This is a genomic window from Agrobacterium tumefaciens, assembly GCF_031801495.1.
Classification (GTDB): Bacteria; Pseudomonadota; Alphaproteobacteria; order Rhizobiales; family Rhizobiaceae; genus Agrobacterium; species Agrobacterium tumefaciens_K.
On the sequence record NZ_JAOEGC010000001.1, the window covers coordinates 1,856,472 to 1,971,814 of the forward strand.

General features: G+C 59.9%; 96 protein-coding genes, 1 pseudogene and 1 riboswitch (2 of these 98 cut by a window edge). Of the genes and pseudogenes, 40 read left to right on the forward strand and 57 right to left on the reverse strand.

Going from position 1 to position 115,343, the window contains the following annotated elements:
- The 3 genes in view from N7578_RS08610 to N7578_RS08620 are tightly spaced (each overlapping or abutting the next) and all read left to right on the forward strand, a layout consistent with a single transcriptional unit that may run on beyond the window.
- On the forward strand, nucleotides 1–1,451 hold the 3' portion of the coding sequence (locus N7578_RS08610) for a cellulose biosynthesis cyclic di-GMP-binding regulatory protein BcsB (RefSeq protein WP_311110094.1). Its footprint begins 976 nt before the window's first position; only the last 1,451 of its 2,427 coding nucleotides appear in the window; its start codon lies beyond the left edge, outside the window; the stop codon is at nucleotides 1,449–1,451.
- Complete coding sequence (locus N7578_RS08615) at nucleotides 1,451–2,506, forward strand: glycosyl hydrolase family 8 (RefSeq protein WP_311109856.1); 1,056 nt, start codon at nucleotides 1,451–1,453, stop codon at nucleotides 2,504–2,506. The genes N7578_RS08610 and N7578_RS08615 overlap by 1 nt, the downstream gene beginning before the upstream one ends.
- Nucleotides 2,503–4,839, forward strand: a complete 2,337-nt coding sequence (locus N7578_RS08620; RefSeq protein WP_311109857.1) for a cellulose synthase — start codon at nucleotides 2,503–2,505, stop codon at nucleotides 4,837–4,839. The genes N7578_RS08615 and N7578_RS08620 overlap by 4 nt, the downstream gene beginning before the upstream one ends.
- A 69-nt stretch (nucleotides 4,840–4,908) precedes the next feature.
- Here N7578_RS08620 and N7578_RS08625 read toward each other — a convergent pair whose 3' ends face one another.
- Both N7578_RS08625 and N7578_RS08630 read right to left on the reverse strand, forming a co-directional pair.
- Nucleotides 4,909–6,063, reverse strand: a complete 1,155-nt coding sequence (locus N7578_RS08625) for an amidohydrolase (protein WP_311109858.1) — start codon at nucleotides 6,061–6,063, stop codon at nucleotides 4,909–4,911.
- A 78-nt stretch (nucleotides 6,064–6,141) separates the two neighbouring features.
- Nucleotides 6,142–7,788 (reverse strand): GNAT family N-acetyltransferase, encoded by a 1,647-nt coding sequence (locus N7578_RS08630; RefSeq protein ID WP_311109859.1) that lies wholly within the window; start codon nucleotides 7,786–7,788, stop codon nucleotides 6,142–6,144.
- A gap of 229 nt (nucleotides 7,789–8,017) precedes the next feature.
- Between N7578_RS08630 and N7578_RS08635 the strand changes: the two genes are divergently transcribed.
- Nucleotides 8,018–8,752, forward strand: a complete 735-nt coding sequence (locus tag N7578_RS08635; protein WP_311109860.1) for an SDR family oxidoreductase — start codon at nucleotides 8,018–8,020, stop codon at nucleotides 8,750–8,752.
- 45 nt (nucleotides 8,753–8,797) lie between these two features.
- Entirely contained in the window at nucleotides 8,798–10,150 is a 1,353-nt protein-coding gene (locus N7578_RS08640) for an aspartate aminotransferase family protein (RefSeq protein ID WP_311109861.1), read from the forward strand.
- A gap of 42 nt (nucleotides 10,151–10,192) precedes the next feature.
- Here N7578_RS08640 and N7578_RS08645 read toward each other — a convergent pair.
- Nucleotides 10,193–10,547: pseudogene (locus N7578_RS08645) on the reverse strand (EamA family transporter).
- Between the two features lie 168 nt (nucleotides 10,548–10,715).
- On the opposite strand from N7578_RS08645, the gene N7578_RS08650 reads away from it, so the two are divergent.
- From N7578_RS08650 to N7578_RS08675, 6 genes are all read left to right on the forward strand, one after another.
- Nucleotides 10,716–11,459, forward strand: a complete 744-nt coding sequence (locus N7578_RS08650) for an FCD domain-containing protein (RefSeq protein WP_311109862.1) — start codon at nucleotides 10,716–10,718, stop codon at nucleotides 11,457–11,459.
- A gap of 135 nt (nucleotides 11,460–11,594) precedes the next feature.
- Nucleotides 11,595–13,058 carry an ABC transporter substrate-binding protein gene (locus N7578_RS08655; protein WP_422646692.1) on the forward strand — a complete coding sequence of 488 codons (1,464 nt, stop codon included), beginning with the start codon at nucleotides 11,595–11,597 and terminating at the stop codon, nucleotides 13,056–13,058.
- 185 nt (nucleotides 13,059–13,243) lie between these two features.
- A complete protein-coding gene (locus tag N7578_RS08660; RefSeq protein WP_311109864.1) occupies nucleotides 13,244–14,191 on the forward strand; it encodes an ABC transporter permease in 948 nt (315 codons plus the stop codon).
- Nucleotides 14,188–15,063, forward strand: coding sequence for an ABC transporter permease (locus N7578_RS08665; RefSeq protein WP_311109865.1), 876 nt, complete (start codon nucleotides 14,188–14,190; stop codon nucleotides 15,061–15,063). The genes N7578_RS08660 and N7578_RS08665 overlap by 4 nt, the downstream gene beginning before the upstream one ends.
- 26 nt (nucleotides 15,064–15,089) lie before the next feature.
- Entirely contained in the window at nucleotides 15,090–16,874 is a 1,785-nt protein-coding gene (locus tag N7578_RS08670) for a gamma-glutamyltransferase family protein (protein ID WP_311109866.1), read from the forward strand.
- A gap of 3 nt (nucleotides 16,875–16,877) precedes the next feature.
- The gene (locus N7578_RS08675; protein WP_311109867.1) at nucleotides 16,878–18,704 is read left to right on the forward strand and encodes an ABC transporter ATP-binding protein; all 1,827 of its coding nucleotides are present in this window, start codon (nucleotides 16,878–16,880) and stop codon (nucleotides 18,702–18,704) included.
- Between the two features lie 123 nt (nucleotides 18,705–18,827).
- On the opposite strand, the gene N7578_RS08680 is transcribed toward N7578_RS08675, so the two are convergent.
- A complete protein-coding gene (locus tag N7578_RS08680) occupies nucleotides 18,828–20,174 on the reverse strand; it encodes a dicarboxylate/amino acid:cation symporter (RefSeq protein ID WP_311109868.1) in 1,347 nt (448 codons plus the stop codon).
- Between the two features lie 247 nt (nucleotides 20,175–20,421).
- Here N7578_RS08680 and N7578_RS08685 point away from each other — a divergent pair, with 247 nt between their 5' ends.
- Both N7578_RS08685 and N7578_RS08690 read left to right on the forward strand, forming a co-directional pair.
- Entirely contained in the window at nucleotides 20,422–22,251 is a 1,830-nt protein-coding gene (locus N7578_RS08685) for a sensor histidine kinase (protein WP_311109869.1), read from the forward strand.
- A gap of 1 nt (nucleotide 22,252) precedes the next feature.
- Entirely contained in the window at nucleotides 22,253–23,617 is a 1,365-nt protein-coding gene (locus tag N7578_RS08690) for a sigma-54 dependent transcriptional regulator (protein WP_311109870.1), read from the forward strand.
- Nucleotides 23,618–23,746: 129 nt separating this feature from the next.
- Here the strand turns inward: N7578_RS08690 and N7578_RS08695 are convergent, their stop codons facing one another.
- The 7 genes from N7578_RS08695 to N7578_RS08725 form a co-directional block, all read right to left on the reverse strand.
- Nucleotides 23,747–24,226 (reverse strand): BA14K family protein, encoded by a 480-nt coding sequence (locus tag N7578_RS08695; RefSeq protein WP_311109871.1) that lies wholly within the window; start codon nucleotides 24,224–24,226, stop codon nucleotides 23,747–23,749.
- Nucleotides 24,227–24,352: 126 nt separating this feature from the next.
- The gene (locus tag N7578_RS08700; protein WP_311109872.1) at nucleotides 24,353–25,204 is read right to left on the reverse strand and encodes a GNAT family N-acetyltransferase; all 852 of its coding nucleotides are present in this window, start codon (nucleotides 25,202–25,204) and stop codon (nucleotides 24,353–24,355) included.
- A complete protein-coding gene (locus N7578_RS08705) occupies nucleotides 25,201–25,947 on the reverse strand; it encodes an aspartate/glutamate racemase family protein (RefSeq protein WP_311109873.1) in 747 nt (248 codons plus the stop codon). The genes N7578_RS08700 and N7578_RS08705 overlap by 4 nt, the downstream gene beginning before the upstream one ends.
- An 11-nt stretch (nucleotides 25,948–25,958) precedes the next feature.
- The gene (locus N7578_RS08710; protein WP_311109874.1) at nucleotides 25,959–26,777 is read right to left on the reverse strand and encodes an ABC transporter permease; all 819 of its coding nucleotides are present in this window, start codon (nucleotides 26,775–26,777) and stop codon (nucleotides 25,959–25,961) included.
- Nucleotides 26,778–26,780: 3 nt separating this feature from the next.
- Nucleotides 26,781–27,692, reverse strand: a complete 912-nt coding sequence (locus N7578_RS08715; protein WP_311109875.1) for an ABC transporter permease — start codon at nucleotides 27,690–27,692, stop codon at nucleotides 26,781–26,783.
- Nucleotides 27,693–27,763: 71 nt separating this feature from the next.
- The gene (locus N7578_RS08720) at nucleotides 27,764–29,053 is read right to left on the reverse strand and encodes a PotD/PotF family extracellular solute-binding protein (RefSeq protein WP_311109876.1); all 1,290 of its coding nucleotides are present in this window, start codon (nucleotides 29,051–29,053) and stop codon (nucleotides 27,764–27,766) included.
- 31 nt (nucleotides 29,054–29,084) lie between these two features.
- Nucleotides 29,085–30,170 (reverse strand): ABC transporter ATP-binding protein, encoded by a 1,086-nt coding sequence (locus N7578_RS08725; protein WP_311109877.1) that lies wholly within the window; start codon nucleotides 30,168–30,170, stop codon nucleotides 29,085–29,087.
- A 259-nt stretch (nucleotides 30,171–30,429) separates the two neighbouring features.
- Between N7578_RS08725 and N7578_RS08730 the strand changes: the two genes are divergently transcribed.
- Entirely contained in the window at nucleotides 30,430–31,140 is a 711-nt protein-coding gene (locus N7578_RS08730; protein ID WP_311109878.1) for a GntR family transcriptional regulator, read from the forward strand.
- 160 nt (nucleotides 31,141–31,300) lie between these two features.
- On the opposite strand, the gene N7578_RS08735 is transcribed toward N7578_RS08730, so the two are convergent.
- Complete coding sequence (locus tag N7578_RS08735) at nucleotides 31,301–32,557, reverse strand: D-amino acid dehydrogenase (RefSeq protein ID WP_311109879.1); 1,257 nt, start codon at nucleotides 32,555–32,557, stop codon at nucleotides 31,301–31,303.
- A 7-nt stretch (nucleotides 32,558–32,564) separates the two neighbouring features.
- On the reverse strand, nucleotides 32,565–33,731 hold the full coding sequence (alr, locus tag N7578_RS08740; RefSeq protein ID WP_311109880.1) for an alanine racemase: 1,167 nt from the start codon (nucleotides 33,729–33,731) through the stop codon (nucleotides 32,565–32,567).
- A gap of 128 nt (nucleotides 33,732–33,859) precedes the next feature.
- Between alr and N7578_RS08745 the strand changes: the two genes are divergently transcribed.
- Nucleotides 33,860–34,318, forward strand: coding sequence for an Lrp/AsnC family transcriptional regulator (locus tag N7578_RS08745; protein WP_311109881.1), 459 nt, complete (start codon nucleotides 33,860–33,862; stop codon nucleotides 34,316–34,318).
- Nucleotides 34,319–34,327: 9 nt separating this feature from the next.
- Here N7578_RS08745 and thiD read toward each other — a convergent pair whose 3' ends face one another.
- The 11 genes from thiD to N7578_RS08800 all read right to left on the reverse strand — a co-directional run bounded on the left by thiD (nucleotide 34,328) and on the right by N7578_RS08800 (nucleotide 45,854).
- Nucleotides 34,328–35,125 carry a bifunctional hydroxymethylpyrimidine kinase/phosphomethylpyrimidine kinase gene (gene thiD, locus N7578_RS08750; RefSeq protein WP_311109882.1) on the reverse strand — a complete coding sequence of 266 codons (798 nt, stop codon included), beginning with the start codon at nucleotides 35,123–35,125 and terminating at the stop codon, nucleotides 34,328–34,330.
- On the reverse strand, nucleotides 35,122–35,784 hold the full coding sequence (gene thiE, locus N7578_RS08755) for a thiamine phosphate synthase (protein ID WP_311109883.1): 663 nt from the start codon (nucleotides 35,782–35,784) through the stop codon (nucleotides 35,122–35,124). The genes thiD and thiE overlap by 4 nt, the downstream gene beginning before the upstream one ends.
- Nucleotides 35,771–36,511, reverse strand: a complete 741-nt coding sequence (locus tag N7578_RS08760) for a hydroxyethylthiazole kinase (RefSeq protein WP_311109884.1) — start codon at nucleotides 36,509–36,511, stop codon at nucleotides 35,771–35,773. Before N7578_RS08760 ends, thiE begins: the two co-directional genes overlap by 14 nt.
- Nucleotides 36,512–36,513: 2 nt before the next feature.
- Nucleotides 36,514–37,458, reverse strand: a complete 945-nt coding sequence (locus tag N7578_RS08765; protein WP_311109885.1) for an ABC transporter substrate-binding protein — start codon at nucleotides 37,456–37,458, stop codon at nucleotides 36,514–36,516.
- The gene (locus N7578_RS08770; protein WP_311109886.1) at nucleotides 37,455–38,240 is read right to left on the reverse strand and encodes an ABC transporter permease; all 786 of its coding nucleotides are present in this window, start codon (nucleotides 38,238–38,240) and stop codon (nucleotides 37,455–37,457) included. Before N7578_RS08770 ends, N7578_RS08765 begins: the two co-directional genes overlap by 4 nt.
- A gap of 129 nt (nucleotides 38,241–38,369) precedes the next feature.
- Nucleotides 38,370–38,472, reverse strand: a riboswitch (TPP riboswitch).
- A gap of 36 nt (nucleotides 38,473–38,508) precedes the next feature.
- Complete coding sequence (locus N7578_RS08775) at nucleotides 38,509–40,500, reverse strand: alpha-glucosidase (protein WP_311109887.1); 1,992 nt, start codon at nucleotides 40,498–40,500, stop codon at nucleotides 38,509–38,511.
- Nucleotides 40,501–40,503: 3 nt separating this feature from the next.
- Nucleotides 40,504–41,358, reverse strand: coding sequence for a carbohydrate ABC transporter permease (locus N7578_RS08780; protein WP_311109888.1), 855 nt, complete (start codon nucleotides 41,356–41,358; stop codon nucleotides 40,504–40,506).
- Nucleotides 41,359–41,363: 5 nt separating this feature from the next.
- Nucleotides 41,364–42,275: a sugar ABC transporter permease gene (locus tag N7578_RS08785; RefSeq protein ID WP_311109889.1), complete on the reverse strand. Its 912-nt coding sequence runs from the start codon at nucleotides 42,273–42,275 to the stop codon at nucleotides 41,364–41,366.
- Nucleotides 42,276–42,456: 181 nt separating this feature from the next.
- Nucleotides 42,457–43,695 carry an ABC transporter substrate-binding protein gene (locus tag N7578_RS08790; RefSeq protein ID WP_311109890.1) on the reverse strand — a complete coding sequence of 413 codons (1,239 nt, stop codon included), beginning with the start codon at nucleotides 43,693–43,695 and terminating at the stop codon, nucleotides 42,457–42,459.
- Between the two features lie 52 nt (nucleotides 43,696–43,747).
- The gene (locus N7578_RS08795) at nucleotides 43,748–44,824 is read right to left on the reverse strand and encodes a sn-glycerol-3-phosphate ABC transporter ATP-binding protein UgpC (RefSeq protein WP_311109891.1); all 1,077 of its coding nucleotides are present in this window, start codon (nucleotides 44,822–44,824) and stop codon (nucleotides 43,748–43,750) included.
- A 325-nt stretch (nucleotides 44,825–45,149) separates the two neighbouring features.
- Nucleotides 45,150–45,854: a GntR family transcriptional regulator gene (locus tag N7578_RS08800; RefSeq protein ID WP_311109892.1), complete on the reverse strand. Its 705-nt coding sequence runs from the start codon at nucleotides 45,852–45,854 to the stop codon at nucleotides 45,150–45,152.
- A gap of 100 nt (nucleotides 45,855–45,954) precedes the next feature.
- On the opposite strand from N7578_RS08800, the gene N7578_RS08805 reads away from it, so the two are divergent.
- From N7578_RS08805 to N7578_RS08815, 3 genes are read left to right on the forward strand one after another with little or no spacing between them, the layout of a single operon-like run.
- On the forward strand, nucleotides 45,955–47,112 hold the full coding sequence (locus tag N7578_RS08805) for an LLM class flavin-dependent oxidoreductase (RefSeq protein ID WP_311109893.1): 1,158 nt from the start codon (nucleotides 45,955–45,957) through the stop codon (nucleotides 47,110–47,112).
- Nucleotides 47,112–48,005, forward strand: coding sequence for an aldo/keto reductase family oxidoreductase (locus N7578_RS08810; protein ID WP_311109894.1), 894 nt, complete (start codon nucleotides 47,112–47,114; stop codon nucleotides 48,003–48,005). The genes N7578_RS08805 and N7578_RS08810 overlap by 1 nt, the downstream gene beginning before the upstream one ends.
- On the forward strand, nucleotides 48,005–48,529 hold the full coding sequence (locus N7578_RS08815; RefSeq protein ID WP_311109895.1) for a flavin reductase family protein: 525 nt from the start codon (nucleotides 48,005–48,007) through the stop codon (nucleotides 48,527–48,529). The genes N7578_RS08810 and N7578_RS08815 overlap by 1 nt, the downstream gene beginning before the upstream one ends.
- A 45-nt stretch (nucleotides 48,530–48,574) precedes the next feature.
- On the opposite strand, the gene N7578_RS08820 is transcribed toward N7578_RS08815, so the two are convergent.
- The 4 genes from N7578_RS08820 to N7578_RS08835 form a co-directional block, all read right to left on the reverse strand.
- Nucleotides 48,575–51,715: an efflux RND transporter permease subunit gene (locus N7578_RS08820; protein WP_311109896.1), complete on the reverse strand. Its 3,141-nt coding sequence runs from the start codon at nucleotides 51,713–51,715 to the stop codon at nucleotides 48,575–48,577.
- On the reverse strand, nucleotides 51,712–53,025 hold the full coding sequence (locus N7578_RS08825; protein WP_311109897.1) for an efflux RND transporter periplasmic adaptor subunit: 1,314 nt from the start codon (nucleotides 53,023–53,025) through the stop codon (nucleotides 51,712–51,714). Before N7578_RS08825 ends, N7578_RS08820 begins: the two co-directional genes overlap by 4 nt.
- A 185-nt stretch (nucleotides 53,026–53,210) precedes the next feature.
- Nucleotides 53,211–53,879, reverse strand: coding sequence for a glutathione S-transferase N-terminal domain-containing protein (locus tag N7578_RS08830; protein ID WP_311109898.1), 669 nt, complete (start codon nucleotides 53,877–53,879; stop codon nucleotides 53,211–53,213).
- Nucleotides 53,880–53,896: 17 nt separating this feature from the next.
- Entirely contained in the window at nucleotides 53,897–54,262 is a 366-nt protein-coding gene (locus N7578_RS08835) for a metalloregulator ArsR/SmtB family transcription factor (protein ID WP_311109899.1), read from the reverse strand.
- Between the two features lie 210 nt (nucleotides 54,263–54,472).
- Here N7578_RS08835 and N7578_RS08840 point away from each other — a divergent pair, with 210 nt between their 5' ends.
- Genes N7578_RS08840 through N7578_RS08855 form a run of 4 tightly spaced genes read left to right on the forward strand, consistent with a single transcriptional unit; the run spans nucleotide 54,473 to nucleotide 59,346 of the window.
- On the forward strand, nucleotides 54,473–55,339 hold the full coding sequence (locus N7578_RS08840; protein ID WP_311109900.1) for an ABC transporter substrate-binding protein: 867 nt from the start codon (nucleotides 54,473–54,475) through the stop codon (nucleotides 55,337–55,339).
- On the forward strand, nucleotides 55,336–56,469 hold the full coding sequence (locus N7578_RS08845) for an LLM class flavin-dependent oxidoreductase (protein WP_311109901.1): 1,134 nt from the start codon (nucleotides 55,336–55,338) through the stop codon (nucleotides 56,467–56,469). Before N7578_RS08840 ends, N7578_RS08845 begins: the two co-directional genes overlap by 4 nt.
- Before the next feature lie 31 nt (nucleotides 56,470–56,500).
- Nucleotides 56,501–58,333 carry a TRAP transporter large permease subunit gene (locus N7578_RS08850; RefSeq protein WP_311109902.1) on the forward strand — a complete coding sequence of 611 codons (1,833 nt, stop codon included), beginning with the start codon at nucleotides 56,501–56,503 and terminating at the stop codon, nucleotides 58,331–58,333.
- Nucleotides 58,334–58,347: 14 nt separating this feature from the next.
- Nucleotides 58,348–59,346 carry a TRAP transporter substrate-binding protein gene (locus tag N7578_RS08855; protein ID WP_311109903.1) on the forward strand — a complete coding sequence of 333 codons (999 nt, stop codon included), beginning with the start codon at nucleotides 58,348–58,350 and terminating at the stop codon, nucleotides 59,344–59,346.
- Between the two features lie 144 nt (nucleotides 59,347–59,490).
- Here N7578_RS08855 and N7578_RS08860 read toward each other — a convergent pair whose 3' ends face one another.
- Nucleotides 59,491–61,002: an aldehyde dehydrogenase (NADP(+)) gene (locus N7578_RS08860; RefSeq protein WP_311109904.1), complete on the reverse strand. Its 1,512-nt coding sequence runs from the start codon at nucleotides 61,000–61,002 to the stop codon at nucleotides 59,491–59,493.
- A gap of 285 nt (nucleotides 61,003–61,287) precedes the next feature.
- On the opposite strand from N7578_RS08860, the gene N7578_RS08865 reads away from it, so the two are divergent.
- Nucleotides 61,288–63,024: a M14 family zinc carboxypeptidase gene (locus N7578_RS08865; RefSeq protein WP_311109905.1), complete on the forward strand. Its 1,737-nt coding sequence runs from the start codon at nucleotides 61,288–61,290 to the stop codon at nucleotides 63,022–63,024.
- A 4-nt stretch (nucleotides 63,025–63,028) separates the two neighbouring features.
- Here N7578_RS08865 and uxuA read toward each other — a convergent pair whose 3' ends face one another.
- The 7 genes from uxuA to N7578_RS08900 form a co-directional block, all read right to left on the reverse strand.
- Complete coding sequence (gene uxuA, locus N7578_RS08870) at nucleotides 63,029–64,237, reverse strand: mannonate dehydratase (RefSeq protein WP_311109906.1); 1,209 nt, start codon at nucleotides 64,235–64,237, stop codon at nucleotides 63,029–63,031.
- 16 nt (nucleotides 64,238–64,253) lie between these two features.
- The gene (locus tag N7578_RS08875) at nucleotides 64,254–65,300 is read right to left on the reverse strand and encodes an L-idonate 5-dehydrogenase (protein WP_311109907.1); all 1,047 of its coding nucleotides are present in this window, start codon (nucleotides 65,298–65,300) and stop codon (nucleotides 64,254–64,256) included.
- A 56-nt stretch (nucleotides 65,301–65,356) separates the two neighbouring features.
- Nucleotides 65,357–66,763: a TRAP transporter large permease gene (locus N7578_RS08880; protein WP_311109908.1), complete on the reverse strand. Its 1,407-nt coding sequence runs from the start codon at nucleotides 66,761–66,763 to the stop codon at nucleotides 65,357–65,359.
- 3 nt (nucleotides 66,764–66,766) lie between these two features.
- Nucleotides 66,767–67,342 (reverse strand): TRAP transporter small permease, encoded by a 576-nt coding sequence (locus N7578_RS08885; protein WP_311109909.1) that lies wholly within the window; start codon nucleotides 67,340–67,342, stop codon nucleotides 66,767–66,769.
- 72 nt (nucleotides 67,343–67,414) lie between these two features.
- The gene (locus N7578_RS08890; RefSeq protein ID WP_311109910.1) at nucleotides 67,415–68,389 is read right to left on the reverse strand and encodes a sialic acid TRAP transporter substrate-binding protein SiaP; all 975 of its coding nucleotides are present in this window, start codon (nucleotides 68,387–68,389) and stop codon (nucleotides 67,415–67,417) included.
- A 62-nt stretch (nucleotides 68,390–68,451) separates the two neighbouring features.
- The gene (locus tag N7578_RS08895) at nucleotides 68,452–69,168 is read right to left on the reverse strand and encodes a FadR/GntR family transcriptional regulator (RefSeq protein ID WP_311109911.1); all 717 of its coding nucleotides are present in this window, start codon (nucleotides 69,166–69,168) and stop codon (nucleotides 68,452–68,454) included.
- Between the two features lie 267 nt (nucleotides 69,169–69,435).
- A complete protein-coding gene (locus N7578_RS08900; protein WP_311109912.1) occupies nucleotides 69,436–70,122 on the reverse strand; it encodes an HAD family hydrolase in 687 nt (228 codons plus the stop codon).
- A 426-nt stretch (nucleotides 70,123–70,548) separates the two neighbouring features.
- On the opposite strand from N7578_RS08900, the gene minC reads away from it, so the two are divergent.
- From minC to minE, 3 genes are read left to right on the forward strand one after another with little or no spacing between them, the layout of a single operon-like run.
- Nucleotides 70,549–71,280, forward strand: a complete 732-nt coding sequence (gene minC / locus N7578_RS08905; RefSeq protein ID WP_311109913.1) for a septum site-determining protein MinC — start codon at nucleotides 70,549–70,551, stop codon at nucleotides 71,278–71,280.
- 41 nt (nucleotides 71,281–71,321) lie between these two features.
- The gene (minD, locus tag N7578_RS08910) at nucleotides 71,322–72,137 is read left to right on the forward strand and encodes a septum site-determining protein MinD (RefSeq protein ID WP_311109914.1); all 816 of its coding nucleotides are present in this window, start codon (nucleotides 71,322–71,324) and stop codon (nucleotides 72,135–72,137) included.
- Nucleotides 72,134–72,394, forward strand: a complete 261-nt coding sequence (gene minE / locus N7578_RS08915) for a cell division topological specificity factor MinE (RefSeq protein ID WP_311109915.1) — start codon at nucleotides 72,134–72,136, stop codon at nucleotides 72,392–72,394. Before minD ends, minE begins: the two co-directional genes overlap by 4 nt.
- A 55-nt stretch (nucleotides 72,395–72,449) precedes the next feature.
- Here minE and N7578_RS08920 read toward each other — a convergent pair whose 3' ends face one another.
- From N7578_RS08920 to N7578_RS08930, 3 genes are all read right to left on the reverse strand, one after another.
- Nucleotides 72,450–73,349 carry an amino acid ABC transporter substrate-binding protein gene (locus N7578_RS08920; RefSeq protein WP_311109916.1) on the reverse strand — a complete coding sequence of 300 codons (900 nt, stop codon included), beginning with the start codon at nucleotides 73,347–73,349 and terminating at the stop codon, nucleotides 72,450–72,452.
- Nucleotides 73,350–73,421: 72 nt separating this feature from the next.
- Nucleotides 73,422–74,306, reverse strand: a complete 885-nt coding sequence (locus N7578_RS08925) for an amino acid ABC transporter substrate-binding protein (protein WP_422646693.1) — start codon at nucleotides 74,304–74,306, stop codon at nucleotides 73,422–73,424.
- A gap of 76 nt (nucleotides 74,307–74,382) precedes the next feature.
- On the reverse strand, nucleotides 74,383–76,698 hold the full coding sequence (locus tag N7578_RS08930; RefSeq protein ID WP_311109918.1) for an EAL domain-containing protein: 2,316 nt from the start codon (nucleotides 76,696–76,698) through the stop codon (nucleotides 74,383–74,385).
- Between the two features lie 285 nt (nucleotides 76,699–76,983).
- On the opposite strand from N7578_RS08930, the gene N7578_RS08935 reads away from it, so the two are divergent.
- Entirely contained in the window at nucleotides 76,984–78,345 is a 1,362-nt protein-coding gene (locus N7578_RS08935; protein WP_311110095.1) for an amidase, read from the forward strand.
- Nucleotides 78,346–78,479: 134 nt separating this feature from the next.
- On the opposite strand, the gene N7578_RS08940 is transcribed toward N7578_RS08935, so the two are convergent.
- Genes N7578_RS08940 through N7578_RS08950 form a run of 3 tightly spaced genes read right to left on the reverse strand, consistent with a single transcriptional unit; the run spans nucleotide 78,480 to nucleotide 81,475 of the window.
- Nucleotides 78,480–79,121: a ThuA domain-containing protein gene (locus tag N7578_RS08940; protein WP_311109919.1), complete on the reverse strand. Its 642-nt coding sequence runs from the start codon at nucleotides 79,119–79,121 to the stop codon at nucleotides 78,480–78,482.
- A 17-nt stretch (nucleotides 79,122–79,138) separates the two neighbouring features.
- Nucleotides 79,139–80,239, reverse strand: a complete 1,101-nt coding sequence (locus N7578_RS08945) for a Gfo/Idh/MocA family oxidoreductase (protein ID WP_311109920.1) — start codon at nucleotides 80,237–80,239, stop codon at nucleotides 79,139–79,141.
- Between the two features lie 36 nt (nucleotides 80,240–80,275).
- Entirely contained in the window at nucleotides 80,276–81,475 is a 1,200-nt protein-coding gene (locus N7578_RS08950; RefSeq protein ID WP_311109921.1) for an ROK family transcriptional regulator, read from the reverse strand.
- Between the two features lie 197 nt (nucleotides 81,476–81,672).
- Here N7578_RS08950 and N7578_RS08955 point away from each other — a divergent pair, with 197 nt between their 5' ends.
- The 6 genes from N7578_RS08955 (at nucleotide 81,673) to N7578_RS08980 (ending at nucleotide 88,392) form a co-directional block, all read left to right on the forward strand.
- Entirely contained in the window at nucleotides 81,673–82,974 is a 1,302-nt protein-coding gene (locus tag N7578_RS08955) for an extracellular solute-binding protein (protein WP_311109922.1), read from the forward strand.
- A gap of 89 nt (nucleotides 82,975–83,063) precedes the next feature.
- Nucleotides 83,064–84,002, forward strand: coding sequence for a sugar ABC transporter permease (locus tag N7578_RS08960; protein WP_311109923.1), 939 nt, complete (start codon nucleotides 83,064–83,066; stop codon nucleotides 84,000–84,002).
- Nucleotides 83,995–84,843 carry a carbohydrate ABC transporter permease gene (locus N7578_RS08965; RefSeq protein ID WP_311109924.1) on the forward strand — a complete coding sequence of 283 codons (849 nt, stop codon included), beginning with the start codon at nucleotides 83,995–83,997 and terminating at the stop codon, nucleotides 84,841–84,843. Before N7578_RS08960 ends, N7578_RS08965 begins: the two co-directional genes overlap by 8 nt.
- Before the next feature lie 17 nt (nucleotides 84,844–84,860).
- A complete protein-coding gene (locus N7578_RS08970; RefSeq protein ID WP_311109925.1) occupies nucleotides 84,861–85,934 on the forward strand; it encodes a sn-glycerol-3-phosphate ABC transporter ATP-binding protein UgpC in 1,074 nt (357 codons plus the stop codon).
- Nucleotides 85,935–86,080: 146 nt separating this feature from the next.
- Nucleotides 86,081–87,133 carry a sugar phosphate isomerase/epimerase gene (locus tag N7578_RS08975; protein ID WP_311109926.1) on the forward strand — a complete coding sequence of 351 codons (1,053 nt, stop codon included), beginning with the start codon at nucleotides 86,081–86,083 and terminating at the stop codon, nucleotides 87,131–87,133.
- Nucleotides 87,134–87,204: 71 nt separating this feature from the next.
- The gene (locus tag N7578_RS08980) at nucleotides 87,205–88,392 is read left to right on the forward strand and encodes a Gfo/Idh/MocA family oxidoreductase (RefSeq protein ID WP_311109927.1); all 1,188 of its coding nucleotides are present in this window, start codon (nucleotides 87,205–87,207) and stop codon (nucleotides 88,390–88,392) included.
- Nucleotides 88,393–88,587: 195 nt separating this feature from the next.
- Here N7578_RS08980 and N7578_RS08985 read toward each other — a convergent pair whose 3' ends face one another.
- Nucleotides 88,588–89,859, reverse strand: coding sequence for a glycerate kinase (locus N7578_RS08985; protein ID WP_311110096.1), 1,272 nt, complete (start codon nucleotides 89,857–89,859; stop codon nucleotides 88,588–88,590).
- A 5-nt stretch (nucleotides 89,860–89,864) separates the two neighbouring features.
- Nucleotides 89,865–90,227 (reverse strand): DUF1304 domain-containing protein, encoded by a 363-nt coding sequence (locus N7578_RS08990; protein ID WP_311110097.1) that lies wholly within the window; start codon nucleotides 90,225–90,227, stop codon nucleotides 89,865–89,867.
- A gap of 225 nt (nucleotides 90,228–90,452) precedes the next feature.
- On the opposite strand from N7578_RS08990, the gene N7578_RS08995 reads away from it, so the two are divergent.
- From N7578_RS08995 to N7578_RS09005, 3 genes are read left to right on the forward strand one after another with little or no spacing between them, the layout of a single operon-like run.
- Nucleotides 90,453–91,202: an ImuA family protein gene (locus N7578_RS08995; RefSeq protein ID WP_311109928.1), complete on the forward strand. Its 750-nt coding sequence runs from the start codon at nucleotides 90,453–90,455 to the stop codon at nucleotides 91,200–91,202.
- Complete coding sequence (locus N7578_RS09000; RefSeq protein ID WP_311109929.1) at nucleotides 91,132–92,649, forward strand: DNA polymerase Y family protein; 1,518 nt, start codon at nucleotides 91,132–91,134, stop codon at nucleotides 92,647–92,649. Before N7578_RS08995 ends, N7578_RS09000 begins: the two co-directional genes overlap by 71 nt.
- Nucleotides 92,646–95,924, forward strand: coding sequence for an error-prone DNA polymerase (locus N7578_RS09005; RefSeq protein WP_311109930.1), 3,279 nt, complete (start codon nucleotides 92,646–92,648; stop codon nucleotides 95,922–95,924). The genes N7578_RS09000 and N7578_RS09005 overlap by 4 nt, the downstream gene beginning before the upstream one ends.
- 66 nt (nucleotides 95,925–95,990) lie before the next feature.
- Here the strand turns inward: N7578_RS09005 and N7578_RS09010 are convergent, their stop codons facing one another.
- Entirely contained in the window at nucleotides 95,991–96,929 is a 939-nt protein-coding gene (locus N7578_RS09010; protein ID WP_311109931.1) for an AraC family transcriptional regulator, read from the reverse strand.
- 200 nt (nucleotides 96,930–97,129) lie between these two features.
- Here N7578_RS09010 and N7578_RS09015 point away from each other — a divergent pair, with 200 nt between their 5' ends.
- Entirely contained in the window at nucleotides 97,130–98,347 is a 1,218-nt protein-coding gene (locus tag N7578_RS09015) for an MFS transporter (RefSeq protein ID WP_311109932.1), read from the forward strand.
- A 46-nt stretch (nucleotides 98,348–98,393) separates the two neighbouring features.
- Here the strand turns inward: N7578_RS09015 and N7578_RS09020 are convergent, their stop codons facing one another.
- The 5 genes from N7578_RS09020 to ytfQ all read right to left on the reverse strand — a co-directional run bounded on the left by N7578_RS09020 (nucleotide 98,394) and on the right by ytfQ (nucleotide 103,900).
- The gene (locus N7578_RS09020; RefSeq protein ID WP_311109933.1) at nucleotides 98,394–99,128 is read right to left on the reverse strand and encodes a FadR/GntR family transcriptional regulator; all 735 of its coding nucleotides are present in this window, start codon (nucleotides 99,126–99,128) and stop codon (nucleotides 98,394–98,396) included.
- Nucleotides 99,129–99,147: 19 nt separating this feature from the next.
- Nucleotides 99,148–100,128 (reverse strand): galactofuranose ABC transporter, permease protein YjfF, encoded by a 981-nt coding sequence (gene yjfF / locus N7578_RS09025; RefSeq protein ID WP_311109934.1) that lies wholly within the window; start codon nucleotides 100,126–100,128, stop codon nucleotides 99,148–99,150.
- Complete coding sequence (locus N7578_RS09030; protein ID WP_311109935.1) at nucleotides 100,125–101,180, reverse strand: ABC transporter permease; 1,056 nt, start codon at nucleotides 101,178–101,180, stop codon at nucleotides 100,125–100,127. Before N7578_RS09030 ends, yjfF begins: the two co-directional genes overlap by 4 nt.
- The gene (locus N7578_RS09035) at nucleotides 101,180–102,703 is read right to left on the reverse strand and encodes a sugar ABC transporter ATP-binding protein (protein ID WP_311109936.1); all 1,524 of its coding nucleotides are present in this window, start codon (nucleotides 102,701–102,703) and stop codon (nucleotides 101,180–101,182) included. Before N7578_RS09035 ends, N7578_RS09030 begins: the two co-directional genes overlap by 1 nt.
- A 237-nt stretch (nucleotides 102,704–102,940) precedes the next feature.
- Nucleotides 102,941–103,900 (reverse strand): galactofuranose ABC transporter, galactofuranose-binding protein YtfQ, encoded by a 960-nt coding sequence (gene ytfQ / locus N7578_RS09040; RefSeq protein ID WP_311109937.1) that lies wholly within the window; start codon nucleotides 103,898–103,900, stop codon nucleotides 102,941–102,943.
- Nucleotides 103,901–104,421: 521 nt separating this feature from the next.
- On the opposite strand from ytfQ, the gene N7578_RS09045 reads away from it, so the two are divergent.
- Complete coding sequence (locus tag N7578_RS09045; protein WP_311109938.1) at nucleotides 104,422–106,233, forward strand: IlvD/Edd family dehydratase; 1,812 nt, start codon at nucleotides 104,422–104,424, stop codon at nucleotides 106,231–106,233.
- Nucleotides 106,234–106,427: 194 nt separating this feature from the next.
- Here the strand turns inward: N7578_RS09045 and N7578_RS09050 are convergent, their stop codons facing one another.
- The 7 genes from N7578_RS09050 to N7578_RS09080 form a co-directional block, all read right to left on the reverse strand.
- On the reverse strand, nucleotides 106,428–106,616 hold the full coding sequence (locus N7578_RS09050) for a hypothetical protein (RefSeq protein WP_311109939.1): 189 nt from the start codon (nucleotides 106,614–106,616) through the stop codon (nucleotides 106,428–106,430).
- A gap of 180 nt (nucleotides 106,617–106,796) precedes the next feature.
- Nucleotides 106,797–107,891: an aminotransferase class V-fold PLP-dependent enzyme gene (locus tag N7578_RS09055; RefSeq protein ID WP_311109940.1), complete on the reverse strand. Its 1,095-nt coding sequence runs from the start codon at nucleotides 107,889–107,891 to the stop codon at nucleotides 106,797–106,799.
- 11 nt (nucleotides 107,892–107,902) lie between these two features.
- A complete protein-coding gene (locus tag N7578_RS09060; protein ID WP_311109941.1) occupies nucleotides 107,903–108,676 on the reverse strand; it encodes an ATP-binding cassette domain-containing protein in 774 nt (257 codons plus the stop codon).
- Nucleotides 108,673–109,479, reverse strand: coding sequence for an ABC transporter ATP-binding protein (locus tag N7578_RS09065; protein WP_311109942.1), 807 nt, complete (start codon nucleotides 109,477–109,479; stop codon nucleotides 108,673–108,675). The genes N7578_RS09060 and N7578_RS09065 overlap by 4 nt, the downstream gene beginning before the upstream one ends.
- Nucleotides 109,476–110,321 carry an ABC transporter permease gene (locus N7578_RS09070; protein WP_311109943.1) on the reverse strand — a complete coding sequence of 282 codons (846 nt, stop codon included), beginning with the start codon at nucleotides 110,319–110,321 and terminating at the stop codon, nucleotides 109,476–109,478. Before N7578_RS09070 ends, N7578_RS09065 begins: the two co-directional genes overlap by 4 nt.
- A complete protein-coding gene (locus N7578_RS09075) occupies nucleotides 110,318–111,307 on the reverse strand; it encodes an ABC transporter permease (protein WP_311109944.1) in 990 nt (329 codons plus the stop codon). Before N7578_RS09075 ends, N7578_RS09070 begins: the two co-directional genes overlap by 4 nt.
- A 10-nt stretch (nucleotides 111,308–111,317) precedes the next feature.
- On the reverse strand, nucleotides 111,318–112,925 hold the full coding sequence (locus tag N7578_RS09080; RefSeq protein WP_311109945.1) for an ABC transporter substrate-binding protein: 1,608 nt from the start codon (nucleotides 112,923–112,925) through the stop codon (nucleotides 111,318–111,320).
- A gap of 321 nt (nucleotides 112,926–113,246) precedes the next feature.
- Between N7578_RS09080 and N7578_RS09085 the strand changes: the two genes are divergently transcribed.
- Both N7578_RS09085 and N7578_RS09090 read left to right on the forward strand, forming a co-directional pair.
- The gene (locus N7578_RS09085; RefSeq protein WP_311109946.1) at nucleotides 113,247–114,425 is read left to right on the forward strand and encodes an aminotransferase; all 1,179 of its coding nucleotides are present in this window, start codon (nucleotides 113,247–113,249) and stop codon (nucleotides 114,423–114,425) included.
- A gap of 405 nt (nucleotides 114,426–114,830) precedes the next feature.
- Nucleotides 114,831–115,343, forward strand: partial view of a DNA translocase FtsK gene (locus tag N7578_RS09090; RefSeq protein ID WP_422646694.1) — the 5' end (the start) only. Its footprint extends 1,941 nt past the window's final position; 513 of the gene's 2,454 nt are visible here — the first part of the coding sequence; its start codon is at nucleotides 114,831–114,833; its stop codon lies beyond the right edge, outside the window.

Consider the following 115,343-nt stretch of genomic DNA (forward strand, 5'->3'; position numbering starts at 1 on the left):
TCGAGGATGGCGTTGCGGGCAATCTCTCGCCTCTGCTCGTCAGCGGGCCGACGGTCCAGTCTGTCGAGGCGGCAATCGAGACGCTGTTCACGTCGATGGCGCGTGCTCCGGGAACCGCGCGTGCAACACTGTCCACGAAAGCATGGCATGCGCCGGATGTGCCGCTGGTGCTCTCGGATCGCCGTATCGCGCTGTCACAGCTCGGTTTGCAAAGCAGCGAGTTTGCCGGGCGTCGTTTCCGCACCGACTTCTATGTCGGAATGCCTGCCGATTTCTATGCGTCGGCTTACGGCGAGGCGTCGCTGCTTCTGGACGCGGCCTATTCTTCGAAGGTTCTGCCGGGCAGTCACATCGATATCTACGTCAACGGCAACATTGCCTCCACCGTGCCGATCTCGAACAATGGTGGCGGCATCTTCCGTCATCTTCCGATCAAGGTGACGATGCGGCATTTCCAGCCGGGACCGAACAGGATCACGCTGGAAGCCGTGCTGATGACGGCGGAAGATCAGGCATGCGCGCCGGGAGCGCCGACGAGTTCCACGCCACGTTTCGCACTGTTCGATACTTCGGAACTGCATATTCCCGATTTTGCCCGGATTGGCCGCAAGCCCGATCTGGGGGCGATGGCTGGTACGGGAAGACCCTATCCGCGCGGCGAAACGCCGGTTGCCGTGGCGCTGGACCGTTTCGATGCCGACACCCTCTCTGCGGCCGCCACGCTTATCAGCCGGATTGCCATTGCATCCGGCCGCCCCATCGAGCTTGAGACGGTGGCATCGCCGCTGGTGATCGGCGACCGCGATGCGCTGTTCGTCGGCATGATCTCGCAACTGCCGCAGGCGCTGATAAGCCAGTTCAACCTGACACCGACAAGTCAGGTCGCATGGAAGACCGGAACCGCCGTTCAGGCTCCGGCGCAGAACAAGAACGTGCTGTTCGACGAATGGCGCGAGCGCGTCGATGGTGGCGTCTGGCAGGGGCAGGTTTCCTCCTTCGAGGAATGGCTGAAGCGGAATTTCGACCTCAGCTCTGATACCCTGCGTTTCCTGCCGTCGGCGGAGCAATCCTATTCACCGCCCGACAACGTGTCGTTCATGCTGGCGCAGGGGCTGAGCCCCTCCGGTGAAGGGGTCTGGACGCTGGCGACGGCGCCGACGGCGACGGAGCTTCGCGAAGGCATGTCGGCCATGACCCATGAGGATCGCTGGCGTCAGGTTTCCGGCCGCGTTGCCGCCTATGACGGGACCGCAGACAAAATCGATATCGTCGAGGTGGAGCGCCCGCATCTGGACATCCGCCAGCCGTTCTCCGTGTGGAACTGGAGGCTTATCGCCGCCAACTGGCTGTCCTCCAACGTCCTGTCCTATTCGCTTGCATTCATCGGCTTCGTGTCGATCCTCGGCCTTGCCACTTTCGCCATGCTGCGTCTGATGGGCCGGAGGCGATGATGAAAGCCATTCTTTCGAAATTGGCGGGTTTTCTGTGCATGTCTCTGGTCGTGCTGACGTCCGTTGCCAGCGTGGCCAGGGCCGCGTCGATCGATCCGCAGGCATGGGCTGCCTACAAGGGCGCTTTCCTTGATCCGGGCGGACGGATCATTGATACGGGCAACGGCAACATCAGCCATAGCGAGGGACAGGGCTACGGCATGTGGCTTGCCGTTCTCTCGGACAGCATGGCCGATTTCGAGCTGATATGGAGTTTCACCCGAACGGAGCTGCTCGTTCGCAACGACGGGCTTTCGGCCTGGAAGTGGGATCCCGAGGCAAAGCCGCATGTCAGCGACATCAACAATGCCACCGATGGCGACATTCTGATCGCCTATGCCCTGGCACTCGCGGCCGCGCAGTGGAACCGGGTTGATTATGCTCAGGCATCTGCGGCGATGGCGTCCGCCATCCTGAAAAACGCCGTGGTGCGCCATGGCGGAAAGACGTTGCTTCTGCCGGCCGTCAGCGGCTTCCACACAGCCGACCGTGGCGATGCCCCGGTCGTCAACCCGTCCTATCTGATCTTCGAGGCATTCCCCGTCCTGAACCTCGTGTCGCCTTCGCCGCTGTGGCAGGAACTGACGGACGAGGGTGTCGCTCAGATCGATGCCTTTGCGTTCGGGCCGCGCAAGCTGCCTGCCGACTGGGTTTCCGTGAAGACAAAGCCGCAGCCCGCGAAAGGATTCCCGGCCGAATTCGGTTATAACGCCGTGCGAATCCCGTTATATCTCGTACGGGCAAAGGAAGGCTCTCCGGAGCTGCTGGCAAGGCTCGGAAAGGGTATGACACTGGAGGACGGAGCAGCGGGAACGTTCGATCTGAAAAGCGGTGATGTGAAGGACACCCTGTCCGATCCGGGCTATCGCGTCATTTCGGCGCTTGCGGCCTGCGCGGGCGGCGGACCTGCCGTGCCCGTGGACCTGACCGGATTTCAGCCGACACTCTATTATCCATCGACGCTGCATCTTCTGGCACTGTCGTATATGGCGACGAAAAACGGGGCGTGCCGATGAACAAGCCCCTTTCTACTTTGGCTCTGATCCTGCTTCTGGTCGCTCTGGCGGCTTTCCACTGGCGTGACGAGATTCTGGGCCGGGTTTCGGATGTACACACGACGGGGGCTGTCAGTGATGGCGGTGCGGGGCAGCGTACGTCCTCCGTGGCGGCCAATCCGGCGCAGATAAGCTCGTTCCTCAAGAACCGTGAGATGGCGCAGGCCACGCCGCCCGTGACCGTGCCTGCAACGACGCCGCAGCAAGCGCAGCAGGTTGAACCCCAGCAAGCGGTGACGCAGCCAGTGCAGGCGCAGGCTGGTCAGCCAGCCCCCGCCAGGCAAAACCCCGATGTCGATCTCAGCGCCCTGCGTTATTTCGCGGCGAGAGGCGATACGCAGCGCCTGCAGGCAGAAATCGCCCGCCTTCGCATTCTCTATCCGAACTGGACGCCGCCCTCCGATCCGCTGGCGATCCCGGACAATGGCGATGCACAGCTGGACGCCCTGTGGCAGCTCTACGCCAATGGCCGTTATGCGGAAGTGCGAAAGGCCATAGCCGACCGGCAGCAGGCCGAGCCCGGCTGGCAGCCGCCCGCCAATCTGAGCGACATGCTGGTACTTGCCGAAGCGCGCCAGCGGCTCGTCAATGCCTCAGATCTCAGGCAATATGCGGTGGTGGTCGATACCGCTGCGAGCAACCCGGGCCTTCTGACATGCGGGGAAGTCGATGTCCTATGGCGTGTGGCGGAAGCCTTCGCCAGCACGGAACGGACTGATCGGGCTCGCGACGCCTATCTCTACATCCTGAACAACTGCACGACCGGCAGCGACCGTCTCGCCACCGTCCAGAAGGCATCGACGCTGCTGCCGATGGACATGATGAGCGACCTTCTCGCGACCGAGAGGGCCGGGGCTGACGGGCAGCTGGAGTTCGAGCCGATCAAGAACGATCTTGCCCGGCAGTTCGTGGCCAAAGCCGGTGAGAGCGTGCAGGCGAAAACCGGAGAGACGGCGCCGCCAGTCACCGTGCCTTCCGCCTATCTCATGCGGCTTGAGCGCCTTGCCGAAACGGACAAGCTTGCCAGTGATGCGTTGCTGCTCGGCTGGTACAATATCGGCCAGAAGAAACTGCCCGAGGCCGAAAAATGGTTCCGTCAAGCCAGGGAGGAGGAAGACAGTGCGCCTGCCTCGCAAGGTCTGGCGCTGACGCTGATTGACCGCAACGAACCGCGCGAAGCCGAAGACGTGATGTATAAGTGGCGCGGTTCTTCCGAGGATGCGCGTGCGACCTATCTTGCCGCGACCGCCAATCTGCTGGCGCTGGACCCGCCGGTCGTTCTGTCGCCGGACGTTCTGCAACGCATCGCCACCGAAACCGTGGAGCAGAAGGATGATGCGACCGCGCAGCAGTTCGGCTGGTATTCCCGCGCCTTCCGTCAGACGCCGCTTGCCCTGCAATGGTTCTCGACGGCGCTTGGCTGGAAGCCGGACGACGAGCCATCCGCCTATGGTCTGGCGTTGAGTTATCACGACATGCGCAACCTTGCGGCGCTCAGAAACCTGCAGCAGCAATGGGCTGGCCGCTCGCAGCGCATTGCGGATGTCGGCACGGCCCGCATGGTGGATCAGTCCGCTCCCCAGCTTGTGGTTCCGCAGCAGCAGGTCTCCCAGCAGGTACAGGCCCCGATGCAGACTATGGTTCCCGTTAAGACCGCGCCGCAAAACGACGTTGCTGTCACTTATGCACCCCCTGCTGCCGTTCAGAGCGCGCCCGCACCTGCTCGCAAGCAGGTTCGTGTTGCCTCGCAGGCATCGCGTCCGCGCTCCTGCGCCGTGTATCCGGATCCGCAGCGATTGCCGCCTCAGCAGGCGCTCGATCTCGGCTGGTGCCTGATGGAAGCGAACAGACCGGCCGAAGCACTCAAAGCGTTCGAATCCGCGATCGCTGGCGGCCAGTCGACGGTTCGTAGCGATGCCGCTTACGGCCAGAGCCTTGCTTATCTGCGCATGGGGCTGACCGACAACGCCGCTGTTTCAGCGACGAAGTCGACGCTCGATCATTCCAAGGCTACGGAGCTTCAGGTTGCTATCCTGACGGACCGGGCACTCGCGGCGTTCCAGTCGCGCCGTTATGCGGAGGCGCTTCTGCTTCTCGACCAGCGCGCGCGTCTTGTCGATGAGCGCAGCGACCTAATGGTCATACGCGGGTATTCCTATCTTGCCATGAACCGCTATGCGGAGGCATCCCAGATCTTTGAAAGCGTGGCATCGACCGGCAACAAGGACGCTATTCGGGGGCTGGCTGCGGTGCGCGCCGCCAATCCGAGCCGTGGCCCGGCTGGTGGCGGTTGAAGCAACTCCGGTGCCGCAATTGCATTGCCCCGGCGCTACCCGTTTTGCTGGAATTGCCTGAAGCCGAAACTATTGCTTGTCCGTCAGGTTCCGGATCGTGCGCATGAAGATACGTGCGCCGATGCCGATCAGCTCGTCGGGGAAATCATAGTCGGGATTGTGAAGGCTGGCGGAATTGCGGCCCGCGCCGAGGAAGAACATGGCGGAAGAAGAAACGGAGCGGAAGCGTCCGAAATCCTCCGAGCCACGCATCGGTAATTCTTCCGTGCCGCGGCTGATCTTTTCATCATCCAGCGCCCGGATGAGATGGGCGACGGCTTCCGACGCATTTTCGCAATGCAGGAAGATATCGTCGTAAGCCATTTCAAGAGAAAGATTTTCTTTCAATGCAACGCGGGTGGCAAGTGCCTCGGCGTCGGCACAAAGCTGCGCCATGCGATCGTCCGTCAGGGTGCGCAGCGTCGCCCATATTTCGGCGTCTGCGGGTGCAATGCCGAAGGCTGCCTCACCCATCGATGCATGGGTAATCGTGACCATGGAGAAATCCGGCTGCGGTGGATGACCTGAGCCGAGGCCGGTGAGGGCCGGCATAAGCTCGGAAATCGCCCGCATCGGAGAAATCCCGTGCTCCGGCATCGAGGCGTGGGCGGTTTTGCCCGAGAGCCTGATCTTGAGCCCTCTCGATGCACAGTTGACCGGCCCTTCGATCAGGCTGACATGGCCGAGCGGCAGACCCGGCAGATTGTGCAGCGAGAAGGAGAAATCCGGCCGCATTTCGCTGAAACGTGGATCGGCCAGAACGGCGGCAGCGCCCGCGCCGGTTTCTTCAGCCGGCTGGAAAAGCAGGATCACCCGGCCGGTTTCCGGCGGGTTGCGGGACAGGCCAAGGGCCAGTGCAGTGAGAATTGTCGAATGCCCGTCATGGCCGCACAGATGGCCGCGACCACTGATGGTGGAGGTGTATGCGACCCCGGTTTTCTCTTCGATCGGCAAGGCATCCAGTTCGGACCGGATGAGGATTGAGGGACCCTCCCTGCCGCTTTCATAGACCGCCGCCACGCCATGACCGCCAAGGGCGGTGAGAACCCGATCCGGTTTTGCCCTCTCCAGAAAACGCTGTATTCGTTGCGCCGTTTCCTTCTCTTCGCCGGAAATTTCAGGATAGCGGTGCAGTTCGCGACGCAGATCCACGAGATCGATCAGGTCCTTGTTGGTCAAAAACATCAGAATGCCTTGCGGGTTTCCAGAAGATCAAAGCAGCGTTCATGCGCCGCGTTTTCCGGACCTTACAGGGCATTTTTCTCAATGCAAAATCTTTGGTGCCTGCCAGCGCTTGCCGGATCGTTTCGGCTTTTCCGTCATCGCGATAAGCTCTGCTGGAACCGGGGTGGCCGTCTGGCTGATATCCAGACGGGCCAGAGCGGCGCGGGCCTTTTCCGCATATTCGAGATTGGCCGCATCGTCCGAGTGGTAATGCTGGAGCCGGTCAAGGATTTCAGCGCCCTCAACCTTTCTTCCAGCGGCAATCAGGGCGACGGCGCATTTGTAAAGCGCCTCACGATGGAAGGGTGCGCGGTTGATGACCTGCCGGAAGGCTTCCGCCGCCTCGTTGTAATGGCTCTGCGCGAGCCGCGTCTCGCCGATCCGAAGCCATAGCATGACTGGATCGTCGCTGCTTGCCAGAAGCGACAGGAAGGCGATTTCGGCTCCCCGGAAATCGCATCGGTCGAACATCAGTTTTGCAAGACCGAACTGTGCCCCACCATGGTCGGGAGCGGCCTGGACGACCTGGGAGAAGGCGATGTTGGCCTTGGCCCTGGCGCCGGATTTGTAGAGCCGCAAGGCTTCCTCGTAGACGAAGCGTATGCTGCGCGGATGCAGCCGGTCGCCGAGGTTTTCACCTGACCTCGTGCGGAAATGGGTGCACGACAGCTGGCGCTCCTGCGGGCCAAAGAAATATTTGTACGGTTCGTTTCCGCGCAGGAAGTCATAGGTCTTGAGGCCGTTCTCGATGGCGCGGCGAATGCAGTGGCCATGCAGCACAAGACCAGGCGAAGGCGTCTTCCACTCCTCGTCACGGCCGGTGATGTAGAACAGCACCGCGAGCTTTTGCCGGTCGATGATATTGGCGAGCGCGCCGAGCGGCCGCTCACCGAACCAGAGCACGGGTACCTCGAGATTGCCTCGATGGAAGCAATCCATCAGCATCTGCCGGGTCGCCCCGATGAGAAGGTCGGTACGCTCCTTGCCCTTGTATGGCGCCCAGCGGATCCGCCAGAAGTGAAACAGGATATCCAGATCGCGTTTGATGGTTTCCTTCGTTGCGAAGGTGATGCTGTATTCGTCATCGCCTTCGATCTTTCTGAGAAACCGCCGCAGCTTCTGGCGCGTCTGGCTGCTCATGCTGGTGTCGAGATAGGTGTCGAAGTTATCCGGCAGGGTGACGACGGGGCAGATGCTGTTGTCGATGTTGTAGGCGTTCGTCGGCGTGCTGTCGCGAAACATGACGAGTGGCCCCTGAAGCGCTTGGATCATCGCCTGTCGCCGTTCCGGCGGACCGGGGATGTAATCGAGTTTCAGGTCCGTCCAGTTCTGCTGTTTAAGGTAGGAGCAGAAACCGGCAACGGCGTGATCCTCGTATTCCGGCAGGGTGATGAAACCGGCATAATCCGCCGCCGCATTTCCCGCCATGACGATGGTGTCGTGATATCGGCCCGTTTTATTGTCGGGTTCAGTCAGTACACGCAGCGGCATGAAGGCCACGTACGGCGATCCTTCCGGTCGCTCTCGCAGCGCCAGAACGAACCAGCGCTTGCGGCGCAGCATGTAGTCTTCCAGCCAGTACCAGGAGAGAAAATGCTGGGCATGAGGGTCCGCCATGAACACCTGGTCCCAGTTTTCCCGAATTGCGTTAAAACCGCTCTCGGTATCGATGATGTCGATGCGCACTGTCCCCTCCCAATACAAGTGACAAAATCGGGCGACCCCATTCTATGAACAAACGGCGAGCCTCAAATATTCCCTTCGGATGAAAGCGGGACATCAAATGGGATTAGCCCGTCATCTGCGCGCAGTTTGTGCCGCCGGAATAAAAACCTCTTGTCAGCCGTCTTCGAGGCTCTAACATGACGTGCGAATGCCGGTTCTGATGGAGCCGCGTGGCACAGGAGTTCTCGAAATGGCTGTTCCCTATATGCTTCTGACCGGCGCCAGCCGGGGAATAGGACACGCCACCGTCAAGCTGTTCCAGGAAAAGGGTTGGCGCATCCTGACCGTCTCGCGGCAGCCCTTTTCGGAGGAATGCCGCTGGCCCGCGGCGCGTGAAAGCCACATTCAGGCGGATCTCGAAGATATCTCCGCAATCGACGATCTCGCCGCTCAGGTTCGCGCGCGCCTGCCGGACGGCAAGCTTGCGGCTCTGGTCAACAATGCCGGGATTTCACCGAAGGGTGAGGGTGGAAGCCGTCTCGGCGTCATGGCGACGACAGCTGACATCTGGACGCGCGTGCTGAACGTCAATGTCGTCTCGACGGCGCTTCTGGCGCGCGCGCTGTTGCCGGAACTGGAAGCGGCGAGAGGCTCCATCGTTAATGTCACCTCCATCGTCGGCTCACGGGTGCACCCCTTTGCAGGGGTCGCCTATGCCACATCGAAGGCAGCGCTCGCCGCACTGACTCGGGAACTGGCGCATGAGTTCGGTCCGCGCGGCGTGCGCGCCAACGCGATTGCGCCGGGCGAAATCGACACTGCGATCCTCTCGCCCGGTACCGCGGAGCTGGTCGAGGCGCAGGTGCCTATGGGACGGCTCGGTACGACGGCGGAGGTTGCCCAGACCATCTATTTCCTGTGTTCGGAGCAGTCGAGCTACATCAACGGTGCCGAAATCCACATCAATGGCGGCCAGCACGTCTGACGTCCGCTCTCCATGGTTCATTCAAGCGAAACGGAGCTTTTACCGATGACAATCCTGCCGAATTCCGTCGAAGGGCGCGATATCGCCTACCAGATGCATCCGAACGTCAATCTGCGGAAATTCGAAAAAACCGGCGGGCTTGTCATCGAAAGCGGTGAAGGCATCTACGTTACCGACAGCAGCGGCAAACGTTATATCGAGGCGATGGCGGGCCTGTGGTCCGTCGCGCTCGGTTTCGGCGAACAGCGGCTGGTGGACGCGGCAACCAGGCAGATGCAGAAACTGCCCTACTACCATACCTTCTCCTACAAGACGCACGGTCCGTCCGTCGATCTGGCGGAAATGCTGATAAAGATTGCGCCCGTTCCCATGTCGAAGGTGCACTTTACCTCCTCAGGTTCCGAGGCGAACGATCTGGTCGCCAAGATGGTGTGGTACCGTGCCAATGCGCTCGGCAAGAAGACCAAAAAGAAGATCATCGGCCGCATCAAGGGCTACCATGGCGTGACGATTGCCTCGGCCTCGATCACCGGCCTGCCGCGCAACCATGAGAGCTTCGACCTGCCGCTGGACCGGATGATCCACACGGCCTGCCCCTCCTATGTGCATTTCGGCAAGGACGGGGAAAGTGAGGCAGAGTTCACAGCCAGGATACTGAAGGAGCTGGAAGACCTGATTCTCTCGGAAGGCCCGGAGAATGTCGCCGCTTTCTGGGGTGAGCCTGTGATGGGCGCTGGCGGTGTTCTCCTGCCGCCGGAGGGCTACTGGGCGGGTGTGCAGGCGATCCTGAAGAAATACGACATTCTTCTAGTGGTGGATGAGGTGATCTGCGGCTTCGGCCGAACGGGCAAGATGTTCGCCTGCGAAACCTATGGCATCAAGCCGGATGTGCTGGTGGTTTCCAAGCAGATATCCTCGTCCTACATGCCGCTTTCGGCCATCATCATGAACGACAGTTTCTACCAGCCGATCGCCGACGAGTCTGATCGTATCGGCTCCTTCGGCCATGGCTATACGGCATCCGGTCATCCGGTCGCGACGGCGGTGGGGCTCGAAAATCTGAAGATCATTCAGGAACGTGATCTTGTGGGCAACGTCGCCCGGCTCGAGGCGAAATTCCTCGAGCATCTGAAGGTTCTCGCCGATCATCCGCTGGTGCATTCCTCGCGCGGCGTCGGCCTTCTCGGCGCACTGGAAATCAAGCCATGGGAAGGAACGAAGCCGGGCGATACGACGCTGGCCATCGCCGCGGCCATCGAAGAGGAAGGCGTCATCACCCGACCCATCGGCGAGGCCATCTGCTTCTGCCCGCCCATCATCATCACGGCCGAGCAGCTCGATGAACTGTTTGCAGGCGTCAAGCGCGGTCTGGACAAGGTTGCCGCTGCGCGCGGCTGACGGTCCCGCTTATATTCCCGGCCGGGTGATCCGGCCGGGCTTTTATGCCCTGTAGGCGACCAGCACCGCGCCGCAGGCGATCAGCACGATGCCGAGCCAGTTCGGCAACGATAGCCTTTCTCCCGGAAACATCACAGCGAACACCGCAACGAACACGACGCTGAGCTTGTCGATGGGCGCAACCCGTGCCGCGTCGCCGATCTTCAGCGCGCGGAAATAACATATCCACGATGCGCCGGTCGCAAGGCCGGAAAGCACGAGGAAGATCCACGTTTTCGACGCCGATCTTTGCGAAAATGGCCGTTAGCGCCGCAAACGCTGCAGATAACAGCGCCCAGAATTGCCAGGAAAGAACGAGATTTTTTACGCGGGCTTCTCCGCCACGAGGATGTGTCAACGGATTGGCATCCGTCACAGAAAACAGCAAGCCGAAGACTTCCGCGTGAGCTGCAATGTCTGGCCGTAGTTTGTGGAAATGCACAAAAATCGCTCATGACGCAATTATGTGCTTGACGGCTGCTGGGATTCAGATTTCATTGAACCAATATCAAATTGGTTCGGACCATTGAGCGAAACTTCGGCAATCGATCGATCTGAAAATTCCAACTACGCGCTGGAACGCCTGCGTGAACTGATTGCCGTCAGCGCCTTTGGGCGTGACGGCAAGCTGCCGACCGAAAGAACGCTTTCGGAGCGTCTTGGTGTCGGAAGGCGTGAAATTCGCCGCGCTTTCGAGGTTCTGGAGGCTGAAGGGCTGATCTGGCGCAAGCAGGGAGCCGGCACGTTTCTGGGACAACGACCGGATAGCTGGAGCGACCACGCAGCCAGCCTGGTGGCTGGAACCAATTTCATGGAAATCATGGAGGTTCGCCTGCGGCTGGAACCGCAGCTGGCGCAGCTCGCCGCGATGCGGGCCAAGCCCGCTGACATTACGCGCATGCGTGAAACCTGCGCCAAGATCTACGAGCGGACCGACGCCGACTGGCGCGAGCTGTGGGACGGCTCGCTCCATCGGCTGATCGCCCAGAGTGCGGGCAACCAGCTTTTTTTGTCGCTTTTCGATGTCGTGAACCGTGTGCGCCAGGATCCACTCTGGCAGGCGGTGCGTGAACGGGCGCGTCGCGCCGACCGTACGCTGAAGGAGAGCCGCGACCAGCATGCCGAGATCATCGACGCCATTGCCGCGCATGACCCCGGCAAGGCGGGCGAGGCGATGCGCAACCACCTTCTGACATTGCAGGAACGGCTTATCCGCCAGACCTCTATGGACCATCTCGATCAGCCATCCGAGGCCGAAGGAGAGGCGTAAGGGAAAACGACGACGGGCATTTTGCCCGCAACAGCAAGAACCGGAAAACCGGCGGCTTCTACAGAAAATCACCAGAGGACGAACGATATGAAACGACTTGCAAGATTCTCCGCCTATGCGCTCGCCAGCGTGCTGATGGCTTCCTCGGCGCTATCCGCCGAACTGCGCATCGGTCTTCAGGACGATGCCGACGTGCTTGATCCCGCCCAGTCCCGCACATTCGTGGGACGCATCGTCTATACCAGCCTGTGCGACAAGCTTGTCGATCTGGACAACAGCCTCGCCGTCATTCCGCAGCTGGCAACCAGCTGGGCCTGGGGCGACAATGGCGGCACGCTGACCATGGATCTGCGCCAGGGCGCCGTTTTCCATGACGGCACGCCCTTCAACGCCGAAGCCGCCGTCTACAACATCGACCGCTACATGACGCTGCAGGAATCGCGCCGAAAGAGCGAACTTGCTTCCGTGGCGAAGATCGAGGCGACCGGTGAATACCAGATAAAGTTTACCCTCAAAAGCCCGGATGCCAGCCTGCTGGCACAGCTTTCCGACCGCGCCGGAATGATGATTTCTCCTGCCGCTGGCAAGGAACTCGGCGCGAATTTCGGCTCCAAACCCGTCTGCTCCGGCCCGTTCAAATTCGTCGAGCGCATCCAGCAGGACCGTATCGTTCTGGAGAAGTTCGCCGACTACTGGAACAAGGACAACATCTATCTGGACAAGGTGACGTTCCTGCCGATCCCGGACACAACCGTGCGTCTTGCCAACCTTCGTGCGGGCGATCTCGACATGGCAGAGCGCATTTCGGCATCGGACGCGGCATCGGTGAAGGAAGACGCCAATCTGACCTACGGCGAGATCGTCGGTCCGGGTTACATGGCAATGTACGCGAATATCGGCAATGGCCCGAAGGCGGACAACCCGTTCGGCAAGGACAAGCGCCTGCGTCAGGCTTTCTCTCTGTCCATCGACCGCGAAGCCATCAATCAGGTCGTCTTCGAAGGCACCGCAATGCCGGGCAACCAGGCATGGCCGCCCATCAGCCCATGGTACAACAAGGATGTGCCTGTTCCTGCCCGCGATGTGGAGAAGGCAAAGGCACTTCTGAAGGAGGCCGGTTACGACCGTTTCGAGATCGAGCTGCAACACGCCAACAACACGACCCAGACGCAGATGATGCAGGTCATCCAGGCGATGGCGGCGGAAGCCGGTTTCGATGTGAAGCTGAAGGCGACCGAATTTGCGACCCTGCTTTCCGAGCAGACGGCGGGCAATTATGTGCTGTCGCGCTCCGACTGGTCCGGCCGTTCCGATCCGGACGGCAACATCCACCAGTTCGTCACCTGCAAGGGCGGCATCAACGACACGAAATATTGCAACCCTGAGGTCGACAAGCTGCTGAACGAGGCACGCGCTTCGACCGACAATGCGGTGCGCAAGGTCAAGTACGATGCCGCGACAAAAATCCTCGATGAGGATCTGCCGCTGATCTACCTCGGCCATCAGGCCTACCTTTACGCCACCTCCAAGGCGGTCACCGGCTTTACACCTTCCACGGACGGCATGATCCGTCTGACAGGTGTGAAGAAGGGATCGTAAGTCTTTGAAAATAAATCCGGCGTGGCGTTAAGCCGCGCCGGATGACCGGCTGTATCTGCAGCATCGGCCTGAACGTCGGAACCAATTTTCGGCAGGGGCCATGTGCAGTTTCAGAATGTTGGAGGGCCTGTGTGTTTTCAACGAAACATGCGGGGCTCCAGGCTTGCGCCACAAGGATCAGTTCCATGCATATCTATATCGGCAAGCGGCTTCTGGTAGCGATACCCACGCTTATCATCATCTCGATCTTCGTCTTTTCGCTGCAGAAGCTTCTGCCGGGTGATCCCATTCTGGCCATGGCGGGCGAAGAGCGCGATCCCGCAGTCATCGAATTGCTGCGCGAAAAGTACCGGATGAACGATCCGGTCGTTTACCAGTATTTCTACTGGCTGGGTTCGGTCCTGCAGGGCGACTTCGGTATTTCGCTCAGAACCAACCAGCCGGTTCTGGAACTGATCGGGCAGAAATTGCCGGTCACGATCCAACTTGCCGTGATGTCGATGTTCTTTGCGTTGGTGATCGGCGTGCCTATCGGCATTCTCGCCGCCGTCAAGCAGAACACCTGGATCGACTACGTATCCAACATCGTTGCGCTGTCGGGGCTTTCCATTCCGAATTTCTGGCTCGGCATCATGCTGATCTTGCTTGTCTCGGTGCAACTCGGCTGGTTGCCCGCCTCCGGCTACGAGTCGATCTTTGTCGATCCGGTGCGCTCGATCCAGACGATGATCATGCCCTCCTTTGTTCTCGGCAATGCGCTTGCCGCCACGCTGATGCGGCACACGCGCTCCGCCATGCTGTCGGTGATGAAGTCGGATTATATCCGCACCGCCCGCGCCAAGGGACTTTCCAGCTGGCAGGTGATCCTCAGCCACTCGTTCCGCAACGCGCTTCTGCCGATCATAACGCTTTCGGCGCTGCTGTTCGGCGAACTGCTGGCCGGTGCCGTGCTGACGGAGCAGATCTTTACCATTCCGGGCTTCGGCAAACTGATCGTTGATGCCGTTTTCACCCGCGACTATGCGGTCGTGCAGGGTGTGGTGCTGTGCACGGCCATCGGTTTCATCCTCATGAACCTCCTGGCCGATGTCGTCACCGTTCTCCTCAATCCGCGTATGAGGACCGCACTATGAATGCTTCCGTACAAGCTGTCGCCAGCCCCGTGAAAAAGCGATCCGAAAGCCGCGCCTGGAAAAAGATGAAGCGCAACAAGAGCGCTGTCGCCGGGCTCATCATCATCACCTTCTTCGCGTTGCTTGCCGTTCTGGCTCCCCTTCTGCCGCTGGCCGATCCTTATGCGACGAGCTGGAGCGCGATCCGCAAGGCGCCGTCCGCTGCCCATTGGCTTGGTACTGACGACATCGGCCGCGACATTCTCTCACGCATGATCTGGGGTGCGCAGGCATCTCTGATGGCGGGTGTCATCTCTGTTGCCATCGCCGTTCTGACCGGCGTGCCGTTCGGGCTGATTTCCGGCTATTTCGGTGGATGGGTGGATCAGGTCATCTCGCGCATCACGGAAGCCTTTCTGGCGATGCCGTTCCTCATCATGGCGATTGCTCTGGCTGCCTTTCTCGGGCCGAGCCTGACCAACGCCATGATCGCCATCGGGCTTTCCGCCATGCCGATCTTCATCCGTCTGACGCGAGCGCAGGTTCTGGCTGTCAAGACGGAGGACTACATCGAAGGGGCGCGCTCCATCGGTCTCGGCCACGGCGATATCATGCTGCGCTATATTCTCCCCAATATCGTGCCGCCGATCATCGTGCAGGCGACGCTGACGGTGGCGACCGCCATCATCGCCGAAGCCAGCCTTTCCTTCCTCGGCCTTGGCCAGCAGGCACCGGCGGCAAGCTGGGGCTCGATGCTGAACGTCGCCAAGAACTTCCTCTCGCAGGCACCGTGGATGGCCATGTGGCCGGGTGCTGCGATTTTCCTCGTGGTGATCGGCTTCAATCTGCTGGGCGATGGCCTGCGCGATGCGCTCGATCCGCGTGAACATTAAGACCTGACATACCGAAGGACAAAGACATGACCACATTCACAACCCGCCCCGAAATCCTCGGTACGTTCGGCGTCGTGACCTCCACACACTGGATCGCCTCGGCCGTCGGCATGAGCATTCTCGAAAAGGGCGGCAACGCCTTCGACGCTGCCGTTGCGACCGGCTTCGTGCTGCAGGTTCTAGAGCCGCATCTGAACGGTCCGGGCGGCGATATGCCCGCCATCATTTATTCGAAAAAGAAGGACAAGGTAGAGGTCATCTGCGCGCAGGGACCTGCCCCCGCGGGAGCAACCATCGAGCATTACAAGGCGGAAGGCATCGACATCATTCCCGGTGACGGCCTGTTGTCGACGGTCATTCCCGGTGCATTCGATGGCTGGATGCTGATGCTGCGTGACTATGGCACGATGACGGTGCGCGATGTTCTGGAGCCAGCCATCTACTACCTCGAAAATGGCCACCCCATGCTTGCGCGGGTTTCCGCCTCCATCGCCGGTCTGGCGGATTTCTTCCAAAAGGAATGGCCAACGTCCTATGAGACGTGGGTTCCGGGTGGCGCGGTGCCGCAGCCGCTGTCCAACTTCAAGAACCCGGTTCTGGCCGAAACCTGGAAGCGGATCGTCAGCGAGGCGGAAGCAAAATCTGGCCGCGAGGCCGGTATCGAGGCAGCCCGTGACGCGTTCTATCGCGGTTTCGTCGCCGAAAAGATCGCCGCCTATCTCGAAACCGCCGAAGTAATGGACGCCAGCGGCAATCGCCACAAGGGCGTGCTGACGGCCGACGACATGGCAGGCTGGCAGGCGACCATCGAAGCGCCGACGACCTATGATTATCACGGCTGGACCATTGCCAAGACGGGCCCGTGGGGGCAAGGACCGGTACTTCTGCAATCGCTGGCGCTGCTGAAGGGTATCGACATTGGCAAGATGGAACCTGCCGGTCCGGATTTCGTTCACACCGTCGTCGAGACGATGAAGCTCGCTTATGCAGACCGGGAGGTCTATTACGGCGATCCGGAATTTGCGCAGGTGCCGGTCGAAACGCTGCTATCGGATGCCTATAACGACGAGCGCCGCAAGCTGATCACGGCTAAAGCCTCCATGGAACTGCGTCCCGGCTCGCTTCCCGGCATGGAAAACCAGCGTGACCTGACGATGGCGATGCTCAACTCGATGGCTGGAACGGGTGCGGTCTACGAGCCCACCATGTCTCACCTCACCGAAAAACGCGGCGATACGGTGCATATCGATGTCATCGACCGCCAGGGCAACATGGTGTCCGTCACGCCATCCGGTGGCTGGCTGCAATCCTCGCCGATCGTGCCGGGTCTCGGCTTCTGCCTCAATTCCCGCGCCCAGATGTTCTGGTTGAAACCCGGTCTGCCGACCTCGCTCGCGCCGGGAAAACGTCCGCGCACGACGCTGACGCCTTCGCTGGCGCTTTTCGAAGGACGTCCGACGCTGGCCTTTGGAACGCCGGGTGGCGACCAGCAGGACCAGTGGCAGCTGTCCTTCTTCCTGCGTTATGCCCATTTCGGCCTGAACCTTCAGGAAGCCATCGACCTGCCGCTGTTCCACACCAGCCACTTCCCCGGCTCGTTCTATCCACGCACCCGCCAGCCGGGCAATGTGATGATCGAAAGGAGCATAGGCGAGGCGGCCCTTCAGGAATTGCGCAGCCGTGGCCACGATATTTCCGTCGCAGACGAGTGGACGGTCGGCCGTCTGACTGCAGCACGCCGCGATGCCGACGGACTTCTGAGAGCTGCGGCGACCCCGCGCCTGATGCAAGCCTATGCCGTGGGGAGGTGAGATATGACGGAGAGCGAAACAAGATCCGCCGTGACGGTCCTGTCGGTCAGGAACCTCACCACCTCTTTCCGCGTCGATGGCGAATGGAAAAGCGTGGTGCGCAATCTCTCCTTCGACGTAAAAGCGGGTGAAACCGTCGCCATCGTTGGAGAAAGCGGTTCGGGGAAAAGCGTGACCTCGCTGTCGGTCATGCGGCTTCTCGATCCGCGCGCAAGCCGTATCGAAGGCACGATTGAACTGAACGGGAGGGATATCCTGTCGCTTTCCGAGGCTGCAATGCGTGATGTGCGCGGCAACGACGTGGCGATGATCTTCCAGGAGCCGATGACATCGCTCAACCCGGTCTTCACCATCGGTCGACAGATTTCAGAGGTGCTTGTACGCCACAAGGGCATGAACAAGGCTGAGGCGAAAACCGAAACCATCCGGCTGCTCGAAAAGGTCCGCATTCCCAATGCGGCCGGTCGTTTCGATGAGTATCCGCATCAGTTTTCCGGCGGCATGCGCCAGCGCGTCATGATCGCCATGGCATTGGCGTCGCGGCCCAAGCTGCTGATTGCCGACGAGCCGACGACGGCGCTTGACGTGACCATTCAGGGCCAGATCCTCGACCTCATCAAACAGTTGCAGGAAGAGGAGGGCATGGCGGTCCTCTTCATCACGCACGATATGGGCGTGGTTGCCGAAATCGCCGACCGGACCATCGTCATGTTCCGCGGCGATCAGGTGGAAACGGGTGATACCGCCGATATCTTCCATCGCGGCAAGCACCCCTATACCCGTGCCCTGCTGGCCGCGGTGCCGAAACTCGGCTCGATGGACGGCCATGCCTTGCCGCTGCGGTTCCCCAAGGTCGATATGGCAACGGGCGTGGTCAGCGACAGCCCGGCGCTTGCCGATACGGTGGAAGGCGGCAAGACGCCGGTTCTGTCGGTCAAGAACCTGGTGACGCGCTTTCCTATCCGCTCCGGCCTGTTCGGTCGCGTGACGGGTGCTGTGCATGCGGTGGAAAATGTCAGCTTCGATCTGTTCCAGGGGGAAACGCTGTCCCTTGTTGGGGAATCTGGCTGCGGAAAGTCCACCACGGGACGCTCGATCACCCGTCTTGTCGAGCCGCGTTCCGGAGATGTTTCGCTCGACGGCTACGATGTGCTGAAACTCGATCAGCCCACGCTGCGTGCCATGCGTCGCAGCGTGCAGATGATCTTTCAGGACCCGTTTTCGAGCCTTAACCCGCGTATGACTGTAGGGGCGGCGGTTGCCGAGCCGATGATAAAACACCGCATCGCCTCGTCATTCGAGGCGCGGGCCAAGACGGCGGACCTTCTGGAGCGTGTCGGCCTGTCGTCTGCGATGATGGACAGGTATCCGCACGAGTTTTCCGGCGGTCAGCGGCAGCGCGTGGCGATTGCCCGTGCGCTGGCGCTGAACCCGAAAGTCATCGTTGCGGATGAAAGCGTCTCGGCGCTCGATGTGTCGATCAAGGCGCAGGTCTGTAATCTGCTGATGGACCTGCAGGAGCAGTTCAAGATCGCCTTCCTTTTCATCAGCCATGACATGGCGGTGGTCGAAAGGGTCAGCCACCGCGTTGCGGTGATGTATCTGGGAGAGATCGTCGAGATCGGTCCGCGTGCGGCGATCTTTGCCAATCCGCAGCATGCCTATACGAAAAAGCTGATGGCGGCGGTTCCGGTTCCGGATCCGGCACGGCGCGGTATTCGCCGCAATGCTGCGATAGATGAGCTGAAAAGCCCGATACGTCCGGCCGGTTATGTCCCGCCGGAACGACAGTACCGGGAGGTTTCGCCAGGCCACATGGTTCTGGCCTGACCTCGAAAACCCGAAGACAAAAAAAGCCGGAGCATCTGATCGGTGCCCCGGCTTTTCAATTGGCCTGCCGCGATCGCCTGAGTTCGGTCGCGGCAGGCCTGACCCTGGGAGGTCTTATTGTTGTTATTCCGCGGGCTGTACCGATGCCGGAACGACATCCACATCCGCGATGCCCGAGACGTTTTCCTCACCGCTCAGAACGCGGGTAAGCTGCGCCTGATCGAGTTCTCCTTCCCAGCGGGCAACGACAATGGTGGCCACCGCATTGCCGACGAAGTTGGTGAGTGCGCGGCATTCCGACATGAAGCGGTCGATGCCGAGGATGAGCGCCATACCGGCGACCGGAACCGAAGGAACAACCGAAAGCGTGGCGGCAAGCGTGATGAAGCCCGCACCGGTGATGCCTGCGGCGCCCTTGGACGACAGCATCGCGACGAGCAGAAGCAGAACCTGTTCGCCGAAGGACAGGTCGATACCCGTTGCCTGCGCGATGAACAGCGCCGCCAGCGTCATGTAGATGTTGGTGCCGTCAAGGTTGAAGGAGTAGCCGGTGGGAATGACGAGGCCCACGACGGAGCGCTTGCAGCCCGCCTTTTCCATCTTGCTCATCAAACCGGGAAGGGCAGCTTCCGAAGAGGACGTACCGAGAACCAGCAGCAATTCTTCCTTGATGTAGCGAATAAGCGCGACGATGGAGAAACCGTTGTAACGGCAGACAGCGCCCAGAACGATAAACACGAACAGGAAGGACGTGACGTAGAAGGTGCCGATCAGCATGGCGAGGTTGGTGACGGAAGAAATGCCGTATTTGCCGATGGTGAAGGCCATGGCGCCGAACGCACCGATGGGAGCGGCCTTCATCAGGATCGCGACCAGCTTGAAGATCGGGTACATCAGGGCGTGCATGAAATCGACGACGGGCTGACCCTTCTCGCCAACGATGCCGAGCGCGATACCGAACAGCACCGAGAAGAACAGGACCTGAAGGATGTCGCCGCTGGCGAACGCACCGACGATGGTCGTCGGGATGATGTTCATCAGGAAGCCGGTGATGGTCTGCTCATGAGCCTTGTCGGCGTAGGTCGCGACGGCCTTGGCATCCAGTGTTGCGGGGTCGATGTTCATGCCGGCGCCCGGCTGAACGGTGTTGGCGACGATGAGGCCGACGATCAGCGCAAGGGTCGAGAAGACGAGAAAGTAGATCATCGCCTTGCCGGCGACGCGCCCAACCTTCTTCATGTCATTCATGCCGGCGATGCCGGTTGCGACGGTCAGGAAGATCACGGGTGCGATAATCATCTTGACGAGGCGGATGAAGCCGTCGCCGAGTGGCTTCAGCTGTTCGCCGAACGTCGGGTAGAAATGTCCGAGCGCGATGCCGGCGATGATGGCAACCAGAACCTGGAAATAGAGGTGCTTGTAGAATGGCTGTTTTGCGTGGCCTGCGGCCACGGCTGTCGAATCGATCATGTCTTTTCCTCCTCGGCTTGAACCCTGCCTAGTGGCCTCCCGGGTTCGCCGCGACGTTGACGGCTTGAAGCCGGTTGAGGAGTCATAAGCAATATGCATGCCAGATGTGCGTATTCGCTGTAACGATATGATTTAAAATATTATTTTTTATGAAGGCATGGCTCGTTGCGGATGTTTGTGCGGAACTCCGGACATCTCGTCTTGTGCTTTGTGTGTAAATCCGCACAATGCGGTCATGAGCAACAGGATGGAAACACACGGAGCGCAATCGAGGCGGCGGGCGCAATGGCTGGCGCTTGGCGGTCTGTGGCTGCTTGCGAGCCTGGGCATCCTGCTGGCGACCGATGAGCTGGCGCGTTCGCGTGCCATGAAGACGGCGGCCTTCGAGGCGTCGACCGATGCCGAACTCAAGATCGCGCTCCTGAACGTGGCGCTCGAGCGGCCACGCGCCATTCCGCTGGTGCTTTCCGGCGATCCCGATCTTGCCAGCGCGCTCGATGGCGGCGAACCCGTGGCGGTGGACCGGTTGAACCGGAAGCTGGAAGGATTGATCGAGGGAACGCAGGCGTCCGTCATTTACGTGACCGGACCTGACGGCTTGACGATCGCCTCCAGCAACTGGCGACTGCCGGAGAGCTTCGTCGGTTCCGTCTATGCTTTCCGCGAATATTTTCAGGGCGCGATGAAAAACGGCATGGCCGAGCATTATGCGCTCGGTAATGTCAGTCGCAGGCCCGGCCTTTATATTTCCCGTCGTATCGATACGGCGGACGGGCGGGCGCTGGGTGTCGTCATTGCCAAGGTAGAGTTCAACCGGCTGGAAACCGATTGGACGATCGGCGGCAAGCCCGTCTATGTCGTCGACCGGGATGGCGTCGTGTTGATGACGAGCGTGCCGGACTGGCGTTTCAGGACCATCGCGCCGATTGGCGAGGCGCGACGCAGGCAAATCTCCGAGAGCCTGCAATTCGGCAGCGAAACGCTGTCACTGCTGCCGTTCCGTCCGGTGAGGAACGCGGTGGATGATTTAACGCTGCTGCATGTCGATGGGCCGTTGAAGGAGCGGGGGGATTACCTGCGGCTTGAAATGCCGGTGCCGACGACGGCCTGGACGCTGCACTATCTTCAGCCCATTGCGCCTGCGCTGGCCGCCGCCGTTCGTGAGGGCAGGGTCGTTGCCGTTGCGACGCTGATGCCGCTGATGGCTCTCTCGGCGCTCTGGCTGTGGCGTCGTCACAAGGCGTTGCGTGAAAAGGAAGAAGAGCAGAACGCCCGTGCCGAGCTTGAGCAGAAGGTGCAGGAGCGCACCCGCGATCTGACGAAAACCCGGGATCACCTTCAGGCTGAGATTGCGCTGCACGAAAAAACGACCGGCGAGCTGCGCAACGTCCAGCACGAACTGGTGCAGGCCAACCGGCTTTCCATTCTGGGGCAGGTTGCGGCTGGGGTGGCGCACGAGATCAATCAGCCGGTCGCGACGATCCGCGCCTTTGCCGACAATGCGCGTACGCTGCTGAAGCGCGACCGGAAGGCCGAAGCGACCGATAACCTCGAGAATATCGCGGCGCTGACCGAACGCATCGGCACGATTACCGGCGACCTGAAAATCCTCGCCCGCAAGGGCCGAACCGCCGCCGAACCGGTGAGCCTGCGCCTTGTCATCGAAGGTGCGGTGATGCTGCTGCGCAGCCGCTTTTCCGGTCGCATGGACGCTCTGGCGATCGCGTTGCCGGACCCGGAGATGAAGGTGCTGGGCAGCCGCATCCGGCTTGAGCAGATCGTTATAAACCTGTTACAGAATGCTTTGGAAGCTACTGAAAATATTGAGAATGCCAGGGTCGATGTGAAGGTTTCGGAAGAGGGCGATATGGCCGTTCTCAGCATTTCTGACAACGGCACCGGCATTCCGCAAGACATCCTCAAGCAGCTGTTTTCACCCTTCAATACTTCCAAGGAAAGCGGCCTTGGCCTCGGGCTGGTCATTTCCAACGACATCGCCTCCGATTATGGCGGGCGTATCGGCGTGGAAAGCAGCGAAAAGGGCGCCTGTTTTTCCGTTTATCTGAAGCGAGCCTGACATGACGACCAATGGCACCATTTTTCTGGTGGACGACGACTCCCAGTTGCGAAAGGCGATGACGCAGACGCTGGAACTGGACGGACTGGCCGTGACATCCTTCCCGCGCGCCGAACAGGCGCTGGAGGCGCTGCGCGACGATTTCGACGGTATCGTCATTACCGATGTGCGCATGCCAGGCATGACCGGCCTCGAATTTTTCGAGAGGGTGCGCAGGATCGATGCCGACCTGCCGGTCATTCTCATCACCGGCCATGGCGATGTGCCGATGGCCGTCGATGCGCTGCATGACGGTGCCTATGATTTCATCGCAAAGCCCTTTCCGGCGGAACGTATGGTGGAAAGCGCCCGCCGGGCGCTGGAAAAACGGCGTCTTGTGCTCGAGAATCGATCATTGCGTCGCGCCGCTGCCCAAGCCGAGGACGACCTGCCGCTGATCGGCCAGACGCCTGCCATGGAGCGCCTGCGCACCACGCTTCGCCATATTGCCGACACCGATGTCGACGTGCTGGTGGCGGGTGAAACCGGCAGCGGCAAGGAGGTGGTGGCCACCGCGCTGCACCGGTGGAGCAAACGCCGCTCCCGGGGAAATTTCGTGGCGCTGAATTGCGGGGCACTGCCGGAAACGGTGATCGAGAGCGAGCTTTTCGGCCATGAGCCGGGAGCCTTTACCGGGGCGCAGAAAAAGCGGGTGGGGCGCATAGAGCATTCCAGCGGCGGCACACTGTTCCTCGATGAGATCGAAAGCATGCCGCTCGCCGTGCAGGTGAAGATGCTGCGCGTTCTGGAAATGCGTGAGGTTTCGCCGCTCGGTTCGAACGAGGAGCGACCGGTCGATATCCGGGTGGTGGCGGCGGCAAAGGTCGATCTCGGCGATCCGGCCGAACGCGGCACGTTCCGCGAGGATCTTTATTACAGGCTGAACGTGGTGACGCTTTCCATTCCGCCGCTTCGCGAGCGAAAGGCGGATATTCCGCTCCTGTTCTCGCATTTCGTGGCCAAGGCCGCGAACCGCTTCAACATGCCGGTGCCGCAGATCGGCGGTGGAATTTCGCGCCATCTGCGCGACCACGACTGGCCCGGCAACGTGCGCGAACTTGGCCATTTTGCCGAGCGTGTTGTGCTGGGGCTGGAAACGGGCGTTGCACCGGCCGCCGTTTCAGAGCCGGGCGTTTACGAAACCGGCACCTTGCCGCAACGCTTGGATGAGCTTGAGGCACGGATCATCCGCGAAACGCTGGATCGGTCGAATGGTGATGTGGCCGAGACGATCGCGGCACTCGGCATTGCCCGCAAGACGTTTTACGACAAGCTTCAGCGCCACGGTATCAACCGCGCGGATTACGTGAAGAATGGTGCTGCGTGAAAAGATGCTCGTTGCGGCCCTTGCTACTGAAGGTATCGCCACACTAGACGTCATCCTCGGGCCTGACCCGTGGATTCATGCTGTGCATCGTTGTGGATCCTCGCCTCAAGGGCGAGGATGACCAAGGCCTTAGCCTGCGACACAGAAATGGTTCTGGCCGTCATTACCGACGAAGGTGCCGGTGCGGGAGTTGAAGCTCCGGTAACGCTGCGAGCAATAGTCGTACCAGGCGTTGGTCCACGGCTCGATGGTCCGATAGGTGCGGCGCGGCTGATAATAATCCCGGCCGGAGTCATAGACGGGCTGAGCGCGATAGACGGGGCGCGGTGCCGGGCGGTAGTCGCGATAGTCCGGCTCCTCATCGAGGTAGACCGGCTGCGGTGCGGCGTAATGGCGAACTGGCGGATCGACATAAACCGGCTCGTCATAGGCCGGGCCTCTGTTGGACAGCGCGGAACCGACGGCGACACCGGCGGCAAGGCCGAGAACGCCACCGAGAAGTGCTGCGTCGCGACGGTCGCGGTCACCCGCCGAGGCGGTGTTGAAAGGCACGATCGTGGCGGCGGCGACCGCAATGGCCAGAACTGTTTTTGCTGCAAAGGACGACATTTGTTTTCCCATCCAGGTGGCAGATCGCTGCCTGTTTGAATTCGATGGTTAAGAAATAGTGTGCCTCTGCTGAATGGTCGCTGAACGAATTGTGGCGGACTTCGGGCGTTTTCCGGGGGACGTTACCTAGCCGAGTTCGAGTGTGGTGATGCCATATATGCCTGCTTGCGGAATGCGGGGAGGCGCGCCTTTATACATGCGTGCGGTGACGAAGCCTCTGGCAAAGCCGCTCTTTTGCAGGAAGGCCGAAAAGCCTGCTGCCGGTTCGGGAACGTCGATATGGATGGGTCCCCCGTTCGCTCGTCTCGCCAGTTGCCGGAAGATCGCAACCGCGTCCGCATCCGTTTCGGCAAAGAGCGGCCCGATCTTGAAACCGTCCACGCAGCGGCGCAACACGCCGTAACCGCATATGACATCGCCGCGGCGCATGACGACGGTTTCGTGCGGCGCCTTTGTCCATTCACCCACGAAGGTGTCTCGGGGTGCGGGGAAGAAGAGCCTGTCGAAGGCTACGAGTTCCGCACCCATCGTTGCGTCGGAGGAGGAGAGGTTTGAGGTTGTCGAGTCTGGCATGGTCGCCGACGCCAGCAAACTGCTCCAGCGCCATGTGCGGTACGTCGGCTGGAAACCCATGGCGGCATAGTTCGCCTGCTGTTCCGGCACGCCATCCAGACCGATGACGTGGCCATCGAGCCGCGCTATACCCGCATCCCATACCCGTCTGCCGATGCCCTTGCCGCGCATGTCCGGGCGGCAGATGTAAAGACCGATGAACCCGAAGCCGCCATCGTAGGAAATCGCCGAGATTCCCGCTGCCAGTTCGCCGTCGACGATGCAGCCGATAAATCCCTGCGGATCGAAGGCGTAAAACCGTTCGGCGTCATGAAGGCCCGGGTTCCAGCCTTCGTCTTTCGCCCAGCCGACCAGCGTTTCCGCTTCTTCAAGCGTCAGCGGGCGGATGTCTGCGTTGTCAGTCATGATGCTATGAGCCGTGCCGGGGCGAAGGCACCCATCAGGCCGGTATAGGGTTTGTCGATGGGCGTGGCGTAAGCGCCGCGCTTGGCGGTGGAAAGACCAAGCGACACAAGCGTTTCGGCATGTTTGACGGCCGCGGAAACACCATCGATCACCGGCACGCCGAATTCCTTCGAGAGATTGGCGGCAAGGTCTGCCATGCCCGCGCAACCAAGGACGATGGCTTCGGCCTTGTCTTCACTGAGCGCAGCGGCGATTTCCGCCCGCAGGCGCGGCAGTGCGTCCGACGTCGGGTCTTCCAGTGAAAGAACGGGAATATCTGCCGCGCGCACCTTGGCGCGTCCGCCCATGCCGTATCGATGCACCAGATGCTCCACCGGCAGGCGCGAGCGCTCCATGGTGGTGACGACGGTAAAGCGTTGCGCGATGAAGGCGGCAGTGGCGACAGCCGCCTCGCAGATGCCGATGACGGGGATATTGGCGAGTGCGCGGGCGGCGTCCAGCCCCGTATCATCGAAACAGGCGATGACGGCCGCTTTTGCGCCAAGCTGCTCGGCCTTTGCGATTTCGATCAGCAGGCCGGGTATGGCAAAAACCTCGTCATAATACCCTTCGATGGACACCGGCCCCATGGAGGAGGTGACGGCGAGGATTTCCGTTTCCTTAGTCGCCGCCCGCGTTGCCGCGTCGGCGATGGTTGCGGTCATGGATTGCGTGGTATTCGGATTGATGACGAGGATGCGCATGTTACGTTTCTTTATCCGCGCGAACGGCGGCGGTTCATGGTGACGATCAGTCCAAGCGTAGCGGCAATCACCAGAAAGGAGAACAGGGTTGTCACGGCTCCCAGCGCGTAAAGTACCGGCGTTGTGACGTTGGTGGTCATGCCATAGATTTCCAGCGGCAGGGTGTTGTAGGTGCCGGCGGTCATCAGCGTGCGGGCGAACTCGTCATAGGAAAGCGTGAAGCCGAACAGGCCGACGCCGATCAGGCTCGGTGCGATCATCGGCAACACCACATGGGCGAAGGTCTGCCAAGAAGACGCGCCGAGATCGCGGGCAGCTTCCTCGTAGGACGGCGAAAAGCGGTTGAAGACGGCGAACATGATAAGCACGCCGAAGGGCAGCGTCCACGTCAGATGCGCGCCGAAAGCGGATGTGTACCATGAAGGTTCCAGCCCAAGCTGCTGGAAAAGCACGCCGATGCCGAGCGAAATGATGATCGACGGCACCACGAGGCTGGCGACGGAGAGATAGAACAGCGGCGTTGCGCCGATAAATTTACGGCGGAAAGCAAGCCCCGCCAGAAGCGAAACCAGCACTGTGACGATCATGACCATCAGCCCTAGGCCAAATGAGCGGCGGAAGGAACCGCCGAAATCGCCGACGGCCTGCTGTTCGAACAGATTGCCGAACCAGTGCACCGACACGCCGTTCAGCGGGAAAGTGAGGCCACCGTTCGGCCCTTGAAAGGCAAGGATCAGGATCGCCGACAGCGGGCCGTAGAGAAACAGCACGAACAGGATGAAAAAGAAGGACAGGACATAGAACTCGCGGCCGCGTTTTTCGGAATGCATGGGTCACAGCTCCTTGCGGATATCGACGATGCGGAGGATGCCTGCGACCATCAGAAGAACGAGGATAAGCAGGATGACGGCGTTGGCGGCAGCGGCCGGATATTGCAGCAGCGACATCTGGTTTTTCATCATCAATGCGACAGAGGCACTTTGCCCGCCGGACATGACCTGAACGGTGGAGAAATCCGCCATCACCAGCGTCACGACGAAGATGGTGCCGATTGCCATGCCGGGTTTGGCCAGCGGGATGATGACGTTGGAGAGAATCTGCCAGCTCGTGGCACCGGCGTCGCGCGCCGCTTCGATCAGCGATTTATCGATGCGCATCAGCGTGTTGAAGATCGGCGTGACCATAAACAGTGTGTAGAGGTGCACCATGGCCAGTACCACGGCGAAATCCGAATAAAGCAGCCATTCGATAGGCGCGGGGATGATGCCGGTGCCGACGAGTGCGCTGTTGACCAGCCCGTTGCGCCCCAGAACGGGTATCCACGAAATCATGCGGATGATGTTCGATGTCAGAAACGGCACGGTGCAGATGAGAAACAGCACCATCTGCATTGTGGTGGTGCGGATGTGGAAGGCGAGGAAGTAAGCGACCCAGAAACCGACGAACAGCGTGATCGCCCACACGACGGCCGCGAATTTCAGTGTGTTGATGTAGGTCTGCCATGTGACCCACGAGCCCAGCGTTTCCGTGTAGTTGAAGGTCACGAAATCCGGATACATCTGGGCGAAATCGTAGTCCCAGAAACTGACGACGGCGATCATGGCAATCGGCAAAAGCAGGAAAAAGCCGAGGATCAGCAAAAGCGGCGTGGCCTGGATATAGGACACCAGTTTTTGCGGCAGCACGAAACTGCGTGCCGGCTTGTCCGTCTTTTCGCTGACACCGATGAATCTGACTGTCGCCATGATCGAGCCTTTCGCTGAATTTGCCGAGGCACCGGCGGCGAGACTCGCCGCCGGGCTTTGCTTAGAATGCATTAGGCTGCGATGAACTCGTTCCAGCGACGGACCATGTAGCGGTCTTCGTCCATCACGGAGTTCCAGCACGCGACCTTGCCCATGCGCTCCTCGAAGGAGCCGCCATCGCGCACTGCGCCTGCCTTTTCCATGACCTTGCCGTCGGGGGCGACGATATCGCCCTGCGCGGGCTTGCCTTCGACCCAGTAACCCCACTCGTCGGCTGTCATGTGTTCCTTTGCAGTATCCATGGCAGCGGAGTAGTAACCCTGACGGTTGAGATACGCGCCAACCCAACCGGAGGTGTACCAGTTGATGTACTCATAGGCCGCATCGAGTTTTGCACCGGACAGGTGCTTGGCAAGGCCGAGACCGCCGCCCCACGAACGGTAACCTTCCTTCAGCGGCTGGTATTTGCAGGCGATGCCCTTGGAGCGGACGGCTGCGACAGCCGGCGACCACATGGACTGGATGATGACTTCACCCGACGCCATGAGGTTGACGCTTTCATCGAAGCTTTTCCAGAAGGCGCGGAACTGGCCGTCCTTCTTGGCCTTGATGAGGAAGTCGATCGTCTTGTCGATCTCTTCCTTGGTCATGTTGCCCTTGTCGGCATATTTGAGGTTGCCCATGGCCTCCATGATCATCGCCGCATCCATGATGCCGATGGACGGAATGTTCAGGATCGAGGTCTTGCCCTTGAACTTGGGGTCCATGATATCGGCCCAGCTGGTGATATCACGGCCGACGAGATCCGGGCGGATGCCGAGCGTATCGGCGTTGTAGATGGTCGGAACCATGGTGAAATATTCGGTTTCACCCTTGGCGAACGTCTTGTCGCCGGGCTTTTCTACGAAGCCGACCGTGTGCGGCGCGGTACCCTGCGCCACGACGCTGTCCGGCTTCAGCTTGCCGTTTTTGAACAGCGGCACGATCTTGTCGTAGTATTTCAGCTTCTTGATTTCCATCGGCTGGATGACGCCCGCCGGGTAAACCTTCTTGAGGATCCAGTATTCGATGTCGGCGATGTCGTAGGAATTCGGCTGGGTCACGGCGCGCTGGGCGGCGGCGTCGCTGTCCGTTGCGGTCATTTCAAGCGTGATGCCGAGGTCGGCCTTGCACTTTTCGGCAATGGCATTGAGGTTCGAAACGCCGGTGCCGAACTGGCGCAGCGTGATCGGGTTCTGTGCCCAGATCGTCGGGAAGCCGGTGATGAGGCCCGAGCCGATTGCCGCACCTGTGGCGGCTGCACCCGCTTTCAGCAGGCCACGACGGGAAAGGCCACCCTTGGTTTTGGAGTTGTCGGTCATTTCAAAGTTCTCCTCTGGTTATTTTTTGGGGTCACTTCTCTACCCGGCCGAGCACGATGGGATCGGCCGCATTCCATGAAAGCGGTATGGCGTCGCCGACCTTGATCGGGTTTTCGAAGAAGGCGACGTCGCTCAGGATGACGTTGAAATCCTCGATACCGGCGCCGGTGACGGCGATCTTCACGCTGCCGCCGCGATATTCGACATTCGAGACAATGCCGGTGAAGCCGAGGCCCGGCTGCTCCGGTTCGCCCACACGCACACGGTCAGTTCTGACGGCGATGTCCATGCGGTCGCCATCCGATACAAAGCCGTTGCCGATGAAGGTGCCGCCACTGACCACTTCCATCGTGGCGACATCACCGCCCTGCTCCTTCAGGCGACCGGAAATAACGTTGTGGTCGCCCATGAAGCGGGCGACGAACGCGGTGGCAGGCCGTTCGAAAACCTCGCGCGGCGTTGCCGCCTGCTCGATCCTGCCGTCGTTCATCACGACGATGATATCGGCCAGCGCCATCGCCTCTTCCTGGCTGTGGGTGACGTGCACGAAGGTGATGCCGAGTGACGTCTGCAGCTTTTTCAGCTCGGCGCGCATGCGGATTTTAAGAAATGGGTCGAGGGCAGAAAGCGGCTCGTCCAGCAGAAGCGCTTCAGGATCGGTAATCAGGGCGCGGGCCAGTGCCACACGCTGCTGCTGTCCGCCTGAAAGCTGTGCAGGGCGACGGGTGGCATAGGGCTCGAGCTGCATCAGCTTCAGCATGTCGAGCGCCTTGGCGCGGCGCGTTTCCTTGTCGATGCCCTTCATCTTGAGGCTGAAGGCCACGTTGTCAACGAGATCGAGATGGGGGAACAGTGCGTAGGACTGGAACATCATCGCCGTGCCGCGTTTGGCGGGCGGCAGGTCCGTGACGACCGTGTTTCCAAGCCGCACATCGCCGCTGGAGATGCTTTCGTGGCCTGCGATCATGCGCAAGGTCGAGGTCTTGCCACAGCCTGACGGGCCAAGCAGGCAGCAATAGCTTCCAGCCGGTATCTTCAGGCTGATGGCGTGCACGGCGGTCGTGTTGCCATAGATCTTGGAAACGGAAGCGATGTCGATTTCAGCGGCTTTGCTCATGCATTTCCCTCTTTTGATCGCCTCTTCCGGTGCATAAGTCGTGCCAGTTGGGCGCGGTGCACGCTAAAGCTCTGGAATTCCTTCATTTAATTTTGAGTAGAGAGAAGAAGGCGACATCTTGGCGGGTTGCATGCACAAAAAACGCGCTATCGTTTCCAGCTGTGCACAAAATTGTATACAATGTTTTCGCGGCTCGCTGGACGATTCCTGTTTGCGCTGACCGTGCTTCGCGCTAAAACTGTGGAAACAGGACACCTCCATGAGCCTTGCCCACATAGCCCCGCCAGCCGATCAGACACAGGAAGACCGTGCACAGGCCATTCGCGACACGCTGCGTGATGCGATCGTGGACCGGCGTCTGGCACCGGGGACCAAGCTTTCTGAATCGGAAGTCGGAACGCTGTTCGATGTCAGCCGCACCGTGGTGCGTGCGGCACTTCAGATGCTGGCCTTCGAGGGGCTGGTGCGGGCCGAGCGCAACCGCGGCGCCTTCGTCTCCAACCCGACGCCGGACGAGGCACGGCAGGTTTTCGCCTCGCGCCGCCTGATCGAGCCGGGCATCGTGGATGCGGCCATCGAACGGCTGACGCCGGCGACCGTGAAGCAGCTCCGCGATCATCTTGATGAAGAAACGCGCCATCAGCACGAACGTGGACCGATGGCAAGACGGGCCGAAATCAAGGCATCCGGCGATTTCCATCTGATGCTGGCGGCGGTGGCCGGGAATGCTATCCTTGAAAAATTCATGGATGAGCTTGTGGCCCGCTCATCCCTCGTCATCGCGCTTTATGGACGTTCAGGCGTTTCGAGCTGCGGGCACAACGAACATGCCGACCTTCTCGACGCGCTGGAGGCTGGCGATGCGGCAAAGGCCCGCTCGCTCATGCTGCATCATATCGACCATATCGAAGCCGATCTCGACCTTCGCATGAAGGAGGGCCTTGCGCTCAAGGATGCGCTGGCGCTTTAGGATAGAGCGCGAGCTTGCATTCCATGCAGCGTTGTCGGTTGTGACCCGCAGGTGCATATACCCACTGACGTTATCCTACGGACTTGCCCCGAGGATAACGAAGGAAAGAGTGCGCGTGTGACGGAAGCGGGCAGGTTGCTGTTCGACCTTTGGGCAATCGTCAGGCCGTATAGCGGCTGATGGCGAGGTCGTGGGTGTCGATTTCCGGCTTTTCACCGCTGATAAGGTCTGCCAGAACGCGTGCGGAACCGCAGGACATGGTCCAGCCGAGCGTGCCGTGGCCGGTGTTGAGATAAAGGTTGCTGTAGCGCGTCGGGCCGATCACCGGAGTACCGTCGGGCGTCATCGGGCGCAGGCCGCACCAGAATTTCGCCTGTGTCTGATCTCCGGCGCCACCAAACAGGTCTTCCACAGAGTGTGTCAGCGTCTCCTGCCGAACGGCAGGCAGATCCTTGCTGAAGCCTGCTATTTCCGCCATGCCGCCAACGCGGATGCGTGAGCCCAGGCGGGTAATGGCGACCTTGTACGTTTCATCCATGACGGTCGAGACGGGCGCGCGTTCTTCCTTCACGATCGGTACGGTGATGGAGTAACCCTTGACCGGATAGACAGGCAGATCGAGGCCGAGCTGGCGTACGAACTGCGGTGAATAGCTGCCGAGGGCCGCGACAAAGACGTCGGCTTCGATCAGACCCTTGGTCGTCTCGACGGCCTTGATACGGCCTGCCTCGACGATGGGGCGCATGATGCCGGTATCGTAGATGAAGGTCACGCCCGCTTCTTGCGCCATGCGCGCCAGTTCGGAGGTGAACACGAAGCAGTCGCCGGTTTCGTCGCCGGGAAGGCGCAGGCCGCCGACGATCTTTTCCTTGGCGGGAGAAAGTCCGGGTTCGATGGCGGCGCAGCCGTCGCGGTCGAGAATTTCGAACGGCACACCGCCTGCCGTCAGGACGTCGACGTCCTTGCCGATGGCGTCGAACTGTTTTTGCGTCCGGAAGACTTCCAGTGTTCCCTGCATACGCTGGTCATACTGGATGCCGGTTTCGTCGCGCAGCGCCATCAGGCAGTCTCGGCTGTATTCGGCGATGCGCACCATGCGGCTCTTGTTGATGGCGTAGCGGGCCGATGTGCAGTTGCGCAACATCTGCGTCATCCAACGCCATGCCGCCGGGTCGGTCGTCGGGCGGATGATGAGCGGCGCGTGTTTCATGAACAGCCACTTCATCGCCTTGACCGGAATGCCCGGTGCGGCCCATGGCGAGGAGTAACCGGGAGACACTTCGCCCGCATTGGCGAAGCTGGTTTCAAGTGCGGCGGCTGGCTGGCGGTCGATCACCGTCACCTTGTGTCCGGCCTTGGCCAGATACCAGGCGGATGTCACGCCGACGACGCCGGCTCCCAGAATTGTGACGTTCATGATCGTCTCACTTGTCTTTTGTTGTCGTTGAAGCGCAGGCCACGTTCTGGCCCGGCTGAACATATGTGCGGCGGTAACGGCGACCGAGGCCGGTCAGGATCTCGTAGGCGATGGTGCCTGCGTCCTCGGCAATGTCTTCGAGCGTCTGATCGGGACCGATCATCTGCACGAGACTGCCGTTCGTCAATGTTCCCTCGGGCAACGCTGAAATATCGAGGATAATACTGTCCATGGAAACGCGCCCGACGATGGGCAGGCGAACGCCGTTGAACCAGGCGGCGCCGCGGCTGCTGAGCGAGCGGGGCAGACCGTCCGCATAACCTGCGGCAATCGTCGCGAGGCGCGTTTCCTGCGTCGTGCTGAACGAACCGCCGTAACCGACCATCGAACCGGCCGGAACCGTGCGGGTCTGGATGACGGCGATATCAAGCCGGACAACCGATTTCATCGGGTTGGGGCGCACGGTGGAGGGTGCTCCGCCATAAAGGGCGATACCCGGCCGCATGAGCTGATTATGATAATCCGCACCTAGGAAGATGCCGCCGGAATTGGAAAAACAGACCGGCGCATCGGGGAAGACGGCGGCCGTCTTGCGCATCACGGATAGCTGCGCGGCGTTTGCGAGATGCTCCGGCTCGTCGGCGCAGGCGAGATGGCTCATCACGAACTGCACATCGATACCGTCCAGCAGTTCCCGCTTTTCGGCGAGGATGGCGAGTTCTTCCGGCGCAAGGCCAAGGCGGCTCATGCCCGTATCGACCTGCACGGCCGCGGGCAGCGTCGTGCCCAGTTTTTGTGCATGCCCAGACCATTGCTCGATCTGTTCGAGCGAATTCAGAACCGGGATGACGGCCATGGAGGAGCAGGACGTTTCATTGCCGGGCTGAAGCCCGTTCAGCACGAAGATCCTTGCGTCGGAGGGGATGCGCAGACGCAGCGACAGCGCCTCATCGATATGGGCGGTGAAGAAGTTCCGGCATCCTGCGTCATAGAGGGTGGTCGAAACCATATCGGCGCCAAGCCCGTAGGCATCGGCCTTCACCACGGCTGCGGTCAGCGCGGTCGGTGCCATCGCCCGAAGCGACAGGTAATTGTCGCGCAGAGCGCCGAGATCGATTGTTAGATAACCACTGGCTCCACCGGCAGCCTGCTGGCGGCTGATCTGCATGTCCATGGTCGTTCACCCTCATTTTTATAAGAGGATGGTATTGCAACGATTGTCGAATTTCTTGGCAATTATCAGAAGGAAATGCGATACAAATTCATAGAAAGCAATTTTATTCGAAGAATTGGAATTTTTTGATGTCGTCTCTCGACGCAACGGACCGCCACATCATTCGCCTTCTCAGGCTGAACGCCCGTATCAGCAATGCCAAGCTTGCGGCAGAGGTGGGCCTGTCGCCTTCGGCCTGTCTACGCCGCGTGGATATTCTGGAGCGGGAGGGCATCATTCGCGGTTATACGGCGCTGACGAGCGGACTGGCGGGCGGTGAGGTCATCTCCGTCATCGTGCAGATCACGCTCGACCGGCAGACCGAGGATTTCCTTAACCGCTTCGAAAACGCGGTGCGGCGTTATCCGGAAATCCGTGAATGTTACCTGATGACCGGCGGCTCGGATTATTTCCTGCGCTGCGAGGCGGAAAGCGCGGGCGATTTCGAGCGGATACACAAGGATATCCTCTCGAAACTGCCCGGTGTTTCCCGCATTCACTCCAGTTTCGCCATCCGCAACGTGCTGGCGACGCCCAAGGCGAGGTAGCCGACGCTTTTATGCCCACCAGCGATAAAAGTGATGCACCGGCCCGCGACCCTGTCCGACCGCGAGATTGCGTCCGGCGGCGAGCGCGCCATGCAGGTAGTCTTTCGCAAGACTTACGGCCTCGGTTAGGTCGCGGCCCTGCGCGAGATGCGCGGTGATCGCTGCCGCCAGCGTGCAGCCCGTGCCGTGGTCGTTTTTCGTGTCTACCCGCGGCGCTGAAAGCGCGTGCATCTGGCCGTCCGCGAACAGATAGTCCGTGCTTTCCGGTCCGTCGCCGTGCCCGCCCTTGATGAGAACGGCTTTCGCTCCGGCTTTCAGGATGGCTTCGGCCTGCCGGGTAACCTCATCCTGCGAAACGGCAACAGGCGTATCGGTCAGAAGGGCCGCTTCCGGCAGGTTGGGTGTGACGATGGTGGCAAGCGGCAAGAGGTCGCGCCGAAGCGTTTCGATGGCATCCTCATGCAGCAACCGGTCGCCTGACGTCGCGACCATGACGGGATCGAGCACCACCGGCTGCGGTTTCAGGCGCAGGCGCGCAGCAATCGCTTCGATGGTTTCGATCCGCGATACCATGCCGATCTTCACGGCATTGATGGCGAGGTCGGAGAAGACGGCATCCATCTGCGCGACGATGGCGCCGACCGAAACATCCTCGACCGCCGTCACGCCTTTTGTGTTCTGGGCGGTGATGGCGGTGATGACGCTTGCGGCATAGGCTCCAAGCGCCGAGAACGTCTTGATATCGGCCTGAATACCCGCGCCGCCGCCGCTGTCGGAGCCGGCGATGGTCAATGCGATGGCTGTCATGACTGCCGCTCCTTCAGTGCCTTGTCGACTGCAGTGCGGAAATCTTCAGTCGCCTTTGCGATATCACCTGCTCGGAAGATCGCGGAAATGACGGCAACGCCGTCGGCTCCTGCGGCGATGACGGACGGCACGCGGGCAAGGTCGATGCCCGCAATCGCGCCGACCGGCATATCCGGCCGCTGTTCACGCAGATAAGTCCTGAGCGTCGTCAGCCCCTTGATGCCGACGGGGGCATCCGGGTTGACCTTGGAGATCGTCTCGAAAACACCACCGATGCAGGCATAGTTGGCGGGCATGGAGGCTGCGCGCTCCGCATCGGCCTTGTTCTTGACGGTGAGGCCGATGATGGCCTTTTCGCCCAGAATGCGTCTTGCGGTTTTCGCGTCCATGTCGTCCGCGCCGAGGTGCACGCCATCGGCGCCGGAAGCCAGAGCCACATCAACCCGGTCGTTGATGACGAGCGGCACGCCCGTCCCGGCAACGGCTTCGCGGATGGCGCGGGCGTTTTCGATCATTACCCGCGTCGAGGCCGTCTTGTCGCGATATTGCAGGATGGTCGCTCCGTTGAAGGCGGCAGCGAGCGCCAGTTCGGGCAGGGGGGCGATATCGGAAAGGCTGGCATCCACCAGTGCGTTGAGGCGGTAATCAACTCTCGTCATGCTCTATCCTCGCATGGGTCAGAATATCGTTGCCGGAGATAGCGGACAGGGCATCCAGAAACGCCGGTTCGAAGGTTCCGGGGCCGTTGGCGTATTGTGCGGCAAGTTCGGCGGAAACGCCGGTCACGGCAAGGGCGGCGGTTGCCGCCGCCAATGCATCCTTTTCAACCGCCAGGAATGCGGCAATGATGCCGCCGGAAAGGCAGCCCGTTCCTGTCACCTTGGCCATCCAGTGATGACCGTTGACGATCCGCACCGCATGGTGCGCGTTTTTCAGGCGATCCACCGGCCCCGTCTCGATACGCAGGGCACCCGGCACATCGCCGATCAAGGCCATTTCGGCACGATTGCCGCGCACGATGGTCGGCTTCAGTTCGATCAGTTCGCGGGCGAAGGCCAGCCGCGACGGCGAATAGTCGCAATGAACCGGATCGACGATCCACGGTTTTGCCGTGGCATTGGCGATCTCGATGGCGAGGCGGATCACCTTGCGGCGCTCCGCATCCAGCGTGCCGAGATTGATCGTCAGCGCATCCACCTTGGTCACGAAGCTTTCGATTTCTTCCAGCGAGGTGGTCATCGAAGGAATGCCGCCTATGATGGTGATGCCGTCGGCGGTGAATTTCTGGACCACCGTGTTCATCAGGCAATGCACGCGCGGCCGCGCCTGACGCACCTTTTCAAGAAGATCAGCGGCCTTTGCAGCCGTGGGGAATTCATACGTCATCGTTATTCCAGCTCCACGGCGATGTCGCTGACGGCAGGTGCCTGTTTGATCAGTTGCATATCCTGCATGAAGGCGCCGAAGCGGGCATAACGCTTGGTATCGAGGGCGGCAGGGCGCTTGGCGAAACGTGGCAGCGTATCGAAAAACGCCTGTCTGTTCAGCGCATCGTCAAGGTTGGGATAGGCCTTGATGAAAAGCTGCCAGGCGTCTTGCGGGTGATTGGTGATGTAGATCGACGCCTGCTCGACGACATTCAGGAAACGCGGCAGGCGGCTGTCCTTCGCATTGTCGCGATGGGTGACGAAGATCAACTCGTCATAGGCCGGAACGCCATGTTCTTCCGGGAAGAACGAGCGACCTTCATGGCCTTCGAGCTTCATCTGCGTCAGCTCGAAGTTGCGGAATCCGCCAAGCGTGGCGTCCACCTTGCCCGCGATCAGCGATGGCGAGAGCGAGAAATTGACGTTGATGAGTTCCACGTCGTCCTTCGTCAGGCCGTCGTTCTCCAGCATGCGCTTCAGCATCGCATCCTCGAAGCCGGAGACGGAAAAGCCGACCTTCTTGCCCTTCAGGTCTTTCAGGCTCTTGATCGGCCCGTCGGCCAGAACGGTGATGGTGTTGAGCGGTGTTTCGACAAGCGTACCGAAGCGCACGAGCGGCAACCCGGCATCGTGGTCGAGATAGAGGTTCGGCTGGTAATGAATGCCGATATCGGCCTGTTTTGCCGAGACGAGGCGCGGCACGGCGGAAGCATCGGCGGGCGGCACGAGTTCCACCTCAAGTCCCGCATCGGCAAACAGGCCGCGCTCTTTTGCGATGACCATCGGTGCGTGATCGGGGTTCACAAACCATTCGAGAAGCACGGTTAGCTTGTCGGCGGCCTGTGACTGCACTGGAGCCAGCGCGCTGGTTGCCGCGACAACGAGGGAAATAAGCGTTCGTTTCATGGTTTGGAAATCCTCCGGAAGTCTTTGAGAGAAATGGATTGTCTTGATTCGGTGGCCCACGGGGCGAGGCGGGCGGTTGCCAGATCGACCGCGAGACGCAGCAGCACCGCCATGACCGCGAGAACGACCATCGCGGCGAACATGGTGTCGGTCTGCATGCGGGCGTTGGACTGGATCATCACGAAACCGAGGCCGGCAGACGCGCCGACCCACTCGCCGATGACAGCACCCAGAGGCGCCAGCGGTGCGGCGACGCGCAGGCCGGAAATGAGCGACGGCAACGCCAGCGGCACCCGCAGCATCGTGAGGATCTGCCAGTGGCTCGCCTGCGTCAGCGAGGCGGCGTCGAGAATGTCTCGGTCGGTGCGGTTCAAACCATCGGTGAAGGCGGAAGCGACGGGAAAGAAGATGATGATCGCCGTCATCGCCACCTTGGACGCCATGCCGAAGCCGAACCACAGCACGAGAATGGGAGCCAGCACGAAGACCGGAAAAGCTTGCAGCACAAGAACCATCGGCCAGACGAGACGCCCGAAGCGGGGGATGGCGGCGGTTGCGAAGGCGATGGCAATGCCGGATGCGATACCGACGGCAAGGCCCGCAGCCATTTCACTGAGCGTGATCGCAGCCTGTCCGAACAGGAAGCCGGGTTGGCGCGAAAACGCGGCAAATACATCGACGGGCGACGGCAGGATATAGCGGGGCGGCGCAAACAGCCATGTGCCCATCTGCCACAAGACCAGCAGAAGCAGCACGCCGTTCAGCGCATGGGATGCTCGCATGGGCCTAACCGCAGGGAAAACCGCTTCGCCATGCGGCGGACAAAGGCAACTTCAGCATCATGGTTCGATCTCCAGATATGACAATCACGGAGATCCAGGCAGAGCGGAGAAGAGAAAGGGTTGCCCGTGCAGGGCGACAGTTTCCGTTCCTACGCCGGTATGACCCGGATCAGGTTCAAGGGTCCGGCTCATCGCCATCTCAGCACCGTGCGGTGCTCCCCTCGGAATGCGTCGGAAACTGTCGTTTTTTTAGCTGGCTGTCAACAATTCAAATGGATCGCAGGGTCTCGAAAAGCGAGGTGAACGCGCTATCCGCCCGGTAAAACACAGGTGGTTGGCCGAGTGGCGCATCAACGGTGATCTCACGACCGCCATTGTGCCGCGCTCCGTTCCACAGATGGACCCATTCGGCGTCGCCCGGCAGGTAGAGCGTGCGTTCGGTTTCACCCGCTTTCCAGACAGGCGCTACGAGCAGGTCCGCGCCATAGAGATAGCTGTCCTGAATGGTATAGGTCTGCCGATCCGCCTCGAAATGCAGGAACAGCGGGCGCTGTACCGGCAGTCCGGTTTGAGCCGCTTCGGTGGAAAGCGATTTCAGATAAGGGGCAAGCGCGACATAGATCGCGGTCATGCGGGCGAAATGGGCAAGCACCGTCTCGTCCTGATCGATCTGGATGTTGTCGCGCGGGCGATTGCCCTCGTGCGTGCGCATGACGGGTGTGAACGCCGCCATTTCCGTCCAGCGCATGATGAGTTCCGGCGTCCTGACATTGCCGAACAGGCTGGTATAGCCGCCGATATCGGAATGGTGATAGGCATTGCCGAGAAGGCCGGAGGATAGCGCGCCGGACATGACGGTCACCAGTCCATCGTGACGGGAGAAATCGACGGACTGGTCGCCGCCCCATAGAAGCGGGCAGTGGGCCTGAACGCCAGTGAAGCCCGCCCGCATGAAGAACAGCGTTTCGCCGGTTTTACCGCGGCTTTCGACGGCCCTTGCGTTGACCTCCGCCCAGAGGGTGGGCCAGGCATTGTGCATGAGCTTGGCATCGACGCCGTTCGAAAGGTGGATGTCGATCGGCAGATATTCGCCGAAATCGGCCATCCAGCCGGACAGGCCGAAATCGAGCATGTTCTTGCCGATGATCTCTTCGGCAAACCATGCGGCCGCATCCGGATTGGTGAAGTCGACGACGCCGCAATCGAACTCGCCGAAATCGACAAGCGCCGTCTTGCCGTCGTCGTCGGTGGCGAAGTAACCCGCCTCTTCGGCGACCGGGAACAGTGGGCCGTCGACGCAGAGGTAAGGGTTCACGTAACCGAGGAAACGAACACCCCGGTCGGTAAGTTCGGCGATCTTCTGGCGCAGATGCGGATAACGCGTTTCATTGGCCTGCCAGTCCCAGAAAAGCCGAGCACCGAATGAGGTCTGGCGAAGCCCGACCCAGTCCTCGCACCAAAGGCCGGATACCTTCGTGCCTGCGGCCATGATCTTTTCCAGCCGCGTGAAGGAATTGGCGCCGTCCTTCAGGCCGATGATCGCGCCGTTATAGACCCATTCCGGCAGTTCGGGCTGGCGGCCGAAGCGCAAGGAAAGCGCCGAGACGATCTCCGCGAAGGTATCGGCGGCGAAGAGTTCCAGCTTTTCCGGGATCGCCCAGACCTCGATCTCGTGAAAACCGTCATGGCGGAAATCGAAAACGGAATAGGCGCTGGTTTCGATATGCAGCGCATATTTGCGCGAGGAAAGATAGGTCGGCTGAGGATAATTGGTGTTGTAATAGTCGCCGCCCGCTTTGCCGCTGACGTCCGACTTGAAGGTGATTTCGGTTGTCTTGTCGCGTCCCACCCCCGGCTCTGATGTCCACAGCGGAAAGCGACGACCGCGCATGTCGAAATAGGACATCTGTTCGCCGCCGCCCCAGACATGCTCATCCTTTTCGGCAAGGGTCCGCAGCCACAGACGGTTGATGCTCGCGTCAAGCGCGGCGAAGCGGATGGCATTGCCGTCCAGCGTCAGACGAAGGCGTGGTTGCTGCCCGGGAGCCGAGGCAAGCGATACGCTTTGGGCGTCTACTTCGGCATGGCGCAGCGCGGAACGCTCGATGACATAGTCGTCGATATCGAAGTTGCCGCGGTACATATCCATCCGCTCCTTGCCGCAACCGGCAAAGAAGGCAGGATTTTCCGACGAATGAGAAAGGACAACGCGTCCGTCGATAGACAGCGCAAAGCCGTCTCCAGTCTTTTCGAATTGCATGACTTAACCTTTGAGACCGCCTGCCGTGAGGCCGGAAACCACGCGTTCCTGGAAAATGACGATCAGGATCGCGACAGGCACGATGCCGACCACCAGCGCCGCTGAAATGACGGGCCATGGGAAGGCGAATTCGCCCTGATAGAGTTGGATACCGACGGGCAGGGTGCGCAGCGCCGGATTGGAGTTGAACGACAGCGCCAGCAGGAATTCATCCCATGCGTTGACGAAGGCCAGAATGCCAGCCGTGAAGACGCCCGGTGCGCAGAGCGGAACGACGACCTTGAACAATGCGCCGATGCGGGTGCACCCGTCGATCATCGCGGCGTTTTCGAGGTCACGCGGAATGCTCTCGAAGAACGAGACGAGCATCAGCGTGCAGACCGGCAGCGACAGCACGGTGTAGGGCAGGATCAGCGCCGTCCAGCTGTTGAGAAGGTTCAGCGCCCGCATGATCTCGAACAGCGGCACCAGCAGCGTCACCAGCGGGAAGGTGGAGACAGCGATGATGAGCGAGAGGATCAGAGCCCGGTATTTGAGGTTCAGGCGTGCCAGAGCGTATGCCGCCAGCACGGAAATCAGGATCGTCAGCGCCGTTGAAAGCAACGCCACCATGAAGCTGTTGAACAAAAACAGGTGCAGCGGCTGATCGGAGAACGCCTGCATGTAGTTGGCGAGCGTCGGCTCATGCGGAAGCCATGTGATCGGCTTTGCCGTCAGTTCGGCTTCCGTTTTGAGCGAGGTGAACAGGATCCAGATCGCCGGAAACAGGCCGTTTACCAGAAGAATGGAAGCGGCGATGAAGCGTAGCGGCTTCCCGGAAAAGAAGGAGGAAAGGCCGGAAGGGGCAACGGTGCTCATGAAAACTACTCCTTGGCCCGGATGATACGCAGGTAGATGGCGGTCACGCCCATGGACAGCACGAACATCATGACCGCGAGTGCCGAACCGTAACCGAGATCGAGGAACGAAACGGTGTTCTGATGGATGTACATGGCAAGCGTCGTGGTCGAGGTGCCCGGACCGCCGCCAGTCATCATGTAAGGGATATCAAAGGTTTGCAGCGCGGTGATCGTGCGGAATATGAGGGCCACGACGATCGATGGCTTCAGAAGCGGCAGGGTGATTTCGAAGAACTGACGCATCTTGCCCGCGCCATCGACATCCGCCGCTTCATAGAGTGAGCGTGGAATGGTCTGCAGACCGGCAAGGATCATCAGCGCCATGAAGGAAGAGGTCTTCCAGATGATGGTGAGGCAGATGGCTGCGAAGGCCCAGTTCGGCGAGTTGAACCAGATGATGCCTTCGAAGCCCAGCCTGTTCAGCACATCGTTGACCACGCCGTATTCGTAATGGAAGAACCACGCGAAGATCAGACCAGCAAAGGAGAGCGGCAGAGCCCATGGAATGAGCAGGGAAAGCCGCATCGGCCATTGCATCGAGAAGGGCAGGTTGGCAAGCAACGCCAGCCCGAGGCCAACGACCAGCGCGCCCGGCACGGTAATCAACGTTATCAGCACCGTGTTCCAGGTCGTTTCCCAGAAGATCGGGTCTTCGAACATCGCTGTGTAGTTTTCGAAGCCGATGAATTCGGCTGGCAGGCCTGATGTCAGCGAGAGGCTGAAGAAGCTCGTATAGACAAGGCGCGCGACTGGATAGACAATGATGAGTGTCAGAAGAATTGCCGCCGGCGCCAGCAGCATGACGGCCAGCGGGCCGTCGCCGAGATCGAGCAGGCGCACCCACCGGGGCGGCTTTTTCTCGTCAATCCTGACCATGGTTCTTTCCGGCATCGTCACGTTTGCCACTCCTGCAACTGGATTCACGTCAGTCGTCTCCCGATCGGGCCGGCATCGAGCCTGGTCCGTTTTACCGCACCTGGCGGGCAATTGTCTGCTTGAGAAAACGGGCCGGAAAACGCTGCTTCAAAATCGCAACGCTTTCCGGCCGGGGTGCCTATCAGCGTAGAACGCGCCGCAGGCGGCTTTCCATCTGCTTGGCGCCGTCTTCGGGTGTCATCACACCCGCCAGAACGCCGTTCACGGTCGTGCGGATCGTTTCGCTGACCTCGTTATAGCGCGGCGTTACCGGCCGGGCCTTTGCCGTTTCCACAACAGGCAGCGCATCGGCGAACCATGGAATGGTCTTCGTGACGTCCGCATCCTTGTAGAGTGCGGCATAGGTCGGCAGAAGTGCTGCGTTGATCGCCATGAACTTGGAGACATCTTGGCTGGAAAGGTATTCAACCAGCTTCTTGGCTTCGTCCTGATGTTCGGAGTAAGCCGAAACGCCGAATTCCCAGCCGCCGAGGCAGGTCGCCTGTTCACCGCCCTTGACCGCCGGAAGACGGGCAACGCCGACATTGCCGGAGACGGAGGATTCCTTGCCCTGGAAGTGGTTCCATGCGTAGGACCAGTTTACGGCGAACAATGCCTTGCCAGCCTGGAATTCCTTGCGGGTGTCGTCGGTTGCAACTTCGGAGATATTCTTCTTGGCAATGCCCTCATCCACGAAGCTCTTCCACAGCTTGAGCGAGTCCGTTGCGGCCTTGCTGTCGAAGTTCAGCTTTCCGTTTTCAACCAGCGACTTGCCTTCGCTCCAGTAGGGAAGAAGGAAGGTGCAGACCGCGCCTTCGATCGCCTTGCCCTGGAAGGAAAGGCCCTGGAGGTCAGGGTTCTTTTCGCCTTCCATGACCTTCTTGCTGGCTTCCTTCAGCTCGTCCCAGGTGGTCGGTGGCTGGATTCCGTATTTTTCGAGCAGATCCTTGCGGTAATACAGGAACATGGCATCCGCAAATGCGGGAAGCGCGACGACCTTGCCATCTACGGTGTTGGCTTCGGCGTAGGTCGGCAGATAGGAGGACATTTCCTTGCCGGAGAAGTCGCTGGTCCAGCCCGCGGCTGCGAACTGTGCGGGACGAATGACGTCCAGCATCAATACGTCGAGACTGGTATCCTTCGCGGACATGACCGTGTTCAGGTATTGCGCCTGAGCTTCGGAAGTGTTGCCGCCCGTTTCGATCGTGACCTTCACGCCCGGCGTTTTTGCCTCGTACTGGTCGATTGCCTTGCGCCATACGTCCGGCTGGTGTTGGCTGGAGACGAAGATCTTGAGCGTCGTATCAGTCGCCAGCGCCTGCCCGGTGAATGCAAACAGGCCGGCGCACATTGCCGCTCCCGTCAAAGTCTTGAATTTCATGGTTTCCTCCCGTTTTGAAATTCTCACGGCACCCTGTAAAGGCGCCTGTGTATCAGTGGATGGACCGTTCCGTCTGTGCATCGAAGAGATGCACCTTGGACGGATCGACGCCGATATTCATGGTTTCGCCCGGTACGGGTCGTGCCTGTGGTGGCATTCTTGCCGTCAATGCAGCATCGCCGAGGCTGAAGTGCACGAGCGTGTCGGAACCCAGAGGTTCCACCACCTGCACCTTGACGGACAGCTGGCTTGCGAACGATTCTGCCGGGCCGAAATGTTCGGGACGCACGCCGACGATGACCTCCTGGCCATCGAGCGCGGTTTCTCGCGTCTTTCGAACGGCAGAGAGCGGCAGGGTATTGCCGTCGCTCAAGGAAAGCCTGTCTCCCATCACCTTTGCCCTGGCGAAATTCATGGCAGGAGCGCCGACGAAGCCGCCGACGAAAACGCTCTGCGGGCTGTTGTAGACTTCATCCGGCGTGCCGACCTGTTCGATATCGCCACCGCGCAGGATGACGATGCGGTCTGCAAGCGTCATGGCTTCGACCTGATCGTGCGTCACGTAAATGATGGTCGTTCCCAGCTGCTGATGCAGCCGTTTGATTTCCGTGCGAACCTGACCACGAAGCTTGGCATCCAGATTGGAAAGCGGCTCGTCGAACAGAAATACCTGCGGACGCCTGACAATCGCACGACCCATGGCGACGCGCTGGCGCTGGCCGCCGGAGAGCTGACCCGGTCGGCGGTCAAGGAGGTGCTCGATGCCGAGCATCTTTGCCGCTTCGTCGATGCTTTTGTTGGCCTGTGAGGCGTTGACGCCGCGAACCTTCAGGCTGAAGCCCATGTTCTCGCGGACCGTCTTGTGCGGGTAAAGCGCATAGTCCTGAAACACCATGGCGATATCGCGCTCACGCGGCGGCAGCTTGTTGACGATGCGATCACCGATCAGAACTTCGCCGCCGGTAATGCCTTCCAGGCCTGCGACCATACGCAGGGTCGTGGATTTCCCACAGCCTGAGGGGCCGACGAATACGACAAATTCGCCATCGGCAATTTCAAGGTCTATGCCTTTTACGATGCGCAGGGCGCCGTAACTTTTGTCCAGCTTTCGCAGGCTGACCGAAGCCATATTTTCCTCCTCATGGCGTGAGTGCCTGACGTCCCGACGACGTTGCGGTCAGCTCAAGCCTCTAATAACTACGCGTCGCATCCTGTCGTGCTCAAACCCGTCGCCGGGCTGGCTGTCATGAGGTGCACGAGACGCAAATCTCCCTTGGCCAGTGATATTACCGTTCGTTAAAAGGAAATCAATAGTGTATCAATTTTATTTCTGACAGAAATCAAAAACCTGCAACATGTTGAATTATAGAAACATATCCCGAAATTACGGCGCATTGCGGGCGACAGTTCCCTTGAGGGCTGTCAAATTTCTGTATTGCTTTGCTCTGATGAATTCAGCGCATCCGGGAGACATAGCGTGCTATGGTATGGTCGAACCACGTCCATGAAACTTCCGCGACCGTTCCATCCTGTGCTTGGCTGAGGCGCAGCACGCGTGGGGTGAGCGATCCGGCGCTTTGCCCGAAGATGTCAGGCGTCCACTCCGGCGTCTCGCCAATGTCTATCCGGTCTTCCGCCTTCGATATCCAGAGGTTCAGTCGTGTCCGGTAATAGAGGTAGAGGGACTCCGACAGATTATCGAGGGTGATCGCGTCGACGTAGGAGCCGTCCAGCCAGATTTCCTCGATTGCCGCCGGTTTCCCCGAGATCCTTCGCAGGCGTCGGATGCGGTGGCCTTCATTCGAAAACCCGAACGCAGGAAGATCGGCGGGCTTCGGGAGTCTCTGTACGTCCAGTATTTCAGCCGTCGGCAGGCCGCCGCCATTGATCAGTTCAAGGCGAAAGAAAGCGTACACGCTTTGGGGGTCGCTGACGGCGCGGATGTAATTGCCGGAACCCTGGATGCGTTCCAGCAGGCCGCGCTCCTGCAGTTCGCCGAGTGATTTACGCAAGGTGCCCACGGCGATACCCAGTTCTGCCGCCATATCCCGCTCAGGCGCCAGCTTTTCCCCATCGATCAACCGGCCCGCGGCGACCTCTCGTACCAGCATTTCTGCAATCTGCAGATACATCGGCAGGCTTCCACCTGTGTTCTTCATGCTGGTCTCGCTCCCCGGAAACAAAAATTGATACATCATTGATTTACATATTTCTTGATGTTATGCAAGAAAAACGAGAGCGGCATTGAGGAGGAAATGAATGACCGTCGTACCCGTAACATCCGCTGATCTCGATGCTGCCGAGGTTTCCTGGTTTTCGGCGCTATGCTCCGATGACTATGCTTATCTCGGTGTGCCGGATGGTAGTCTGCGTTCGAGCTGGGATCATTGTTCGGACATTGTGAAAAAAGCGGAGGAGCTCGGTTTTCGCAACATTCTTTGCCCGTCATCCTATCAGGTGGGGCAGGACACGCTGAGTTTCGTGGCGGGCTGTGCGCCAATCAGCGATCGCATCAATTTTCTTGCCGCTATCCGTTGCGGAGAGATGCAGCCGATCATGCTGGCGCGTACGGTAGCGACCCTCGATCACATGTTGAAGGGACGTCTGACGCTCAATGTCATCAGCTCGGATTTTCCCGGCGAGGTGGCCGACAGCGCCTATCGCTACAAGCGTAGCCATGAGGTTGTGCAAATCCTTCGTCAGGCATGGACACGCGACACCATCGATCATGACGGTGAAATCTACCAGTTCCGTGGCGTCTCTACAGAGCCTGCCAGACCCTACCAGCAGAATGGCGGCCCGCTTCTTTACTTCGGCGGTTACTCGCCGGACGCGTTGGAGCTTTGCGGTGCGCAATGCGACGTCTACCTGATGTGGCCGGAAACAAAGGATCAGCTGGCGGACCGCATGCGTGCCGCCCATGCCCACGCCGAAGCCCATGGCCGTACGCTGGATTATGGCCTGCGTGTCCACATGATCGTGCGCGACACGGAAAAGGAAGCCCGCGAATACGCAGATCATCTCGTCTCGAAGCTGGATGACGAATACGGGCAGCTCATTCGCAACCGTGCCCATGACAGCGGCTCGCTTGGCGTTTCGCATCAGGCGCGTGCCCGCGAACTGGCCGACAAGTTCGGTTATGTCGAGCCCAATCTCTGGACCGGCATCGGCCGCGCCCGTTCCGGCTGCGGCGCCGCGCTCGTCGGCTCCACCGATCAGGTGCTTTCGACCCTCGAGGAATATCAGAAAATGGGCATTCGTGCCTTCATCCTGTCCGGGTACCCGCATCTTGACGAGGCCGAACACTTCGGCACCAAGGTTCTCCCACAAATGAAAACCTGCTCTCTGCCGCATGCTTACGGCAGGGTGCCCAATGAAACGCCGGCCACGCCGCTCGGCAACGGGAAACGTCACTGATGGAACGCATTGCTCTTTCTGAAACACTGGAACTCAGCCGCATCGTTTACGGCATGTGGCGTATCGGTGATGACACGGATACCTCGCCGGCCCTTGTGCAGGCCAAGATCGAAGCCTGCCTCGCGCAAGGCATCACAACGATGGATCAGGCCGACATCTACGGTGGATACACGGCGGAAGCCATTCTCGGTCGCGGGCTGAAGGCAGCGCCCTCCCTACGCGACAAGATCGAGATCGTGACCAAATGCGGTATCGTCGCTCCGGCGGGACGGCACTCCGCCGCTCGCGTCAAGCATTACGATACGACCGCCGGTCACATCAACGCCTCGGTCGAGGCATCGCTCCGTGACATGGGAACGGATCACGTCGATCTGCTTCTGATCCACCGTCCCGACCCGCTGATCGATCCGGAAGAAACCGGCAAGGCGCTCGATGCATTGGTGGCATCCGGCAAGGTGAAGGCCGTCGGCGTTTCCAATTTCCGCCCGTGGGATTTTTCCCTGCTGCAGTCCTTCATGGAAAACAGGCTCGTCACGAACCAGATCGAAATGAGCCTTATTGCGACCGATTGCTTCACCAACGGTGATCTGGCTTTCCTGCAGGAAAAACGCGTTTCGCCGATGGCATGGTCGCCACTCGGTGGTGGCTCGCTGTTTTCCGGTGCGCATGGTGCGACCATGGCCGCGCTGCAGCACATAGCGAAGGAACAGGGCGTCGATGCAACCGCCGTCGCTATCGCGTGGCTTTTACGCCATCCGGCGAAGATCGTGCCGGTCCTTGGAACGAACAATCTGACGCGCATTGCTGCCGCGTCTGACGCCATGCGTGTCACGCTGGATCGTCAGACCTGGTTTGAACTCTATACTCTTGCAACCGGACGCGAGGTGCCGTGATGACAATGGCAGAAGCAGTCAACATGCCGAATGAACATGTTTTCGTCCCGGGTGGCGAAAACAGCCGCAGTTTTCGCAATGCGCTTGGCGCATTCACCACGGGCGTGACGGTCGTGACTGCCACGACCCCGGATGGCCCGATTGGCATGACGGTGAACAGTTTTGCGTCCGTCTCCCTCGATCCGCCGCTGGTGCTGTGGTCCCCGGCCAAAAGCTCGTCGCGTCATAGCGCCTTTAACGATGCGACGCATTTCGCCATCCACGTGCTGAGCGCGGATCAGGACGCACTGTCCATCCGCTTCGTCAAGAACGGTCGTGCCTTTGAGGATCTGGCGTGGGAACTGAACGCCGAGGGCGTCCCCGTCATCCCGGGCACGCTGGCGCGGTTCGAATGCCGCCGCGCGGTTGCACATGATGGCGGTGATCACACCATCATCATCGGTGAGGTGCTACGCGCCGCTCACCGGGATGGCGATCCTCTTTGCTTCTCCGGCGGCACGTTCGGCCGGTTTTCAAAGCAGTAAGCGCCCGAAAACCTCCCAGCCGACCGTCGTCGTCTGCTCACCGGATCAGGCGGCGACGGTTTCGGGGCGTTCCGGCAGCTTCGGCTTTTTAGGCTCATCGGAGTGTTCGTCTGTCTTGTGACCTGAGAACATCCGCTTGAGGAAACCGCCGAAACGGTCCATCTCCACGAAAATCACCGGGGTGATGAACAGCGTCAGCAACTGCGAGACAACCAGTCCGCCGACGACCGCCACCCCGAGCGGCTGACGCAACTCCGAGCTTGCGCCGGAACCAAGGGCAATCGGGAGTGCGCCCAGAAGGGCGCAGAATGTGGTCATCATGATTGGCCGGAACCGTCTGACGCAGGCTTCGTGAATGGCGCGGGCCGCAGGCTCTCTCTTTTCTCGGATCAGTTCCACCGCCACGTCGATCATCATGATGGCGTTCTTCTTGACGATGCCGATCAACATCAGAAGACCGATCAGGGCGATGATCGAGAAATCCATGCCCATCACCTTCAGCGCCACCAGCGCGCCGAACGCCGCTGCCGGAAGGCCGGACAAGATCGTCAGCGGGTGGATGAAGCTCTCGTAGAGCACGCCGAGAACGACATAGATCGTCAGCACCGCGGCCAGAATGAGAATGCCGGTATTGTCCTGGCTCTGCTGGAAGATCGCCGCCGTACCGCCGTAGCTGGTGAACACGTCCTGCGGCAGACCGATGCTGGTCTTGATCTGGTCGATCTGCTTCGTCGCATCGGACAAGGCTGTACCGTCCGGCAGGTTGAACGAAATCGTCGTGGAAACGAGCTGGCCGGTCTGGTTGATGGTCACGGGTGCCTGCGTGCGGGTGAGGCTTGCGAAGTTGGAAAGCGGAACCAGAACACCCGACTTTGCCGAGAGAACGTTGATGTCGCTCAGGACGTCGTCGTTCCAAGGTTTCGATCTGTCGAACTCGACGATCACGTCATAGCTGTCGCCGGTCGACTGGATCTGTGCCGCCGTGTAGCCGCCGAACGACATTTCCAGCGTCTTGCGGAGCTGGTCGTTGGTGATGCCGAAGGCAGCGGCTTTTTCCGTATCGACCGAGATCGTCGCGGCGATTGCGCCATTCTGGGCATCGGAGGTCACGGCGGTGAAGGTGCGGTCGCGGCGCATGGCGGCCATCAGCTTGCTCGACCATTCGTTCGTGGTGGCGGCATTCAGCCCCTGCACGACCAGCTGGTACTGGCTGGCGGAGCTGCGGCCGCCGAAACGCAGGCTCTGCTGCGGATTGATATAGGTGCGGATGCCCGCGACTTTCGATGTTGCCTGCCCAAGTTCGGCGAGCACCTTGTTGAGCGGAGCGCGCTCCTCCTTGGGTTTCAGTTCCACGAACATCGAGCCGTTGTTCAGCGGATTGCGGGAATTGCCGCCGACGATGGAGGTGACGTGCACCACGGCCGGATTTTTGCGGATCGCATCTGCTACCTGTGCCTGAAGATCGCGCATTGCGGAATAGGAGATATCCTCGCGTGCCTGTGTCGAGACGGAAAGGCGCCCGATGTCCTCCTGCGGGAAGAAACTTGAGGGCAGCGTTTCGAACAGGATTGCCGAGGCGGCGATCGATGCGAGAAACGAGGCCATGACGATACCGCGATGGGAAAGGCACCAGCCGACGGCTTTGCCATAACCACGCAGGGTTTTGTCGAACCCCGCATCGAACCACCGGATAATCGCCGGCGGTCTGGAGGTGTGGCCGGAAAGCCGTGAGGCAAGCATCGGCGTTACTGTCAGGGATACCAGCGCCGAGGCCATGATGGCGAGGGTCACGACCATGCCGAATTCGTTGAACAACCGCCCGATGACACCGCCCATCAACAGGATGGGGATGAAGACGGCAACCAGCGAGACGGACATGGAAAGAATGGTGCCGCTGACTTCCGCCGCGCCCTGCAATGCCGCCTCGCGCATGGGCAGGCCTTCTTCGTGCAGTCGCAGGATGTTTTCCAGCATGACGATTGCGTCATCCACCACGAGGCCGACGGATAACGTCAGCCCGAGCAGCGATATATTGTCTATGCTGTAGCCGAGCACATACATCGCGCCGAACGCGGTAATCAGCGACAATGGCACGGCGAGGCCCGGAATGATCGTGGCCGTCAGATGGCCGGTGAAAAGGTAGATGACCGCAACGACGAGGCCGATGGTCAGGTAAAGCGTGAACTGAACGTCCGAGATCGCATCCTTGATCGCGGTCGATGCGTCGTTCATGACGTTGATGTTGACCGATGGTGGCAGTTGCTGGCGAAGCGTCGGCAGTTTTGCCTTGATGGCATCCACCACGTCGACGGTATTCGCATCCGGCTGGCGTTGCACGGCGAGAATGATCGCCTGCTGGCCGTCGAACCAGCTTCCCGCATCGGTGTTGGCGACGCTGTCGGTCACGGTTGCGACATCGCCGAGATGGATCGGTGCGCCGTTGTGGGTTGCGATCACCAGCGAGCGGAATGCCGCCGCGTCAGTGCGCTGGGTATCGGCCTGGATCGTCAGGCGCTGGTTATCGTTCTGCAGCGCGCCGACGGGCGCCTGATTGTTTGCCTGGCTGATGGCGGTCGTGACGGTATCGACGCCCAGACCGCGAGCCTGAAGTTCCGCGGGGTCGAGGCCGACCCGGACGGCATAGGTCTGCGCGCCATAGATGGAGACCTGCGCAACGCCGGAAATCGTCGAAAGAAGCGGCGAGATGATGTTTTCTGCGATCTCGTCCACCTTGCTGGTGGGCATTTCCTTGCTGTTGACCGCAAGCAGAAGGACCGGCGCATCGGCCGGGTTCGTCTTGCGATAGCTTGGCGTTGTCGTCATGTTGCTCGGCAATTGCCGTTGCGCGCGGGAAATGGCGGCCTGCACATCGGCAGCGGCGGCGTCTATGTCGCGGTTCAGGTCGAACTGCAGTACGATGGAGCTGTTGCCAAGGGTGTTGCTGGCGCTGATTTCACTGACGCCGGGAATGGTTTCGAACTGCTTGACCAGCGGCGTCGTCACCGAGGTCGCCATTGTTTCAGGCGAGGCACCGGTAAGTGACGATGAGACGCTGATGGTCGGGAAATCGACCTTCGGCAAGGCGGCGACGGGAAGAAGCCGGAAACCGGCAAGCCCTGCAAGCACGAGGCCGATGGCGAGCAGGGTGGTTGCGACGGGGCGATTGATGCAGAAACTCGGGATCATTGTCCTGCCGCCCTGTCCCACGCCGCATTGTCGGCCAGCTTGCCATCCGTGTTGCTATTGCCGGAGAACTGCTCCATGACAAACTGGCCGTCCGTCAGTTCCGACTGGCCTTCGATAATCACATGCTCTCCGCCCGTAAGGCCGTTGGCGATGGCTGTCAGATCGCCGTTCGAGCGCGCCACCTGCACATCCGTCATGTGGACGTGGTGGCTGTCATCGACGGTATAGACGAAGTTGCCTTTCGGGCCGGGGCGCACGGCCACGGTCGGCAGCACGATCATCTCATCGCTGGACGTGAAATGCGTGGTGACGTTGACGGATTGACCAGGCCAGAGAAGGCCGCGATCGTTCTTGAACTCGGCTTTTGCCAGAACGGTGCCGGAGTTCTGGTCGACCGTATTGTCGTAAAAGCGCAAGAACCCGTGCATGGCTTCTCCGCCTGTCGCAGCCGGGTCGACATCCACGGCCGTATCTTTCCGAATGCCTTCGCGCAGTTCGGGCAGATAACGTTGCGACAGGCGGAAACTGACCGAGATGGGATCGTATTTCGTGATCGTCACGACATTGACGCCGGCGCTCAGATAGGCACCGGGGCTGACACTGATGTCCCCGAGCCTGCCATCGAAAGGTGCGCGGATTTCCATATGCTCGAGAGATACCTGATCGGCGGCAAGCGTGGCCTGATCGGCGTCGATCTTCGCATTGGCGGATTCGCGCGCCGCACGTGCCTGATCGAGAACCTGCTGTGACTCAGCGCTTTGCTTGACGAGATTGTCGGCGCGTTGCAGGGCTGCCTCTGCCTGTTCGAGGGTGGCCTGATCGGCAGCGATGTTGGCCTTGTCCTTCTCGACGGCCGCGATTGCGATACGGTCGTCCATTTTCAGGATCAGGTCGCCAGCCTTGATGTGCTGGCCATCCCGTGCTGCGATCTGCGTGACGAGGCCAGTCACGATGGGAGCGATGTTGGTGGTGTCAGCCGCGACGGCCCAGCCGGTTGCCGTTGCGTCCATCGGCAGGGTCGCCTTGCTGGCCGCGATTGTGCTGACGTTGGGTGGCCCGCCATTGCGGCGACCGCCGCCTTGTCTCTGGCCACCATCCTGCCGTTGCCCGGTCTGCTGCCCACCTTGACCGTCCGCAGCCACTTGCGGTTTCGCATCGCCTCCACTTTCCCGGGTGGCGGCCTGTTGCTGCGGCGGGGTGATGAACTGCGAGAGATAGGGAACCTGCTCCAGAGGTAGCCTGTCCCTGAAAAGCCATCCTGCGCCAGCAATGATGGCGACGACGCATACACTGGTCCAGAACCGTTTCATCTGGTCAATCCGCATTCACAGCAGGTCATGCTTCCCGAACATGCGCGGCAAGCCTTGGGAGGCTTGCTCCAAACAAGACACCCAACGGACGGGGAAATCACCTTAAACTTTTGTAATGGCGGGCGCTGATATGCGTCTGATCGATCTTCGGGACGCTATTCGCGGCAGGCTTATGCAATAAATGATCAGACCTGTTTCTGATTTATGTGAAAATTTGCGGGGGCGTTGGTTCCGGGGATATCCGACACAGCGAAGGGTATTCGATAGCCGCGACGCACGCCGTCTTTTTCTGCCAGCTTGCGATACCAGCGCTGCACGTTCGGAAATTCTTCGAGTTCTATTCGGTGGCGCACGAAGCGCGAAACCCAAGGCCAGAGTGCGATATCGGCGATGGAGTAGTTGTCCGCAACAAACTCCCGGTTCTCGAGATGCTTGTTCAGGGTTGCGTACAGGCGACGTGTATCTCTGGTGAAGCGGTCTTCGGCAAAGGGCGCGCTTCCGGCATGGTAGGTCAGGAAATAATGAGCGTAACCAAGCGTCGGGCCGAAATTCGAAGCCTGCCACATCAGCCATTCCATCACCGACAGCCGCCCGGTTGCATCCGTCGGAAGCAATTTGCCTGCCTTGTCCGCAAGATAGAGCAGGATAGCGTTCGATTCCGTCAGCACCGTTCCATTCTCATTGTCGACAATCGCCGGGATCTTTCCACCCGGATTGATCTTCAGATAATCCGGTAAAAACTGCTCGCCCTTTTCGATGTCGATGGCATGGGCGCGGTAAGGCAGGCCGAGTTCCTCCAGAGCAATCGAAATTTTCAGGCCGTTTGGCGTGATCCAGGTGTAGAGGTCGATCATTGTGTCTCGTTGCAGGGTCAGTCGAACATCGGTTCGTCCATGGCGAAGTCCCGGAATGTCTTCTTGCCAGTGACGTCGGAAAGATCCTTGAAGAAACCGCGCAGCGTCAGCACCAGATCGATGATGCGTGGATCGGCAACACGGTAGATCACCGCTTTTCCCTCGCGCACGCCTTCGATCACGCCTGCTGCTCGCAGCTCGGCAAGTTGCTGCGATAGTGTGGGCTGCTGTATTCCAAGTTCGAATTCGAGAGCGGAAACAGAGGCTTCCCGCTCCATGAGATAGCAGACGATCGCCAGACGGTTGGCATTGGCGATGAGTTTCAGAAGATCGCTTGCCTCGCCGACGCTGCGGCAGATGCGGCTGGAAATCGGTTTTGTCATAAGAATAGCCGTTTTTTCAGATTATAAAAAAGTAGAATGTGTATCGATTTATTTCAATGTCTTGCCTTTGGTTTTTGTGGGGCGACGAAGAATTTTTTAAAATCGATAAAAATACTGGATTTCTCTTTCCGTCCGCGCCCGTTCGTCGCCAAAACGTTCCTCGTAAACGTTCTACAAAAAAGTAGATTGATTGCGAAACGAGGAGTCGACATGAAAATCGGGGTTCATCCCAACAATCTGCATCTGCGACTTGCCCGGCTCTGGCCGGGCGCATTCGCGGCATTCGATCCGCAGTTCGTCTTTTATCGTGAGGGGCGGGATACCGCGTCGCTGTTGGAAAAAGGCGAGATTCATTTTGGCGGGACGGGTTCGACGCCGCCGATAGAAGCAGATTCCCGCGGTCTTGGGGCCGCCTATATCGCGGCTTCCGCGCCGCGGCCCGCGAATGGCGCGATCCTTGTTCGCAAGGACAGTCCGGTCCACACGGTCGCCGATCTGGCGGGCAAGCGGGTTTCGCTGATCGACGGTTCCTTTCATACCTATCTTCTGGCCCGAAGCCTGGAGGGCGAGGGGCTTGGCCTTGCCGATGTGACGCGGATCGAAAGCGGCGACAGCGATAGCCTGCGCGATCTGGTCGAAGGTCGCGTCGAGGCGTGGGTGACGATGTCGCCCCGGCTTGAAAAGGCGCTTGGCCATGAGGCGTTGCGGCTGCTGGTCCGTTGCGGTTCCACCATCCCCAACCGTTCGCTGTTCTGGACACTGGAACGTCACGGGCTGGATGTGGAAACGGTCGATGCCATCGCTGCCGAACTCGACCGGATCGGTAGAGAGGTCACGGCGGATGTTGCACGTGCTGCGGAACTTCTGGCAAATGAACCGGGCAGCGAAGGGGACGCGCAGTTCTGGGAAAAGGTGCTGCTTTCTCGAGACCTTTCGGTCGTGCCCGCTGGTCCCGAAATCCTTGCCGAACAGAGGCAGGAGGCTGATACCCTTTACAGACACGGCCATTTTTCAAGTCCTGTTCTGACCGGCCGACACAGCGAAAGCCCTGCCGAAAGCCTTGGAGACGGACGATGAATGTTTTCTGGTACATGTGCGCTCCCGATGGAGCCTATCCATGGCAGCCGGAAGGGTCGCGCAAGGTCGATCTCGGTTATTACAAGCAGCTTGCTCTGGCCTATGACCAGCTCGGTTACACAGGCGCGCTGTTTGCGACAGGCGCGCACGACGTCTGGGTTCTGGCGGGCGCGCTTCTCTCCTATACGGAGCGGCTGAAGCTGCTGGTCGCCGTTCATCCGGGGCTCGTTGCGCCGACTTTGCTCGGCAAGATGGCGGCGACGCTTCAGGAGTTTTCGCGCGGGCGACTGCTGATCAATGTCGTTTCCGGTGATGCGAAGATGCTCGGCGCTTACGGCATGACCCTGCCGCACGATGAGCGCTACGATATGGCGGATGAATATCTCCAGATATGGCATCGCCTTTTTGCTGGCGACACCGTGAATTTCGACGGCAGATATTTCAAGACGGAGGGGGCGAAGCTCGCGCTTCCGGTGGGGCAGGGTGGCATCGAGCCGCCGCCGCTGTGGTTCGGCGGCTCGTCCGACAAGGCCATCGACGTTGCGGCGAAACACGTCGAAACCTATCTCTCCTGGGGGGAAACGCCGGAACAGATCGGCGCGAAGGTCGAGATTGTGAAGGCGCGGGCGGAAAAGCTCGGTCGCACGCTCGAATATGGCATTCGCCTTTATGTCATCGTACGAGATACGGATGAGGAAGCGTGGGATGCCGCGGGCGACCTCTACAAACGCATGGATGCGACGGCGATTGCCGCTAACCAGCGTTTCGTCGGAAAAACGGACAGCGTCGGCCAGCAGCGCATGACGGCCATGCATGGTGGCAACATGCCGGACGATCTGCGCGATCTGGAAATCGCTCCAAACCTCTGGGCAGGCATCGGCCTTGTGCGTCCGGGGCCGGGAACCGCCATCGTCGGTTCGCCGGATACCGTCATCCGCACACTGGAAGCCTACCGAAAGGCCGGGGTGGAGACCTTCATTCTTTCCGGCATGCCCCTGCTTGAGGAAGCGTTCCGTTTCGGCGAAAAGGTTCTGCCGCGTCTCGATGTGTCGCGTGAGGTGTCGGCGGCAAAACAGTTTACCTGGTCTACTCTTTTCGACCGTGACCTTTCCGCCGCGAAAGCATCGTGAGGGAACACGCTGTGAAATTGGAAATTCAACGATGACGGCAACGCCAGTGACAACAGCATCGGGGCAGAACGTGGCCTTCGGCAAGGCGGCCGGGAAAGCTCTCGCTGTTCTCGATGCAGCGTTGGGTGGGGTCGCCGCGACGCTGCTGGCGGTGCTTCTTGTCGTGGTGCTGGCCAATGTCGGCCTGCGTTATCTTTTCCATACCGGTTTCATCGGTGCGGAAGATCTCGGCATCTGGCTGCATGTCGCCTTGATCGCCGTGGGAGCGCCGCTCAGCCTCAAAAGCGCGCTTGCCATGCGGCTGGATGTGTTCGTGCGTTTTCTCCCCGACCGCTTTCATGCGGTTGCGGAAACGCTGGCGGACGCCTTCTCATTCGTCGCCGCCCTTATCCTGCTGTTCGGCGGCTCGGAAATCGCGACGATGCTCGGTGGCGTTTCGCCCACACTCGGCCTGCCGGAGTGGGTGCGTTTCGGTTTTCTCGGTATCGGTGGCGGACTGATCCTTGTCTATCTCTTCTTGCAACGCTTCTCCGAAGGCAAACCCGTTGCGGTCATCCTGTCGCTCGTCATTGCGTTTTCGTGCTATTTGGGCCTGCCGGAACTGTTCGTGGACACCACGTTGCCGCCGAGCCTTTTCCTGGCGCTAACGGCAGCTATCGGCCTCGTTCTTGCCGCGCCGCTGGCACACGCCTTTCTGTCGGCTGCCTTTGTCGCTATCGTCTTCGGAAGCTCGCTGCCGGAACCGGCCATCGTTTCCACCACCGTCACTGGCATGTCGAAGTTTCTGCTGCTTGCCATTCCGTTCTTCCTGCTGGCAGGAAGCCTGCTGACGGAATCGGGCGTTGCAAACCAGCTGGTACGTTTTGCCGCCTCCATGGTCGGCCATCGCCGTGCCGGTCTTGCCCAGACAACGCTTCTGACCAGCGTGCTCTTTTCCGGCGCATCCGGTTCCTCCGTCGCCAATGCCGCGTTCGGCGCATCCACCTTCCAGCCGGAACTGGTCAAGCACGGTTATCCTCCGGCGCAGGCCGGTGCGATCATTGCGGCCACCTCCGTGTTGGATAACGTGATCCCGCCGTCCATCGCGTTCCTCATTCTGGCCACGGCCACCAATCTTTCGGTCGGTTCGCTTCTGGTCGGTGGTTTTTTCGCAGGCGGGTTGATGGCACTTTGCCTTGCCGTCGCCATCCATTTCTCCGTTCGCTCGGTCAAGACGCTGCCAAGGGCGAGTGGTGACGAGCGTTGGCGCTCGGCTGTTGCTGCCATACCGGCCTTTGGCCTTGGTATCATCGTCGTCGTCGGCATCCGCATCGGCATAGTGACCACGACGGAAGCGGCAGCGCTTGCAGCACTCTACACGTTGCTTCTCGGCCTCGGTTACAGGCTGGGTGCAAAACGCATCTTCGCAACCTTTCGCCAGTCCGGCGCGGAAGCCGCCGCCATCGGTCTGCTGATTGGAACCGCCGGTCCCTTTGCCTTCCTGCTTGCGGTTGACAACGTGTCCGGGCTGGTCACGGATTTTGTCACGATGCTCGGCGGCAGCAAGATCGCCGTGCTCCTGCTCTCCAACCTGATCCTGCTTGTGGTCGGGCTGGTGCTGGATATCGGTGCCGCCATTCTGCTGTTCGGGCCAATCCTGCTTCCGGCGGCGGTTGCTGCGGGCATCGATCCCATACACTTCGGCGTCATTCTGGTGGTCAACCTGATGATCCACGGCCTGACGCCGCCGCTTGGCATGCTGATCTTCGTGGTCAGCGGCGTGACGCGCGTACCGGCGACGGCGATTTTCCGCGCAGTCGTTCCCTATCTTCTTTCTCTTCTCGCTTCCCTCGCCATTTTGTGCGTGTGGGCCGTTCTTTTCTGAAACCGGGGCTTAAAATGACGATCATCAACCGACGCAATCTCCTGAAAATATCTGCCGCAGGCGCGACTGCTCTGGCAGCGCCCTCTTTCGTGCGCACTGCCAGCGCAAGAACCCGCAACCTGACGGTCGCCTCTCTGTTTGCCGACGACAAGCCGGAAACGAAAATCTGGGTGAAGATCAGCGAACTGGTGGAAGCCAGGCTTCCGGGCCGCTTCAAGTTCAACATCGTCAAGAGCGGTGCGCTTGGCGGTGAAAAGGAAGTGGCCGAGGGTGTACGCCTCGGCTCCATCCAGGCCAGCCTTTCCACCGTCTCGTCGCTGTCCGGCTGGGTGCCGGAATTGCAGATCCTCGATTTGCCGTTCCTGTTCCGTGATGCCGATCACGTTCGCAAGGTGGTGACGGGCGAAACCGGCGCCGATCTGAAGACCAGACTTGCCGCGCAGCAGTTCGTGGCCGTCGATTTCATCAATTACGGTGCACGTCACCTTCTGACCAAGGAGCCCGTTACGAAGCCGGAAGAACTGAAGGGCAAGAAGATCCGCGTCATCCAGAGCCCTCTGCACACGAAACTCTGGAGTGCCTTCGGCACGACGCCGGTTGGTGTTCCGATCACGGAGACGTACAACTCGCTTGCCACGGGCGTTGCCGATGCCATGGACCTGACGAAATCCGCCTATGCCGGTTTCAAGCTCTATGAAGTCGTGCCCTACATGACCGAGACGGGTCACATCTGGGCTTCGGGCGTCGTCTACTACGGTGCCGGTTTCTGGAACCAGCTGGATGACGAGGAAAAGAAGGTGCTGTCCGAGGCTTCGACCGAAGGCGCGCTCTATTTCAACCAGCTCATCGTTGAAGATGAGACGAAGTCGGTGGAACTGGCGCTTTCCAAGGGTGGCAAGTTGCTGAAGCCGGAAGCCTTGGATGAATGGCGCAAGGGCGCGCAGGGCGTCTGGCAGGATTTCGCCGGAACCGTCGGCGGCATCGACAGGATCCACGCTGTCCAGTCTGCATAAGGTTTTCGCAAGGACTTTCTGACGTAATCCCGTGCATCCGAAAGGCGGCGCGGGGTTTTCTTGTTCGACCCCAGTGCGCCTCGGGAAGTGCGCTCCTCGGGGAAAAACGCGCCGGCGGAATGATCTGCCGGCGCGCGTATGAAATCAGCCGAGATCCTGCGGCAGAACGTCTGCCGGGATGTTCTGATAGGATACCGGACGCAGGAAGCGGCGGATCGACATGGTGCCGACCGAAGTCGCGCCGAAGTTCGTGGAAGCCGGGTATGGGCCGCCGTGAACCATGGCCTCGGAAACCTCTACACCTGTCGGGAAGCCGTTTGCGAGAACGCGGCCAGCCTTGCGCTCCAGAATCGGCAGCAGCTTGCGGCCGAGTTCGGCATCGCCCGCGTCGAGATGCATCGTCGCAGTGAGCTGACCTTCGAAGCTCTTGGCGACCTCAAGCATTTCGTCGACGCTGTCCACCGTGACGATCAGGCCGAGCGGGCCGAAGACTTCTTCGGAAAGCGCATGGTTTGCCAGCCAGTCCTTGGCGGAAACCCGGAACAGGTAAGGTGTTGCGTTGCGCAGGTTGCAGGTCGTGGTCAGAACGTCACGTACGCCGTTGCCAGCTGCGATGCGGTCGGCGCCATCACGGTAAGCGGACGCGATACCGTCCGTGAGCATGACCTGCGGGCCGACTTCGGAGAGAGCGGCGCGGGCCGTCTCGGCGATGGCGTCGGCCTGCGAGGACAGGATGACTGCAATGCCGGGGTTGGTGCAGAACTGACCTGCGCCCATGGTGAGCGAACCCGCCCAGCCCTTGGCAATCGCTTCGCCGCGTGCGGAAACGGCTTCCGGCAACAGGAACATCGGGTTGACGGAGCCGAGTTCGCCGAAGAACGGGATAGGTTCCGGGCGCTGTGCGCAGAGGTCGAAGAGGGCGCGACCGCCAGCCAGCGAGCCGGTGAAGCCGACAGCCTTGATGCGTGGATGCTGCACGAGAGCCGAGCCGACATCGCGACGGCCGCCCTGGATCAGTGAGAACACGCCTGGGTGCAGATTGTGCTTCTTGACGGCAGCCAGCACGGCTTCAGCGACGATTTCGCCGGTGCCCGGGTGGGCGGAATGGCCCTTGACGACGACGGGGCAGCCAGCGGCGAGCGCGGCAGCGGTATCACCGCCAGCCGTGGAGAAGGCGAGCGGGAAGTTGGATGCACCGAAGACGGCGACAGGGCCGATCGGGCGCTGCATCAGGCGGATATCCGGGCGCGGCAACGGCTGGCGATCCGGCAGGGCAACATCATGGCGGCGGTCGAGGTATTCGCCGTTGCGGATATGCGAAGCGAACAGGCGCAGCTGACCAACGGTGCGGCCGCGCTCGCCCTGAAGGCGACCGGCAGGCAAGCCGGTTTCGGCCGAGCCGATTTCGGTGATCGCGTCGGCGCGTGCTTCGATCTCGTCGGCAATGGTGTCGAGGAATGCGGCGCGCTGTTCGCGCGTCGTGTAGCCGTAGCTCCAGAATGCGTCTTCTGCTGCTTCACAGGCCTGGTTTACCAGGTCGACGGTGCCGACCGAAAAGTCGAAAGCCTCGCCAGTCGCCGGTTCGCTACGGAACTTCGCTTCCGTTGCGACCCACTCTCCTGCGACGAGATGTTTGCCATGCGGCTTGAAACTCATTGTGCTCTTCCCTGAAAATCGAAACCTGTGTGGAATATCCACCCGATACCTGACGGCAGAACCGGAAGGCGGCAACTTCGCGCCCTCCATGCGATCCTTGTCCGGTTGCCCTCTGCCTTAACTCGTGTGGAGCGTTGGCGAAAGACGCTTTATGAACTATTTGCCCGAAAAAGTGTGATTATTTGAAGACGGTGCGTCAACGCAGCGACACTTATGTCCGGGCTTGCAGCATGGTTTCGTTGCCGGTACCGATTATTTCCATGCCGCACATTTTGACAGGATCTCATGACCGTCATCTTCGAAAAAAACTTCGTTCGAACGCTGACCCGGCTGGTGGAGCGAGTGCAGCCCGGGAAACGCCTGCAGCTCTGGACATTCGATGACCGTAAAAACCGACAACAGGCGGAAGAAAGACTGGCGAAGCAGGGCGTGACTGCGCGGATCCGTAGCGCCTACAAGCCCTTGCTGCACGCCTTCATCGAGGAAATCGACCTTACAGGCGTGGAGCGCCTGCAAATTCTCTATCCGGTTCACGCCGCCGCGCCGCAGAATCGTTTCCTGCTGGAAGCCTATCCATTGGCGGCGATGATCGGAGATAGAAAGATCGATTTCATTGCCCGGGGCGATGGTGAGCTTCACTATGACGTCGTGCTGGAAACGGTGGATGGAAAGAAAAGCCTGCGGGTTTTCGCGCCGAACCACCTTCATGTCGACGCCGTGGGGGAGACGAACCTTTCGCCGACCGGTTGGCTGATCGAAGATGACGAAGGTCCGGGTAACCGGCTTGAGACGGAGTTTGAACTGCTGTTCGGCCAAGCCATGGCGGCGATTGCCCGTCACGATTGGGGTGAGCAGGAACCCTACTTTGACGAGTTGAATATCGGCATCCGCCTGCCGGTTGAGGATAAAGACCTGCCGGTCGGCGACGAGGTTCTGAGCCTTCGCGAAGCGCTGCATGAGGATTTCTATTTTTCGCTGCTGGAGTTCTTCCAGAAAAAATCCGGCCGCCCATCGGGGGATCGCGGTTTGCAGCCGGGCCAGATCGTGCCGGAAATCGTCGCGTCCAATGACGAGGTTTCGGTAAGGATAGAGACGCGGCCGCTTTCTGCGCTGTCTTTCGATGGCGTGCCGCAGCAACTGGATGACGCGGAAGCACCGCTTGGGTTCAGCGATGTTGCGGCTTCTATCGATGCCATTGGCGCTGTTACCTTCGACACGGATACCCGCTCGGGCAGAGTGGTGAAGGCATGTTATGTAAAAGGAACCGATTTTCCGGTGATGATAAGCGCCGGGCAGCACGCTAATGAAACCACGGGTGTTGCCGGAGCCTTACGGGCGGCAAACAGACTTGTCAGGCGGGAAGGGGCGCATTTCACCCTTTCGCCGATGGAAAACCCGGATGGTTACGCACTGCATCAAAGACTTCGGCGGGACAATCCCCGCCATATGCACCACGCCGCCCGTTATACCGCCTTTGGCGACGATCTCGAATATCGGATCGCAGCAGATGGCGCGATGCCATCACATGAAACGGCGATCCGCCATAAGGCGCGGCAGTTGAGTGGCGCGCACCTTCATCTCAATCTGCATGGTTACCCGGCGCATGAATGGACACGGCCATTTTCCGGTTATGTGCCTCGCAATTTCGGCGCATGGACTTTGCCGAAAGGGTTCTTCCTGATCGCCCGCCATCATGCGGGATGGGCCAACGAAACCGAAAAACTTCTGGATGCGGTGACGCGACATCTGATGACCGTTCCGGGCCTGATGGAAAACAACGTCAGGCAGATCGCGCTTTACGAAGCCCATGCTGGCAGGACGGGATTCCGTTTCATCAATGGCTTTCCCTGTTTCGTGTCGGAGGATCAGCGCGGCATCGTTCCGATCACGCTGATCACGGAATATCCGGACGAAACCGTCTATGGCGTCGCCTTCCGCGCCGGTCATGCGGCGCAGATGGAGACGGTGCTGGCCGCCTACGATGCCTGGCAGGAGATCGCGGCCAACATCGAAGTCGCCTGAAACGTCAGACGTTCGCTTGCACAAGTCCGAACTGGCTATGTGTCAAAGTGCGCTCGATGCCACGCAGTTCTGCCAGACCCTTGAGGCGACCAATGGCGGGATATCCGGGCTGTGCGCCGCGCGTCAGATCATCGAGGATTTCCTGTCCATGGTCCGGGCGCATCGGGATCTGGTGATCCTCCCGTCCCTCGGCGCGGCGACGCGCTTCTTCCGACACTAGCGCCGCGATAACGGCCACCATGTCCGTGCCGCCTTCCAGATGCTCGTCCTCGAAGAACGAGCACGGCACCGTGTCGGTGTCGCGTGTCACATTGCGCAAGTGAACGAAATGGATGCGGTCGGCAAAGCGCTTTGCGATGAATGGCAGGTCGTTATCCGCCCTTGCGCCGAGTGAACCGGTGCAGAGCGTCACGCCGTTGGCGCGGCTATCGACCTGAGACAACATGTGAGCGTAATCCGCTTCCGTCGAAAGAATGCGTGGCAGGCCTAGCAGCGGCCAGGGCGGATCGTCACCATGTGCGCAGATGTTGATGCCGACCTCGTCGGCAACTGGCGTCACTTCAGAGAGGAAGTCGATCAGATTCTGCTGCAAGCGCGTGCGGTTTGTGCCGCGATAGGAGCGCAGCTTTTCGAGAAGCTGGTCGAGTGTGTAGCCATCCGCCGAACCGGGCAGCCCCGCTCCGATGTTCTTGCCGAGCGCTGCAATCTTAGCGTCCGCCATTCCGGAAAAGCATTTTGCAGCGTCTTCCTGTAGCCAGTCGGGATAATCCGCCGTTGCATCGGGACGTTTGAGAATATGAATATCGAAGGCAGCAAAATCGGTCAGGTCGAAGCGCATGGCCTTCGCGCCGTGCCGCGTTTCCCAGCGCAGGTCCGTGCGCGTCCAGTCCAGAACTGGCATGAAATTGTAACAGACGGTGCGGATGCCGGAGGCGGAAAGACGCCGCAGCGTCTCCTGCCAGTTTGCGATATGGCGTTTCCAGTCGCCAGTCTGGGTCTTGATGTCTTCGGAAACCGGCACGCTTTCCACCACATCCCAGACCAGCCCACCCGCCTTGATCGCCTCATGGCGTTTGGCGATCTCGTCGACGGGCCAGACCTCGCCGGTCGCGATGTGATGCAAAGCGCTGACGATGCCTTCGGCGCCCGCCTGCGCTGCATCCTGAACCGTTACCTTGTCGACCGGACCGAACCAGCGCCATGTATGTCTCATTGTTTTTCCTTCGATGTCATACTGCGGAAAAGGTCAGTTGCACCTTGCAGGCGGCAGATCGGTCGCCCGCCTGCTCGAATGCGGCGACTGCATCTTCCAGTGGAAACGCGTGGGAAATGATGGGTCGCACATCGATCTCGCGTGATGCGATCAGTTGTGCGGAAAGGGCGAATTCCTCATGGAAGCGCTGCGAGCCGCGCCAGAGGACTTCCTTACCCACAAGTGCATTCAGCGGAATGGTGATGTCACCGGTCACGCCGACCTGAACGATGGTGCCGCGTGGCTTGACGCAGGCAAAGGCCGTTCTGAGCGCCGGGCCCGCCGCCGAGCAATCGAAGATCACGTCGAAATAGCCCTTGTTATCCTGATAGGGGAGAAGCGCATCCACATTCGTGGCGACATTGATCGTCCGATCCGCTCCCATGGTAGGCGCACGGTCCAGAGCCGCATCGGCAAGATCGGTGGCCACGACGATGGCGGCGCCGGCATGGCGTGCGGCGGCAATGGTCAGCAGACCGATCGGGCCGGCTCCCGTCACCAGCACGTTGAGGCCGGTCAGGTCGCCAGCCTGTGCAACGGCATGCAGGCATACGGCGAGCGGTTCTGTGCATGCCGCTTCCGCAGGCGTCACCTTCTTGCCGAATGCCGCGCATTGTACGGCGGGAACCACAAAGCGGTCGCGGAACATGCCCTGTTCATGCGGCAGGCGCATGGCGCTGCCCATGAAGCGCATTTCCGTGCAATGGATCTGCTGGTGCTTCTGGCAGAAATCGCACTGCCCGCAAGGCTGCGAGGGATTGACGGCAACGAGTTGACCGATGGCAAGGCCGCTCACGCCTGAGCCGAGCGCCTCGATATATCCCGATGCCTCATGGCCGCAGATAATCGGTTCACGGACACGGACAGGGCCGAAACCGCCATCCAGATAATAATGAAGATCGGAGCCGCAGATGCCGCCCGCTGCCATGCGCAGCAGAACTTCGCCCGGTCCGGGGGGCAGGATTTCCTGCGTCTCGACGCGGATATCCTGCCTGCCATGGAGACGTGCCACACGTGTGTGCATGACGATGACCTTTCAGATGGCGTGGGAGGGCGCGGCTGACGCCGCGCCCTTTGTCGTTAACGGATGAGGCCAAGCTGGGTCGGCAGCCAGAGCGTGATCGACGGGATGAAGGTGATCAGCGCCAGCGCCGCGAAAAGCGGGATCATCCAGGGTAGGATCGCCATCGTCGTCCGCTCCACCGACATTTTCGAGATGCGGGAGAGAACGAACAGCACCATGCCGACCGGCGGGGTCAGCAGGCCAATCATCAGGTTCAGCGTCACGATCAGGCCGAGATGGACGGGATCTATGCCGTAACGGGCCGCCACCGGCATCAGGATCGGCACCAAGATGCTGATCGCCGCGATAGTGTCGAGGAAGGCGCCGACGATGAGTAGCAGGATGTTGACGATGATGAGGAAGGTCCACCAGTTGCTCGTCATCGAGAACATGAAGTCGGAGAACAGCTGCGCCGCCTGGCTGACCGTCAGGAGCCATGCGAAGATCGATGCGGCCGTGACGATGAACAGGACCGATGCCGTGGTTTCGATGGTATCGAACGTGGCCTTGGACAGCGTTCTGAACGTCATGGTGCGGTAGCGCACGAGGCCGAGGAACAACGACCAGAGCACGGCCGCGACAGCCGCTTCCGTGGGTGTGAACCAGCCCATCGTCATGCCGCCGATCAGAAGCACCGGCGTCATCAGCGCCATCACCGCGGAGAAGTCGTAATACCAGTCCAGCGCGACGAGAACTGCAAGGCCGATGAGAACTGCAACGTTAACCGAAAGTCCGGCGAGGATCAGCAGGTAGACCGCCACCGGGAACGAAAGGACGATCACCACTTCCATGGATGCCGAAAGAAGCTGCTTCAGTTCGAAGGGGGTATCTGAACCCCAGCCCTTGCGCTTTGCGAAGATATAGACCGTCAGCATCATCAGCACGGTCATGACGACGCCCGGAATGATGCCCGCCATGAACAGCGCGCCGATCGAGGCGTTTGCCATCATGCCGTAGATGACAAAGGGCAGGGACGGTGGGAAAATCGGACCGAGCGTTGCGGAGGCTGCGGTGACGCCAACGGCGGCTTCGACGGGATAGCCGTGATCCTTCATCGCCTTGATTTCGATCGTGCCGATACCGGCAGCATCGGCGAGGGCCGTGCCGGACATGCCAGAGAAGACCACCGATCCGATGATGTTGACCTGCGCAAGACCGCCCTTCATCCAGCCCACCAGCGACAGCGCAAAGCGGTAGATGCGTCCAGTCACTCCAGCGATGTTCATCAGGTTTCCGGCCAGAATGAAGAAAGGCACGGCGATGAGCGGAAAGCTCTCCACGCCCGCGATCATGCGCTGGGCGGCAATGATGTCAGGGGCGACGCCGTAGATGATGAGATAGGCTAGCGAGGAGACGGCCATGGATACGGCGACCGGCGTGCCGATGATGAGCAGCAGAAGAAAGGAGCCGATAAGCAGAAGCATGGTCTAGATTCCCTGTGTGCTGACGGCTTCCTGAGCCTTCTCGCGGATGGTCTGTTTGCCGGTGATGTCCTTGACGAAGTTGTGCAGGGCACGCAGGAACATCAGCGCAAAGGCGGCGAATACGGTGTAAAAGACGATGCCGCGTGGCAGGTCGACAGTGACCATGCGCTCGTCGCCGACGATTTCGAGGTAGCGCCACATCAGCCAGGTGATGTAGGCGAAAAAGCCGATGGTGATGAGGTCGACGATCAGTTCCAGCGCACGCCCGACGGGTTTGGGCAGGAAACGGTAGATAAGATCGACATGAATGTGGCGAAACATGCGCGTGCACATGACCGAACCGAGAAAGACCACGACGACAAGGCAGTTGGCGGCTATTTCCTCCGTCCAGGCGAAGCTGTCGTTGAGGACGTACCGCGTAAAGAATTGCAGGAAGACGCACAGGCCCATGCCCCAGAAAACGGCAAGGGTCAGCCAGTCCTCGAACGCATAGGGAGACAGATCGACGGGGCCGACCTCCTCCTCGAAGGCATGCGCCATTTCTTCCACGCTGATGGGGGCGTGTTGATGGTCAGTCATTGACGGGACTCCAGTCCGAGTATTGTGGTGGGCTGCACCCCGGCCGGGTGAGGGCCGGGATGCGCTCGTGGATCACTGGATGGCGCGAATGGCGTCCCAGTCGGCCTTGTCGTATCCGAAGTCCTCGAGCTTCACCTTGTCGATGACATTCTTTTCGAAGTCGGCCTTGTCGACTTCCGCAACGGTGATGCCCTTCGACTTGAATTCATCGACCAGCGCCTTTTCGCGTGCCTCGATGGTTTTCGTCGTGCGGGCCGCAGCCTCCTGCATCACGTCGGTGAAGATTTTTTTGTCTTCGTCCGAAAGGCTTGCCCAGCGGGTCTTGGAGACCAGCGTGTTGAGGTGGTCGACGATATGGCCCGTCAGAACGATGTTCTTCTGCACTTCGTAGAACTTCTTCGCCTCGATGGTCGTCAGCGGGTTTTCCTGTGCCTCGACGGTGCCGTTCTGGAGTGCGAGATAGACTTCGGCAAAGGCGATCGGAGTGGTGTTCGCACCGCAGGCGCGCGGCATGGCCAGATAGGCTGGAACATCGGGAACGCGCATTTTCAGCCCGTTCATGTCACCGCATTTTGCAATCGGCTTGTTCGAGGTCGTGTGGCGCGTGCCGTAGTAGCTGACGGCGACGATATGGTTGCCGGTCTTGTCTTCGTAGCCTTTGGCGAGCTTCTTGAAGACATCGCTCTTCGTGTAGGCGATCAGATGGCTCGGATCGCGGAAGATGTAGGGGAAGTAGGTGACGCCGATCGGCTTGTGATCGCGCGCCGCAAAGCTCGACCCTGAAATGATGATATCGACCGTGCCGAGCTTCAGACCCTGATTGATATCCGCTTCCTTGCCGAGCTGCGAAGCGGGGAACACATCGATCTTGTAGCGACCCTCGGTGCGCTTGGCGATTTCTTCCGCCGCCCATACCGAATCCGTATGGAACGGTTCCGATGTTTCGTAAACATGGGCCCATTTCAGCACGGTCTGCGCCTGTGCCGCCAAAGCCGATAGCAGAACCGCTGCCGTAGCACCCATCAAAGTAGACAATCTGATTTTCATTCTTAACTCCTCCCCAATTAAATCCAGATGTGTTGCGTTTTCCCGCCGCCGGCTGGCGGCGGTTATTCCTCCCCGATCGTTTCCTCCCCGAAACTTTCGGAAAATCTCTTCTGCGATAGCGTCAGGTGCTGCCGCATTGCCTCGCGTGCGGTTGCGGGATCGTTGGCAGCGATCGCATCGCGGATGATGCGGTGTTCTGATACCGCAAGGCTCCATGTATGCGGACCCTCGAAATAGCTGGCGAGCTTTTCGAAATATGGAGAAAGGCTGCGCTCGTCGTAGATCAGCCCGGTAAAGCGGTTGAGGGCCGAGTTGCCGATGATGTCGGCGATGGCAGTATGGAAGGCGCGGTCGAGATTGAGCGCCTGAGGCGAATTGTCGAGGGCGGCGGCCATGCGCTCAATGATGTCGTCGAGTTTTACGATGGAATCGGGAGTGGCGAGCCGTGCAGCCTCTTCGGCAATGGCGCTCTCGATGATGCAGCGCGCCTGGAGGATTTCGAATGGTCCATGCGCATCCGGGATCGGCCGTATCGCCTTTTCCGGCTTTCCGGCGGCGTTCACATAAACGCCGGATCCCATTCGGATATGGATATGACCTTCCACCTCCAGCACGATCAGTGCTTCACGTACTGTCGGACGCGACACGCCGAAGCGTTCGGCGAGATCGCGTTCTGCCGGCAGGCGCTGGCCGTCGACCAGTTCTCCGGTTTCTATGAGCAAGCGAATTTGCTCCGCGACCAGCCTGTAAAGACGGCGCGGCTCCAGTGCCACAAACATGATTTCCTCCCGGCGCGAAAGTCTCCCCCCTTCGCGCAAGCGGTAAGATTGTCTTACCAATTCAATTAGTGATACGGGATGGCCTCAAAGTCAATCCGCATGCGGCCGAAAGTGACTGATTGTTTAAATCTATGATATATAATGATATTGTTCAGTTTCTTGATGGTTTTTGGCATTCTGCGCCGTGCCGATCTGAAAAAAATTGGTCAGGTGGCTTGGCCGTGTTCGGGCCAGTTGAGTCGTTGGGGGCTCCCTCGAACGATGTTTTCATTTTGGCGCAGGTAGAAGCCTCAGGGTACCAGTGATGCCAGTTGCTAAATCCAGTTCGCCATAGCCGCCAATCGAAAGATGCGCGGTATCGAGCGGGTGGGAATGTGTGGCATTGATGACCACGACGGTCGCGCCCATGCATTCGCCCGCCTGGATACCTGCAGGTGCGTCCTCGAACACGACGCAGCTCTCCGGCGAAACGCCGAGCTTTTCGGCTGCTTTCCTGTAACCTTCCGGATCAGGCTTTCCGTTCACGACATCCTCGGCGCAGATCATGACATCGGGCGGGGTCAGGCCAGCTGCAGCTAGCCGCCTTTCCGCCAGCGCCCGTGCCGCGGAGGTGACGATTGCCCATTTCCCGGCCGGGAGTTTTCCGAGGAAAGCTGCGGCACCCGGTATCTGAACGATCCCGTTCACATCGTCCATTTCCCTTTGCAGAAGCATGTCCGCCTGCTCATCGACGTCGAGGCCGGGAACGGCTTCGCGCTTCACGACTTCCAGCGCCCGCATCCCGTGGATGCGCTGCAGGAAGGCCTCCGGTTCGATGCCGTTATCAACCGCCCATTCGCGCCAGACGCGCTCGACCACGGCAATCGAGTTGACCAGCGTGCCATCCATGTCGAACAAAAAGGCTGAGTATTCACGCGAGAAGGTCACTTCGGCGGGCGGAACTTTGCTGTGCATCTGAGATTCCTGAAAAATGGCGGGTTCTCTACGTCTCTACCCCATCGCCGTGAGGGACGGAATCGGTTTTCGTCAATCCCTTCGTCAAGGACAGTCTCTCATTGGCAATATTTGACCCAAGGCTGGCGCAAGCTTTCCGTCCCAGAATCGGACGATTGATGCTATCCCTGACTCGGACAGACCATATCCGGCCGAAGGTCGGGTAGTGGCGGCATGATGGCCGCAGACGTGGCAATGATCCGATCTCATCGTGTGGCGTGAAGAGTGAATACGGAATTTAAATCAATGGAAAGCGGCTGTTTCCTGATTCTGTTTCTTAGCTTTTCAGGCGATGGCATTTCTTAATGCGGATGCCGTTTTCCACGCCGCGTTAACCTTTTGTTAACCATATTAGAGTTACCTGATGTCAACGATTTGTTTACCAAGATGACCAAAGTGCTAACAGACCAGCGTTCGATCCGTATCAAAGGCCGCTCCTTTCTGGCGGTTGTCCTTTCTCCCGAAGCGCCCGTGGATCAATGGCTGGAACGGCTGGATGATCTGGCGGCGCGTTCCGCCGGTTTCTTTCTGGCGCGTCCGGTTGTTCTGGATGTCGCGGATCTGGCCGTGGACAAGGCGGGTCTGAAGGCGCTGCTGGCTGCACTTACCGAACGCAATGTCGGTATCATGGGCATAGAGGGCGTGCGTCCGTCGATGATCGAGCCCGGCATGCCGCCGGCGCTGAAGGGCGGCAAGCCTGCCTCCGACGTTGAGGTGGAACCTGTTGCAGCCGCTCCCATCGAGGCGGAAGATGCAAAGCCGCGCCCGTCCGGTGAGATTCGCGCCGTGGTGCAATCACTTGTCATCAATGAGCCGGTGCGCTCCGGGCAGTCGATCATGTTCCCGGAAGGTGACGTGACCGTCATCGGTTCTGTAGCGTCAGGCGCTGAAATCATCGCGGGCGGTTCCATACACGTCTATGGCGCGCTGCGCGGACGGGCGATGGCAGGCTCGCTCGGCAATGTTTCCGCGCGCATTTTCTGCCGCAAGCTGGAGGCGGAACTGCTGGCGATCGATGGCGTCTACAAGGTGGCCGAAGACATAGACGACAAGCTGCGCGGACAGCCGGTCCAGCTGTGGCTGGAAAACGATACGATCAAAGCAGAGAAACTAAATTGAGCCAAAATGGCCAGAAAACAGGACAGGAACAGGAGAGCAATATGGGGAAGGTAGTCGTTGTAACTTCCGGAAAGGGCGGGGTCGGCAAGACCACCTCGACCGCTGCGCTGGGCGCTGCTCTGGCGCAGAACAAGCAGAAAGTTGTCGTCGTGGATTTCGATGTCGGTCTGCGTAACCTCGATCTGGTCATGGGTGCGGAACGCCGCGTTGTCTACGATCTCGTCAACGTCATTCAGGGCGATGCGAAGCTGACCCAGGCGCTGATCCGTGACAAGCGCCTCGACACGCTGTTCCTGCTGCCCGCATCGCAGACCCGCGACAAGGACAATCTGACGCCGGAAGGTGTCGAGTGGGTCATCAACGAACTGCGCAAGCATTTCGACTGGGTGATCTGCGACAGCCCGGCGGGTATCGAGCGCGGCGCGACGCTTGCCATGCGCCATGCCGACGTTGCCGTCGTCGTCACCAACCCTGAAGTGTCATCGGTGCGCGATAGCGACCGCATCATCGGCCTTCTCGATTCCAAGACCGTGAAGGCCGAACGCGGCGAGCGGATGGAAAAGCATCTGCTGCTGACTCGTTATGATCCGGCCCGCGCCGAGCGTGGCGACATGCTCAAGGTCGATGACGTTCTCGAAATTCTTTCCATCCCGTTGCTCGGCATCATTCCGGAAAGCTCCGATGTGCTGCGGGCGTCTAACGTCGGTTCGCCGGTCACACTCGCAGATGCACGTTGCGCTCCTGCGATGGCGTACTTCGACGCGGCGCGTCGTCTTTCCGGCGAAGACATCCCGGTGGTCGTGCCGGGCGAGAAGCGGGGTATCTTCTCCAAGATCTTCGCAAGGAGGGCTGCATGAGCATCTTCAGTCTTTTCCGCAAGCCGAAGTCTGCGCCGCTCGCACGCGAGCGACTGCAGGTCTTGCTTGCCCATGAACGTGCCTCGTCTGGCTCGGATCTGGTCGCTGTTCTCAGAGAGGAAATTCTGGCGGTCATTTCCAAGCATGTACAGATCGACAACGACAAGGTGCAGGTGCGAATGGATCGCGACGAGCATGTCTCCGTTCTGGAGATCGATGTCGAGATCCCACTCGGAACCAATCTGCGCGCTGCCTGAGGCTGGCTGCCGTTGACCTGATTACCGCCGCCGGTCCGACGACTGGCGGCGGTTTTTATTGGGTGCTGTCGACCGGATTGCGGAACGCCTGTGCAAGATCTTCGGGCAGGGGACGGCGCAGGTTCATGCCATGCGGCGGTATCGGGGCGTTGAACCATTTATCGTAGATCTTCTCGATCTCGCCGCTGGCATAAATCTTCGCCAGAGCACCGTTGACCGTTTCCTTGAATTCCAGATCGCCGTGCCGCATCATCAGGCCGTAGGGCTGGGGCGGCGCCAGATAATCGCTGGAGATTGAATAGTCTTCAGGTTTGCCTGTTTCGGCTACGAATGATCGCAGAAGAATGTCATCCATAATGAAGGCCGAGGCACGGCCTTCGGTCACCATGTCGAACCCGCCTTTCGTGCTGTCGCTCTGAACAACGGCGATACTCATGTTCTTGCGGCGGTTGAGAGCGTTCAGCTGGCTGATGTTGATCGTTCCGGTCGTCACCGAAACGGTTCTTCCGGCAAGGTCATCGAGAGTGGTAAGGCCACTCGATTTCAGCGCGACATAACGGGTGCCGGTTAAAAACAGATCATAGGAAAACCACACGGCCTTGCGGCGCTCTTCCGTGTTCGTGCTGGAAACGCATTCGAGATCGATGGCGCCGCTGTTGAGCATCGGGATACGGTTGCTGGGCGTGCGTTCAACGAACTCGACCTTGATGTCAGGCCTGCCGAGCTTTTCGCGGATTGCTTCCGTGACCCGCATGCACAGTTCTATGCTGTAGCCGATGGGGGTGGGCTCCGTTCCCAGATAGGAAAACGGCGTGTTGTTGTCACCGTAACCGATCCGTATGATACCGGTTCTGGCGATCGTTTCCAGGGTCGGCGGCTGGCTGCCGGTGGCGGCGGCGAGAGCCGGAGCAATAGCTGAGATGACCGAAGCAAGCCACAATACCGAGCCGCGCATAACGTATCTCCAAACAGAAATGTTCATCATCGGGTTTAACGTCGGCAGTCACTGGCAGCGATACCGCCACCGTCAGTCGTTGTATTCGCTTGGATTTTCATAGGCATGTCTGAGGGTGCCGGTCATAGGCAGCTTGAGGTTCATTCCATTCGGTGGGATGGGCGAGGTGAACCACTTTGCATAGAGATCGTTGATCCTTTGGCTGGTGAATATTTTCCGAAGGCTATCGTTTACGGCCGCCTTGAAGGCAGGGTCGTCACGCCGGAACATCAGGCCATAGGGTTCAGGAGCGCTGAGCGTGTCTTCCGAGAGGCTATAGAGATCGGGGTTTTCCGAGGTTGCGGCGAGGGCTGCGAGGAGGATGCCGTCCATGACGAAGGCCGAGGCCCGGCCGGAGGTCACCAGTTCGAAGGATTCCTCGTTGGTCTTCGTCGGCATGACGGAAATGTTCAGCCCCTGCTGCCGATTGACTGCGTTGAGCTGCTCTATGTTGACCGTTCCAGAAGCAGATGTAACGGAGCGGCCGGCCAGATCGGAGATCCTCGTCAGACCGTCGGCGGCCCGGGAGAGAAACTGCGTTGCCGTCATGAAGCTGGGATAGGAAAAATCAACGATTTTCCGCCGCTCGGCATTGTTGGTGGTGGCCGCGCATTCCAGATCGATCTGCCCGCTTCTGACAAGGATGAACCGTGTTGCCGGCGTGGCCTTCACGAATTCGACGTCGAGCCTGTCGAGCTTGAGCTGCTTCTGAATGTCTTCCGCGATGCTGCGGCAAAGATCGGTCGAAAAGCCGATGACATCGCCGTTCGGCAATTGATAGGAAAACGGCGGTTCGGCCTCGCGATAACCGATCCTGATCTTTCCTGACCTGGTGATCTGCTCCAGCGTTCCAATCTCGTTGGCTGCATGGGAGGTATCGATCGGTGCAAGGAATGCGAGGGTAATAAGGCAAGGCATGAAATAACGCATTTCATTTTCCTTTGGGTCGGTACGGCCGCGCGTTTCGAAGACGGCCTTTGAAAAAACGGTTCTTTCAAATCGTTTGTGTGGAAAGCTGATGGTCCTGATCCTGCAAGCGGTCGGTTGTTCGCAGGCTATTGTATGGAATGAGGTCGGTTGTCCGGTTCTTGACGATTTCGGCAAGCGGGGCGGGCTCTGCGAAATAATAGCCTTGCGCTTCGTCGCATTGCAGAAGCCTCAGTGCCTTCACCTGCTCCATGCTCTCCACGCCTTCGGCAGTCACTTCGAGGCCGATCTGTTCCGCCATGTCGGTGATGGTGCGCACGATTGCCGAGCACATGGGGCTGCCGGGCAGGCCGGAAACGAATTCGCGGTCGATCTTGATCTTGTCGAAGGCGATATGTGTCAGGCTGCTGAGGCCCGCATAGCCGGTGCCGAAATCATCGAGGGCAAGGCGCACGCCGCGGTCCTTGAGGCGTTTCAGCGCCCGTGTCCCGCTGTCTTTTTCCAGCATCGCCGTTTCGGTCACTTCCAGTTCAAGCCGTTCAGCGGCAAGGCCCGAATTCGTGAGCGCCCTGTCAACGATCTCGACGATATCGTCATGCGACAGCTGGACTGCGGAAAGGTTGACGGCGAGGCGGATATCATCAGGCCAGGTCATGGCATCCACGCAGGCCTGTGTGATGACCCATTCGCCCAGCGGCTTGATGAAATTGCTCTCTTCCGCAAGTGCGATAAAGCGCTCGGGCGAGATGACGCCCAGCGTATTGTGCCTCCAGCGGGCGAGAGCCTCATAGGCGGCAATCCGGCCGGTTCTGAGGTTGACGATCGGCTGGTAGTGAAGTTCGAATTCGTGGTTCTGCAAGGCGGACTTCATGTCGATTTCCAGCGCATGCTTGTCCTGTGTCGCCATGTCCATGCCCGGCTCGTAGAATACGAACAGGCCGCATCCCATCGATTTGGCCCGATAAAGGCCGAGATCGGCGTGCTGCAGAAGCTGGCTCGAAGATGTGCCATGATCGGGGGCACAGGCGATGCCTATGCTCGTGTCGACGCTGACGCTGCCGCTGCCGAGGATGAAGTTCTGCGAAACGATCTCCACGACGCGTTTCGCGAGGTCTCGTCCTTCCTTCTCGGGATTTTCGACAACGGACTGGATGATCGCGAATTCATCGCCGCCCAGCCGGCTCACCATATCATTCTGACCGAGGATCGATGCAATGCGCGATGCCGCCGCAACCAGCAAGGCATCGCCGGAAGCGTGTCCGAGTGTGTCGTTGACGGCCTTGAAACGGTCGAGGTCAAGCAGCATTACGTTGAAACGTGAGCCGGTTTCGTGAAGATGCTCCAGACGGGCGTCGAGTGTCTTCATCAGCAGCGCACGGTTGGGTAGTCCCGTCAGCGCGTCATGGTGGGCCATATGCTCCATCTGTTGCGCCATGTCGCGTATCTGCCGCAGGTTTCCGCGTTCGACCACCGCTTCGCGTAGCGTTTCGATGGCGACGGCCATGTCTCCGATTTCATCGCGGCGATGCTGGAAGGGCGTCACCATATCGGTTTTTTCGCGGGCGATGCGCAGGGTGGCCTGCACAAGCATTGGCACCGGCTTGAGAATGCGGCGCGCCATGAAGGCTACCAGAATTCCCGTTACCACCAGGACCACGCCGAGCGCGATCAACGAGTTGTAGATCAGTTTTCTCTGTGCGCCATACAGTTCTTCCGCGCGGCCGATACTGACGGCGACGGCGCCTATCGGCTGTTTCGTCGAATTGCTGATGATCGGTAGCAGGCCGATATAGTGATTGGTGTCGCCAATCGTTGCGAAATCGGCCGAAAACACGCCGCTCGCCGCTTTTTCAGAAAAGCCGGACGTTGCGATCAGTCTGTCGTCGTGTTCTTTCTCGCTGCTGTCGTATGCTGCGGCGATCTGTCGGAAACTGGAATCTGCTGTCTCGTAACGGAAGAGCCACGAAGGTCTTTTGGTCTGGGCGCTGATGAGCGCGAGTACGTCGCTTGGATCGAAACCGGTGACGAGAATGGATTCATCGTCGCCGATAGGCTGGCTGGTCAGAATTCCATTGACCTGCCCGTCCGGGTCGGCGTTGACGCTGACATAGGTGTAGATGCTTCGCAGCGTGGCGCTGGCAATCTGCGAATTCAGGCGTGCCTGGCTCAGCCATTGTTCACCAGCAGCGGCCACGAACATGTACCAGCCGACGAGCGCGCCAACGCTGTAGGAAAAGATGACTCCGGCCAGAAAAATGAAGGTTATCTTGTTGACGAGGGAGCGTCGTCTGCGCAAGCGGGACGTCCTCGGCTTTTTCACCGAAGCTGGTATCTCCCCGTGCTTGTCCTGTCTATCCTTATGCCGATAGGCAGTATCATCCATTCGCGATATTCCCCCGTCGCGTGGTCTGATGCTTTTTCAAAATTGTATAAAATATGTATCCCGATGCCGCCTGCTAAATAATTCAACAAAGTTTAGATGCGATTAAGAATTAGTCTGCCTTTTTACAGTCGACGCTTATGGAGACGGTGCGGTCTGCGCCATGCCTGACCTGGGCGATGGCGATCATGGCGGTCGTTATCGGAGGGTGAGCCAGTGAGGACTGCTCTTGCCAAGCGTGCGATAAACGGCATGGTGTGCTCGCAGTCGTTTATCGAGGAATACACAATGCGCCACATCGGCAAAAACGTTTCGCAGCTTTCGGTTCTGGTTCAATCTGGCAATCTCGACCCCCGGACACTGGTCGAGGAGACATTTGATGCGATCCGTTCGAACGACGATCAGTCGATATTTGTCGGCCTGACCGAGGCGCGAGCCATGGCGGAAGCGGATGCAGCCGCAAAGCGCATTCGGGATGGCCGCTCCGCTGGCGTTCTCGACGGTATTCCGGTTGCATGGAAAGATCTTTTCGATCTCGAGGGCATGGCGACGACGGCGGGTTCGAAGGTTCTGTCTTCGGCTCCCGCTGCTGACAGCGATGCGGAGGTCGTGACCGCGTTGAAGCAGGCGGGAATGGTTTGTGTCGGGCGCACCAACATGAGCGAATTCGCCTTTTCAGGACTTGGTATCAATCCGCATTATGGAACGCCCCGCAATCCCGCATCGAAAGATGGTCACCGCCTGCCGGGCGGTTCCTCGTCCGGTGCGGGTGCGGTCGTTGCTGCCGGTCTGGTGCCGGTCGCCATCGGCACGGATACGGGTGGATCCGTGCGCATCCCGGCTGCATTCAACAGCACGGTTGGCTACAAGGCAAGCCGTGGACGTTATTCCATGCGCGGCGTCTTTCCGCTGGCGAAGAGCCTCGATTCGCTCGGTCCCTTGACCCGTACGGTACAGGATGCCGTTTGGGTGGATGCGGCGATGCGCGGCAAAACCGCTCCTGATGCGGTTCGTCCGACCTCGCTAACCGGCCTGTCGCTCGTCGTACCGGAAACGATATTTTTCGATGGCATCGAGGATGGTGTGGCAGCGGCTTTCGAAGGCGCACTTGAACGTCTGTCGCGGGCTGGAGTGTCCATCCGCCGCCAGTCATTCCCGATCTTTGCGGAATTGTTCGATCTTATCAAGGAAAGAGGCGCGCTGGTCACGGCGGAAGCCTTCGCACTTCACAAGGAACGCCTGGAAGGGGCTGATGCCGAAGGCATGGACCCGCGTGTCGTTGCCAGAACGCGACTTGGCGCAAATACCTCCATGCCGGATTACATCGCCATTGCCGATGCCCGCGAACGGATGATCGCTGCGTTTTCCGGTATGGTCGGCAGGGATGAGCTGCTGGTTTCCCCGACACTGCCGCATGTCGCGCCGAAGGTCGAACCGCTTCTGATGGATGACGATGCCTTCTTCGCCATCAACGGCAAAACCTTGCGCAATACGCAGATCGGCAATTTCTTTGACTGGTGCGGCGTTTCCATCCCTTGCGGAACCGGCGACGCGGGCATGCCGGTCGGGCTGCTGCTTTCGGGGTTGTTTGGCGCGGATGATTTTCTTCTCGGTGCAGCACTTGCTGCGGAAGAGATCGTTCGAGGTTGAGGGGCGGCCCCACCCTTGTCATCCTCGGGCCTTGGCCCGATGATCCATAATCCACTGAAATCTATTGATTTTCAGTCAGGCCAGAGCATGACGGAGGAGGGGTGTTCGTACTTCCTCCGCCACTCCTGCCTATCTTACCGTGCCGCCCAGTTGGCGCCGCGGCGGAACATGGTCTTCATTTCGGGTACGGCAAATTCCTTTGCCTGATGGCCGAGCGCCGAATAAAACACGCGGCCCTTGCCGTATTTGCGCTTCCAGACGACCGGCATGACCACGCCGTCGATCCACCAGGCATGGTCGCCGGTGAATTTGGTCGTAGCCAGCACCTCGTTCGAAGGGTCGACGTGCATGTAATACTGCTCTGAGGTGTAGGGGAAATCGGAAATCCCCTCCATCAGCGGATCGTCGGGGCGGGTGATGTTGACGTGATAGTCGATGATGTTGCCAGGATGGGCGACCCACTGTCCACCGATCATGAACTGGTATTCGACGCATTCGCGGAAGCTGTCTCCTGCGCCGCCGTGAAAGCCAGCAATGCCGACACCGTTTTCAACAGCGGCCGTCAGGTTCTTGATCTCTTCCTTCTCGATCTTCGACATGGTGACGATCGGCACCACGAGGCTGAGATCATGCACGGACGGATCGGCGAAAGCCTCCGTGCTATGCTCCACATAGACCTTGAAGCCATCCTCCTCCAGAATGTCCTTGACGATCGTGGCGCATTCCTGCGGCTCGTGACCGCTCCATCCGCCCCATACAATCAGTGCTTCACGCATTTATTTCCTCCTCGGGATTATTTGCCGAGCTGGCCGTCGACCAGCGAGATTTCGAGCGGAGCAGGGCGCTCCACGGTGGTGGTTATGGATACGGTGCTGCCGGTATCGGATGCCGTCTGGAAGGCTTCCATGACCTCCAGAACATGCAGCGCGAGCGCACCATCAGCACGGTGCGGGCGATTTTCGCGGATGGCGTAGGCCATGTCGGCAACGCCGATGGAACGGTAGTTGCCGTCCGAATAGGGCGAGGAAAGCTCCTGTGGCTCGAATTGCCCGCCTTTTTTCAGCAATTGTAATTCGCCGCCGAAATGGTTGGGATCAGGCACGATCAGCGTGCCTTCCGTGCCGTAGATCTCCAGCGGCACATGCTTGTGGCCTGCCACATCGAAGCTCATGCCGACCTGCACGACCGCGCCGTTCTGGAAGGCCAGAACACCTGCAACGTGAGTTGCGACATGGACAGGGATTTTCTCCCCGTTTTTCGGCTGGCTGGTGATGAGCCGCTCGCTGCGCGGCGCGACCGCAAAACCGGCGACCTTGGCCACCGGCCCGAGAAGGTTGACGAGATCGGTGATGTAATAGGGACCCATGTCCAGCATCGGTCCGCCACCGACTTCATAATAGAAGGCGGGGTTGGGGTGCCAGCGCTCGTGACCGGGGCACATGAAGGTGGCCGTGCCGCCAACCGGAATGCCGAGAACACCGCTGTCGATCAGGCTGCGTGCCGTCTGGTGCCCGCCGCCGAGAAACGTATCCGGCGCGGAGCCGATTCGCAGGCCCTTCGCCTTCGCGGCATCTGCTAGACGTTTGCCTTCCGCGAAATTGATGCCGAGCGGTTTTTCGGAGTAGGTGTGCTTGCCGGCATCCAGCGCACGCAGACCGACCTCGACATGGGCTTTCGGGATCGTCAGGTTGACGATGATCTCGATGTTCGGATCGGCAAAAAGCTCGTCCATGGAGCGCGCCTCAAGGCCGAACTCCTCTGCCCGTGCCTTGGCCGCATCGGCATTCATGTCGGCAAGGCCGCGAATGTCGAGAATGGGGAACGACGCCATGGCTTTGAGATAGGCACTCGAGATGTTGCCGCAGCCGATGATGCCGATACCTACGCGTTTCATATCATTTCCTCCCGTAAATCAGAATGCTGGTGGCCGCTAGAGCGCTGGCCCCGTTGTGTTCCATGGCGATTCGTAAAGCTCGTAGAGTGCGACCGCCGCCGCCCCCTGGGCCCACAGCTCATCGCTTGAAAGGTCGAAGACGAGTTCTGCCACACCTGCCAGAGACGGCGGCACGGCAGCGCTGTAGCTGTCTCGAATGCTGGTGATGAATGGTTTGCCAAGTTCCAGGCTGGATCCGGTAATGATGACCCGAGGTGGTGCAAACAGCGTCACGATATTGGCGAGGGTCATGCCGATTGACGCGCCTGCCCGACGGGCTGCGGCAATCAGTTCGTTGTCTTCCGCTTCGATCAGCGCGTGGGCATGCTGCATGCCGCGACCGAGCCGAATGGCTTCGGCAAAGCGGCCGTCGACGGGACGTGAGCCCAAAATGGCGTTTTCGCCTGCCTGGCTCGCCAGTCGGACCGTACCTTCGTTGCCGAGATTGATCACCAGATCGCCTAGGTTGTGGCTGAGCCCGCCTGCGCCCCGGAAAAGCTGATTCTGGTGCAGCACGCCAAGACCAAGCGTCTGTTCCAGCGAGATCAGCACCATGTCTTCGAGTTCACGCGCATGGCCGAACCAGTGATGCGCGAGCGTGATGGCATGGGCATCGCTTTCGATGATGGTGGACGAGGACAGCCGTGTCGTCATTGCTTCGGCGAAGTCGACGTTTACTTCGCGCAGGATGGGGCTGCTGCGAATCTTGCCGGTGCGGTGTTCTATGACGCCCGGAAGACCGAGGCACACCATGTCGACGTCTTCCAGCGAAAGTCCCGCATCGAGCACGCAGCGTCGCACGCCGTCCTCGATCAAATCCGCAATGACACCAATCGGCTGGCGGTCGACGCGGATCGGCAGCGACAGGGTGGAAAGCACGTTGCCGCAAAAATCGGTCACGACGAAAACCATGCGATTGGCGGCGATCTTCGCGCCCACGACACGGGCCGCGTCCGGGTTCAGCTCCAGCATGACGCGCGGTCTGCCACGCGCGCTTTCTGCGCGAATATCACCGAGATGACGCGTCAGAATCAGGCCGTCATCAAGAAGCGAGGCGGTGATGGCGGAAACGGTCGTGGTGGAAAGCTGCGTTCTCTCGCTGATTTCCACGCGGGAGATGGGGCCGTGGCGACGGATGCTGTCCAGCACGCTTAGCCGATTGATCGCGCGCATCAGTTCTGGGTCTGCGGTTTTCATGGGAGCCTGCTGCGCTGTGGATGCCTCAAAAGCGAATTTACGCCGGAATGCGGATTAAATAACGTTGCCCTGAGGGGGTGTGTCAAGTCGTTTGGGTAAAAAATCGGCAAGCCGCCTTGACATTGGGCGGCGGCTAAGTTGAATTAATCCGCATTGGGGAATAAATGGTGAGGATGTCCCCAGGGAGGATCACGAATATGACCTATTGGCACGCAGGCGCAAGCCTGAGCGGCAGGATGATGTCCTTTGCCGCAACGACAAGCATAACCCTGATGCTCGGCGCGGCGAACGTTTCGGCGGCGACTGTCGTTAAATGGATGCATGTGGAGCTTGACCCGAAGGCCGTGGCGGTCTGGGAGGAAATCGCCAAGGACTATGAGGCGAAGCACCGCGGCGTCGATGTTCAGCTTCAGTTCCTTGAGAACGAAGCGTTCAAGGCGAAATTGCCGACGCTGCTTCAATCCAGCGACGTGCCGGATTTCTTCTATAGCTGGGGCGGCGGCGTTCTCGACGAACAATCGAAAACCGGCGCTCTGAAGGATCTGACCGAGGTTTTTGACGCCGATGGCGGTAAGTTGCGCAAGGCGTACAATTCCGCTGCCCTGGACGGCCTGTCCTTCGATGGCAAGGTTTGGGCCGTGCCTTACAAGTTCAGCCTCGTCAGCTTCTTTTATAACAAGGAACTGTTCGCCAAGGCGGGTGTGAAGGCTGACGACATCCAGACGTGGGATGATCTCGGCAACGCCGTGAAGAAGATCAAGGAAGCGGGAATCGTTCCGATTGCTGGCGGTGGCGGCGAAAAGTGGCCGATCCATTTCTACTGGAGCTATCTGGTGATGCGAAACGGCGGACAGCCGGTTTTCGAGGCCGCCAGCAAGGGTGAGGGGGAAGGGTTCCTGGACCCCGCCATCATCAAGGCGGGCGAACAGCTGGCCGAATTTGGCAAGCTCGAGCCGTTCCAGCCCGGTTATCTCGGGGCCACCTGGCCTCAGTCGCTTGGCGTTTTCGGCGATGGCAAGGCGGCGATGATCCTCGGATTCGACAACACGGAAGCCAACCAGCGCAAGAATGCCGGTGATGGCAAGGGTCTTGTACCGGAGAATATCGGCCGATTCGCATTCCCCGTCGTGGAAGGTGGCGCAGGCAAGGCTACCGATACGCTGGGCGGCCTGAACGGTTGGGCGGTGACGAAAAACGCATCGAAAGAGGCGATCGATTTCGCTACCTTCCTGACGAACAAGGAAAATGAGGAAAAAATGGCTGCTGCAGGCATGATCCTGCCGGTCGCGGCTGGCGCTGACGGTGCGGTCAAGAACCCGCTTCTGGCGGATTCCGCGAGGCAGCTTGCCGGGTCCACATGGCACCAGAACTTTTTCGACCAGACGCTCGGCGCGGCAGTGGGCCGTGTCGTCAATGACGTGTCCGTCGAGATCGTTTCCGGCCAGATGACCTCCGAAGAAGGCGCACAGCAGATTCAGGACGCCTTCGAGCTTCGCTGATTCCTGTGCGGGTAGGATGCCGCGCACCGTCGCGGCATCCGCCTTTCAGCCAGAAATTTCAATATCTGCATTCAGGAAAGCGGATAAAGATGACGGACATTTCCATGACTTCCGCGACCACGCCTGTGCGTGTGGCTGCAAAGACGAAGCGCAAACAGAGTTCCGTGGCCCATGACAGGGCGCTGACACTGCTCGTCTTTATGCCACCGGCGCTTCTGCTTTTCACCCTTTTCGTCATTCTGCCGATGGGTGAGGCTGCGTGGTACAGCCTCTATCGCTGGAACGGGTACGGTACGCCCACGGACTTTGTGGGGCTGAAGAATTTCCAGGTTCTGTTCGGAAATGCTGCCTTCTCGCAGGCGCTGCTGAACAACGGCCTCATCATTCTCATTTCCGTGCTGATCCAGATTCCGCTCGCCATCTGGCTGGCCACGATGCTGGCGCACCGCATTCCCGGCGTGGTCGCCTTTCGCCTCGTCTTTTTCTTGCCTTATGTCTTGGCGGATGTGGCTGCGGGCCTCATCTGGCGTTTCGTTTATGATGGCGATTACGGCCTGTTTGCGGCCATCTCCAACTTCTTCGGTTTCGCCAATCCTTACGTGCTGGCGGACAAGGATGTGGCGATCTACGCCGTGCTCGGCGTCATCGTGTGGAAATATTTCGGCTTCCACATGATGCTGTTCATCGCGGGTCTTCAGTCCGTCGACAAGAACGTGCTGGAGGCCGCCGAAATCGATGGTGCGTCCGGCTGGCAGAAATTCCGTTACGTCACCTTGCCGATGCTCGGCTCCACGGTGCGCCTGTCCGTCTTCTTCGCGGTCATCGGCTCGCTGCAGCTCTTTGACATGATCATGCCGCTGACGGGTGGCGGTCCGTCCAACTCCACGCAAACCATGGTCACATTCCTCTACACCTACGGCGTCATGCGCATGCAGGTGGGGCTTGGCAGTGCTGTCGGCGTAGTCCTTTTCATCATCTGCGTGACGCTCGCCTTCGGTTACAAAAGGATTTTCATGCGCCATGACTGATACATCCACTTCCGTTCGCATGCCGCTTCAGACGAAGCTTTACCTTTACGTTTCGCTGAGCCTGATCGCGGCCATCGTGCTGATCCCGCTGCTGACCACGGCGCTTGGCGGTTTCAAGACGCTCGGCGACCTGCGTGTCAATCCGTTCGGCGTGCCAGCCGAATGGCAATGGGCCAACTATGGCGATATCCTGCTTGGAAAGCGTTACTGGCTGCAGATCTTCAACTCGCTGGTGATCGCTGTACTGACAGTGTTTTTGACGCTCACCGTCTCGGCCATGGCGGCCTTCACCTTCGCGCATGTGAAGTTCTTCGGCTCGTCTTTCCTGCTCAATTATTTCCTGCTGGGGCTGATGTTCCCTGCGGCGACCGCCATCCTGCCGCTGTTCATCCGCATCCGCGATCTTGGTCTGCTCGATACCTACTGGGGCGTGGTGCTGCCGCAGGTCGCCTTCGGGCTCGGCATGAGCATCCTTCTGTTCCGCAATTATTTCCGCAATCTGCCGGAAGAGCTGTTTCAGGCGGCGTTCGTGGATGGCTGCGGTTACCTGCGATTCTTCTGGCACATCTCGCTGCCGCTTTCTCGCCCTATCGTTGCAACCGTCGGCATCGTGTCGTTCGTCGGAAGCTGGAACAGCTACATCCTGCCGCTCATCATGCTGAATTCGGAATCCAAATATCCGTGGCCGCTCGGCATCATGGTCTATCGCGGCGAATTCGGCACCGAATGGCAGCTCGTTCTCGCCTTCATCACGCTGACGATCCTGCCGACCGTCATCGTCTTCTTCCTTGCCCAGAAACACATCATCGCAGGTCTGACGGCCGGCGCCGTCAAATCGTGACCTGAAAGGAGCACAACATGGCTTCCGTCGAACTCAAGGATATCCGCAAGTCCTACGCCGCGCTGGATGTCATCCATGGCATCTCGCTCGATATCGCCGATGGTGAATTCATCGCGCTGGTCGGGCCTTCCGGCTGCGGTAAGTCCACGCTTCTGCGCATGATTGCCGGGCTGGAAGAAATCTCCGATGGCGAAATCCACATCGGCGGCACGGTCGTCAACGGCATGACACCGCGTGAGCGCAACATCGCCATGGTATTCCAGTCCTACGCGCTTTATCCGCATATGACCGTTGCCGAAAACATGGGCTTCAACCTGAAGCTCGCCGGTCAGCCGAAGAACGTCATCGAACAGCGGGTGGCGGAAGCCGCCCGCATGCTCGATCTCGGCAAGCTGCTGGACCGCAAGCCCTCGCAGTTGTCGGGCGGTCAGCGCCAGCGCGTCGCCATGGGCCGTGCGGTGGTGCGCAATCCCGCCGTCTTTCTGTTCGATGAGCCGCTGTCCAATCTAGATGCCAAGTTGCGCGTGCAGATGCGTAGCGAAATCAAGGCATTGCACCAGAAAGTTGGCACGACGTCCATCTACGTTACCCATGACCAGATCGAGGCCATGACGCTGGCGGATCGTGTCGTCGTTCTCAACCATGGCCGTATCGAGCAGCAAGGCACGCCGCTCGAACTCTACAAGACGCCCGCCAACCTGTTCGTCGCCGCCTTCATCGGTTCGCCGGCCATGAACCTCATCGAATGCGTGGTGGATGGCGAGGATAATCAGCCCGCCGCCCGCCTGAAGGACGGTACGGCGATCCGGATCTCCAGTCAGCGGAAAGTCAAACGCGGCCAGACCGTCACGATTGGCCTGCGGCCGGAACATATCGGCTCGACCACCGGCGGTGATGTCTCGCTGTCCGGTCGCACCGTGCTGGTGGAGCCGACCGGCGCGCAGACCCATGTGATTTTCGAGTTGGCCGGAGATCAGGTTACGGCGGTGGTGGATGGCGAACAGCTAGTGCGCGTCAACACGCCGTTTGCAGCCAGCATCAGCCACGAGCGTGTTCATGTGTTCGACCGGACAAGCGGGCTTGCCTTGTAACAGCGGCTTCCGCGGTGAGAGGAACACAAGAATTGTCATGCCCCAGTGGTATTTGGGGTTGCCTGAAAATTATCAGCGGTTAGCTTGAGTGCTGGGAGTCAAAGCGGTTTTATCGCTTAACTGTATCGATGCAGGAGGAGTTTTTCATGAAGACGATCAAGGGACCGGGCATTTTTCTGGGCCAGTTCGCGGGCGATGCCGCACCGTTCAATACTTGGGACGGAATTACCAAATGGGCCGCGGATAAAGGCTATCTCGGCGTTCAGGTGCCAACATGGGCCGGTCAGCTTATCGATCTCAGGAAAGCGGCCGAATCGAAGGACTATTGCGACGAGTTCGCCGGTGTCGCCCGCAGCAACGGCGTGGAAGTGACGGAGCTTTCCACCCACCTTCAGGGGCAGCTTGTTGCCGTTCATCCGGCCTATGACGAAGCATTCGACGGTTTTGCGGCGCCTGAAGTGCGCGGCAATCCCAAGGCGCGGCAGGAATGGGCGGTCGAGCAGGTTAAATTCGCTCTGAAGGCTTCGAAAAACCTTGGCATCAAGGCGCACGCGACATTTTCCGGCGCGCTTGCCTGGCCATTCATCTATCCATGGCCGCAGCGCCCGGCAGGTCTGGTTGAAACGGCTTTCGATGAGCTTGCGAAACGCTGGACGCCGATCCTCAACTATGCCGACGAGCAGGGTGTCGATGTCTGCTACGAAATCCATCCCGGCGAAGATCTGCACGACGGCGTGACCTTCGAGATGTTCCTGGAGCGCGTGAAGAACCATCCGCGCGCCAACATGCTTTACGATCCGTCGCATTACGTGTTGCAATGCCTCGATTATCTCGACAACATCGACATTTACAAAGACCGTATCAAGATGTTCCACGTCAAGGATGCGGAGTTTAACCCGACCGGGCGGCAGGGCGTTTACGGCGGGTATCAGGGCTGGGTCAATCGTGCGGGCCGTTTCCGCTCGTTGGGTGACGGGCAGGTGGATTTCGGCGCTGTGTTTTCCAAGATGGCCGCGAATGATTTCGACGGCTGGGCCGTCGTCGAATGGGAATGCGCGCTCAAGCATCCCGAGGACGGTGCGGCCGAAGGCTCGGAATTCGTCAAGGCGCATATCATCCGCGTCACGGAAAAGGCGTTCGACGACTTTGCATCCGGTGGCACGGATGACGCTGCCAACCGCCGTATGCTCGGGCTTTGAGAGCATTTCCAGGAAAAGTGTGAAGCGGTTTTCCGTCCGGAAATTCGCTGAGAAAATACCGAGGAGACATTATGGCTATTGAAGGAAAGACGACCGACAAGGCAGCGAAGCGTATTCGCCTTGGCATGGTGGGGGGAGGATCGGGCGCCTTTATCGGCGGTGTGCATCGCATGGCGGCCCGGCTCGATAACCGCTTCGAGCTGGTGGCCGGCGCCCTGTCCTCTACACCGGAGAAGTCGAAGGCGTCCGGTCTCGAACTGGGGCTGGACGAAGACCGTTGCTACGGCTCCTTCGAGGAAATGGCGGAAAAGGAAGCTGCGCGTGAGGATGGCATCGAGGCAGTTGCCATCGTCACGCCGAACCATGTGCATTATCCGGCCGCCAAGGCATTTCTGGAACGCGGCATCCATGTCATCTGCGACAAACCGCTGACCTCCAATCTGGAGGATGCAAAAAAGCTGAAAGAAGTTGCCGACAAGGCCGATGCGCTGTTCGTGCTGACGCACAATTACACCGGCTACCCGATGGTGCGTCAGGCCCGCGAACTCGTGGAAAGCGGTGCGCTTGGCGATATCCGTCTGGTGCAAATGGAGTACCCGCAGGATTGGCTGGCGGAGCCGGTGGAACAGACCGGCGCGAAACAGGCCGTCTGGCGCACCGATCCCGCGCAATCGGGTGCGGGCGGCTCGACTGGCGACATCGGCACGCACGCCTATAATCTCGGTTGCTTCATTTCCGGCCTTGAGGTCGATGAACTGGCGGCTGACGTGCACACCTTCGTCGAAGGGCGCAGGCTGGACGACAACGCTCACGTCATGCTGCGTTTCAAGGCAAAGGGTGGCGTGCAAGCTGCCAAGGGGCTCCTTTGGTGCAGCCAGGTCGCCGTCGGCCATGAAAACGGTCTGAAGGTACGTGTTTACGGCACCAAAGCCGGTATCGAGTGGACACAGGCCGATCCGAACTATCTGTGGTTCACGAAGCTCGGCGAGCCGAAGCAGTTGATTACCCGCGGCGGTGCCGGGGCAGGCGGTGCGGCCGCACGTGTCACCCGCATTCCCTCCGGTCACCCGGAAGGCTATCTTGAAGCTTTCGCAACCATCTACACAGAAGCTGCACACGCCATCGAAGCCCGCCGCAATGGCTCGGAACTGGACAAGGCGGTAATCTATCCAACCGTGGATGATGGCGTGAAGGGCGTGGCTTTCGTCACCGCCTGCATCGAATCTGGCAAGAAGAACGGTGCTTGGGTGAAGCTTTGAGGTAAGGCACTTAGGTGTTGCTTGGCATCGTGTTCCTCTCCCCTTGGGGAGGAACACCGAACGAAGCGGCGGGTGAGGAATTCGTCAAACTTTCGGCGTCATCCTCGGGCTTGATCCGAGGATCGATCGACATCGCGCATTCTGGATCCTCGCCTCAAGGGCAAGGATGACGTTGAGAACGGTATCACGTCGTCCTCACCCGATCAAAATCGCCCGGATATCATTCACATTGGTCAGCGTCGGCCCTGTCACGACGAGATCATCGATTGCCTTGAAAGCCGTATAGCTGTCATGGCTCACCAGTGACTGGCGTGGATCGATGCCTGCCTCTTGCATGCGGGCAAGGCTATCCGGCGCCACCAGCGCGCCGGCCGCATCCTCAACGCCATCGATGCCGTCGGTGTCTCCGGCAATCGCCCAGATGCCCGGCGCACCCTTCAGCGTCAGAGCGAGGCTCAGCAGGAATTCGGTATTGCGCCCGCCTTTTCCAGCCGGTCCTTTGCCGATCGTGACGGTCGTTTCGCCGCCTGAGAGCAGGACCGCCGGGCCTTTGATCGGCAGGCCTTTCCTGCTGGCGGAAACGGCGATACCTGCCATCACCGCGCCGACGTCTTTCGATTCCCCTTCAAGGGAATCTCCGAGGATCAGCGGATGCAGGCCGAGCCTGCGGGCTTCTTCCGCTGCAGCCTCAAGGGCAAGGGACGGCGCGGCGATGAGGCGGATATCCTCTTCGATTTCACCGGCTTTCGGGGTTTCCTCGCCTTTTTCGAGAACCCTTCGCACGCTTTCCGGCAGTTCCAGCCCGTAACGGGCAACGATTTCCCGTACGGTTCCGATATCGGTCGGATCAGCAACCGTGGGACCCGAGGCGATTTCGGACGGATCGTCGCCGGGCACGTCGGAAATCAGCAGGGAAACCACTTTCGCTGGTTTGGCGGCCAAGGCCAGTCGTCCGCCTTTGATCCGGGAGAGATGCTTGCGCACGGCGTTCATTTCGGAAATCGGCGCGCCGCTGGCAAGCAAAGCACGATTGACGGCCATCTTGTCGGCGAGCGTCATGCCGTCCGCAGGCGCCACCATCAACGCAGAGCCGCCGCCGGAAATCAGCGCGATCACCATATCGTCCGGTCCGAGGTTTTGAACGGCTGCAAGAATACGTGTCGCCGCTTCTTCGCTCATGACATCCGGCACCGGATGCGATGCTTCGATGATCTCGATGCGCCTTGCCGGTACCGCATGGCCGTAACGGGTCACGACGACGCCGGAAAGTTCAACATCGGACCAGGCCGTATCGAGTGCTGCGGCCATGGCTGCGGATGCCTTGCCTGCACCCACGACAACGCATCGGCCTTTCGGTGCCGAAGGCAGGTGGCGTTCAAGAACCTTTGCTGGGTCGGCGCTTGAGACGGCAGCCATGAAAATGCGGGTGAGGGCGTCTTTTGCCTTGTCGTCGTTCCATGTCGTCATGAGGTTCATAGTCCAATCCAGCTGAATGCAATCGCGCCGAGCGCCAGAATGGCGGGCAGCGCCTGAACGAACAGGATTTTCGTGCTGGCAGTTACGGCTCCGAAAATGCCCGCAATCGTGACGCAGACGAGGAAGAAGACCCTGAAGCTTATGCCCTCGTCGCCGAGGTAAAGCCCGTACAGCAGGCCCGCGGTCAGAAAGCCGTTATAAAGACCCTGATTGGCGGCCAGCACCCTTGTCTGTCTGGCAAAGTCTGCGGAAAGGCCGAAAGCCTTGCGGCCCGCCGGTTTTTCCCACAGCAGCATTTCCAGCACGACGATGTAGAGATGGATGGCGATGACGATCGCAATCAGGATATTGGCAAGCATATGCGCGTGCATCGGCGGCTTTTCCTCCAAAAACCTTGTCTGTCAGGCTATATCCTTGCCCGGCGTGACACGTCTGTTTTAACGATCGATCGGCTGGCCGCAAGGGCAGCTGTCCTTTCTTTGTGTGCAAACTGCGATGAGGGAGGTGATTGCTTGACTCTTGTTTGAATTAGGAACAAAACAGGAACATAAAATGAAAGATCTGGAATTGAAACCTGTCATGCCATGCATAAGCGCGCGGAACAGTTGCTCGTTGTCGAAGAGCTGCGTGAACGGCTGGAGAATCTTGCCGGTGCTTCGGTGCGCCGTCACGAAAGCCTGCCGTTCGGCGTGGCGGAAATTGATGCCCGTCTGCCCGGTGGCGGGTTGGGGCTCGGTTGTCTGCATGAGGTGAGCGGCGGCGGAAACGGCGCTCTCGATGGCGCGTCGGCGGCTCTGTTTGCGGCGGGTATCGCAGCGCGGCTTCCCGGCAAGGTGCTGTGGTGCGTCACGCGGCGGGATCTGTTCATGCCCGCGTTGGCTCAGGCGGGCCTGTCCCAGAACCGGCTCGTCATGGTCGAATGTCGCGATGAAAAGGGCGTTCTCGACTGCTTCGAGGAAGGCTTGCGCTGCAATGGTTTTGGCGCGGTGCTGGGTGAAATGGCAAAGCTGCCGATGAATGCCTCGCGGCGACTGCAACTGGCGGCGGAGACCTCCGGCGTGACCGGCATCGCCATCCGCCGATTCAGGCGTCAGGTGGAGGCGGCGATGTTCGGAGAACCGACGGCGGCCGTCACCCGCTGGCGGGTTTCTGTCCGGCCATCCGCCCCTTTGCCGGTGCCGGGGGTAGGCAGGCCGCGCTGGTTTCTGGAGCTTTTGCGTTGTCGTGGCGGCGAAGGTGCCGCATTTGAAGTGGAAGCCTGTGATGCAAAGGGTCGTCTCGCTCTATCTACCGACATGGCCGACGGATCGCTACCGGCGGCGGCTCGGGCCTGATGCGCCGCCTGCCGATAAACCGTTGGTGATGATCGGCAGACAGGGCAGCCGCCGTCTCGTTCTGGCATTGGACAAGGCGGCAAAGGCTGCCGGTATCCGGCCCGGCACTCCGGTCAGCAAGGCGCAGGCGCTGGTGCCAGGGCTGATCGTGGAAAATCTGGATGCAGAGGCGGATGCGCGTGCGCTGCAGGAACTCGCCTTTCATTTCCTGCGAATCTACGCACCCATCGTCGCTCCCGATCCACCGGACGGGCTGGTGCTGGATACGACGGGTGCTGATCATCTGCACGGCAATGAAACGCTGATGCTGACCGGTATGGTCAACCGTCTGCATGCTGCCGGTTTTGCCGCACGCGCCGCCATTGCTGAAAGCTGGGGTGTCGCCTATGCGCTTGCCCGGTTTGGCAGGCGTGAGCTTTCCATTGTGCCGAAGGGCAGGGAGCGCGAAGCCATCGACGCTCTGCCGCTGGCTGCGCTTAGGCTGGAGAATGACACCGTGAGCGGCCTCAAGGTGCTGGGGTTTCGCTCCATCGGCGAGCTTGCCGCAGCCCCGCGTGCGCCACTCGTCCTGCGCTTCGGCCCTGACGTGGCGCGGCGTCTCGATCAGGCGCTCGGGCAAGTGTCGGAGCCGATCAGGCCGGTTCGCATCGCCGAACTGGTGGAGGTGCGCCGCGCCTTTGCCGAACCCATTGCCGCCGCCGAAACGATTGCCCGTTATACCCAAAAGCTGGTGACAGGGCTGTGTACCGAGCTGGAAAAGCGCGGTCTCGGCGCCCGGCGTGTCGATCTGGTGATGAGCCGGGTCGATGGCACGTTGCAGGCGATCCGGGCAGGAACATCGAAACCCGTTCGCGATGCAAAGCAGATCGCACGGCTTCTGACCGACCGTATCGATACCGTCGATCCGGGTTTCGGCATCGAGATGATGGTGTTGACGGCAACCCATGCCGAACCGCTCGTAGCCGGCCAGGTGCGTTCATCGCTGCTTGCGGAAAGCCATGCGGATATTGCCGATACGGTCGATGTCATCATCAATCGTGGCCACCGCGTCTATCGTTATGCCGCTGTCGCCAGCGATGTGCCGGAGCGTTCGGTTACACGTCTGCCTGCTTTCGGCCCGGAAGACACACTCGGCTGGCCCGGACACTGGCCGCGTCCGGTGCGGCTTTTCGCGCATCCGGAGCCCATCGAGACGCTGGCGCTTTTGCCGGATCATCCGCCGCGTCATTTCATCTGGCGCGGCATGCGCCATCAGGTGAAATGCGCCGACGGGCCGGAGCGGGTGTTTGGCGAATGGTGGAAGCGCGACCGGGAAAAATCCGCCGTGCGCGATTATTTCATGGTGGAGGACGAGAACGGCGGTCGTTTCTGGATTTTCCGATCCGGTGATGGGGAACATGCCGATACCGGCTCGCAGGGCTGGTTCATGCATGGATTGTTCGCATGAGCGCGCCCCGTTACGCCGAACTTCAGGTCACGACGCATTTTTCCTTCCTGCGTGGCGCAAGTTCCTGCGACGAACTGTTCGAGCAGGCTAAAAATCTCGGCATCGAGGCGCTTGGTATCGTTGATCACAACAGCCTTGCGGCCATTCCCCGCGCTTACGAGGCGGCGAAAAACAATGGCATCCGGCTTGTCGTCGGCTGCCGGCTCGATCTCGAAGACGATCTCTCGGTGCTGGTCTATCCCATGGATCGCCCCGCTTACGGCCGGCTTTGCCGGTTGCTGTCGGTTGGCAAGAAGCGGGCGGGCAAAGGCAAATGTTTGCTGAGGTGGGACGATCTCGTGGAATGGGGCGAGGGGCAGATCGTCGTGCTTCTGGCTGATCTTGCGGACGATCTCTGCGCCATTCGTTTGCGCCGTCTGAAGGCTGCGTTCGGCGACCGCGCCTATATGGCGCTCAGCCTGCGCCGCCGCCCGAACGACCAGATGCGGCTCTACGAGCTTTCGGACATGGCGCTTGCGGCAGGCGTGTCGACCGTGGTGACGAATGACGTGCTGTTTCATGTACCGGAGCGGCGCATGTTGCAGGATGTGGTCACCTGCATCCGCCACAACTGCACCATAGACGAGGCTGGTTTCCGGCGCGAACGGCACGCGGATCGCTACATGAAACCGCCACAGGAAATGCACCGGCTGTTTTCCCGTTATCCCGAAGCGCTGGCCCGCAGTCTGGAAATCGCCCAGCGTTGCACTTTTTCCCTTAAGGAACTGGCTTATCAATATCCCGAGGAGCGCACGATGCCAGGGCTGACGGCGCAGGAAGCGCTGGAAAAAATGGTATGGGAGGCGGTGCCGACCCGGTATCCCAATGGCTTGCCGGGAAAAGTGGAAAAGGCACTGCATCATGAGTTGGATGTTGTCGCGCGATTGCAATACGCGCCTTATTTCCTAACGGTGAACGCCATCGTTCGTTATGCGCGTTCGAAAGACATATTGTGTCAAGGACGCGGTTCTGCTGCTAATTCGGTTATCTGTTTTGTGCTCGGCATTACCGCCATTGATCCTGCTCTTTTCAGCAACCTTGTTTTCGAACGTTTCGTTTCCGAAAATCGTGGCGAACCGCCTGATATTGATGTTGATTTCGAACATCAGCGGCGTGAGGACGTCATTCAATGGGTCTACAAAACGTATGGACATGATAAAGCCGCGCTTTGTTCAGTTGTCACCCGTTACCGTGGCCGCGGCGCACTGCGCGATGTCGGCAAGGTTTTAGGCTTGCCGGAAGACTTGACCAAACTTCTGTCATCGCAGGTCTGGCGCTGGAGCGAGGGCGTTGGCGAAAAGCAGGTGCAGGAACTGAACCTCAATATGAAGGATCGCCGCCTCAAACTCGCCTTCGAACTCGCCAACCAGCTCGTTGGCACGCCGCGTCACCACAGCCAGCATCCCGGCGGCTTCGTTCTCACCCATGACCGGCTGGACGAACTGGTGCCGATAGAACCAGCTGCCATGAAGGATAGGCAGATCATCGAATGGGACAAGGACGATATCGATATCGTCAAGTTCATGAAGATGGATTGTCTGGCGCTCGGCATGCTCTCCTGCATGAAGCGCGGCTTTGATATGCTGGAGGCACGGACGGGGGTAAAATACGATCTTGCCGCTATGCCCCCTGACGATCCCGCCACTTTCGAAATGATCCAGAGAGCCGATACTCTGGGAACGTTTCAAATCGAAAGCCGGGCGCAGATGTCGATGTTGCCACGGCTGAAACCAGAGGTCTTCTACGATCTCGTCATTCAGGTCGCCATCGTTCGCCCCGGCCCCATTCAAGGGGATATGGTGCATCCCTATCTGCGTCGACGGCAAGGAAAGGAGCCTGTCTATTTTCCCAAGAAAGAGCTTGAAAACGTTTTGGGAAAGACGTTGGGCGTGCCGCTGTTTCAGGAGCAGGCCATGCGTGTTGCTATGGATTGTGCTGGTTTTTCCGCCGATGAGGCGGATCAATTGCGTCGCGCTATGGCCACTTTCAAGAATGTGGGAACGATCTCCAACTTAAGAGATAAGTTGGTGAAGGGCATGGTGGAAAATGACTATGAAAAAGAGTTCGCCGAGCGCATCTTCAAGCAGCTCGAAGGCTTCGGCAGCTACGGTTTTCCCGAAAGCCATGCGGCCTCCTTCGCGCTGATCGCCTATGCTTCCGCATGGCTCAAATGCCATTACCCGGATATTTTCTGCACGGCGCTTCTGAATTCGCAACCCATGGGTTTTTACGCCCCGGCCCAGATCGTGCGCGATGCGCAGAACCATGGCGTCGAGGTGCGGCCGGTCTGCGTCAACAGCAGCCGTTTCGATTGCACGCTGGAACCGACCAGAGAGAAGGATGCCACGGGCGATCAGCGCTATGCCGTCCGCCTCGGCATGCGGCTGGTGAAAGGACTTTCGAATAAACATGCCGCCGATATCATCGCCTGCCGTGAGGACCGGGCTTTCGCCTCGGTGGACGATCTCTGGCGGCGGGCGGGGGTGCCGTCGTCGGCGCTGGTCTGTCTGGCGGAGGCCGATACCTTCCTGCCCTCGCTCGGTCTTTCAAGGCGTCAGGCGCTCTGGGCCATCAAGGCGCTGAGAGATGAGCCTCTGCCGCTTTTCGCCGCTGCCGCCAGCCGGGAAAATGCCGTCATTGCCGAACTTGCCGAGCCATCCGTCGTTTTGCGTCCCATGACGGATGGTGGTGAGGTGGTGCAGGATTACGGCCATGTCGGGCTGACGCTGCGTGAGCACCCCATGTCCTTCCTGCGGGCTGATCTTGCCCGCCGCCGCATCGTCACCTGCGCCGAGGCGATCCGTGTGCGCGATGGCACATGGCTGGAAACGGCAGGTCTGGTGCTGGTGCGCCAGCGTCCCGGTTCCGCCAAGGGCGTCATCTTCATGACGCTGGAAGATGAAACCGGCATCGCCAATGCCGTGCTGTGGGTCAAGACCTTCGAGAAATACCGGCGCATCGTCCTGTCCGCAGGCATGGTCGGCATCTATGGCAAGATCCAGCGGGAAGGGGATGTCGTGCATCTTGTGGCGCACCGGCTGACCGATCTGTCCGAGGCGCTGGCAAGTGTGGGTGAAAGGGATAAGGCTTTCCCGCTACCACATGGACGCGGCGACGAATTCCATCACGGCATTCCGCCGGAGGACACGCGCCGCAGCGGCAAGCGCCCGTTAGCGCCCGGTCACGACGACGACGCCGTGGAGCGGATCAAGGTCATTTCCCGCAATTTTCATTGAGGTGGTTTGCCAGCTTTATCTTCCTAAACCAATTCCAGTGACAAGCACGGGAATGGAGGAATGTTTCTACGCCGCGTCTTCCAGCCCGGCGGAATCCTTCCGGCGAAACTGGCTTGGCGGTGCGCCGATAACACGCTTGAAGGCGCGGCTGAACGATGCTTCGGAATCGTAACCGAGCTTTTCCGCTGCAAGCGTCACTCGCATGCCCTCGCGCAGCCACAGCCGCGCCTGATGCATGCGCACGCGCACCACATAACGGGCGGGGCTTTCCCCGACGATGCGGGTAAAGCGTTCGGCGAAACTGGAGCGCGATGCGCCCATCAGTCCGGCCAGTTCCTCCACGCTCCAGTCCTTTTCCGGGTTGAGGTGAATGGCCGCCAGAACGCGTCCGAGTTCGGGGTTTCGCACGGCAGCGAGCCAGCCGCTGGAATCGCCGCAGCCATGTTCCACCCACGTGCGGATGAGCGTCGCCGTCAGCACATCGGCCAGCCGCGCCAGAATGCCGCCGGCGCCGACGCGGTTCAGTTCGACCTCGCGTGTCATTGCCTCCAGCAGATGCGGAATGGCTGGGTCGCTTTTCGCCAGATCGCTGGTCAGCATCACATCCGGCATCATCTGTAAAAGCGGGTGCAGATGATCCATGTTGAAACGCATGGAGGCGGTAAAGGCCACCGTGTCGTTGTCCGCGCTGGCGCACTGAATGTCGAAAAAGCCTTGGCAGACTTCTTTTTTGCCGAACCGGTCGAAGGGTGTTGGCGTCACGTCTTCGCCGCTGCAAAGCACATGCGCGTGGCCACGCGGCAAAAGAACGGCATCGCCGCATTTCAGATCCAGCCAGTCGCCGGATGGTTTCTGCAGTTTCGCCTGTCCGACGCCGATGAAATGAAAACGGGCAGCTTCCTGCTCGGGAAAGGCTGTCGCCCACGGAGACGCCATGCGGCAGCGGCCATATTCAACCCCATCAAGGCGAAGGCCGCGTAACATTTCCGTCAGGGCATCGTTCATGGCGACCTCAATTTTGGAGTTTATGTCAAGGAATATGGATTTTCTAGCATGGAAACGCCGGTGTGTCACGCGTAGCTTACGGTCATTCCCTGGTTCGGCGGAAATGACCTCCCGATGATCCCGCCGTTCCCTTTTCACTGTTTCAACGCGCTTCCACAAAGGACGCCCGCGATGTTTCGCGGCGCGTGTCAGGAGATTTCATGAACGACCGGACGATCAACGAACTTGAATATGTGCCGCGGCCCCGCGAGCCGGATGCAAAATGGGCGGCCGTCTTTTCGCTTTCCCTGGGGGTTTTCGGATTGGTCACGGCGGAATTCCTGCCCGTCAGCCTTCTGACGCCCGTTTCCCTCGATCTTGGCATCAGTTCCGGTGTCGCCGGGCAGTCCATCACGGTCACGGCGCTGGTCGCGGCCGTTGCCGGTCCCGCTGTGGTTATCGGCACGCGCAACATTGATCGGCGCTGGACGCTGCTCGGCCTGACGATGCTTCTGGTCATTTCCAGCATTCTTGCTGCCGTCGCAAACGGGCTTGTCATGCTTTTGACGTCGCGGTTCCTGCTTGGCATCGGCCTTGGCGGCTTCTGGGCTATGGCGGGGGCACTGGCATTGCGGCTGGTGCCTCTCGACAAGCTGCCGCGAGCAATGTCGATCATTTTCACCGGCGTTTCAGTCGCTACTGTTTGCGCGGCACCCGTCGGCGCATGGATCGGCGCAACCCTAGGCTGGCGCGCTGCCTTCGTCGTGGCCGCCGTACTTGGCGTCATGGCGCTCGTCGCACAATTGTTGACGGTTCCGGCGCTGCCGCCTGCAGGTGCGCCGGGCCTCGCCACCATGTTCCGCCTGTTGCAGCGGCCGCAGCTTCGCATCGGTCTCCTGACGACGCTGCTGGTTGTCTCTGGTCAGTTCGCCGGGTTCACCTATGTCCGCCCGTTTCTGGAGGATGTGCCGCAGTTCGGCGTCGAGGCGATTTCATTCGTACTGCTGGCATATGGTATCGGTGGTTTCTTCGGCACGATCTTCGGCGGTTTTCTTGCCGAGCGTAACACCGCTTGGGCGGTGACGATCGCAGCAACGATGATTGCTGCGGCTGCCTCCGTTCTGGTGCTTGCCGGTGCATCGCCGGTCGTTTCCAGTGTCGCGATTGCTTTCTGGGGATTTGCCTTCGGTGCACTGCCGGTCAGCATCCAGAGCTACGTAACCCGTGTTGCATCGGATGAAGCGGAAAGTGCCGGTGCGCTGATGCTCACGACGTTCCAGATCGCGATTTCAAGCGGTGCCGTCCTCGGTGGTCTGCTGATCGATCTGCATGGTGCGACGATGGTTTTTGTTTTCGTCAGTGTCGCAACCTTGCTTGGTGCTTCGCTCATGGCGTCCCGTCGCGGTGTGGTGCCGCAGGCCGAGGCATCGGGCGTATAGCGCTCTCTCCAAACAAAAGGCCCGCATTCGTGCGGGCCTTTGCGTTTCATGCCATGTCGATGGCTTTTTGGGTGCGATCCTTGCCGACCTCGATCACATGCCGCATCGCCTTGACGGCGGCGTCAGGATCGCGTGCGGCGATCGCATGCACGATGCGCAGATGATTGGAAGCGATTTCCGCTATGGTTTCCGGCGAGGATGCGGGCGAGGAAAGCGTGAACGAAATGGCCAGAGCCGCCTCAATCAGGCCGCTTGCGGAGCGCATGAACGGATTGCCGGACATGTGGGCGACGGCAAGATGGAACTCCAGATCGACTTTCGCAATGCTTTCCGGCGTATGCTGCGTATTATCGAATTTCGCGGCGATCACATAAAGGGACAGGATGTCGTCGTTGGTGGCCTGTAACGCGGCGGCCGCTGCCGCTGCAGGTTCCAGTGCGAGGCGGATTTCTGCCAGATGATTGATGAATTCCTGATCGATGCCGGCATCGCAGCGCCAGCCGAGAACGTCGGGATCGAAGAAGTTCCAGCTCGAACGGTCAAGCACGCGGGTTCCGACTTTTGCCTTGGGTTCCACCAGCCGTTTGGCGGCCAGGGTTTTCATGGTTTCGCGCAGCACGGTCCGCGAGACGCCGAAACGCATCGACAGTTCGGCGTCGTTGGGCAACAGGGAGCCTTCCGCAATCTTGCCTGAAACGATCGCGCTGCCGAGTTCGGCCACCACATGCGCGTGGCTGTTACGGCGCTTTCGTCCGCTTATCGTCGTTTCCAGCAGCCCCAAATCACGTCTCCGTTGCGTCTCAGGCCGGATGTGGCCCGGCCAGTCTCCTGTTTGAATACCAGATGATTGCGCGCTGCAACACGATGAACACGAAAAGCAGGATTCCGATGACGATTTTCGTCCACCAGGAAGACAACGTGCCGTCAAAAACGATGTAGGTCTGGATAAGCCCCTGAATGAGCAACCCGACAAAGGTGCCCGCCACCAGCCCGGTGCCCCCGGTCAGCAGCGTTCCGCCGATGACGACGGCCGCGATGGCGTCGAGTTCCACGCCGACCGTCGCCAGTGAATAACCGGAGGAGGTGTAGAGTGTGTAGACGATGCCTGACAGGCCGGAAAGAAAGCCGGACAGCGCATAGATGCCGATTGTCGTCGGACCGATCGGAACGCCCATCAGTTCCGCAGATTGCGGATTGCCGCCGAGTGCATAGACGTTCGCGCCGAAGCGGGTGCGGCTGGCGATCAGCATGCCCGCCGCGAAGACCAGCAGCATCAGCATGGCAAGTGCCGTCAGACGCCCGCCGCCGGGAAAGCGGTAATAGAAACCCTGGATCGCATCGATGAAAGGGTGGGAGATCGGCACGGATTGCGTGGAAATCAGATAGGCCGCGCCGCGCGCCAGAAACATGCCTGCCAACGTCACGACGAAGGGCGGGATCGACAGGAAACGAATCATCGCGCCCATGAGGCAGCCGAACAGCGTCGAAACCACCAGCACGATGGCGAAGGCTGCGAGCGGGTGCACATTGTAGGTGCCGACCATCACCGCCACAAAGACGCTGGTGAAGGCGATAACCGAGCCGATGGACAGATCGATGCCGCCCGACAGGATGACGAACGTCATGCCCACTGCCGCTATGCCCAGAAAGGCGTTGTCCGTCAGAAGATTGCCGATCACGCGGGTCGACAGGATCGCCGGATACTGCAGCACGCACAGAAGATATGCGATGACGAAGATCGTCAGCGTGGTGAGGAAGGGAAGGTTGCGGCTGTGGATCATCGCGCGGCTCCTTCCTTGCCAATGCCGTTGGCGGCACGGGATGCCGTCTGCTGTGAGGGCTTCGGTTTCGGAGTTTTCAGGAACCCTGCGAGCGTGCCGATGGCTGGCGATTGCAATGTCAGGACGACGATGATGATGCCTGCCTTGATGATGAGGTTGAATTCCGGCGGGAAGCCGGACACCAGAATGCCGGTGTTGATGGTCTGGATGATGAGCGCGCCGATCAGTGAGGCCACAATCGAGAAGCGGCCGCCGTTCAGCGATGTGCCCCCGATCACCACCGCCAGAATGGCGTCCAGCTCCAGCCACAACCCGGCATTGTTGGCGTCCGCGCCACGAATGTCGGCGGTCACGATCATGCCTGCGATTGCGGCGCAGAGGCCGGAGATGGCATAGGCGAAAAACAGCAGGAAGCGTGCGCGTACCCCCGCAAGGGAGGCTGCGCGCCGGTTGATGCCGGTTGCCTCGATCAGGAAGCCAAGCGCCGTCTTGCGTACCAGCAGCCCGATCAGAAATGCGGCCGTCACCCAGATGATGACGGGCAGGGGAATGCCGGCAAAGGAACCGGAGCCGATGGCGGAAAAACCGTCATTGTTGAACGTCAGGATCACGCCTTCGGTGATGAGCTGTGCGATGCCGCGCCCCGCCACCATCAGGATGAGCGTGGCGATGATCGGTTGGATATCGAGGACGGCGACCAGCACGCCGTTCCAGATGCCGCAGGCGATGCCGACCGCGAGCGATATGGCGATGACGGAGGGAATGGAATGCCCGTTGCTGATCAGCGTCGCCGCCACCGCGCCGCAGATTGCGATCACCGCGCCGATGGAAAGGTCGATGCCGCGTGTCGCGATCACCAGCGTCATGCCGATCGTCAGCAGCGCGACGGGTGCTGCGCGCACCAGAATGTCGATCAGGCTGCCGTAGAGCCGTCCGTTCTGGAACGAGACATTGAGGAAGCCCGGCGAAATGGCGGTGATGGCTGCCAGGATGACGACCAGTGCGGCAATCTGGGGGGCAAGCCTTTTCAAGCGGTTCTTGATGCTGTTCATCAGGCCGCCTCCGTCCGTGCCGCGTCGGCAATGGCGCGCATGATATTGTCGGCTGTCACCTCGCCGCCCTGCAGTTCCCGTACATGGCGCCGGTCGGAGAGCACGACGACACGGTGGGCAATCGCAGTCAGCTCCTCCAGTTCGGATGATATGACCACCAGCGACATGCCTTCCGCACAGAGTTTCTCGATCATTTTCAGGATTTCCGCATGGGCACCGATATCGATGCCGCGTGTCGGTTCATCGAGGATCAGGAGCCTTGGATGGGTGGCGAGCCAGCGCGCCAGAATGGCTTTCTGCTGGTTGCCGCCGGACAGGAATTTGATCGGCCGCTCTGGGTCGGCGGGGCGAATGTCGAGCGACTGGATGAAGTCTTTTGCAAGTTCGGCCTTTTGCCGTCGCGAAAGTGGCCGCGCCCATCCCTGCCGTGCCTGAAGCGCCAGGGCTATATTGTCGGTTACGGACAGGTCGCCGATGATGCCATCGGTCTTGCGTTCTTCGGGACAGAAACCGAAGCCTGCTGCAATCGCCGCTTCCGGCGAGTTGAGTGTGACCGCGGCGCCGTCGATCACCGCCCTGCCGCTGTCGGGACGGTCGACCCCAAACAGCAGGAACGCTGTTTCCGTGCGGCCAGATCCAAGCAGGCCGGCAACGCCGACGATCTCGCCCGCACGGATATCCAGATCGAAGGGAGCGACGCTCCCGCGCTTGCCGTAACCCTCGAAACGGATCGGTGGTTCGCCTTCGACAACCGTCGCTTCGGTCGCCTCATGGTCGCGGGTGATGTGCTGAAGCTCGCGGCCCAGCATCATCGCGATCAGCTCGGCGCGCGGCAGCTTGCCGATTTCGCGCGTGCCCACCAGCCTGCCGTTTCGCAACACCGTCACGCGATCGGCGATGTCATAGACCTGATTGAGAAAATGGGTGATGATGACCGTGCCGATGCCCTGCTGTCGCAATGTCCTCAGCACCCCGAACAGCATTTCGACCTCATGAGCGTCAAGGCTGGCGGTCGGCTCGTCCAGCACCAGCACCTTGCCGGAAAGGTCGACGGCGCGGGCGATCGCGATGATCTGGCGGATGGCGACGGAGTAGCTTGCAAGCAGCGCATTCACATCGATGGAAAGGCCGTAGCGGGCAAGCAGGTCTTGCGCCCGCTTCTGCATTTCGCGGCGGTCTATCATGCCGAAGCGGCGCGGCTGGCGGCCAAGAAAGAGGTTTTCCGCCACCGTCAGATTTTCCAGCAGGTTTACTTCCTGATAGACGGTGCCGATGCCGAGCGCCTGCGCCTCGCCGACATTGGCGGGCGATATTTCCTGACCTTCGAGAAAGATCGAACCGCTGTCGCGGTGATAGACGCCCGTCAGAATCTTGATGAGGGTCGATTTCCCCGCGCCGTTTTCTCCCAGAAGGGCGTGGATTTCACCGCGCTGGACCGAAAAATCAACGCCGTCGAGCGCCGTGATCCCGAGAAAGGATTTGCCGATAGCGCGTGCATCGATAAGTGGGGCCGGTTCGGACATGTCGCAGTTTCCGCATGAAGAAAGCCATGATGGAGCGGCGCGCCTAGGCGCCGTTCCTTGAATTGACGCCATTCCGTCCTCCGAACTCCGTGCCATCCTCGGGGATAACCCGAGGATGGCACCGTGTTCTCTGGATCATGGATCCTCGCCTCAAGGGGGAGGATGATTCAGGAGAGGTCAGCTGTCGCGGAGCGGGAGCGGGAGCGGATGATATGCCGCGTCCTCTGGAAGGGGGACTTAGTAACCCAGACCCTTCTTTGCCTCGTAGACCTTCATCGGGTCGTCGGATGCCGTGTAGAGCTTGGATTCAGTCTGAATCCATTTCTTCGGTTCCTTCTTGTCCTTCAGGTAGGCGTCCAGCGCATCAAATGCCGGGCCTGCCATGTCGGGCGTCAGTTCAACCGTCGCGTTGGCTTCGCCGTCCGCCATCGCCTTGAAGATATCCGGTACGGCATCGATGGACACGATCTTGATATCTGTTCCCGGCTTCAGGCCAGCTTCCTTGATCGCCTGGATGGCACCGACGGCCATGTCGTCGTTGTGGGCATAAACGGCACAGATGTCCTTGCCGCCGCCCTCGGCCTTGATGAAGCTTTCCATCACTTCCTTACCCTTGGTGCGGGTAAAGTCGCCGGTCTGCGACCGGGCGATCTTGATGTTCTTGTGCGCGGCGATTGCCTCCTCAAAGCCTTTCTTGCGGTTGATGGCAGGCGAAGAACCGGTCGTACCTTGCAGCTCCACCACCTTGCAATCCTTCGACCCTACGTCTTTCACCAACCAGTCGCCAGCGACCTTGCCTTCGTGGACCTGATCGGATGTGACAGCGGTGAGGTAGAGGTCGTCGGGTGCCTCGATCTGGCGGTCAAGCAGGATAACGGGAATGTTTTCTTCCTTGGCCTCCTTCAGGACGGCATCCCAGCCGGTGGCGACGACCGGCGCGATCAGGATCGCGTCAACACCCTGCGCGATGAAGCCGCGGACGGCCTTGATCTGGTTTTCCTGCTTCTGCTGCGCGTCGGCAAACTTCAGTGTAATGCCGCGCTTCTCGGCCTGTTGTTTGGTGACGGTGGTCTCGGCCGCACGCCATCCCGATTCCGAGCCGATCTGCGAAAAGCCGACGGTGAGCGATTGTGCGGAAACGCCGGATGCAAGGCATGCGGAAAGTGCGACAGTGACTGCCGCGATAGCTTTTCTCATCTTATCCTCCCAGAGATGATGTCAGCGTGACGGCGGCAGGATAAGCATATAGTAATATCTTTGAAAAGGGCTTTTTGAGGATCAGGACTTTTTTAGATGTCCTCTGCACTCTGATTCTCCTATATTAATTATAAGATTCAATGCATTGATGTTAAATTTTATTTTGCTTTGTTTGTGGGGCAGCAGCTGATTTCGCGTGTGGAATGTCCTTGACAGTGCGCATATGGTTTCAATAGTAATACAAATAATGGATGGGTGGAGATCGGCTTGCGGGCGAAAACGCTGCTGGCAGACTTGCCCATTTCGCGAATCTGGAAGCGGGTGGAGGAGTGTCCGTGGTGGTAAGCATCGAAAAATATTCGACTAAACGCGAAAGACGGCGCCATTTCCCTCGTCTGGACACGTTCTGTCGGTTATGCGTGGTCGCCGCGAGCTGATTCCACTTTTCCTCGCGCGCAACATAAGCTTGTCGCATTTCGTAATATTTTACCGTTGGCCACTTCAGGCTGGAGACCTGCATCATGACTACATCCGACAATCTACCCGCAACCAAGGGCAAGCTTCGCTCGCGCGCATGGTTCGATAATCCCGCCAACGCGGATATGACGGCGCTTTATCTGGAGCGCTACATGAACTTCGGCCTGAGCCAGGCCGAGCTGCAATCAGACCGTCCGATCATCGGCATTGCGCAGACCGGTTCCGACCTGTCGCCCTGCAACCGTCATCACCTGGAGCTGGCGAACCGCCTGCGTGAAGGTATCCGCGAAGCTGGCGGTATCGCGATCGAATTCCCGGTTCATCCCATTCAGGAAACCGGCAAGCGTCCGACCGCGGGTCTTGATCGCAACCTTGCCTATCTTGGCCTCGTGGAAGTGCTTTACGGCTATCCGCTCGATGGCGTCGTTCTGACCATCGGCTGCGACAAGACTACGCCTGCCTGTCTTATGGCGGCGGCCACCGTCAACATTCCATCCATCGCGCTGTCCGTCGGCCCGATGCTGAACGGTTGGTTCCGTGGCGAGCGCACCGGTTCCGGCACCATCGTTTGGAAAGCCCGCGAACTGCTGGCGAAGGGCGAAATCGACTATCAGGGCTTCGTCAAGCTCGTTGCGTCCTCCGCACCGTCCACCGGCTATTGCAACACCATGGGTACGGCGACGACCATGAACTCGCTGGCCGAAGCGCTCGGCATGCAGCTGCCCGGCTCGGCCGCTATTCCCGCACCGTACCGCGACCGCCAGGAAGTTTCCTATCTCACCGGTCTGCGCATCGTTGAAATGGTCAAGGAAGACCTCAAGCCTTCCGATATCATGACCAAGGATGCCTTCATCAACGCAATCCGCGTCAACTCGGCCATCGGCGGCTCCACCAACGCGCCGATCCACCTCAACGGCCTTGCGCGCCACGTCGGCGTCGAGCTGACAGTCGATGACTGGCAGACCTACGGTGAAGACGTTCCGTTGCTTGTGAACCTCCAGCCTGCCGGCGAATATCTCGGTGAAGACTACTATCACGCCGGTGGCGTGCCGGCCGTTGTCAACCAGCTGATGACCCAGGGGCTCATCATGGAAGACGCGATGACCGTCAACGGCAAGACCATTGGTGACAACTGCCGTGGTGCCATCATCGAGGACGAGAAGGTCATCCGTCCTTATGACCAGCCGCTCAAGGAGCGTGCCGGTTTCCGCGTTCTGCGTGGCAACCTGTTCTCCTCCGCCATCATGAAGACGAGTGTTATCTCGGAAGAGTTCCGCAACCGCTACCTCTCCAACCCGAACGATCCGGAAGCCTTCGAAGGCCGTGCCGTGGTGTTCGACGGCCCCGAGGACTACCATCACCGCATCGACGATCCGTCGCTGAACATCGATGCCAATACGATCCTGTTCATGCGCGGCGCAGGCCCGATCGGCTATCCGGGTGCGGCTGAAGTCGTCAACATGCGTGCGCCGGACTATCTTCTGAAGCAGGGTGTGTCTTCTCTGCCTTGCATCGGTGACGGCCGCCAGTCCGGTACATCGGGCAGCCCGTCCATCCTCAATGCCTCGCCGGAAGCGGCTGCGGGCGGCGGTCTGGCCATTCTGCGGACCGGCGACCGCGTTCGCATCGATGTCGGTCGCGGCAAGGCGGATATCCTGATTTCTGGCGAGGAGCTTGCCAGCCGTTACGCTGCGCTGTCGGCTGAGGGTGGCTACAAGTTCCCGGATCACCAGACGCCTTGGCAGGAAATCCAGCGCGGCATCGTCAGCCAGATGGAAACCGGTGCGGTTCTCGAGCCTGCCGTCAAGTACCAGCGTATCGCCCAGACCAAGGGGTTGCCGCGCGACAACCACTAAGACATATCCGGTAGATGAAACGTTTGTTGCCTTGCCTCATTCCTGTGCCTGTCACAGGAATGAGCGCGGAGCAGGCACTACCGGAAGTCTTTGCGTTGTGTGCGACAAGGTCGCTTTGTTCTAAACAGTGTCCAACAAACAAAAACCCGGCTGGATCGCTCCAGCCGGGTTTTTGTTTTCCGACGATGAGAAATTCAGATCACGGGATAAAGCGACCAGAAGAACAATTCGTATTCCTGATCGCGGTCGTGCTGATCGGAATCGTCATCTTGCTTGGGAGATTTGGGTGTATGGAATTCCGTCTCGACCCGATCGGTCTGGATGGGCGTTCTGCGGCCAATGCCGAAGAGGTCAAATGAGAGCATGTTAAATCCTGCTACCATGGCCAATTCCCTTTTATCACGTTGTTTAACGTTACGTTAAGTTTCGCGTTTTGCCATGATTTCGTCAAGATTGACCAGAGGATTTGTCTACTATTTTGAACAACAACCTGTGAGGCGTCATTTCCCGAAGGTGTCATTTTTTGAAATGTTCGTCTTTTCCCCTGAATACAGGGGGGATTTTCAACGATTATAGACGGATTCGACCGCAGCCAGTGCCCCTTTCCTGTCAACCGTCCGCCCGAGGTCTTGAAGTCCGGTTGCAATGGCAGTGACGTTGGCCTTAACCGCGCCCGCGTTCGCCCGTCTGCCCGTATGATTGAGGCGTATCAGGCGCTCGGCGCCCGGACCGACGCCGCCGGTGATATCCGCGCCGGGGGCCGCCGCGGCATTCAGGAAGCTGCCCGTATCCACTCCCTCGGGCAGGATCGCTGTCGTGACCAGCACGGAGCCGTCTGAAGCCTCCACCCAGACCGGAACACCGAGTGCTTCGATGCCGGCGCGGGTGGCCTCCGCCGCCTGCCCATGACGCCGGTTTGCAGCGGTGAGGCCTTCTGCCTCCACGCGGTCGAGCGCTGCTTCGAGCGCGAAGAACTCCAGGGGCGCCGGTGTTCCGGGAAGCGCGCCTCGGCCGCGATCCAGCCAGAGCTTTTTCTGGTCGAGCAGGGACAGCATCGAGTTTTCCGGTGCTGCGTCGTGGTTGATGAGGTTCCAGGCCTTGTCGCTGACGGAGATCGCAGATACGCCGGCTGGACCGGCCAGCGCCTTCTGCGGGCCGATGACCGCGATATCGATGCCCTCCCTGTCGACTTCGACCGCATGTCCGCCGATGGACGCGACCGCATCGACGATGGTGAGGATACCCTTGCGTTTTGCCAATGCAGCGATCTCCGGCAGAGGATTGAGAATGCCGCTGGCCGATTCCGCATGTACGATCGCCAGAATATCGAAACCGGCTTCGTCCAATGCCTGTTTCACCTCGTCGAATGCGATAGGCTTGGCGGGTTTAGCTGTCAGGTTGCGAACCTCTGCCCCTCCGCGTGCCAGCCATTCGCCGAACCATGTGCCATAGGGGCTTGTGACGATGTTGAGCGCTTTCAGGCCCGGCCTTGCAAGACTGGTGGCGACGGCTTCCAGCGCCAGAACCGCTTCCGCCTGTATCAGCAGCACGTCATTTTTCGTGCCGAGCAGCGCGGCCAGTCTGTCGGCCAGAAGGGCGTAACGCTCAGGCGGAAAGGCGGGCAGGTCGAGGAGCGATGAATAGTCCGGGCCGGGCATGTGGCTTGTCCTTACGTGGTCATGAAAAGTCGCGGCGCCGCGTGGATCAACGCCCTTGCTGCCGAAGATTGCGGCGTTGCGATGATCTTGCCGGTGTCGCCGATTTCGACGATCCGCCCTGCTTCCATGATCGCGACGCGGTGGCAGATGGCATTGATGACGGCAAGATCGTGGGAAACGAACAGGCAGGCCACAGCAGTGTCCTTCTGTATCTCGACCAGTAGTTCGAGGATCTGCCTGCGAACCGAAACGTCGAGCGCGGACACGGCCTCGTCCAGAATGAGAAGCGACGGGCGGAGTGAGAGGGCGCGGGCAATCGCCACGCGTTGTCTTTGGCCGCCGGAAAGCGCAAACACCGAACGATCTGCATCAACCTCTGGCAGGCCCACCCGGTCCAGAAGACGGTGAATTTCCGCCCGACGCTGGCTTTTCGGCACGATACCATGAATTCGCAACGGCTCCCCGATGGCGCTCGCCACCGTTGCAAGCGGATTGAAGGCGCCATGCGTGTCCTGAAACACCATCTGCATGCGTGGCCGCGCTTCCCGCAGCGCCTTGCCTTCCAGCGACAGCCAGTCGCGTTTCTCGAAACGGATGAGGCCTTCATCCGCAGAGATCAGTCGCATGAGAACGCGTGCTAGCGTTGACTTACCACAGCCGGAAGGACCAGCGAGCCCCAGCGTTTCACCGGGCTGAAGCGAAAAGGTGATCTCCGACAGTGCATCGACCGTACGCGAAGCGCTGCGGTAGGTCTTCGTCAGTCCCTCGACGGAAAGAAGGTTCATGCCGCACCTCTGCTGATGAGTGGCGGTGTGGAAAGGTCGATGTAATCGGCAAGCAGCGAACCGGTGTAGTCATGCGTCGGGGCGGTCAGTACATCCTTTGCCACGCCGCTTTCCACCAGCTTGCCCCTGTGCAGCACGGCGATGTCGTCCGCAAGGCTGGACGCAAGGCCGATGTCGTGGGTGATAAAGATCAGCGTGCGGCTGCCGTCGCTCACCAGACTGTCCAGCAGCGCGACAATGGCCGACTGGCTGACCGTATCGAGCGCGCTGGTCGCCTCGTCGGCAATCAGGATCGACGGTTCCGCGGCAATCGCGGCGGCGGTCGCCACGCGCTGACGTTGCCCGCCGGATAGCTGGTGAGGATAGGCTTCGAGCAGATGCGAGGGGTGCGTCAGATGCACGCGCTCCAGCAGTTCACGGGCTCTCACGGCTGCAGTTTTCCACGGCAGCCCGAGATGCCGCACGGCGCCTTCGGCCACCTGTTCGCCGATGGTGAGAACAGGGTTCAAAGCTGCACCAGGATCCTGAAAGACATAACCGATATCGCGCCCGGCCTGGGGCGGGCTGGTGAGATTGCCCGTCGCTCTCTTCCAGACGATCTCGCCGGAAACCGTCGCGTGTTCCGGAAGCAATCCGGCGATCGCGCGGGCGAGCGTCGATTTTCCCGAACCGCTCTCGCCGATGATCGCCAGCTTTCTCCCCCGGCGGATCGTAAGATCGATATCCTGCAATGCCGGTTCGCGACCACGGCCATAGGTGACACCAAGACGCTCGAGCTGGCAAAGGAGGGCGGATCCGGTCATGACCCGTCCGCCTGTTTTGCGGGTGCCCGGTTGCCAAGTGCGGTGTTGATGCCTTCGCCGAGCAGATAGACGCCAAGGACGGTGACCAGCAGGCCGATGCCGGGAATGACGGAAAGGAAAGCGGCGGACCGCAACACGTTTCTGCCTTCGGCGATCATCGAGCCCCATGTGACGATGTTGGGATCACCAAGGCCAAGGAAGGAGAGGGCTGCTTCTGTGAGGATTGCCGCCGCGACGATGATGGCCGCCAGTGCCAGCACCGGCGGCAGGGCGTTCGGTAGAATTTGCCGAAACGCGATTTCAAGCGGATGCATGCCGATGGCGCGGGCCGATTGTACATAGTCCCGCTCGCGGATAGAGAGCACCTGCGCACGCATCAGCCTTGCGGGATCCGCCCATGCACCAAGGGCAATCGCGAAGATCACGACCGGCATCGAGGCGCCGATGGTGCTGACGAAGGCGAGAGCCAGAAGGAAGCTCGGCACGATCTGGAAGGCGTCCGTCACTCGCATCAGGCTTTCGTCGACGAGACCGCCCGCAAATCCCGCAATGGTGCCGATGACGGTGCCGATGATGAGTGCGGCGATGGCCGCGCCGAGGCCCACGAGCAGCGAAGCCTGCGCACCGTGGGCAAGTTCGGCGATCACGTTGCGGCCCAGCCGGTCGGTACCGAGCGGAAACGCCGGATCGGTAAAGGGGGCAACGAGCGGCGCACCAGCTATGGAGAGCGGGTCACCGGGATACAGCAATGGTGCGGCAATCGCGATGATCGCCAGCAAAGAAAGGATCGATGCGCCCGCAGCGCCTTCCGGTGTTTGCAAAAGGCGGAAAAGAAAGCTCATGCTTTCTGCTCCCCGCTGCCGATGCGCGGATCGAGCGCTGACTGGACGAGATCGACGGCCAGATTGATCATGATGACGAAAACCGCGCTCACCAGAATGATGCCCATCAGAAGCGGTGTGTCGCGGCCGCTCACGGCCTCCTGTGCCAGCCGCCCGAAGCCGGGAATGGCAAACACGCTTTCGATGACGACGCTGCCGCCGAGCATGGTGGCGGATTGCAGGCCAAGTACGGTGATGAGCGGCAGCGCGGCGTTGCGCGCCACATGGCGAAGCACGATTCTTGCCTTTGACAGTCCCTTCGAGCGGGCGAACAACACGAAATCCAGCGGCCAGATCGCTGCCATGGCGGTGCGCATGACGCGCAGGAAAAGCGCGAGATAGATCAGACCGAGGCTCGCGACTGGCAGCACCAGATGTTTTGCGATATCTAGCACCCGCGCCAGTCCTTCCTTTCCGGATGCAATGGTTTCGATACCTGCGGTCGGCAGCCAGCGAAGCTGCACGGCGAAAACGATGGCCAGCACAAGGCCAAGCCAGAAACCTGGCGTCGCATAAAGCGCCAGCGACAGTGCCGAAAGCAGGCGGTCCCAGAGGCTGCCGGGGCGTGCGCCAGCCACGATGCCGAGCGCGGTTCCGATGACGAAAGAAAGCACGGTGGCGCTCACCATCAGGAGCAGGGTGTTCGGCAGCCGCTCCAGAATGAGGTCAAGCACGGGACGGTCGAAAGCGATGGACCAGCCGAGATCGAGCCGCAGGACCGAACTGATGTATAGCCAGAAACGGGCGAATACCGAACCGTCGAGGCCATATTGCTCGCGAAGCGTGTCGCGCAGGCCCGCATCGCCGCCGCCGATCGATACCAGATAGGCGTCCACCGCGTCACCGGATGCGTTTTCCATTAGCACGAAGGTGAAGACCAGAACGATCAGCAGCACCGGGATGGCGCTGATCGCCCTGCGTCTCAACAGCAGTATTGCCCGTGTCACGACCGCTGTCTCATGCGCTGACAGTCGTATCCGCCCAGTTGGAAACGGCCCAGCGCGGATTGCTGGCGACGTTATGCACGCTGTCGCGCGCCACGGTTATGAAGCCCCATTCGGCGACGTTGATGAGCGGCAGATGGGCGGTGACCTGTTTCTGGAAGTCCTTGTAGAGCTCCGTTCTCGCGGCCGTGTCCACCGTTTCCGCCGCCTTGTCGATCAGCGCGTCCAGCGCCTTGTTCTCGTACCCGCCCTGATTGGAGAAGCCCACGCCCGCCGGAATGCTGGAGCGCACGAGAATGGTGGTGGAAATGGCCGGATCTCCTCGGAAAACCGGCGGCGCAACGGCCAGATCGAACGTGTGGTCGGTATAGACCGCCTTCTGGTGCGCGGCCGCATCGTTGTTCACCAGTTCGGCGTCTATGCCGATCTGTTGCAGCGCCTGCCGCAGATAGGTGCCGAACTGTTTCGTTTCATTGAAGTACGGTGCTGGCAGCAGCTTCAGCGCAAACCGTGTGCCGCTGGCGCCACGCGGATATCCGGCCTCGTCCAGCAGGGCGTTCGCCTTGGCGACATCGAAATCGTAGGCCGTAACGTCACCGGTGTAGAACTCAGGAGCATTTTTCGGCACCGGACCGGTGGAAGCCGTAGCGTAACCGAGGAAGATCGTGTCGATGACGAACTTCCTGTCGATGGCGTGGGCGATGGCCTGACGGACCTTGAGGTTGGCCAGCTCCTTTCGGCGATGGTTGATTTCCACGACGAGCTGATAGGTCAATGCTTCGTAGCCTTCGGCGATCACCTTGATTCCGGGAACCTTGGATATGCGCGCAAGATCGGAAAGCGGTACGGCGGAGAAGGCGGCAAGCTGGATCTCCTCGGCCTCAAGCGCCGAGGCGGCCGCGGCTCTGTCAGGCAGAACCTTGTAGATGATGTCGTCGAGATTTGGCTGGTTCTTGCCCCAGTAGCTCGGATTGCGCGTCAGACGGTAATATTCGCCGGGCTTATGCTCGGCAAATACGAATGGACCGGTGCCGATCGGTTTGGTGTTCGCGGGGTTGGTGGCGATATCCGTGCCTTCATAAATGTGCTTTGGAACGACGCTGGTGACGACCGGCATCGCGTTGCGGATCAGCTGGAATGGCGTCGGCTTCGAGAAGCGAAAGATTGCCGTATGATCGTCCGGTGTGTCGACGGTCTGAAGATTGGCAAAGACCAATCGTCCCAGGTTCTGCAGCGGTTTCCAGACGGAAAGCGCCGAAAACGCCACGTCCGCGGAGGTGAATGGTTTGCCGTCATGCCATGTCACGCCTTCGCGCAGCTTGAAAGTGGCACTTAGGCCGTCATCCGATCCGGTCCACTCGGTCGCAAGGCGTGGTTCCAGTCCGTTGTCGCCGGTGAAGGATGCTTCGGCCAGCGGTTCCACCACCTTGCTGGAAATGTAGAACACGCCGTTCGAGGCGGCGATGGCCGGGTTGAGGTTCTTCGGCTCGGAATCGGCGGCCACGATCAGCCGTCCGCCGCTGGCTTGCTGTGCCACCGCGATGCCGGAAAGCCCGGTCGATGCCGCAAGAGCCAGCGATGTCTTGAGAAGCGAGCGGCGGGAAATGGTGACAGGCGACATGAAATTCACTCCGGAATGAGGGCTGGCCGGATGCGTCCTTTGCACCTTGCTGCCAGCGTGATCTTATGACTGCGATGTCAGCAGTGTCCATGTTAAATCTTTGGCTTTACAGCAATGAAATTACACGGCCGGATTGTTTGCCGAAACAATATCCTCTTCTCACCCACCGGTCCGGAAAAGAGGGGATAGCCATCCGTTGCCACATGGCGCGGGCGAGGATATATGCGGCTTACCATTGCATGTGCGGGGCACCATGTCGGTCGTCCGCTCCCGCCGAAACCCGTTCACGTCCTCTCTACCGAGAATAGCCAAGAGAACAAGATGTCTGCCGTTTTCAATCCGCTCGTCGCGTCTATCCTTCCGCCCCCCGTTCCTTCCGTCTTTGCCTGGGCGCGTGCGTATGACGGCGCGAAGGGGCCGGCAATCGATCTTTCGCAGGCGGTTCCGGGTTATGCGCCGCACGGTGATATTCTGCGCTGGCTTTCGGAAGCATCCGGTTCGCTCGATTATACCGGCTACGGCCCGATCGAAGGCGAGACGGTCCTGAGGGATGCCTACGCTGCCCATGTCGCCGCGATCTACGGCGTCGGGCTGGGGGCGCGCAACATTCACATCACCTCCGGCTGCAATCAGGCGTTCATGTGCGCGGCTATGGCCGTTGCCGGAGCGGGCGATACCGTGGCGCTGACCAATCCCTTCTATTTCAATCAGGACACGACGCTCGAAATGCTCGGCATAAAGCGTGTTCTGGTCGGTTGTTCGGCCGAGAATGGCTTCCTGCCAAAGATCGAGGACGTCGACGCCGTGCTTGCCGGGGGCGTGAAGGCGCTGGCTATTGTCACGCCCAACAATCCGACCGGGGCGGTTTATCCGGCACAACTGCTGGCCGACATCTTCAATGCCTGCCGCAAGCACGGTGCGTGGCTCATTCTCGATGAAACCTACCGCGATTTCCTGCCGCCGGGTGCCGAGAGGCCGCATGATCTGATGAAGATCGATGGGTGGGAAGACAATCTCATCATGCTTTACAGCTTCTCGAAGTCCTATTGCATTCCTGGTCATCGCCTTGGCGCAATAACGGCCGGAGCTAAAACACTTTCCGAGATCACCAAGATCATGGACAACCTCCAGATCTGCGCGCCGCGTGCGCCACAGGCAGCTGTCGCCAAGGCTATCCCTGCGCTTGTCGAATGGCGCAAAGTCAACCGGCTGGAAATCGCAGCCCGCGCCGATGCGCTCCGTCGCGTCATGCGCGATCTGCCGCAATGGCAGCTTGCCTCGGCCGGTGCCTATTTCGCCTTCGTCCGTCACCCGTTCGAGGGCGTTCCTTCCGCCGTGGTGGCAGAAAAGATGGCGCGGATCTACGGTGTCGTCTGCCTGCCGGGAAGCTATTTTGGCGCGGGGCAAGACGGCTTCCTGCGCTTTGCTTTTGCCAATGCCGGGGCGAAAACGATCGAAGGGCTGTCCGCCCGGCTCTCCGGCTTTTCCATGGCGGATTGACCGGCTTCGAAAAGCGGTTGTCTGCCGTGATGTCACGGGTTTTATTTTATATATTTCAAGCGCTTGGATTTACTTCCTGGCGCTTTTTTCATGCGCGTTCGGCTGTGGATCGATGAAAAATCACCTCGCAAATGGCCGCTTGGAAAGGGCTGGTTAACCTTTATTTTTTATTTCAGAGAGACTGAAATATGTACGTTTATGATGAGTGTGCAGGCTGCCATGAGCTTCTCCCGATCCAATTTCCCGAATTCCGGCGCCAGCGCAGGGGAGGGGGGGGTAACCCCTCATTCCACTTCCCGCGAGGATAACAGACAGGCCGGTCCTACGGGTGCTGAGCATCTTGCCAATGTCTCCCGTCCCCATGCGGATGTTGTTGCCGCTGACGCCATAGAAGGGCGTTCGGAAATGCCCGGCTGGCAGAATGCCTTCGTGCTGGGCCCAAACGTGCGCTTCACCCGCACGCCGCAGAGCGTGTTTTCGAGCCGCGGTTCTGCAAGCCCACAGGTCGGTGAAGACGATAAGGCCGTTGTCGATGCGGTCGAAACTGTCGAGCCTGTCGTGGTTGAGCAGGCGTCCGCCGAGGTCGCGCCGGTACAGGGGCCGGTCAGGCCTGTCTTCAAACGGGCCGAACCGCGTGTCCCGCAGCCGCCGCGTATTCCAGTGCTGCCACAGCCGCCGCACGCCCAGGGTGCGCGTGCTCTGACCTACAAGCTGCGCCGTGAACTTGCCCTAAAGCAGCAGGCGGAACAGGCCGCGATGGCCCAGAATGCCGTTGCTGATCCCGTCGTCGCGCCGGTCGCTCCCGAAGCCGTGCAGGTTGTGGAAGCTAAGAGTGCAGAGGCTTCTGTCGCGCCTCAGACGTCTATTCCCGCATTTGCGGCAAACCTGCCCGACACTCTTTTCTGGGAGGTCATGACG

Coding starts and splice junctions, on each gene's coding strand:
- N7578_RS08890 (WP_311109910.1), bottom strand. CDS start 68,389: ATGAAAATCAGATTGTCTACTTTGATGGGTGCTACGGCAGCGGTTCTG.
- N7578_RS08825 (WP_311109897.1), bottom strand. CDS start 53,025: ATGAAACGGTTCTGGACCAGTGTATGCGTCGTCGCCATCATTGCTGGC.
- N7578_RS08820 (WP_311109896.1), bottom strand. CDS start 51,715: ATGATCCCGAGTTTCTGCATCAATCGCCCCGTCGCAACCACCCTGCTC.
- alr (WP_311109880.1), bottom strand. CDS start 33,731: ATGGACATGCAGATCAGCCGCCAGCAGGCTGCCGGTGGAGCCAGTGGT.
- N7578_RS08725 (WP_311109877.1), bottom strand. CDS start 30,170: ATGAGCAAAGCCGCTGAAATCGACATCGCTTCCGTTTCCAAGATCTAT.
- minC (WP_311109913.1), top strand. CDS start 70,549: ATGACCAAAGTGCTAACAGACCAGCGTTCGATCCGTATCAAAGGCCGC.
- minD (WP_311109914.1), top strand. CDS start 71,322: ATGGGGAAGGTAGTCGTTGTAACTTCCGGAAAGGGCGGGGTCGGCAAG.
- N7578_RS08685 (WP_311109869.1), top strand. CDS start 20,422: ATGGAAACACACGGAGCGCAATCGAGGCGGCGGGCGCAATGGCTGGCG.
- N7578_RS08895 (WP_311109911.1), bottom strand. CDS start 69,168: ATGTTTGTGGCACTGGAGCCGCGCCGTCTTTACAGGCTGGTCGCGGAG.
- N7578_RS08665 (WP_311109865.1), top strand. CDS start 14,188: ATGAATGCTTCCGTACAAGCTGTCGCCAGCCCCGTGAAAAAGCGATCC.
- N7578_RS08705 (WP_311109873.1), bottom strand. CDS start 25,947: ATGCGCATCCTCGTCATCAATCCGAATACCACGCAATCCATGACCGCA.
- N7578_RS08780 (WP_311109888.1), bottom strand. CDS start 41,358: ATGAGCACCGTTGCCCCTTCCGGCCTTTCCTCCTTCTTTTCCGGGAAG.
- N7578_RS08920 (WP_311109916.1), bottom strand. CDS start 73,349: ATGCGCGGCTCGGTATTGTGGCTTGCTTCGGTCATCTCAGCTATTGCT.
- N7578_RS08765 (WP_311109885.1), bottom strand. CDS start 37,458: ATGAAACGAACGCTTATTTCCCTCGTTGTCGCGGCAACCAGCGCGCTG.
- N7578_RS08715 (WP_311109875.1), bottom strand. CDS start 27,692: ATGGCGACAGTCAGATTCATCGGTGTCAGCGAAAAGACGGACAAGCCG.
- N7578_RS09015 (WP_311109932.1), top strand. CDS start 97,130: ATGAACGACCGGACGATCAACGAACTTGAATATGTGCCGCGGCCCCGC.
- N7578_RS08975 (WP_311109926.1), top strand. CDS start 86,081: ATGAAGACGATCAAGGGACCGGGCATTTTTCTGGGCCAGTTCGCGGGC.
- N7578_RS09045 (WP_311109938.1), top strand. CDS start 104,422: ATGACTACATCCGACAATCTACCCGCAACCAAGGGCAAGCTTCGCTCG.
- N7578_RS08710 (WP_311109874.1), bottom strand. CDS start 26,777: ATGCATTCCGAAAAACGCGGCCGCGAGTTCTATGTCCTGTCCTTCTTT.
- N7578_RS09035 (WP_311109936.1), bottom strand. CDS start 102,703: ATGTCCGAACCGGCCCCACTTATCGATGCACGCGCTATCGGCAAATCC.
- N7578_RS08735 (WP_311109879.1), bottom strand. CDS start 32,557: ATGAACGTCACAATTCTGGGAGCCGGCGTCGTCGGCGTGACATCCGCC.
- N7578_RS08930 (WP_311109918.1), bottom strand. CDS start 76,698: ATGGATGATACTGCCTATCGGCATAAGGATAGACAGGACAAGCACGGG.
- N7578_RS08760 (WP_311109884.1), bottom strand. CDS start 36,511: ATGACGTATGAATTCCCCACGGCTGCAAAGGCCGCTGATCTTCTTGAA.
- thiE (WP_311109883.1), bottom strand. CDS start 35,784: ATGACGAGAGTTGATTACCGCCTCAACGCACTGGTGGATGCCAGCCTT.
- N7578_RS08835 (WP_311109899.1), bottom strand. CDS start 54,262: ATGACAAAACCGATTTCCAGCCGCATCTGCCGCAGCGTCGGCGAGGCA.
- N7578_RS08980 (WP_311109927.1), top strand. CDS start 87,205: ATGGCTATTGAAGGAAAGACGACCGACAAGGCAGCGAAGCGTATTCGC.
- N7578_RS08655 (WP_422646692.1), top strand. CDS start 11,595: ATGGCTTCCTCGGCGCTATCCGCCGAACTGCGCATCGGTCTTCAGGAC.
- N7578_RS08985 (WP_311110096.1), bottom strand. CDS start 89,859: ATGACGACATGGAACGACGACAAGGCAAAAGACGCCCTCACCCGCATT.
- N7578_RS08770 (WP_311109886.1), bottom strand. CDS start 38,240: ATGCGAGCATCCCATGCGCTGAACGGCGTGCTGCTTCTGCTGGTCTTG.
- N7578_RS08940 (WP_311109919.1), bottom strand. CDS start 79,121: ATGCGTGAAGCACTGATTGTATGGGGCGGATGGAGCGGTCACGAGCCG.
- N7578_RS08635 (WP_311109860.1), top strand. CDS start 8,018: ATGGCTGTTCCCTATATGCTTCTGACCGGCGCCAGCCGGGGAATAGGA.
- N7578_RS09055 (WP_311109940.1), bottom strand. CDS start 107,891: ATGCCCGGCCCGGACTATTCATCGCTCCTCGACCTGCCCGCCTTTCCG.
- N7578_RS08690 (WP_311109870.1), top strand. CDS start 22,253: ATGACGACCAATGGCACCATTTTTCTGGTGGACGACGACTCCCAGTTG.
- N7578_RS08900 (WP_311109912.1), bottom strand. CDS start 70,122: ATGCACAGCAAAGTTCCGCCCGCCGAAGTGACCTTCTCGCGTGAATAC.
- N7578_RS08885 (WP_311109909.1), bottom strand. CDS start 67,342: ATGACTGACCATCAACACGCCCCCATCAGCGTGGAAGAAATGGCGCAT.
- N7578_RS08955 (WP_311109922.1), top strand. CDS start 81,673: ATGACCTATTGGCACGCAGGCGCAAGCCTGAGCGGCAGGATGATGTCC.
- N7578_RS08865 (WP_311109905.1), top strand. CDS start 61,288: ATGACCGTCATCTTCGAAAAAAACTTCGTTCGAACGCTGACCCGGCTG.
- uxuA (WP_311109906.1), bottom strand. CDS start 64,237: ATGAGACATACATGGCGCTGGTTCGGTCCGGTCGACAAGGTAACGGTT.
- N7578_RS09085 (WP_311109946.1), top strand. CDS start 113,247: ATGTCTGCCGTTTTCAATCCGCTCGTCGCGTCTATCCTTCCGCCCCCC.
- N7578_RS09005 (WP_311109930.1), top strand. CDS start 92,646: ATGAGCGCGCCCCGTTACGCCGAACTTCAGGTCACGACGCATTTTTCC.
- N7578_RS08945 (WP_311109920.1), bottom strand. CDS start 80,239: ATGAAACGCGTAGGTATCGGCATCATCGGCTGCGGCAACATCTCGAGT.
- N7578_RS08845 (WP_311109901.1), top strand. CDS start 55,336: ATGAATGTTTTCTGGTACATGTGCGCTCCCGATGGAGCCTATCCATGG.
- N7578_RS08625 (WP_311109858.1), bottom strand. CDS start 6,063: ATGTTTTTGACCAACAAGGACCTGATCGATCTCGTGGATCTGCGTCGC.
- N7578_RS08850 (WP_311109902.1), top strand. CDS start 56,501: ATGACGGCAACGCCAGTGACAACAGCATCGGGGCAGAACGTGGCCTTC.
- N7578_RS08640 (WP_311109861.1), top strand. CDS start 8,798: ATGACAATCCTGCCGAATTCCGTCGAAGGGCGCGATATCGCCTACCAG.
- N7578_RS09070 (WP_311109943.1), bottom strand. CDS start 110,321: ATGAGCTTTCTTTTCCGCCTTTTGCAAACACCGGAAGGCGCTGCGGGC.
- N7578_RS08925 (WP_422646693.1), bottom strand. CDS start 74,306: ATGCCTTGCCTTATTACCCTCGCATTCCTTGCACCGATCGATACCTCC.
- N7578_RS08785 (WP_311109889.1), bottom strand. CDS start 42,275: ATGGTCAGGATTGACGAGAAAAAGCCGCCCCGGTGGGTGCGCCTGCTC.
- N7578_RS08745 (WP_311109881.1), top strand. CDS start 33,860: ATGTCGTCTCTCGACGCAACGGACCGCCACATCATTCGCCTTCTCAGG.
- N7578_RS09080 (WP_311109945.1), bottom strand. CDS start 112,925: ATGTCGCCTGTCACCATTTCCCGCCGCTCGCTTCTCAAGACATCGCTG.
- N7578_RS08990 (WP_311110097.1), bottom strand. CDS start 90,227: ATGCTTGCCAATATCCTGATTGCGATCGTCATCGCCATCCATCTCTAC.
- N7578_RS09065 (WP_311109942.1), bottom strand. CDS start 109,479: ATGACCGGATCCGCCCTCCTTTGCCAGCTCGAGCGTCTTGGTGTCACC.
- N7578_RS08855 (WP_311109903.1), top strand. CDS start 58,348: ATGACGATCATCAACCGACGCAATCTCCTGAAAATATCTGCCGCAGGC.
- N7578_RS08935 (WP_311110095.1), top strand. CDS start 76,984: ATGCGCCACATCGGCAAAAACGTTTCGCAGCTTTCGGTTCTGGTTCAA.
- N7578_RS08805 (WP_311109893.1), top strand. CDS start 45,955: ATGACCGTCGTACCCGTAACATCCGCTGATCTCGATGCTGCCGAGGTT.
- N7578_RS09010 (WP_311109931.1), bottom strand. CDS start 96,929: ATGAACGATGCCCTGACGGAAATGTTACGCGGCCTTCGCCTTGATGGG.
- N7578_RS08775 (WP_311109887.1), bottom strand. CDS start 40,500: ATGCAATTCGAAAAGACTGGAGACGGCTTTGCGCTGTCTATCGACGGA.
- N7578_RS08615 (WP_311109856.1), top strand. CDS start 1,451: ATGAAAGCCATTCTTTCGAAATTGGCGGGTTTTCTGTGCATGTCTCTG.
- N7578_RS08810 (WP_311109894.1), top strand. CDS start 47,112: ATGGAACGCATTGCTCTTTCTGAAACACTGGAACTCAGCCGCATCGTT.
- N7578_RS08675 (WP_311109867.1), top strand. CDS start 16,878: ATGACGGAGAGCGAAACAAGATCCGCCGTGACGGTCCTGTCGGTCAGG.
- N7578_RS08730 (WP_311109878.1), top strand. CDS start 30,430: ATGAGCCTTGCCCACATAGCCCCGCCAGCCGATCAGACACAGGAAGAC.
- N7578_RS08670 (WP_311109866.1), top strand. CDS start 15,090: ATGACCACATTCACAACCCGCCCCGAAATCCTCGGTACGTTCGGCGTC.
- ytfQ (WP_311109937.1), bottom strand. CDS start 103,900: ATGAGAAAAGCTATCGCGGCAGTCACTGTCGCACTTTCCGCATGCCTT.
- N7578_RS08815 (WP_311109895.1), top strand. CDS start 48,005: ATGACAATGGCAGAAGCAGTCAACATGCCGAATGAACATGTTTTCGTC.
- N7578_RS08860 (WP_311109904.1), bottom strand. CDS start 61,002: ATGAGTTTCAAGCCGCATGGCAAACATCTCGTCGCAGGAGAGTGGGTC.
- N7578_RS08965 (WP_311109924.1), top strand. CDS start 83,995: ATGACTGATACATCCACTTCCGTTCGCATGCCGCTTCAGACGAAGCTT.
- N7578_RS08620 (WP_311109857.1), top strand. CDS start 2,503: ATGAACAAGCCCCTTTCTACTTTGGCTCTGATCCTGCTTCTGGTCGCT.
- N7578_RS09030 (WP_311109935.1), bottom strand. CDS start 101,180: ATGAACAGCATCAAGAACCGCTTGAAAAGGCTTGCCCCCCAGATTGCC.
- N7578_RS08840 (WP_311109900.1), top strand. CDS start 54,473: ATGAAAATCGGGGTTCATCCCAACAATCTGCATCTGCGACTTGCCCGG.
- N7578_RS08970 (WP_311109925.1), top strand. CDS start 84,861: ATGGCTTCCGTCGAACTCAAGGATATCCGCAAGTCCTACGCCGCGCTG.
- N7578_RS08960 (WP_311109923.1), top strand. CDS start 83,064: ATGACGGACATTTCCATGACTTCCGCGACCACGCCTGTGCGTGTGGCT.
- N7578_RS08795 (WP_311109891.1), bottom strand. CDS start 44,824: ATGGCTTCGGTCAGCCTGCGAAAGCTGGACAAAAGTTACGGCGCCCTG.
- thiD (WP_311109882.1), bottom strand. CDS start 35,125: ATGACAGCCATCGCATTGACCATCGCCGGCTCCGACAGCGGCGGCGGC.
- N7578_RS09060 (WP_311109941.1), bottom strand. CDS start 108,676: ATGAACCTTCTTTCCGTCGAGGGACTGACGAAGACCTACCGCAGCGCT.
- N7578_RS08720 (WP_311109876.1), bottom strand. CDS start 29,053: ATGACCGACAACTCCAAAACCAAGGGTGGCCTTTCCCGTCGTGGCCTG.
- N7578_RS08830 (WP_311109898.1), bottom strand. CDS start 53,879: ATGATCGACCTCTACACCTGGATCACGCCAAACGGCCTGAAAATTTCG.
- N7578_RS08800 (WP_311109892.1), bottom strand. CDS start 45,854: ATGAAGAACACAGGTGGAAGCCTGCCGATGTATCTGCAGATTGCAGAA.
- yjfF (WP_311109934.1), bottom strand. CDS start 100,128: ATGATCCACAGCCGCAACCTTCCCTTCCTCACCACGCTGACGATCTTC.
- N7578_RS08680 (WP_311109868.1), bottom strand. CDS start 20,174: ATGATCGATTCGACAGCCGTGGCCGCAGGCCACGCAAAACAGCCATTC.
- N7578_RS08790 (WP_311109890.1), bottom strand. CDS start 43,695: ATGAAATTCAAGACTTTGACGGGAGCGGCAATGTGCGCCGGCCTGTTT.
- N7578_RS08660 (WP_311109864.1), top strand. CDS start 13,244: ATGCATATCTATATCGGCAAGCGGCTTCTGGTAGCGATACCCACGCTT.
- N7578_RS08995 (WP_311109928.1), top strand. CDS start 90,453: ATGCATAAGCGCGCGGAACAGTTGCTCGTTGTCGAAGAGCTGCGTGAA.
- N7578_RS08950 (WP_311109921.1), bottom strand. CDS start 81,475: ATGAAAACCGCAGACCCAGAACTGATGCGCGCGATCAATCGGCTAAGC.
- N7578_RS08875 (WP_311109907.1), bottom strand. CDS start 65,300: ATGCACACACGTGTGGCACGTCTCCATGGCAGGCAGGATATCCGCGTC.
- N7578_RS08880 (WP_311109908.1), bottom strand. CDS start 66,763: ATGCTTCTGCTTATCGGCTCCTTTCTTCTGCTGCTCATCATCGGCACG.
- N7578_RS09000 (WP_311109929.1), top strand. CDS start 91,132: ATGCAAAGGGTCGTCTCGCTCTATCTACCGACATGGCCGACGGATCGC.
- N7578_RS08695 (WP_311109871.1), bottom strand. CDS start 24,226: ATGTCGTCCTTTGCAGCAAAAACAGTTCTGGCCATTGCGGTCGCCGCC.
- N7578_RS09050 (WP_311109939.1), bottom strand. CDS start 106,616: ATGGTAGCAGGATTTAACATGCTCTCATTTGACCTCTTCGGCATTGGC.
- N7578_RS08700 (WP_311109872.1), bottom strand. CDS start 25,204: ATGACTGACAACGCAGACATCCGCCCGCTGACGCTTGAAGAAGCGGAA.
- minE (WP_311109915.1), top strand. CDS start 72,134: ATGAGCATCTTCAGTCTTTTCCGCAAGCCGAAGTCTGCGCCGCTCGCA.